This window comes from Nocardia colli (genome assembly GCF_008704205.1).
GTDB classification, from domain to species: Bacteria; Actinomycetota; Actinomycetes; order Mycobacteriales; family Mycobacteriaceae; genus Nocardia; species Nocardia colli.
In genome coordinates this window covers 1-115,343 of record NZ_VXLC01000019.1, presented here as the reverse complement: position 1 = coordinate 115,343, position 115,343 = coordinate 1, and the positions used below count along the sequence as shown (strand labels likewise).

Genomic DNA, 115,343 nt, shown 5'->3' with positions numbered 1-115,343 from the left:
CACCAGCTGACCGCGCTCGCTCAGCTGCTGCAAGAAGTCCTTGTGCGGCTGGAGCACGGCGGCATCGAAGTTCGGCGTGCGCATCGCCAGCACCAGGAACTTCTTCACGCGTCGGCCTCCGGGCGCGCCGCCCGGGTCGCGGCCGCGGCGGCCCGGACCTGCGGGGCGACCAGCACGACCTGGCCGAGCACGCCGTTCACGAACGACGGGGAGTCGTCGGTGGACAGCTCCTTGGCCAGTTCGACCGCCTCGTCCACCGCGACGACCGGCGGAACATCGTTGGCGTGGAACAACTCCCACACCGCGATCCGCAGGATGGCACGGTCGACGGCGGGCAGCCGGGACAGCTCCCAGTCCTTGAGGTAGGACTCGATGGTGCCGTCCACCCGGTCGAGGTCGTCGGCGACGCCCTCGACCAGCGTGTGCGTGTAGGCGTGCACCGGCGCGACGGCCTGATCACGGGTCGCCAGATCGACCCGCTCGTCGAGCAGGTCGGCGGGGTCGACGTCGCGGGCCTCCGCCTCGAAGAGCAGGTCGACAGCCCGGCGGCGGGCTTTGTGCCGCGTGCCGAGCTTCTTGAAGGACTTCTTGTCTACCGGCTGTTCAGCCACAGTCACCATTATCTCAGTCGCTGTCTCGATTAGCGGTAGGAGCGGGCTCTGCGTGGTTACGCTGCGCTACCGCCTCCGAGCCTGACGCTCCTACCGCGGGAAGGGCGATCAGGCGTTGACTCGGCCGAGGTAGCTGCCATCACGCGAATCGATGCGCAGCTTGTCGCCGGTGTTGATGAACAGCGGGACCTGCACCTCGGCGCCGGTCTCCAGGGTGGCGGGCTTGGTGCCGCCGGTGGAGCGGTCGCCCTGCAGGCCGATATCGGTGTGCTGGACCTCGAGCTCGACGGTGACCGGGAGCTCGACGTAGAGCGGCGCGCCCTCGTGCGTGGCGACCTGCACGGTCATGTTCTCCAGCAGGAAGCGCGCGCCGGGGCCGATGGTCGCCTCGGAGATGGAGATCTGGTCGAAGGTGTCGCCGTCCATGAAGACGAAGTCCGAACCGTCGTGGTACAGGTAGGTCATGTCGCGGCGGTCGACCGTCGCGGTCTCCACCTTGACGCCCGCGTTGAACGTCTTGTCGACGACCTTGCCGGACAGCACGTTCTTCAGCTTGGTCCGCACGAACGCGGGGCCCTTGCCCGGCTTGACGTGCTGGAATTCGATGATCTGCTGGAGCTGACCGTCGATCTTCAGCACAAGGCCGTTCTTGAAGTCGCTGGTGTCCGCCACTGTCCTCGGATCTCCTAGTTCGTAAACAACATGTTGGTCAACCGGCGTCATTCGACGACGGTCAGGTCTTTGCTGGTGTTGGTGAGCAACTCCGGGCCCCCTTCGCGCACCACGAGCGTGTCCTCGATCCGGACTCCGCCGCGGCCGGGAAAGTACACACCGGGTTCGACGGTCACCGCCACGCCAGCAAGAAGTGTACCGGTTCCGTTTTTGGCGATGCCCGGCGCTTCGTGGATCTGCAATCCGACCCCGTGGCCGAGGCCGTGCACGAAGAGTTTGCCGTGCCCGGCGGCCTCGATCACCGAGCGCGAGGCCGCGTCCACCGCACTGACCTCGACGCCCGGGCGCAGGGCTTCGCGTCCGGCGCGCTGCGAGGCTTCGACCAGCGCGTACACCTCGCGCTGCCAGTCGCTCGGCGGGCCGAGCACGAAGGTGCGGGTCATGTCCGAGTGGTAGCCGCCGATCATCGCGCCGAAGTCGAGTTTGACGAAATCGCCGATGGCGAGCACCGCGTCGGTCGGCCGATGATGCGGGACAGCCGAATTCACGCCGGCGGCCACGATGGTCTCGAACGACACCGCGTCCGCGCCGTGCTCGAACATGGCCCACTCCAGGTCCCTGGCGACCTGCTTCTCGGTGCGGCCCGGACGCAGCAGGCCGCGTTCGAGCAGGGTGGCGAGGCCGTCGTCGCCCGCGGCGCAGGCCGCCCGGAGCTGGGCCACCTCGTAGGCGTCCTTGACCATGCGCAGCTGTTCGACCAGGCCGGGGGTGGCGACGAACTCCAGTCCGGTGCATTGGTCGACGAAGCCGCGGTGCTGGTCGACGGTGACGATGTGGCTCTCGTAGCCGACCCGGCCGAGCTGCCATTCGCCGGCCAGCTCGATGACCCGGCGGGCGGTGGCCTTGGCGATCTCGGCGCGCAGGTCCGGGACCTGCTCGGCGACCTGGGTCTGGTACCGGCCGTCGGTGCCGATCACCGTGCGCTCCTCGGCGTTGCGCATGTCCCACGAATGCACGAGTAGCGCCGCGTTGGATCCGGTGAACCCGGTGAGGTACCGGAGATTCACCAGGTCGGTGACCAGCAGGGCGTCCACCCCGTTTTCCACCAGCAGGCTCCGCAGCGCGCCACGCCGCGCGGCGTAGTCGGGGGCTTGGCCCGCGTGATCAGCACACATGGTTCAAAGCTACCGTCGACACGCCGTATAGCCGCATACAACACGTGTACTGGTCGCTGCGGGCGCGCCGACCTGCTGCCGGCGATCTTGATGTCGATCACGGAATGCCGTTGGCGCTCATCGATTTCCGTACCGGACGGGCTGCGGAGAGCGGTTGTTCACATGTCGGAAAGCTGTCCACAATCCGGCGGAGCGGGGTTGTGCCTGGCCACGATCGGACAAGAGTGGACGGCATGCCGATCCTCGCCTTCGCCGCCCTCCTCACGTGGTGTGTTGTGTTGAGCGTCATCGATTTTCGACAGTTGCGGTTGCCGAATCCGCTGACCGGAGGGGGTGCGGTCGCGGTGTTCGGATATGCGCTGTCCACAGGTCGATGCACAGCCGCGGTGCTGGGTGCGGTGCTGCTCGCGGCGCCGTATCTGCTGGTGCACCTGGCGCTACCGGCGGCGTTCGGTGCCGGAGATGTGAAGCTCGCGATCGGGTTGGGCGCGGCGGCCGGACTCGGCGGCGGACAGGTCTGGGTGTGGTCGGCGTTGGCTGCGCCGTTGCTCACCGCCTGCGCCGGAGTTGCGGTGATCGGGCTACGTCGAACTCGAGCTCCCACCGAAACGACCCGCCGAATCGCGATGCCGCATGGGCCGGCAATGTGTCTCGCGACGGTGTGCGCGCTGGTCGCGGGCAGCGCCCGAGGATGATCTGCGCAGGTATGCGCGCTGGCCATCGTTTGCTCGATGAGGTGCGGGTTCGGCCGTCGTCACGGGCCGGACGCGGTTCGCGAACGCGAGCGCACGCCGCGCACGCGGACGGCGGCGGGCCGAACGTGCTGGCCATCACTGCGGGCCGCGTGCCTGAGCAGCCGCGCCGACATGGGAAGATGGACGACGTGTTGCGCTGGATAACTGCCGGAGAATCCCACGGTCCCGCTCTCGTCACCATCCTCGAGGGCATGGTGGCCGGTGTCGAGGTCACGTCCGACGAGATCTCCGCGCAGTTGGCGCGCCGCAGGCTCGGGTACGGCCGCGGCGCCAGGATGAAGTTCGAGGCCGACAAGGTGACCGTCGTCGGCGGTGTCCGGCACGGCCGCACCATGGGCGGCCCGGTCGCCATCGAGGTCGCCAACTCCGAGTGGCCGAAGTGGACGACGGTCATGTCCGCCGACCCGGTCGACCCGGACGAGCTCGCCGAGCTGGCCCGCAACGCCCCGCTCACCCGGCCGCGGCCCGGGCACGCCGACTACTCCGGCATGCTCAAATACGACTTCGACGACGCCCGCAACGTGCTCGAGCGGGCCAGCGCCCGGGAGACCGCGGCGCGCGTCGCCGCCGGCACCGTGGCGCGGAACTTCCTCCGGCAGGCTTTCGGCGTCGAGGTGATCTCGCACGTCGTCTCCATCGGCACCGCGCAGAACACCACCGGTGTCGTGCCGTCGGCCGGCGATCTCGCCGCGATCGACGAGAGCCCGGTGCGCTCGTTCGACAAGGACGCCGAGGCGGCGATGATCGCCGAGATCGAGGCGGCCAAGAAGGACGGCGACACGCTCGGCGGCGTCGTCGAGGTGGTCATCGAGGGTCTGCCGGTCGGGCTCGGCTCGTTCACCAGCGGCGAGAACCGCCTCGACTCACGGCTCGCGGGCGCGCTCATGGGCATTCAGGCGATCAAGGGTGTCGAGGTCGGCGACGGGTTCGAGACCGCGCGCCGCCGGGGCAGCCAGGCGCACGACGAGATGAAGCCCGGCACCGACGGCGTGCTGCGCTCCACCAACCGGGCCGGCGGCCTGGAGGGTGGCATGACCAATGGCGAAGCGCTGCGCGTGCGCGCCGCGATGAAGCCGATCTCGACCGTGCCGCGCGCGCTCGCGACCGTCGACATGACCACCGGCGAAGAAGCCGTCGCCATCCACCAGCGCTCCGACGTGTGTGCCGTGCCCGCCGCGGGCGTGGTCGCCGAATCGATGGTGGCGCTGGTCGTCGCGCAGGCCGCGCTGGAGAAGTTCGGTGGCGACTCGCTCGGCGAGACCCTGGAGAACATCACCAGCTACGTCAAGCGGATCAGCGCCCGCCCGCACAACGCGCCCGCTGACCCAAGCACGCCATGATCGTGCAGACCGATCCGCGCGCACCGCGCGTGGTGCTGGTCGGGCCGCCGGGTGCGGGGAAAACGACGATCGGCCGCAAGCTCGCCAAGGAACTCGGCGTCGAGCTGTACGACACCGACGCGGGCATCGAGCGCGAGACCGGTCGCACCATTCCGGAAATCTTCGCCGCCGACGGCGAACCCGAATTCCGCAAGATCGAGGAGCGGGTGGTGCGCCGCGCGATCCTGGCCGAGCGCGGCGTCGTCTCGCTCGGCGGCGGTGCCGTGCTGTCCAAGGACACCAGGGCGCTGCTGCGCGGCCGCACCGTCGTCTACCTGGAAATCAGTGTGGGCGAAGGGCTTCGCCGGACCGGGGCGAGTACCAATCGGCCGTTGCTCAACGGGGCCGATCCCGCGACCAAGTACCGCGAGCTGATGCGCAAACGGCGGCCGCTGTATCGCGAGGTCGCCACGGTTAGGGTGCGCACCGATGGTCGCAGCCCTGGGCGCGTCGTGAAGATGGTGCTCGCCAAACTCGGCTTCGAGTCCGCGAATCCGGACACCGGGACAGATGTCGACTGCTCGAATCTGTCCGAGACCACAGACGCGCCGACCACCACGGCCGGTGAGGGCGCCGGAACCCCTCAAGGCAGCAGCCGATCTCGGGCCCGTCGCCGGGCGCGAGCGCGGGCTGCCGCGCGTCGGCGAGAAGCAGCCGAGGCGGCCGGCGAGCAGACGCCGTCGGCTCCGATGGGGAAGTCCGCCGCGAATGCGGGTGGTCGAAGCTGGCGCACGCGTCGTGCCGAGGCGCACGCCGCCGGGAACTCGGCGGCGAACGACGCAGCGGCTGACGAAACCACGGTCGACGAAACCACAGCGGCGAAGTCCGCCGACAGCGCCAACCCCACTGGTCGCTGGCGCACTCGCCGTGCTGCCGCCCCAGACGACACCGACGCAGCAGCAGAGCCGGACGGCACCGAAGAGTCCAGCAAAGGTCCGCGATCGAGCGGACGTGCCCGCCGCGCCCGTGCCCGGCGAGCCCGCGTGCGCGCCCGCAAAATCCAAGAAGCACAAACAGAATCGGAGCAGCAGACGTGAGCGAGCGTAGCGAGCGAACCACAGACACAGCACCGTCAGGCGCAGTCGTGACTGAGCCTTATCGTCTCGAAGTTCGTACCGCCGATCCGTACCCGGTGATCATCGGCCGTGGACTGCTCGGTGAGCTCGTCGAGGCGGTCAGCGGTGCGACGAGTGGCGTGCGGACGGTCGCGATCTTCCATCAGCCGCCGCTCGCCGAGACCGCCGAGGTGGTGCGGAAGGCGCTGGCCGACACCGGCATCGACGCGCACCGCATCGAGATCCCGGACGCCGAGGCGGGCAAGGAACTCGCGGTCGCCGGCTTCTGCTGGGAGGTGCTCGGCCGAATCGGCCTGACCCGCAACGATGTCGTGGTGAGCCTCGGCGGCGGCGCCGCCACCGACCTGGCCGGTTTCGTGGCCGCCACCTGGATGCGCGGCGTGCAGATCGTGCACGTGCCGACCACGCTGCTGGCCATGGTCGACGCGGCCGTCGGCGGCAAGACCGGCATCAACACCGAGGCGGGCAAGAACCTGGTCGGCTGCTTCCATGAGCCGGCCGCCGTGCTGGTCGATCTGGCCACGCTGGAAACCGTGCCGCGCAACGAGATCGTGGCCGGCATGGCCGAGATCATCAAGGCCGGGTTCATCGCCGACCCGGTCATCCTCGACCTGGTGGAACGCGACCCGCAGGCTGCCATCGACCCCACCGGCGATGTGCTGCCCGAGCTGATCCGGCGCGCGATCCAGGTGAAGGCCGACGTCGTCGCCGCCGACCTCAAAGAGGCCAGCCTGCGCGAGATCCTCAACTACGGCCACACCCTCGGTCACGCCATCGAGCGCCGCGAGCGCTACCGCTGGCGCCACGGCGCCGCCGTTTCGGTCGGCCTGGTCTTCGCCGCCGAACTCGGCCGTCTCGCCGGCCGCCTGGACGACGCCACCGCCGACCGGCACCGCTCGGTCCTGGAAAGCGTCGGCCTGCCGACCACCTACGACGCCGACGCCCTCCCCCAACTCCTCGACACCATGCAAACCGACAAGAAAACCCGCTCCGGCGTCCTACGCTTCGTCATCCTCGACGGCCTCGCCAAACCCGGCCGCCTCGAAGGCCCCGACCCCACCCTCCTCGCCGCCGCCTACTCCGCCATCCTCCGCGAAGGCACCCCAAGCACCGGCATCCTCCTGTAGAACACGACCCACCCGCGCCCCAATCCGCATGCCGCGCACCAATTCACGGACGATTCCGTGCGCGGCACACCGAACCACACGCAGGACCCCACCACCAGTCCGCAATACGAGCGAACGCTCACCGCGCCCCAATCCGCATGCCGCGCACCAATTCACGGACGATTCCGTGCGCGGCACACCGAACCACACGCAGGACCCGACCATCCGGGGCGCAACACCAGCAAACACCCCACCGCGCACCAAACCCCCAGACGCGCACCAATTCACGGACGATTCCGTGCGCGGCACACCGAACCACGCGCAGGACCCGACCATCCGGGGCGCAACACCAGCGAACTCCCAGCCGCGCACCATTTCTTCAGGCGACACACCGACCGCTTTCGTCGCCGACTGGTTCGCCGCGATCGCGCACGACATCGCCGATAACTTCGGCGCGAGTAGCAGGCCGGTGGTGGCGCGGACAAGCCGCCGACTGGATTCTTCGGCGAGCAATCCGCGCACCAATTCGCTGACGATTCCGTGGGCCGCATGCCGAGTCGCGCAGAGGTACAGCCACCCCGGCGGCGATGCGCACGAATTCACGGGCGGTTCCGTGCGCGACGGCCAACTCCATGCGTAGCGACCTGCTTGATGCGGCGGCCCACCTCTTATGCGCCAGACGGAGCATCGAATCGTGATGCGGCGGTGGGGTTCTGTGTGCGGACAGCAGAAGCGGCGCGCCCCCGACCCGAGGCGCGCCGCTTCTTGTGCGCAAGGTTCGGCCAGTACACCGCCCTGGCCGACCCACGCGCACGGCCAGTTGATCAGCGGTTCAGCACAGGCGTGTCCAGCGCCGTTCGCCGCGCCTCGAGCCCTGCCTGCCGGCTGGCCATCACTGCTCTGCGCGAGCCGAGAGACTGCGTCCGACGCTCCGAACGCCTCGTGAACAGGACCGCCGCGTACTTGCGCGCACGGACCTCAGCAGCACGATGCCGGAGTGCTGCAGCACAGGCCGTTCTCGTACGTCAGGCGATCGCGCCGCCCGCTGATGTCGGGCTACCGCTGGAACGTCAGGGCTGCGGGATCCAGTAGTCGTACCGATCGTTGTCCCAGCGCGCGACGCACACCCCGTCCTTGTTCCAGTTCGGGCCTTCCTTCTGGCAGTACCCCAGCGAAACGTTCGACACCGAGGGCAGGCAGACGAAGTTCCAGTGCGGCTGGTTCGACGCACAGCCGTTGTCCTGCGCGGCCGCTTGCCCGCCGAACACCACTGCGGACGCGGCAATCGCCATCGCGGCGGCCGCACCAACTCGAATCATCATCACAATGTCCCCTCCCGTTGAAATGCATTGGATAGCAACAGGATATCGATGGGACGGTCAGCAAACGACCAGACAGCGGCAGGTTGGCAGAGTGCAGTGCGAGTTGGCAGTCACCCTCGATGGTAGTCCGTGCACGCATCGAGGACCGGACAGCAGAAACGGCGCACCCCGTGATCGGAGTGCGCCGTTTCGCGAAAGGTCAGGCAGGGGTGTGTACGGCGGGAGCCGACTGCTTGTTGTGCGAGCGGTCCGCCAGGATCCGGCCGAGCCCGACGCCGATCAGCGCCGGAATGAAGATCAGCAGGACGATGAACGCCGCACCCGCGGTGAGCTCGAAGAGGATCCCGTTGTCGCCGAGGTCGAACTTGGGCAGCCAGTCGATGATCCACGCGCCGAGCCCGCTGCCGACGCCACCCGCCGCGGCAGCCTTGAGCCACAGCAGGGTCAGGTCGGTGCCGCGCTCCGGGTCGGGCTGAGCCGAGCGGTCCTTGCGTCCGTCCAGCACACCCCAGTACAGGACGGCGGCCACGATCAGGACGAGGCTGAACACCCGCATCCAGACCCCGTGGGTCGGCCAGTTCACCATCGCGAACCCGAGCACGGCACGCAGGAGGACGACCAGCGCACCGAGCACGACGGCCCGCAACACCCAAGCATTCATGCCGACCACCATAACCCTGCGCATCGCCGAACCAAACTAGAACCGGTATCAGTTTCTGGACGAGGCCGCTCCCCTGCCACACCAGGCGGAATCGCAGGCCACCGAGGAGGTCGAATCGCCCGGCCCGGTCGCGAAGTCCGCCGGACCGACCCGGCCGACCCGCTCAGGCCGAATCCGCCAGCGCCGCCGCCATTTCCGCACGCGGGGCCGGCCGGCCGGTGAACTGCTCCACTTGCCCGTACGCCTGGTTCAGCAACATCTGCAATCCGCTGACCACCGTGTGCCCGGCCCGCGACACGGCTTCAGCCAGCGGCGTCGGCCATGGGTTGTAGATCGCGTCGAGCACCACGGGTGCCGTCGCGACCGCATCGGCGACCACCGCCGCCGCCTCGGCCGGAATCGTGCTGACCACGGCACCGGCCCGCTCACAGAGACCGGCGATCGCGGCCGGATCGAAACTGGTCACCGCCGCGTTCATGCCGAGCCGCTCCGCGAGATCCAGTGCGCTGCTCGCCCGTCCGGCATCGCGCGCGATCACGGTCACCGTCTTCGCCCCGAGCTCGGACAACGCGAGCAGCGCAGGCCGCGCGGTCCCACCGGCACCGAGCACCACCGCCTCGTCCACATCCGTGACCCCGCCACCCCGCAACGCGCCGAGCACACCGTCCACATCGGTGCAGTCGGCCTTCCATCCGCCCTCGCCTCGGACCAGCGTGTTGGCCGAACCGACCAGCACCGCCCGCTCGGTCCGCTCGTCGGCGTAGGCCAGCGCGGCCTCCTTGCCCGGCATGGTCACCGACAGCCCGACCCACTCCGGCCCGAGCCCGTCGACCAGCCCGGGCAGCTGCTCGCCCGTGCATTCGATCCGCTCGTAGCTCCAGTCGAGCCCGAGCGCGCGATACGCGGCCAGATGCAGCTGCGGCGAGCGGGAGTGCGCGATGGGCTTGCCCAGCACCGCCGCCTTGCGTTCAGCGGCCACTGTCCAGGATTCCGCTCGCCTGGGCCTGCTGGATGTAGCGCTGGTGCTGCTTGTAGTCGTCGGTGAACAGGGTGGTGCCCTGCTTGTCGACGGTGACGAAGTACAACCACGACCCCGCTTCCGGATTCTCCATGGCGCGCAACGCGTTCAGCGACGGCGCGGAGATCGGCGTGGCGGGCAGGCCGGTCTTCGCGTAGGTGTTCCACGGGGTCTCCGCGGCGCGGTCGGCGTCGGTGGTCTGCACCTCGGTGCGGTCCAGCGCGTAGTTCACCGTCGAGTCGAATTGCAGCATCTGCGGGACCCGGAGCCGGTTCACGATCACCCGCGCGACCTTGCCCATGTCCTGCGGCTTGGCCTCGCGTTCGACCAGCGACGCGGCGATCAGCGTCTGGTACGGCGTCAGCTTGGTCTCGCCGCCGGACTGCAACAACCCGGTGGACTCGTAGCTCTTGGCGCTGGCCGACACGACCTGGCGCAGCATCTGCTCCGGCGTGCCGCTCGGGTCGAAATCCAAAGTGCCCGCGGCGATCAGGCCCTCGAGCTGCCTGGTCCGGTCCGGGCAGTCCTTGACCCCCTGCGCGGCCCAGGCGGGCACGCCGAGCGCGGCCAGGTCGACGTTCGCGCCCGCGGCGTCGAGTTGTTCGTAGGTGACGCACTTCTGGGTGGGGCCGGTGCCGATGCAGCTGGCCGCCGCCATCATGCGGTAGATGCCGTCGGTGCGCCGGCCGGAGCCGCCGACCTCGTACTGGTCGTGCAGCAGCCGTCCCTCGGGGATGACCAGGTTCCCGACCCGCGCTTGCTTACCGAGCAGCTGGGTGACCGCCTGCGCGGCGGGAATCTTGCTGGGGATCGCGTAGAAGCCCGGCTGCACCGAGTTCATGTTCGAATTCCGCACGGCCGCTTCGAAGAACGCGCCCGTGCTGGCGACCACGCCGCGGTCCTTCATGGTCGCGGCGATCTGCTGCGAGGTGTCCCCGTCGTGCACCTGCACGACGACCAGCGGTCCCGGCTGTCCGCCGGCCGCGTAGTCCTCGGGGCTGCCGAGCGACTTGATCAGCTTCATCCCCGCGAACACCGCGGCGCCCGCGAACAGCAGCACGAAGACACCGGCGACCAACCACAGCGTGCGCCGGCGACGCTTGCGCTCTTTGGCTTTCCGCGAGGCGGCCCTGGAGCGCCTGCTGCGCTGCGGGCTCTTCGACCGGCGCCGCCCCTCGGGCTCGTCGTCGTCATCGACCGGCTCCCGGCGGCCGACCCGCGGGCGCGGTGCGTCGCGCCGCTCCCTGGACCGTGGCGCCGGGGCCGGCGGCGGCTGGTCGTCCATGTCGTCGGTGTAGCGCGGGATGACCGTCGTGTCGTCATCGTAGTCGTCCCAGTCGTCCTGCTCACGGCCGACCACGCGGTTCGTCTTGCCCCGGTTGTCTCTGCTGTTCTGCCCACCCCAGGCTCGGTCGTCACGCCGGTAACGCCGATCAGCTTCGCGCTGTCGGAACCGTTCCTCGGCCCGCGCCCATCGATCCGTCATGCGTCGTCCTCGGACGACGCATGACGCACCGCTTCAACCGACCTCAACACCGCACTCCGTTCGTCCAACCATCCTTGCAGGATCGAGACGGCCGCCGCCTGATCGATCACTTGCCGCTGGCCACGCGCGCGAACTCCACTGTCCCGCAATGCACGTGCAGCTGACACCGTAGTCAAACGTTCGTCGGAAAGTCGTATAGGTACCGGCGACACGGCGGCCCGCAACTCGTCGGCGAATGCGGTGGCAATGGTAGCGGCAGTGCCCTTCTCCCCGCGCAATGTTCGCGGCAGACCCACGATCACCTCGACTGCCTCGTACTCCCGCACAATTTCAGCAATTCTGGCGATATCGGGCGCTGGGCCGACCGAGCGCTTGTTCGGCTTCGCGCGCGGCACGGTTTCCACGGGCGTGGCGAGGACGCCGTCGGGGTCGCTCGAGGCGACGCCGATCCGGACACTGCCGACATCGACGGCAATTCGCCGGCCGCGGCCGGGATCGGTGTCGGGAGTGGGCCGATCGGTGCCATGCTGAGCCGCCGAAGAAACAGCGGGTTCGACCGACCCACCCGTCACCCGGGCACGACCCGCATCGGCGTCAAAGTGGGGCCGGTCGGTGCCCAGCGACACCGACCTCTCGGAACTATCGGGGTCCGCCATCACCCGGCCAGTTCGGCCACCCGCGCACGGACGGCGGCGAGACCGGTAGGAATGCCCGACGGATCCGAACCAGCACCCTGCGCCATCTCCGGCTTACCGCCACCGCGTCCCGCGATGCTCGGACCGAACGCGCCGACCAGATCGCCGGCCTTGAACCCGAGTTCCTGCGCACCCTTGTTCACGGTCACCACGAACGGCACCTTGCCGTCGGCATTGCCGAGCAGCACCACCACGGCGGGCAGCGTGCCGAACCGGCCACGGATGTCGGTGGCCAGCGTGCGCAGATCACCGGCGGGCACGCCCTCGGGCGCGGCGACGGCGACCAGCAGCACGCTGCCGATCCGCTCGGCCTCCTCGACGAACTTGCCCGCCGAGGACAGCACCGCGGCCATCTTGGTGCGCTCGAGTTCCTTCTCGGCCACCTTCAACCGGTCGACCAGCTGCTCGACCCGCGCCGGCACCTCGTCCGAGGGCACCTTCAGCGAGGACGCCAGACCGGCCAGCAGCGCGCGCTCCTTGGCCAGGTACTTGTACGAGTCGAGGCCGACGAACGCCTCCACGCGCCGGATGCCGGACCCGACCGACGACTCGCCGAGCACGGTGATCGGGCCGATCTGCGAGGAATGCTGCACGTGCGTACCACCGCACAGCTCCATCGAGAACGGTCCGCCGATCTCCACCACGCGCACCTCGTCGCCGTAGTTCTCGCCGAACAGGGCCATCGCGCCCATTTCCTTGGCCTTGGTCAGGTCGGTGACGAACGTGTTCACCGGGAAGTCCGCGCCGACCGCGTCGTTGGACACGGCCTCGATCTCGGACTTCTGCTGCTCGGAGAGCTGGCCCTGCCAGTTGAAGTCGAAGCGCAGGTAGCCCGGCTTGTTCATGGAACCCGCCTGCACCGCGTTCGGGCCGAGGATCTGCCGCAGCGCGGCATGCACCATGTGCGTGCCGGAGTGGCCCTGGGTGGCGCCCCGGCGCCAGGCCGGATCCGCTTGCGCGAGAACGACATCGCCCTCGGTGACCTGGCCCTGCTCGACGGTGGACTTGTGCACCCAGACCTTCTTGGCGATCTTCTGCACGTCGTTGACCCGCAGCTTCAGCCCGTTCGCGGTGATCGAACCGCGGTCGGCGATCTGGCCACCGGACTCGGCGTAGAGCGGGCTGCGATCCAGGATCACCTCGACGTCTTGGCCGACCGTGGCGACCGGCACCCGGACGCCGTCGGCGATCAAGGCAAGCACGTGCGCCTCGGAGGTCAGCTCGTCGAAACCGGTGAACTCGGTGGCGCCGCGATCGACGAGTTCCTTGTAGACGGTCAGGTCGGCGTGCGCGTGCTTGCGCGCCTGCGCGTCGTCCTTGGCCCGCTTGCGCTGCTCGGCCATCAGCGAACGGAAGCCGTCCTCGTCCACCGAGAGGCCCGCCTCGGCGGCCATCTCCAGGGTGAGGTCGATCGGGAAGCCGTAGGTGTCGTGCAGGGTGAAGGCGTCGGTGCCGGCAATCGTGTTGCTGCCCTTGGCTTTCACGGCGGCGGCGGTGTTGTCGAACAGGGTGGAGCCGGTGTTCAGCGTCTTCAGGAACGCCGTCTCCTCGCCCACCGCGACCGTCTCGATGCGCCGGAAATCGGTGGCGAGCTCCGGGTAGGACGGCGACATCAGGTCGCTGACCACCTTCATGAACTCGCCCATCACCGGCTTCTCCGCGCCGAGCAGGCGGGCCGAGCGCACGATCCGGCGCAGCAGGCGGCGCAGCACGTAGCCGCGGCCGTCGTTGCCCGGGTTGACGCCGTCGGCGATCAGCATGGCGCCGGTGCGCGCGTGGTCGGCGATCACCCGGAACCGCACGTCGTCCTCGTGCGTGACCCCGTACGACCGGCCGGTCAGTTCCTCGGCCTTGTCGATGATCGGGCGCAGCAGATCGGTCTCGTAGACGTTGTCCACGCCCTGCAACAGGAACGCGACGCGCTCGACGCCCATGCCGGTGTCGATGTTCTTCTTCGGCAGCGGGCCGAGGATCTCGAAGTCGTCCTTGCTGGTGCCCGCGCCACGCTCGTTCTGCATGAACACGAGATTCCAGATCTCGATGTAGCGATCCTCGTCGGCCTCCGGGCCGCCCTCGATGCCGTACTCCGGGCCGCGGTCGTAGTAGATCTCCGAGCACGGGCCGCACGGGCCGGGGATGCCCATCGACCAGTAGTTGTCGGCCATGCCGCGGCGCTGGATCCGCTCGGCGGGCACGCCCATCGACAGCCAGATCTGCTCGGCCTCATCGTCGTCGAGGTAGACGGTGGCCCAGAGCTTTTCCGGGTCGAAGCCGTAGCCGCCGTCCTCGACGCTGTTGGTCAGCAGCGACCAGGCGAAGGTGATCGCCTCGCGCTTGAAGTAGTCGCCGAAGCTGAAGTTGCCGGCCATCTGGAAGAAGGTGTTGTGCCGGGTGGTGATGCCGACATTCTCGATGTCACCCGTGCGCACACACTTCTGCACGCTCGTCGCGGTCGCATACGGAGGCGTCTGCTGACCGAGGAAGAACGGGACGAACTGGACCATGCCTGCGTTGACGAACAGCAGGTTCGGGTCGGCCAGGATCAACGAGGCACTCGGTACCTCGGTATGGCCGGCACGGACGAAATGGTCCAGGAAGCGCCGTCGAATCTCGTGGGTCTGCACAGATATCCAGCCTACCGGTGCGGTGCACATGGTTTTTCATCGAGTCGGGTGGTGTGGGACACGGGCGGTGCCGCGCCCGACCTGATCGATTGTCCAGCAGGAGCGGGTTGCGAGTGGCAGTCGCTGCTGTCCACGTTCAGTTGGCGGACTGTGGACTTATTCGGCCGCGGCCGGCGTGCGCGGATGCTTCGGTGTCCAGCTAGACAATCGGGCCAGCGGGCGCAGTGTGCACCTCCATCAACGGCAACTCGCGCCCAGGAATCGACCCGGAGTCGACCGTGCCGATTCTGCTCGCGCCCATCGCGCGGTAGAACGGTTCGGCGTTCGGATCCGCCTCGATGAGCAACCGATCGAAACCGGCGCGACGAGCGGTCTCGATCGCATGCCGGAACAGTGCGGTACCGACTCCCGTGCCGATGGCCTCCGGCGCGACGAACAGCATTCCCAGTTCACCCGCGGGGCCGGTGCCCTCGATGGTCACGAACCCGACGATCGCACCGCCGAGCTCGGCCACGGCGGTGCGTCGAACCGCTACCTCGTCTGGAGTGAGGGTCAGCTCGGATCTGAACAAGTCGAGAAGTTGTTCGCTGTAGCCCCAGAAACCTTTGGACCGCAACGCAAGACCGCTGAGCAGCGTCGCTTCATCCGGCCGCCCGGGCCTGATCACGATAGCCATATCGCCAGTCTTACGGATTCCGGCCGTCGGCCCCGATCCCCGGTGTACGCAGACGTAGGGAGAGCCCAGTTCCCGCGAACAATCCAGCGCAAACGGCGGCGCTTCGGCCTGGTCGGGGCAGCGGCGGCGCTGCCCCGTCGCCGCCCATGCCCACGAAATGTCCGGCTGGTGCCGTCGATCACGAACCAGCCCCACACCGAACGGGACATGTCGGCGGAACAATCGGACTAATCGCTCCGTCATGTCCCGCCGGCTCAATGCCGTAATGGCGAGCGGGACAATGGGGTGGTGACACGCCGCAAGTTGCTCCGGCATGTCCCGTTCGACTTGCCCATCCGCGGGCTGTGCCTCGGGTAGTCATCAGATACTGCGTCCGTGGGGGCGCGGAAAGTACAGCTAGGTGTTACTGATGGGCTGGCGCAACCGAGCCGCATGGACCGACGTTGCTCGTATTGTCACCCGATCTTGGATGTTCGCGGCGTGAGCTAGTGCCTCGTCCAGGAAGGTCGGTGCGCTTATCGGTGGCTCCGCCCGGCCGGCAAGCGGAGGAGGCGCTTGGACCGGGGTTGTGTCGGCGGCGACAACGCGGCCGGGGGCGCCGAGGAACGTGCCGAACTCTCCTGGACAAGGCGTTACTTGCCGCGGATGATTCGGCGCAACTTGTCTACCCGCGGGCCGACTTCGCGTTCGTTGCCGTGGTCGGTGGGTTGGTAGTAGTTCACGCCGACCAGTTCGTCCGGTGGGTATTGCTGGGCGAGGACGCCGTCCTTGTTGTCGTGCGGGTACCTGTAGCCCTGGGCGTTGCCGAGTTTGGCTGCGCCCGCGTAGTGGCCGTCGCGCAGATGCGGTGGGACCGCGCCTGCCTTGCCTGCCGCGACGTCGGCCATGGCGGCGCCCAGTGCGGCGATCACGGCGCCGGATTTCGGGGCGCTCGCGAGATGAATTGTGGCTTGCGCCAATGCGAGACGAGCCTCGGGGAGGCCGACCAGCTGGACCACCTGTGCGGCGGCGGTGGCGGTTTGCAACGCCATCGGGTCGGCCATGCCGATGTCTTCGCTCGCGTGGATCATCAGCCTGCGGGCGATGAAGCGCGGGTCCTCGCCCGCGGTGAGCATCCTGGCCAGGTAGTGCAGCGCGGCGTCGACGTCGGAGCCGCGGATGGATTTGATGAACGCGCTGATCACGTCGTAGTGCTGGTCGCCGGCCCGGTCGTAGCGGACCGCGGCCTTGTCGACGCTGGCCTCTACGAGTTCGACGCCGACGGTTCCGTCCAGCGACGATTCGGCCGACGCCTCCAACGCGGTGAGCGCGCGCCGGGCGTCACCGCCCGCGATCCGGATGATGTGATCGAGCGCCTCGTCCGACACCGTGTACTGGTCGTCCAGCCCACGTTTGTCGTGGATCGCGCGCAGCAGCACCTGCCGGATGTCGTCCTCGGTCAGCGATTGCAGTTGCAGCACCAGCGACCGCGACAGCAGCGGCGACACCACGGAAAACGACGGATTCTCGGTGGTCGCCCCGACCAGCAGCACGATCCGGTTCTCCACCGCGGCGAGCAACGCGTCCTGCTGCGTCTTGGAGAACCGATGCACCTCGTCGATGAACAACACGGTCTGCTCGCCCGCCGACAGCCTGCGCCGCGCGACATCAATAACCGCGCGCACCTCCTTCACCCCCGCCGACAACGCCGACAGCGCCTCGAATCGCCGCCCCGTCGAATGCGAAATCAACGAGGCAAGCGTCGTCTTCCCGGTCCCCGGCGGCCCGTACAGCAACACCGAAGCCGCCCCCGCCCCCTCGACCAACCGCCGCAACGGCGCCCCCGCCCCCAGCAAATGCTGCTGCCCCACCACCTCATCCAACGAAGCCGGCCGCATCCGCACCGCCAACGGCGCCCCCGCATCCCGGCGCACCACCGTATCGATGCTGTGCTCCGCAGGCACGGACTCTCCGGGCACGTCGAACAAGCCATCGCTCACACCCGCCAACGTTACCCAGCCCCACCGACAACCCCGAACCCCTACACCCCGCGCCCCTCAGTCGACCCAACCAACAACCAGCCAATCAATCCACCCGCCAACCACCAACCCGCCAACCAGCGGTCGCCCACCAAGTGCGGCGCGAGCCACCTACCCACCACCGCCGAGCACCGAGCACCGAGCACCGAGCACCGAGCACCGAGCACCGAGCACCGAGCACCGAGCACCGAGCACCGAGCACTATCCGCTACCAAGCCCCACCGGCCACAGCAACGCGGTCACCGAACAGGACATAACGGCGGAGACACACCGAACGAACCTCCACCACGCCCCGCACCACCACCCAACCCGCGTCACCTAGCCACCGAACGGGACGTCACAGCGGTGACACGCCGAATGCACCACCATCATGTCCCGGTGGACGACCCGGCCCGGGGCGCTGCAGCCACTGAGCGGGACATAGCGGCGATGACATCCCCGGTCCAACTGCCACCACGTCACATCCGGCTCGATGACCAGCTCGGCCTGATCGCTCAGCGGACATGACAATGACGAACCGCCGAGTCAGGCCGCCATCAGCCTCCATCAGGTCCCGTTGGATCATTCGTGAAGGGTGATGCAGTCGCCGAACGGGACATGGTCGCGGCGAATGGGCCGCCATCAGCTCCCGCTCGACGAGCCGAGTCCCTGGGCTCCGGCCAACTCATCGCGTGCGGGTTGCGTCGCGAGCCACCTACGCGCCACCGCCCAATCCTGCCTCAAGCCCACTCGACTGCCCAACCAAGGCGATGCGGGCACTGAACGGGACACAGCGGCGACCACACGTTGAGCGAACCTCCACCATGCTCCGCACGACCACCAGACCAGCGCGATGCGATCACCGATCGGGACGTAGCAGCGGTGACACGCCAGGACGGGCCGTCACCACGTCCCGTTGGAAGATTGAGATAAGGCGATGCAGCCACCGAGCGGGACACAGTGGCAGTGACACGCCGAGGGGACCTCCATCAGGTCCCGTTGGACCATCCGAACAGGGCGATGTAGTGGCCGAAGGAACATGGCGGCGGTGACATGGTGGATGGGCCGCGGTCAGGTTCGTTCGCGAATCGGGGACCTTGGATTGGCCGGTCGGTAGTTGTGAGGTCTGGTGGGCGGGGTTCGGCGAGCCGATTTGCGCGTTGCGGGTGGATCGGATGGGATCAGTAGTCGTGGCTGAAAACGTGGTCGTTTCAGATTCTTCGGTTGGGCCCTTCGGGCGGCGGACGCTGCTGAAGGGTGGGGCGGTTGCGACGGCGACTGCGTTGTTGACCGTTGCTCCGGCGCGGGCGGCGGGTGGGGTGTTTCGACATGGGGTGGCGTCGGGGGATCCATTGCCGGGCGGGGTGATTCTGTGGACTCGGATCACGGTGTCCGAGGAGGCGGCCCCTGGGTCGGGGGTCGGGGAATCGGCAAGTGTGCGTTGGGAAGTCGCGGAGGACGAGGGGTTCGGTTCGGTTGCGGCTTCCGGGAACCTCACGGCGACAGAGGCTTCCGATCACACGGTGAAGGTCGATGTGACGGGGCTCGCGCCGGGGACTGTCTACTTCTATCGGTTCACGGCGCTCGGGGAGACGTCCGCGGTTGCCCGGACTCGGACCGCGCCGGCGATCTCCGATTCACCGGAGCGGCTGCGCTTGGGCATCGTGTCCTGCGCGAACTGGGAAGCCGGCTACTTCGGCGCGTACCGCCATCTGGCCGCGCGCACCGATCTCGATGCCATCGTGCACCTCGGCGACTACATCTACGAGTACGGCCGCGGCAAGTACGGCGGGCGCAACGGCACGGTGCGTCCGCATGAGCCGGCGAACGAGACGGTCAGCCTGGCAGATTATCGAATTCGCCACGCGCAGTACAAGACCGACCCGGATCTGCTGAATCTGCATGCCCGCCAACCGTTCATCTGCACCTGGGACGACCACGAATCCGCGGACAACTCCTGGTCCGGCGGCGCGAACAATCACGACCCGGCCACCGAGGGCGACTGGCAGGATCGCCGGGCCGCGTCCACGCAGGCCTATCTGGAGTGGATGCCGGTGCGCGCGCAGGGATCTGGCGCAGATGTGCAGATCTATCGCCGGCTCCGTTTCGGCACCCTCGCCGAACTGTCCATGCTGGATCTGCGCAGCTACCGCGACCAGGAGGCGAAGCCGGGCGCGGGCTGGCGCGAGGCGGACAACCCGGCGCGCACCATCACCGGCAAAGGCCAAATGGATTGGCTCACCGCCGGATTGGCGTCCGCACCGGTGCGCTGGAAACTGGTCGGCAACTCGGTGATGATCGCGCCGCTCGTCTTCCCGCCGCTCGAACCGGCCACCACCGCGGCGATCACCACCGCCCTCGGCGTGCCGCAGTCCGGCCTCACCGTCAACGGCGATCAGTGGGACGGCTACACCGCGGACCGGCAGCGCCTGTTCCGCGCGATCACCGAGCAGCAGGTCTCCGACGTGGTGTTCCTGACCGGCGACATCCACTCCTCGTGGGCCGCCGACCTGCCCATCGACACCGCCAACTACCCGGCGGGCCCCACCGCCGGCGCCGAGTTCGTCGTCCCATCGATCACCTCGACCAGCATCGGCGACATGCTGAAGCTCAACTCGGCACCGATCGCGGAGTCGATCAAGGGCGTCAACCGACACTTCCGCTACGTCGAACTCGACTCACACGGCTACGGCGTACTCGAGGTCACTCCGGAGCAAACCCAGATGGACTGGTTCTACCTGATCGACGTCACAGACCCGAATTCCGCTGTCCGCCACGCCACTTCACTCGCCGTCCGCTCCGGCGGCCGCCTCGAACCACGCCCAGCACCCGTGAGCTGACAACACGTTCGACCGGACGCCCGCCTCAAATCGCGCTCCGCCCTGGAGAACTGAAGCGACACAGCCTCACCGAAACACCCCGGCCTACGCCCGACCCGACGAAACATCGCAGGAGCCAGCCCGCCACAAGCGACATGCGACGCCCACGAACCAACAACACGTCCACCGGGCTCCGCACCTCAAACCACGCTCCGCCTTACGGAACTGACACGACACTCAACCTGGCCGACGCAACCCGACCCGATGAACCAACGAAACATTCGCAAGCGCCAGGCCGCAACAATCCACACGCGACGCCCGTGAGCTGACAACACGTTCAATCAGGCCGCGCGTCTCAAACCGCGCTCCGCCCTATGGAACTGACGCGATATTCAACCTCGCCGAGGCAGCTCGAGCGCGGCCCGACACCGGTGAGCTGGCGGGCGGCGTTCGAGTGGGCCGGCACCCCCGAGTCACACCCGACACCGTCGAGTCACGCTTGCCATCAACGAACGCCTCCGGCGTCCAGAAGAGCCGGGACACCGGTCTAGCCCGGTACCTCGAGGCAACACAAACCGACGAAGCATTCAAGAGACGCGCGGCCGCCGGGTCGAGCGAGACCCGGGGAGACCGCCGCATCGACGCCGCGGCCAAGAAACTCGGTGCAGCGGCGCCGGAGCGCGCCGACATCGGCGACGCCTCGCCTGCACCGGTCAACGGACTCAGCGTTCACAGAAGAGCAGGCAATACGACCAAGCCCGCGTCGGCCAACGGACAGCGTTCACAACGAGCGGGCACTCCGACGATGCCTGCGTCAACCAACGGACAACGTTCACGCGGGCCGGGCACTCTTACCCACGCCAGGCCCGCGTGAACCGACGGGGCGGTTACGACCCGCCACCCCCGCAGCCTCCACCTCCACCGCCGCAACCACCGCCACCGCCGCAGCTGCCGCCGTGACCATGACCTCCATGGCCATGGCCGCTATCGCCACCGCCACCGATTATCCCGATGCTGCCCAAGGCCCAGCCGCCGTTTTCGCTCGAGCGGCGCTTCTTGCGGCTTCGCGGACTGCTGATCTGCGCGGTCAGCACGCCGCCGGACTGCCGAGCACGAGTCATCCGGTCGACATCCTTACGAAGCGACCGTCGATGTAGGACGAACGCCGCCAGCACCGCAGCGACGACAACGACCGCGATGACTACCGATAGCACAACACTCATCGTGACCACCCCTCTCCAACCCCGTGGTCTGAACCCTCCAGCGTACTGGTGACCGCCGCCGACCACTGCCCCCGATTTCAGGGTCCCGATGATTTTCCGGCGCACCCGCACACCTTCTGACAAACGCACGCGTGTCAGCGCGGCAAGCCGGTGTGCGGGGAATCAAAAGATGTGCGGCAGCAACCTAGTTGAACGCATAACCACCAGCGGAACTGTCAGCCGAACTGAAATACCTTCAGCCCACCTGAAAACACGCCTCTGCATTATCCACCCACCGCAAACACAGCAGCAGACAAAAACTTTCAGGCAACATCAAGCGAACGAATTCCGCCGACCGGCGAATTCTATTCCGACCAGCGCTCTTCCAGCATCGCCGACACATCCTCGGCAAAGTCTCCGACGATGTCGTCGCCGGTGCACCGAGCATCCTCGGCCAACGCCGCCCACCGATTGATCAGCGCCTCCGACCGAGGCACCGACAACCCGTGCTCGCGCGCCGCGGCGATGCGTGCGTGGTCCGCGGGCAGGAACCAGTAGGTGGACAACCAGACCCAGATCAGCCGGGCCTCGAGGATCCGCTCGGACATCACCTCGTCGTCGGCCAGCGCCGGCCACACGCCCACGACCTCGGAGCGCCACGCCTCGACCATCTGCCTGGCCCGTTCCCGGGACAGCTCGAAGTCGCACAGGCACCCGGGGAACGACACCAGCGCATAGGCGATGTCCAGGGTGGCGTCGCGGAACCCACCCCACTCGTAGTCGAGGAACCGCGCGCCTTCCTCGTTGAGAATGACGTTGTCGGGGCACAGATCCGACGGACTGAACGCCCGGAACCGTCCGGCAGAGAACAGCCGGTTACCGCGCACGATCCGTTCGGCGATCTCGCCGGGCACCTCGATGCCGAGCTCGCGCTGCAACAGTCCGGGCACCTCGGCGATCGCGGATTCGGCCTGCTGAGCGATGCCGTCCACCCGATGCACCACGTCGACCCGACGCAGCAGCGCAACGAAATCCGCCTCGCGGCCGACCGTCGCGGCATGCATCCGGCCGAGCGCCTGCGCGAACGCCATCATCCCGTTGCGGGTGGCCGGCTCGGCGCCGGACTGCAACATCTGGGTGAGCAGCGAGTTCTCGCCGAGGTCGCTGAGGATCAGCAAACGCTCGGGCAGGCTGTGTGCGATCAGATACGCACCGGGCCGCTGTTCGCGGCTCAAGGCGGTGGTGAACTGATAGGACACCGCTTCACGAAGGAACGCGGAGTCGATGCTGGCGACTCCGGGTGCGAGACCGCCCGTGGTGCGGTCATGTGAGTGTCCGCGAACTTGTTTCACGATCAAGGTCCGCGGCAACGAGAAGGCGTTTTCCGCAACACGCACACGGAGAACCGTCGTTCTACCACTACCGCTGAGTTCGATCGGATCGCTCAGCTTTACCGGAGCACCCATTCGCTTTGTGAGCAACTGTTGCGCTGCGGACACGACTTCGGCGGCGCGTTCGGCCAATAGTGCGGTCATCGCCCTTCAAGTTACTCGCATCAGGTCACTTCTAGCGAGCGGATACACAACCTTTCCGCGTCGTTCGGCGTGTCTCCCTCGAGGTTACGGGACGGGCGGCCGTTGCTTGACACGATTGCACCCGTCAGGTTTTCTCATCGTCAACTGCTCTGCGCCACACCGCAAACCAGTTGAGTGGAAAGGTCTATGGCATGACCGGCACACCGCCTCCCCCGCCCACCGAATCAGCTGGCAACGCTCCCGCCCCCGGAGACGACGAACAGCACCCGGCGCGGCCAGGCCAGCACGAGAGTCACACTCCACAAGCACCGGACCCCGGCACCGGACCGGGTCGGCACGAGATGGCCGGTTCGGCCGGATACCCGCAGTTCGAGGGCCCGGGCGCGGCACAGTACGGCAACGAGCCGGTCGAGCCACCGCCGCCGGTAGCACCCTCGCAGCAATCGGCGCAGCCGGGTTACGCGGCGCAGCCAGGGTATTCGCCGCAGCCTGGTACTGCGGCCCAGCCCGGGCACTCGCCACAGCCCGGTACCGCAGCCCAGCCCGGGTACTCGCCACAGCCCGGTGCCGCGGCCCAGCCCGGGTACTCGCCGCAACCCGGCTCAGCGCAGTCCGAATACGCACCCCAACCCGGGTACTCCAACCAGCCCGGCACTGCCGCCCAACCCGGTTACTCGACTCCGCCCAGTTACGGTCCGCCAGGAACAGGTCCGGCCACACCCGGCGGTATGCCGCAAGGCAACATGCCGCCGGGATCGATGCCGCCACAAGGAAACATGCCGTACGGTTCGGTACCGCCGCAATACACCGAACCTGGGCAACCGACCTACGGCTACCAGCAAGCCGCCACCGCCCCCGGCACCCTCGATGTCGGTCAAGCGCTCAGCTACGGCTGGGAAAAGTTCCGCCGCAACCCCGGACCATGGATGGGCGTGATCGCCGCCGGCCTGGTCATCTACCTCGGCTTCGTGCTCGTCGTGCAACTCACCGACCCGACGACGATGCTCCCGCTGCTGCTGATCTTCCTCGCCGTACTGGCTGCTGTCTGGTTGCTACAGGCCGCGATGGTGCGCGGCGCACTGTACGAAACCGACGGCAACAAACCGCATTTCGGCTCGTACTTCCGGTTCGTGAACGCGGGCAATGTGCTGATCACCGCGCTGCTGGCGTTCGTCCTGACCTTCCTCGGGTCGGCGGTCTGCATCCTGCCCGGACTGGTCATCGGCATCCTGTGCATGTTCGCGCTGCACTTCGTCGTCGATCAGAACGAGGGTCCGTTCGAGGCGCTGAAATCCAGTGCAACCCTGGTGGTCACGAACGTGTGGCCGGTCCTGTTGCTCGCGCTCGCTGTCCTTTTCGTCACTTTTGTCGGAGCTCTGCTGTGCGGACTCGGACTGCTGGTCGCCGGACCGGTCGCGGTCATGGCGGTCACCTACGCCTACCGCACCCTGACCGGAGGACCGGTCTCGCAGATCTGATGTGTCCTATTCGTCCGCGAGCGAACGCATTCCGACCCACCGCTTGAACCGCGCCACCGGCCCGGCCTCGCTGCCTGCGCGAGGCCGGAGTTCGAGCACGATCACCCCGGCCACGATGATCCCGGCCAGGTTCACCGCGAGCTGACCCGCGGACATGAACGCGATATGCCACTGCCCCAAAGTGGCCGCGACAACGGCGAATCCGGCCGCGGGCACGGTCGTCACCGAGATGAAAACCCCGATCAGCGCCGCCGACTTCGCCGTGACCAGCGAGAGCATGCCCGCCGCGCCCGCCAGCAGCGCGACGACCAGCGAGAACGGCCCGACCTCATAGATGAAGTCGACGTTCTTGACGCTCTCCACCCCGTTCAGCGTGATCCAGCCGAGCTGCTCCCACACCAGCGTCGCCGCCAGCGTGACCAGCATCGCCACCGGGAACCCGACGGCCAGCGCGATCGCCGACCGCCGCGCGAGCCGAAAGTCCCGGCGCACCAACCCGACCGCGAACGCGGCCAGCGGTCCGAACTCCGGCCCGACGACCATCGCGCCGACGATGGTCACCGGCGAATCGGTGGCAACACCGATCGCGGCCAGTAGACAGGCGATCGCGAGGAACGCCAGGAAGGTCGAATTGAGCGTCGACTCCTCGTGCACCTGCGCGAGCAGTTCGTCCCACACCACCGCGTCGGTCGGATCGCCGGGCGCCGCCTCGACCGCCCGATCCCCCGCCTCGGACAGCACCGTCTCCACCGGTCCGAGCGTGATGCCGCCGGTCTTGCAGATGCCGAGCGCGGTCAACTGCTCCAGCACCTCGTTGGCCGCCTCGCGCGCGACGTCGGCCTGGATCAGATCGCCGGCGGGCGCCAGCGCGACGCCGCGAGCCAGGGTCACATGCGTGGCCCCTGGGTTCGCGGCGAGCACGGCCAGCACCGCGCCGGTCGTGTCCGGCGGGCTGATCATGCGCAGATGCAGCAACGGATCCCCTTGTGGTCAGTGCCGCCCGGCGCGGGTCGACGGATCGGAACTGTCCGAAAGGTACCGTTCGTCCGGCTATTCGGCCGGCTTCGCCTCGCCCTTGTCACCCTTGTCGTCCTTCGACGCGGGCTTCGGGTACAGGCCGGCTTCCTTGCGCTGCTGCTCGGTGATCGGTGCGGGCGCGTCGGTCAGCGGGTCGACGCCGCCGCCGGTCTTCGGGAACGCGATCACCTCGCGGATCGAGTCCAGCCCGGCCAGCAGCGCGACGATCCGGTCCCAGCCGAACGCGATGCCGCCGTGCGGCGGTGCGCCGAAAGCGAAGGCGTCCAACAGGAATCCGAACTTCTCCTGCGCCTCCTCCTGGCTGATCCCCATCACCTTGAACACGCGTTCCTGCACATCGCGGCGGTGGATACGGATGCTGCCGCCGCCGATCTCGTTGCCGTTGCAGACGATGTCGTAGGCGTAGGCGAGCGCGGAACCCGGGTCGGTGTCGAACGTGTCGACCGACTCCGGCTTCGGCGAGGTGAACGCGTGGTGCACCGCCGTCCACGCCGAATGACCAAGCGCCACATCGCCGCTCGCGGTCGCCTCGGCGGCAGGCTCGAACATCGGCGCGTCCACGATCCACACGAACGACCAAGCGTTCTCGTCGATCAAGCCGACCTTGCGGGCGATCTCGGCGCGCGCGGCGCCGAGCAGCCCGCGCTGCGCCTTCGCCGGACCGGCCGCGAAGAACACGCAGTCGCCCGGCACCGCGCCGACGTGCTTGGCCAGCCCGTCGCGCTCGGCGTCGGTCAGGTTCTTGGCGACCGGGCCGCCGAGCGTGCCGTCCTCCTGGATCAGCACGTAGGCCAGACCCTTGGCGCCGCGCTGCTTGGCCCACTCCTGCCAGGCGTCGAGCTGCCGGCGCGGCTGGCTCGCGCCACCCGGCATGACGACCGCGCCGACGTACTCGGCCTGGAACACCCGGAACGGGGTGTCCTTGAAGTACTCCGCGCACTCGGTGATCTCGATGCCGAAGCGCAGGTCCGGCTTGTCGGAACCGAAGCGGCGCATGGCTTCCGCGTAGGTCATGTGCGGAATCGGGGTCGGGATGTCGTAGCCGATCAGCTTCCACAGCCCGGTCAGGATCTGCTCCGCGAGCAGGATCACGTCGTCCTGGCGGACGAAGCTCATCTCGATGTCGAGCTGGGTGAACTCCGGCTGACGGTCGGCGCGGAAGTCCTCGTCGCGGTAGCAGCGCGCGATCTGGTAGTAGCGCTCGATGCCGCCGACCATCAGCAGCTGCTTGAACAGCTGCGGGCTCTGCGGCAGCGCATAGAAGCTGCCGGGCTGCAAGCGGGCGGGCACCAGGAAGTCGCGGGCGCCCTCCGGGGTCGAGCGGGTCAGCGTCGGCGTCTCCACCTCGACGAACTCGTGGTTCGCCAGCACCTCGCGGGCCGCGGCGTTCGCCTTGGAGCGCAGCCGGATCGCGTGCGCCGGGCCTTCGCGGCGCAGATCCAGATAGCGATACTTCAGCCGGGCCTCTTCGCCGGGCTGCTCGTCCAGCTGGAACGGCAGCGGCGCGCTCTCGTTCAGCACCTCGAGCTCGGTGACGTTCACCTCGATGGTGCCGGTCGGCAGATCCGGGTTTTCGTTGCCGTCCGGTCGCAGCTCCACCACGCCGGTCACCCGCACGCAGTACTCCGCGCGCAGCCGGTGCGCCTGCTCGGCCGGCTCGCCCTCGCGGAACACCGCCTGCGACACTCCCGACGCGTCGCGCAGATCGATGAAGATCACGCCACCGTGGTCACGCCGCCTGGCCACCCATCCGGTGAGGGTCACGGTCTGACCGGCATGCTCGCTTCGCAGCGAACCAGCCAAGTGGGTGCGCAGCACAAGGTTCCTTTCGACGACTCCGGCACCGGCGCGATATGACCAGGTGCGGTCCCATCGTAGTGAGACACATCCGCCGAGTGGAAACCGATGTCGCCACACCCGTGCGAAGCTGTATCGGCGGGGTATGTCCGAGCCGTAGCGACAATCAGAAAGCGACGACGATGACCTTCAACGAGGGCATGCAGATCGACCCGGATGCGGTCAGTTCCGGTGGCGGTCCCGGCAGGGGTGGAAAGATCGCGTTGGGCGGCGGAGCGGGCGGACTCATCGTTCTGGTGCTGGCCTTGCTGCTCGGCGGCGACCCCGGTTCCCTGCTCGGCGATCTCACCGGCTCCGAGAACCAGCAGTCCCAACCAGCGGAGGGCACACCCTCGCATTGCAAGACCGGCGCGGACGCCAACAAGTACGCCGACTGCCGGGTGGCGCTCACCACACAGAGCCTCAACTCGGTCTGGTCGGGCGAATTCAACAAGCAGACCGGACGCCAGTACGCCAAACCCAGCGTGCGGTTGTTCTCCGGCGCCATCTCCACCGGGTGCGGCAACGCGACCAGCGACGTCGGGCCGTTCTACTGCCCGCCCGACCGAACCGGCTACTTCGACGTCACCTTCTTCCAGGAGCTGGTGGATCGATTCGGTTCCAGCGGTGGACCGCTGGCCCAGGAATACGTGGTCGCCCACGAGATCGGCCACCACATCCAGAACCTGCTCGGCGATATCGGTCGCGCACAACGTGATCCGCGCGGTCCCGAGTCCGGCGCCGTGCGCACCGAACTGCAAGCAGACTGCTACGCCGGCATCTGGGCCCACTTCGCCGACAAGACGCCCTCCCCCGGCGGCGGCCAACCGTTCCTGAAGCCGTTGTCCGAGAACGACATCCGCGACGCCCTGTCCGCCGCCTCCGCGGTCGGCGACGACCGCATCCAGAAGGCGTCCCAAGGCCGGGTCAATCCGGAAGCCTGGACCCACGGTTCCTCCGAACAACGACAGAAGTGGTTCCTCACCGGCTACCAGACCGGCCAGGTCAAGGCCTGTGACACCTACTCCGCCCAGAACCTGGACGCCCCACCCGCCCTGCGCCGCTGAAAGCCGCTGCCGCACTGAGCTGATCGGCGACGCTACGCCGGATCGCGCGACGCAGTTCCGCGGCGACCATCGCGGTCGTCATCGAACCGCGCCATAATCGACATGACCGCGCGCCGAACCGTTCCCGGGTTCGGCGCGCTGCCATGAGATTCGGCGAATCGCTGGTGCCGCAGTGGGCACGGATAGCAGGAGAGTGGATTGATGCGAGGAACGAAAGCGGCACTGCTGGTTGCTATTTTGGCGGTCGCGGTCGGTGCGGGCACCGCGACCGCCGATCCGGCCGATCAGCCGGCTGCGCACGGGCCGGTTTCCTCGCCCATGGCGTTGCTGACGCTGACCACCATTCCGAACGGATGGCAGACGCGGGTGGATCTGCGGCCGCAGTTGGAGGTGTCCGGGGACGGGCATGCGGTGAAGCTGCCCGATGCTATTGCCGCGGAACGGAATCCGGAGAACCTGCCGAAGCGGGTCAACGGTCACATCCCGCCCGAGGTGCTGGCCGCCGCCCTGACCGAGACCAGGGCCCTCGCCACCGTCGATTTCGGCATGCCCACCATCACCGACCAGGGCAGCCAAATCATCGACCTCATGCCCCAATCCGCCGAAGAGAACGCCCACCTGATCGTCTACGCCCCCGAATCCACCGAGGGCCTAGCCCCCGACCAACAAGCCGCCCGCAAACGCTTCACCGACCTCTACCGCAAACTCCTCGACGCATTCGTCCAGGACGTCTGACAGCGCACCCCGACAGAAGCATCGAGCCGAGTCATATGGTCGCTGTCGAAGATCAACTAACGACCATTTGACTCGACTCGATGAATGCCCCACTGCCACAGCACTACTCGCCGGCCGCCCAGTTCACGCCCCACACCGGCGATAGTCCGCGCCGTGTCGCACTTCGCACTAGCAGCCGCACGCCTTCTGATGCCCCGCACCCCGACTCGCCGCACTAACACGCGTGCGGATGTCAAAAGGAGTGCGGCTGTGGACAGCAGAGAGCCCGGCTCGGGCGGAGTTTCGTGCTCGGGCCGGGCTCACTGGACGATCGTTAGAACTGGTCCTGTTCGTAGTCGGACGTGACGATCTCGTCGGAGTGAGTTGCGCCGATGACGTCGGGGGTGGACTCGCCGAGGGGGCCGGTGAGGTCGTCGTTGCCGGTGGCGCTTTGGTAGGGCTGCACGGTGCGGGAGTGTTCGTCTTCGTTGCGGCCCTGGCCGGCGGCACCGGCGCCGCCGCCCATGAAGCTGTTGCCTGCGCCCGCACCCGCGGTGGTGGTGCTGGGTGCGCCGGCGGTGCCGGGGCCGAAGGCGGTGCTGCCGGGGACGCCGCTGATCGGACGGACCGGCATGCTGGTGCCGGGCAGGGCGGTCGTCTTGGGCACCGACGGGATGCTCGGGGTGCCAGTGCCGGTACGGCTCGGGGTACCGCTGCCGGTCCGGCTCGGGCTGCCGGGCACACCGACGGGACTGCCGTGGTTGGTCGTGCTCGGGCTGCCGGTGTTGAGCGCCGACGCCGTGGTGGTCGAGTTCGGCGACCCGGTGGTCGACGAGTTGAGGCCCGCGGCCTGGGTCGCGGTGTCCTGCGCGGTCGACTGGGCCTGCTCCAGGATCGGCTGGCCCACGTTCTGCGCGAGCGCCTGCGCGACCTCCTGCGGCGCGGGTCCGCCACCGGGCGCGACCAACTGCTGCACCATGCCGCTCAGCTCGCCGGTCTTGCCCGCCAGATCACCGCGGGTGGCGTTGACGATGCCGACCGCCTGACCGAGGTGCTCGGTCGCCGACGCCATCAGCGTGGCCTGAGCGGGCGGGGTCAGGATCACCGGCGCCATCGCGGTCGCCTGGGTGGCGAACGACGATGCGACGGTGAGCAATTGCGCGTTGCCCTGCTGCACCACCGCGGCGGCCTTCTGGGTGAGGTCGGAGATGTCGATGCCGCGCTTGCTGGTTTCCTGGCCTTCGACATTGTTCTGCTGGCTGGTGGCCTGCGCGTTGCGCGCGGCCTGGCTCTGCCACAGCTGCTCGACGGTGGTCATGCTGCCCTTGCCCACCTGCATGGCCATGTCGATGATCTTGGATGACGAGCTCAGAATGGCAGTCGGGTCGAGCGCGCCGATGACGCCGGTGCCGAAGCTGCTGAGCAGATCGAGGATCGGCTTCATCAGCAGATCGACGCCGGGCAGCGCGGGGACCGAAACGCCCTGCATGAGCGCCGCGACCGGATCGGCGGGCAGCGCGGGCAACGAGGTCGGGATGGCGGCCTGGGCCTGGCTGATCGCGGCGGCGACCGTGCTCGGCGCCGAGCCGACGGCACCGTTCAGCACCCCGGTCGCCTGGTCGAGCGCCTGGTTCACCGGCGCCGCGACGTGTTGCAGCGCGGAGTGCGTGTCCCCGAGCAGCGCCGAGACATCGGACGGGACACCGGAGATGCTCTGCGCGTCCGGTGACGGATTGCCGTTCAGACCCGGCAGGCCGCCCGGCGCGCCCATCGCGTTGTGCTGATCGTCGCTGATCCGCTTGGACAGCACGAAGTCCGGCGGCTCGATCGGCGGCAGATCCTCGGGCACCTGCCCGAGCGGCACGTCGAGCACCGCCGAGTTCTGCGTCGCGTCGAGCACGGCCTGCTGCCCGATCGCCACGTTCTGATCGGCGGAGTGCGCCATCGCGAGTTCTTCGGGTGCGATCACCCCCGTATCGAGTGGCTTCATACGACGCCGCCGATCTGGTTGCCGATGGCATTGAGCGCGCCGGCGCCGGACCAGTCGGCCGCGTCGTAGGCCGCGGCGGCGCTGAACGCCGACTCGGAGAGCTTGTTGTACTTGGCCGAAAGATCGTTGATGTCCTTGGCCTGCAGCACCTGTGCCGCGGCGAACATCGCCAGGTAATCCGCCCCGATCAAACCGAACACCGGCACCAAGGCCGAGACGTTCTTGACCGCGTCGAAATTACCTGCCCCCGCAAGATCACCGGCGATGCCCGCGTTCGTGGCGGCGAACGCCCGGACCGCGTCGGTCTCTACCGAGAGATCACTCATCGAGTTGCCCCCCAAATCGTCGTGCACATCAGTGTCGTGAACTTCTTCGTCGTCACCGTCTGCCCATTGCCGAACGGCATGACCGCTACGGATGGGCCCAATATAGCGGACGGTACCGGCAACTTTCGAGCCCAGCGCGACGTTCACAGAGGGAATACCTGAGGTTGGCAGGGGGAATCGAAAGGAACTGGAACGTGTTGCAAATTAGAACAAGTTCTATATTCTCGATGCCATGAAGGTCGCAGTGACCGGCGCAGCCGGCTACCTTGGCACGAATCTGCTCCGCCTGCTCGTCGCGCGCGGCCACGAAGTCACCGCCATAGATCGAGTGGTGCCACAGACGGCCGCCGAGCCGAACGTCACCTGGGTGAGCGGGAACGTGCTCGATCCGGCGTCGATGCGCGCCGCGCTCGACGGCGCCGAGATCGTGTACCACCTGGTCGCGCTGATCACCCTCGCCGAAAAGCACGACCTGGCCTGGAAGGTGAACACCGAGGGCGTCCGGGTGGTCGCCGGGGCCGCGCTCGAGGTCGGCGCGCGACGCATGGTGCACGCCAGCTCGATCCACGCGTTCAACCAGTACACCTGCGGCGGCAATATCAATGAGAGCGCCCCGCGCTCGACCGATTCCGCGCTCCCCGTCTACGACCGCTCCAAGTGGGCAGGCGAGATCGAGCTGCGCAAGGTGATCGACCAGGGCTTGGACGCGGTGCTGTGCAACCCCACCGGCGTGTTCGGCCCCCTCGACTACAGCAAGCCGCTCTCCCGCATCAACCGCACGTTGAAAGACGCCGCGCAGGGCCGCATTCCGGCGATGATCGGCGGCGGCTTCGACCTGGTCGACGTGCGCGACGTCGCCCAGGGCCTGATCCTGGCCTCGGAACGCGGCCGCACCGGCGAGAACTACCTGCTCGGCGGCGAGATGATCTCGATGCTCGACCTCTGCCGACTCGCTGCCAATCACGGCGGCAAGCGCGGCCCGCGATTCTCCATCTCCCCCAAGCTCGTGGCCGGCGTGATCCCGGTGCTCGCGCCGATCGGCAAGCTGCTCAAGTCCGACATCGTCTCCAAAGCCGCACTCGGCGCGCTGATCTCGGCCCCGGTCGTGGATCACGGCAAGGCCGAGCGCGAGCTCGACTACCGCCCGCGGCCCACCGATGAAACCGTCCGCGACCTGGTCGCCTTCTTCGCCGACCCGACCCCTGCCACCCCGGACACCCGGCAGATCGCCTGACCTCCTCGACCAGCACCCGACGCGACTAGCCAAGTTTGCCTAGTCGTCCACCGGGTGCTACTTTTCGGTCAGCTAGTCAAATTTGGCTAGCTGAGAGTGAGAGGCTGGGCAAAATGGCAGGCGAAGTGACGACGCCGATATTGCCGTGCAATTCGATCGATGAGGTCGCCGATTTCTATCGGATGCTCGGATTCGAACAGACCTACTATCAGACGCGTCCGAACCCCTATGTGGCGATGCGACGCGAGGACATCAACCTGCATTTCAACGGGATCCCGGGGTTCGACCCGGCCGATTCCTACGGAACGTGCATAGTGGCCGTCCCCGACACCGGCGCGCTGTTCGCCTCGTTCGCCGAGGGAATGCGCGCGGTGCACGGCAAGCTACTGGTCACGGGCACGCCCCGGATGACCCGGCCGCGCAAGCGGAAGAACGCGGACAACCTGGCCGGCTTCGTTGTGGTCGATCCAGGCGGCAACTGGATTCGGTTCTTCCCACAGACCCCGGTACCGACCGAGGAAGAAGCGGACCGCGGCAGGCTCCGCAAGTCCCTCGACAACGCGGTCGTCCTGGGAGATTCGAAAGGCGACAATGCCCAGGGTGCCAAGATTCTCGATGGCGCGCTGGCGCGGGAGTCGCACAGCGCGACGACAATCGACCTCGTCGACGCCCTCACCTACCGTGCCGAGCTGGCCGTACGCCTGAACGACCCCGAACTCGCCCACCAACTGCTCGACCGCGTTCGCGCGATCCCGCTGACCGAGACCGACCGCGACGCCCTCGCCGACGCGCTATCCAATGCCGAAGAACTACAACGGATTTCCACCGACTGAAAGGACCCCATGTCTGCGGTTCGCCTCCTCGTACTCGGCGCCGTCCGGCGCCGCGACCGCGCCCACGGCTACCAGGTCCGCGCAGACCTGGAGTCCTGGGGCGCCCACGAGTGGGCGAACCTGAAATCCGGCTCCATCTACCACGCGCTCAAAGCCATGACCGCCGAGGAACTTCTGCTCGCCCACGAAACCACTCCGAGCACCACCGGCGGACCGCCACGCATCGAATACGAGACCACCGACGCCGGCGACCAGGCCTATTTCGGCCTGCTCCGCACCGCCCTCTCCCAACGCGACCCACGATTGGACGTGCTCGCCGCCGCCGTCGGCCTCATCGACGATCTCCCCCGCGCCGAAGCCATCGCCCTGCTCCGGCAGCGCGCCGACGCCATGGAGGTGTGGCGAGCGGCCGTCACCGTCGACCTCCCGCCCGGCACCGACCTCGACACCTGGGGACCGGTCGGCGAGGTCCTCGGCCTATGGCTGCACACCGCCGACACCCGCGCCGAGTGGACGCAGCGCCTGCTGCGCCGGCTCGAGGCAGGCGCGTTCGAGATGGCCGACGACAAACCCGGACGTGATCGATAGCGCTTGGCGTTTTCTTGTCAACAGGCGTCGTTTTCGCCACTAGTGTCGCTCACGGCGATTGCCGAAGAATCGCTGATGTCCCGAGAAACGAGGAGATCAGCATGAACGCACCCGAAGCAACCGCAATCGAAGAAATGCTCCAGGACTATTTCGACGTGCTCTACACGCAGAACATGGACCTGTTCGATCGGGTATTCCACCCGTCGGCCGTGCTCTACTCCGCGCAGGACGGCGTTGTCGTAGTACGTCCGCGCGAAGAGTACCGCGAGCTGATGCGGGCGCGCCGATCACCGGAACAGAACCGCGCACCACGCAACGATGCGGTCCTCACCATCGACACGCTCTCGCCGGAAATGGCAATGGCGAAGGTGCGGCTGCGGCTCAACGACAACATCATGGTCGATTACCTGAACCTGCTACTGGTCGAAGGTCATTGGATGATCGTGGCCAAGCTCTATCACCGCGAGGGAACCGCCCCGGACGTGCGGTAACCCAAGCGTGGCGCACACCGGACCCATCCCTCGCCGCGATTAGCCTTGGACAATGCTGCGCACGATCGCCGCCGTTCTGGTCGAGGATTTCACCCCGTTCGAGCTGGGTGTGGTCTGCGAGGTTTTCGGCGTGGACCGGACGAGCGAGGGCGGCCCGGCGTTCGATTTCCGGGTATGTGGCGAACGCCCCGGCGAACCCCTGCAGTGCGACCAAGGTTTCGCCGTCGTGCCGTCGGCGGGATTGACCGGACTGATCGATGCCGATCTGGTGATCGTCCCGGCGGCCGCGGTGCGGGGCGATTACGCACCGGCCGTCCTCGACGCATTGCGGGCCGCGGCAGCGAACCGGAACACCACGCTGCTGTCGGTGTGCAGCGGCGCCTACCTGCTCGGTGCTGCCGGTTTGCTGGATGGCCGCCGATGCACCACGCACTGGCGCTACATCGAGGATTTCCAGCGGCGGTTCCCGCGGGCGGACGTCGATCCGGACGTGCTGTTCGTCGATGACGGATCGATCGTCACCAGCGCGGGCACCGCGGCGGGCATCGATGCCTGCCTGCATCTCGTCCGGCGCGAAATAGGCTCCGCCGCAGCGAATCTGATCGCCCGGCGGATGGTCGTCGCGCCACATCGGGAGGGCGGGCAGCGCCAGTTCATCGAACAGCCGGTGCCGGTGACCGCCGGCACCAGCCTGCAACCGGTGCTCGACGACATCCTCGACGACCTGACCGTCGAACACACCGTCCCCGAACTCGCCCGCCGGGCCAGCATGTCGACCCGCACGCTGCTGCGCCGCTTCACCGCCGAAACCGGCACCACCCCGCACCGCTGGCTCACCCTGCAACGCATCCGCCACGCCCAGCACCTACTCGAGGACACGACCCTCGACGTCGAACAGATCGCTCGCGCAACCGGAATGGGCACCGGACCCCTACTGCGTCACCACTTCCGCCGCATCGTCGGGGTGACACCCACGGAATATCGCGCCACCTTCGCCGCCCGAACCACCGACCCGGGACCTGATCGCCACGACGGGCTCAGCTGACGCCGAAATTTACCCGTTACCTTCAGTAGCATTAAATGCTTCGGTATGCCACGCTGCAATAGCAATGCCGCAAACCATGGGAGGTGCATGGTCAATGACGACCGATATCTCTGCTCGCCGGACCGAGCCGGGCCGAATCATCGAATTCCGCCGGGCCGGGCTGGTTTTCCCGGTCCGCGATACCGGACCGATCACCGGAGAACCGGTGCTGCTGTTGCACGGCTGGCCACAGGATTCACGCAGTTGGAACCAGGTCGCGGAGCTGCTGAATCAGGCCGGGTACCGGACATTCGCACCCGCTCTGCGTGGCGCGAGTGCGACCGCGGCTCCCCGCTGGCGCTGGTCGTATCGACTCGATGAACTGGCTGCCGACGTACTGTCGATGATCGACCAGATCGGGCAGCCGACGCATCTGGTCGGCCACGACTGGGGCGCGGTCGCCGCATGGACGGCAGCCATCGCCGGACAAGCCCGAGTGCGATCGCTGTCGGCGCTGTCAGTACCGCATCCCGGCGCGTTCGCCCAGTCGATGCTCACCAGCAGGCAGGCACTGGCGTCCTGGTACATGTACTTCTTCCAGCTACCCGTGATTCCCGAACTGGCGGTGCGCACCGGACTGTTCCCCCGCCTGCTGCGGCACACCGGCCAGTCCGCCGAAGTGGCGCAACGCGACAGCGCTCGCGTACGCGACAGAGTGATCGCCCGCGGCGGCCTGAACTGGTATCGCGGAATGCTGTTCTCCTCGCCGCGGATGCTGCGCGGCCGGGTCGCCGCCCCGGTGCTACAGGTGTGGAGCGACGGTGACACCGCGGTTCTCGCCACCGCACACAAACTGACCCGCCGCTACGCCGACGGCCCCTTCCGGCTCGAGGTACTGCCCGACGTGTCGCACTGGATCCCCGAGGAAGCCCCGGAGCCGGCGAGTCGGCTCCTCGTCGAGCATTTCGCCGCCGTCAGCCGCGGCACACAAGCGTCTTGACGATCGGCAAACCAGCTTTGCCGCACCCGCAAACCCCGGGCACAGTAGCCGTATGAAAAACGAGTTCGACACCGTGCTGGCCGCCGTCGGGCCACGACTACGCCGGTTGAGACGCAGCAGCGGAACCACCTTGACCGCCTTGTCGCAGAGCACCGCCATTCCGATCAGCACGCTGTCGCGGCTCGAATCCGGGCAGCGCAACCCCGGCCTCGGGCTGCTGTTGCGGCTGGCGAAGGCCTATCGGCTGCCGCTCGACGAACTCGTCGGCGCCCCGGCCACCGGCGATCCCCGGGTCTACCCACAGCCGTTCAGCCGCAACGGAATGACCGTCATCCCGCTGGCCCGCAACCCCGGCGGACTCCAGGTGTTCAAGCAGGTCCTGCCGGCCGGCCCGAACGATCTCGAACCCGCACCCCGCTCCCACGGCGGATACCACTGGCTCTACGTGCTCAGCGGCCGGCTCCGCGCCGTACTCGGCGATCAGGACCTCGTGCTCAACGCCGGTGAAGTCGCCGAATTCGACACCGAGCTGCCGCACTGGTTCGGCAACGCCGACACCGAGCCGGTCGAATTCCTCAGCATCCTCGGCCCCCAGGGCAAGCGCCTGCGCACCAGAGCCCGCTACCGAACCACCTGACGGCTCGCGCCGATCAGGCACCGAAAGCGGTGATCCGCGCCGGAACCACGCGCACGATCCACCGCTGCACCTCCGCGGACTCCGGCGGTGGCAACTCCCCCACATACTTCCGGGACAAACGCACCGGAAGTTGCTTGCCCGGATCCGCCACCAACTCGGCGGTCCCCGCGAGGTCGATCGCCCGGTAGGGATCCTCGGAGTCCAGCACGGTCACACTGACCCGCGGATCGCGCGCGAGATTGCGACCCTTCCGCCGCTGCGCGGTCGTCGAGAACACCAGAGCGTCATCATCTCGATCGACCCAGATCACCGACGTATGCGGTGACCCGTCCGCGTTCACCGTGGCAACCACCGCAAAGTTCTTGCCATCCAACATGTTTCGCACGTGCTCAGGAAGTTCACCCACCACCTGAAACCTACCCGTGCCGGGTATCGGCGCTAATGGCCGAAACGCTCATGTTCATATCCCGATCGCTCAAACCGCCCTTACCTCGACGAGATTCCGGCGCAGCAGAATGCTGTCTTGCGTCAACCCGATGGCAGGCAGCGATGGTGAGTCAGGTTGCGTCGGGGCCGCCCCTGAGCCCGCACCGATGTGCGCCCGATCTCCCAAATCTTTTAGCCTGGAAGGGGTTTCACCTCCCCGGCGGGGGCGCGCGATTCCACTGGCCTGCTCGACTCGACGCGGAACTCGGGTCCACAGACGACCGGTAATCGGCGTAAGACGTTCTGTAGCACTAGTCCGTGCTGACTGTAGTCAGTACGAGTGAGCGGTATCGCCGCTGGGCGGCGAACTCCGGCGCGAGAACGGCTGTAGGACAGAAGCAGTCGCGTCGCCAGTTTGAGATCAACAACGCCGGGTATCAGCTGGTCGATCACAGATTCTCGCACCAGCGCAGCCGATCGGATGCGATGCGAGAGCACCACGGTTAGGAGTTCGTCATTATTACGTTGGGTGTCGTCTTGCTGCTTCTCGGTTTCCTGCTCGGGATCCCGATCCTGTGGACATTGGGCATTGTCGCCCTGGTGGTCGGTGCGGCCCTGGCCTTGTTCGGCGCGCTGGGACGACCGGTAGCAGGCCGGGCTCATTACTTCTAGCCAGGCAGGCTTCGATATCGAAGCGGTGGGGGCGGGCCGAAACCGGCCCGCCCCCACCGGTTTCCGGTCCCGCGAGAATTCGACTTCCCCGAGTTCTCCCCCGCTCGCCCTGAAAAGACCCCGGTCGGTGCGCAGGTCGTCCAGACCCAGGACATGCTCGGCTTCGGCAACGGCGAGCTGAAGACATTTCAATCACACTCGGGCCGTAGCTCTTTTCTTGAGCGAACGATCCAGATACGTTACGTTGGAACCGTGGCGAGGACCCGTGAGTTCGACACCGAGGCGGCGGTGGGCCGTGCGATGGAGCTGTTCTGGTCGCGCGGCTACGAGGCGACCTCGGTGCGTGACCTGACCGAGCACTTGGGGATCGGGCAGGGGTCGCTGTATGCCGCGTTCGGCGATAAGGACGGTCTGTACCGGGCCGCCCTGGAGCACTACCGCAGCACCCTCGCGGCGGCCGCGCTGCGCAGCCTCGAGGAGGGGGCGGACGCCCGCTCGGCGATCCGCATGATGCTGATCGAGCGGATCCGCATCGCCGTCGACCATGACGGCCGTGGCTGCCTGGTAGTCAACGCCGCCTGTGAGCGACTGCCCGCGGATCCGTCGCTCCGGCGCATCGTACGCGACGTGCAGGACGCCAGCCGAGACGCGCTCACAGAGGTGCTGAAGGTCGCGATAGCACGGGGTGAGATTGCGGCGCAGCATGATCCGCACACCCTCGCCGCCTTCCTCGTCACCTTTCTCAACGGACTGCTGGTCTCCTCGAAGATCACGCCGGATGTCCACGCCCTCGAACCCCTCGTGGAGGTTGCCCTGGTCGCCCTCGGCTGACTTTTCCATGCCCGCAATCTGTATCAGATGATCCAGAAAAGGCGTCGGCTCCCAGGCCGACGCGTAGTACACCAGGAAGTTGGAACACATGATGTTCGACCATGCCGGAACGCCCGTCCGCACGGGACGAGCCGCCGTGAACGGAACGAGTCTGCACTACCGCACCGCCGGTTCTGGCCCGCCTGTCGTGCTCCTGCACGGCGTGCCCAAGACCGGCTACCACTGGCGCCACCTCGTCCCGAAGCTGACGCCCCACTACACCGTCGTCGTGCCGGACCTGCGCGGTCTCGGCGACTCCGCCCGCCCGCCGGACGGCTACGATTCCGCGACGATGAGCGACGACATCGCCGAACTGATGGCCCACCTCGGACACGAGACCTATGCCGTGGCGGGCGAGGATTGGGGAGCGGTGATCGGCTACCAACTAGCCGCTCGTCACCGCGACCGCGTCAGCGCTCTCGTATTCGCCGAGGCACTGTTCCCCGGGTTCGGCTTCGAGGAACACACCGCCCTCACCCCCGAAAACGTCTCCACCGGCATGCATCTGTGGCATCTAGGCTTCTACTTCCAGCCCGACGTACCCGAAATGCTGATCGCCGGACACGAACGCGAGCTGATCACCTACATGATCAAGTTCGAGCGCAGCCACCCCGACACCGCCACCACCGATGCGGTCGAGGAATACGTGCGCTGCTACTCCATGCCCGGCGGCATCCGCGCGATGCTCTCGATCTACCGGGCGATGCTCGTCGACGCCGAACAGAACCGGCAAGCCGCACAGAAGAAACTTGACATCCCGGTCCTGGCGCTCGGCGGATCCGCGTTCATCGGCGACCGCAACGAATCCCAGATGCGACTCATGGCCCATGACGTCACCGGATACGTGTTCAATGCCGGACACGACCTCGCCGAGGAAGTGCCGGACAAGATGGCCGACGTCGTCCTGCCGTTCCTGACCGCGCACCGGTAACCGACGCCCGGCCGTCGATCCGAAGCGGCCCCCGGCAAGCCGAGGAGCCTCGTGGCTGCGTAGAACGATCCAGTTCCGCGCCGCCATGAGGTCCGGACGCTCCCGGCAACAGCCGTCGACACCCGGCCACCACGGTGACAGATTGCGCATCAGCCGAACATATGTTCGACTGGATCGGTGCGGTGGCAAAGCCAAACCCTCGACGCCGACGACGGCGCGCTGCCCGGGCTCACCCGGGCGGGTTTGACGCGCACCGTGCAGACCCCCGAGTTCGAGGGCATCACCTTCCACGAGGTGCTGTGTAAAAGCGCGCTGAACAAGATCCCGGAGAGCTCGACCATGCCGTTCGGCTGGACGATCAATCCGATGCGCGGCTGCTCACACGCCTGCCGCTACTGCTTCGCCCGCCCCACCCACGAATACCTGGATCTGGACGCGGGCAAGGACTTCGATTCGCAGATCGTGGTGAAGACGAACATCGCCGCCGTGCTGCGCAAGGAACTGCGCCGGCGCTCCTGGCATCGGGAGCCGGTCGCGCTCGGCACCAACACCGATCCCTACCAGCGGGCCGAGGGGCGATACCGGTTGATGCCGGGGATCATTCGCGCGCTGGCCGATTCGGGCACCCCGTTCTCCATCCTGACCAAAGGCACCCTGCTGCGCCGGGACCTGCCGCTGCTCACCCTGGCCGCGCGGGAAGTGCGGGTGAGCGTCGCGGTGTCGATCGCGATCTTCGATATGGACCTGCACCGCAGCCTCGAAACCGGCACTCCGTCCCCGAAGGCCCGGCTGGAGATGGTGCGCGCGCTCACCGACGCGGGCTTCGACGTGAATGTCCTGGTCGCGCCGGTGATTCCGTATCTCACCGACAGCAAGGCCCACCTCGACGAACTGTTCGGCGCGATCGCCGCCGCCGGCGCGCACTCGGCCGTCGCCTTCCCGATGCACCTGCGCGGCAGCACCCGCGGCTGGTTCCTCGGCTGGCTCGCCGAGCAGCATCCGGCGCTGGTCCGGCGCTACCGGCAGCTCTACGGTCGTGGCGCTTATGTGACGCCGGAGTACTCGGCCTGGCTACGCGGCCGCCTCGATCCGCTGCTCGAGCGACACGCCCTGAAACGGGAAATACCGGCCGAACCGGAGTCACCACCGGAAAGTCCGCACGCGGCCGACCCGCAGCTGGCATTGTTCGGCTGACGCCTGGAACCTCGGTTGAAACTGCATGCAGTACCAGTAAACCTCGCATATCGGGCGGACGCACCGTGCAGTGCGGAGTAGGTTGGCGAATGGCACCCCTCTCATCGACGAGGAAGTGAAGCAGGCAGATGGTTTCGCACCACAACGATGTCGGTTCAGCTCAAAACGGTACCGACGCAGCGAAATTGGAAAAGGTAGTCATTCGGTTCGCCGGAGACTCCGGGGACGGCATGCAGCTGACCGGTGATCGCTTCACCCACGAAGCGGCCGCGTTCGGCAACGACCTGGCCACCCAGCCCAACTTCCCCGCCGAGATCCGGGCGCCACAGGGCACGCTGCCTGGTGTTTCGTCGTTCCAGATCCAGATCGCCGACTACGACATCCTCACCGCGGGCGATCAGCCGGACGTGCTGGTCGCGATGAATCCGGCCGCCCTCAAGGCGAATCTGGAGGATCTGCCGCGCGGCGCCACGATCATCGTGAACACCGACGAGTTCACCAAGCGCAACCTGACCAAGGTCGGCTACGCGGCGGATCCGCTCGACGACGGCACGCTGTCGGATTTCGTGCTGCACCGCGTCCAGATGACCTCGCTCACCATGGGCGCCACCGAATCCACCGGCGTCGGTAAGAAGGACGGCCAGCGGGCGAAGAACATGTTCGCGCTCGGCCTGCTGTCCTGGATGTACGGGCGGCCGATCGGCGGCACCGAGAAGTTCATGCGGGAGAAGTTCGCGGCCAAACCGGATATCGCCGAGGCCAACGTGCTGGCGTTCCGTGCCGGCTGGAATTACGGCGAGACCACCGAAAGTTTCGCCACCACATACGAAATCGCGCCCGCGAAGCTCCCGCCGGGCACCTACCGGCAGATCACCGGGAACACCGCGCTCGCGTACGGACTGGTCGCGGCGGGTCAGCTCGCCGGGCTGCCGGTGTTCCTCGGCACCTACCCGATCACCCCGGCCTCGGACATCCTGCACGAGCTGAGCAAGCACAAGAACTTCGGCGTCACCACCTTCCAGGCCGAGGACGAGATCGCCGGAATCGGTGCGGCACTGGGTGCTTCGCTCGGCGGGGCGCTCGGCGTCACCAGCACGTCCGGGCCGGGGCTCGCGCTGAAGAGCGAAACCATCGGCCTCGCGGTGATGACCGAACTGCCGCTGCTGGTGATCGATGTGCAACGCGGCGGGCCGTCGACCGGCCTGCCGACCAAGACCGAGCAGGCTGATCTGTTGCAGGCGCTGTACGGGCGCAATGGTGAATCGCCGGTCGCCGTGCTCGCGCCGCGCTCCCCCGCCGATTGCTTCGCCACGGCGGTCGAGGCGGCCCGGATCGCGCTCACCTATCGCACGCCGGTGCTGCTGCTGTCCGACGGTTCGATCGCGAATGGTTCGGAGCCGTGGTCGATTCCGCAGGTCACCGAACTCGCGCCGATCGAGCCGGCGTTCGAGCCCGGCGGCGACGATGCGGATCCATTCCAGCCGTATGCCCGCGACCCGGAAACCCTGGCTCGGCCGCTCGCCGTGCCGGGCACCAAGGGACGCGCGCACCGGATCGGCGGGCTGGAAAAGGCCGACGGCAGCGGCAACATCTCCTACGAACCGGCCAATCACGAACTGATGGTCCGGTTGCGGCAGGCCAAGATCGACGGGATCAGCGTGCCCGACCTCGAGGTCGACGACCCGGACGGACGGGCCGAACTGCTGATCATCGGCTGGGGCAGCTCGTACGGGCCGATCGGTGAGGCGTGCCGGCGGGCGCGCCGCCGCGGGGTGCCGGTCGCGCAGGCGCATCTGCGGCATCTGAATCCGTTGCCCGCCAACCTCGGTGCGGTGTTGCGCCGGTATCGCACGGTGGTCGCGCCGGAGATGAACGGCGGCCAGCTCGCGCTGCTGTTGCGCGGGAAGTACCTGGTCGATGTGCGGCCGTGGACGAAGATCGCGGGCACCGCGTTCTCCGCGCAGGAACTCGTCGGGGTGATCGACGCCGCGCTGGACGGCTCGATCGAGGAGATGGAACAGGACAAGGCCTTCGCCGCCCGAGCGCGGGCCACATACGTCAGCACTGGGGGCACCGAATGACCATCGTGGAAACCTCACTCGTCGGCACCGATCTCGGCCTCACCGGACTGTCCGGAGTACCGGCCGCGGACGGGCCGCAGAAGGTGAAGGAGTTCACCACCGATCAGGAGGTGCGCTGGTGCCCCGGCTGCGGTGACTACGTGATCCTGGCGACCGTGCGCGGCTTCCTCGCCGAGCTCGGATTGCGCCGGGAGAACCTGATGTTCGTCTCCGGGATCGGCTGCTCGAGCCGCTTCCCGTATTACCTCGAGGCGTACGGCATCCACTCCATCCACGGTCGCGCGCCCGCCATCGCCACCGGGCTCGCCGTGACCCGTCCCGACCTGTCCGTCTGGGTGGTGACCGGGGACGGCGACGCGCTGTCCATCGGCGGCAACCACCTGATCCACGCGCTGCGCCGCAACGTGAACATGACGATCCTGCTGTTCAACAACCGGATCTACGGGCTCACCAAGGGGCAATACTCGCCGACCTCGGAGGAAGGCAAGGTCACCAAGTCGACCCCGATGGGTTCGGTGGACCACCCGTTCAACACGCTGTCCATCGCACTCGGCGCCGAAGCCACCTTCGCCGCACGGGCTTTGGACTCCGACCGGGCCGGCCTGACCGAGGTGCTGCGCGCCGCCGCCGAACACCGCGGCACCTCGTTCGTCGAAATCCTGCAGGACTGCCCGATCTTCAACGACGGCTCCTTCGACGCCCTGCGCCGCGACAACGCCGCCGCCCACCTCGTCCCGCTGCACCACGGCCAACCCATCCGATTCGGCGCCGACAACGAATTCGCCGTCGTCCAAAGCGGTTTCGGCCTCGAGGTAGTCCCCGCCGACACCGTCCCCGAATCCGACATAGTCACCCACGACGCCTACACCGACAACCCCGAATACGCCTACGCCCTCTCCCGCCTCTCCGACCAGGCCCTGAACCACGTAGTCACCGGCATCTTCCGCAGCGTCACCCGCCCCACCTACGACGACGGCGTCCGAGCCCAGACCACAACCGCCCGGGAACGCAAACCAGTAACCCAGGACTCCCTCCAGTCCCTACTCACCGGGCAAGAAACCTGGACGGTCAGCTAGACCTGAATCACCTAGCCCGACACCAACTTCCGCTCCGTCCCATCAAGCGGAACACAATGGAGGCAAAGCAAGCACCGCCATGCCCCACTCGGCAGCGAAGCAGCACTCGAACGGGACCTGACGGCGACAAAGTACGAGTAGGCCCGCCACCATGTCCCACTCAGCGGAGAAGCAAACGTCGAACGGGACATGACAGCGACAAAGTACGAGTAGGCCCGCCACCATGTCCCACTCAGCGGAGAAGCAAACGTCGAACGGGACATGACAGCGACAAAGTACGAGTAGGCCCGCCCTCATGTCCCGCTCGACCGAAAGACGAACGCCGAACGGGACCTGAGGGCAGCAAACGATTACTAGGCCACCGGCATCTGCCGTCGCCCAGAAATCAAAGCACCCAACCGACTTAGGTGCACCTAGCTGACGCCAGCAATGCACCGAACGGGACACGGTGGCGGCAACGTACGAGGCCGCCCACCGTCAGGTCCCAACCGGCGGAGAAGTAGATACCGAGCGGGACCTGACAGTGGCGTTACTCGCGTTTCTCCGCTGTTAGGTCCCGTTCGGTGAAGACGAGAGCGCCGAATGGGACATGGCGGTGGCGAACGACGAGTGGGCTGCTCGGCCTGTACTGGTCGGCGAGAAATCAAGGCGCCCAGCCGAACTGAGGGCAGGCAGCTGCCACCAGCAATACGCGAACGGGGCAAGGTGGCGGCAAACGTCGAATCGGCCCACCACCACGTCCCACTCGACGGAGAAGCAAACGCCGAACGGGACCTGTTAGCGGCGGTGCTCGCGTTTTGCCGCTGCCAGGTCCCGTTCGGTGAAGACGTGCGTGTCGAGTGGGACGTGGCGGTGACGACGTGCGAGTGGCACTGCTGTCAGGTCCCGCTGGGGAAGGTCAGGCGCGCTTGGCGAAGCCGAGATCTATTACGGCGTCGCGTTCTTGGGTCAGTTCGGTGATGCTGGCGTCGATGCGGGTGCGGGCGAAGTCGTCGATGGGGAGGTCGGGGACGATGGTGTAGGTGCCGTTGGTGCAGGTGACGGGGAATGAGCTGATCAGGCCCTCGGGGACGCCGTAGGAGCCGTCGGAGGGGACGGCCATCGAGACCCAGTCGCCGGGGGCGGTGCCGCGGACCCAGTCGTGGATGTGGTCGAGGGCGGCGCTGGCCGCGCTGGCGGCGGAGGAGGCGCCGCGGGCCTGGATGATGGCGGTGCCGCGCTGCTGGACGGTGGGGATGAAGTCGTCGGTCAGCCAGGCCGGGTCATCGATGCGGTCGAGGGCTGGTTGGCCGGCGATGGTCGCGTGCGCGATATCCGGGAATTGGGTCGCGGAGTGGTTGCCCCAGATGGCAACTCGGGCGATGTCCGCTGCCGGCGCGCCGGTCTTCTTGGCCAGTTGCGCGATCGCGCGATTGTGGTCGAGGCGGGTCATCGCGGTGAACCGTTCGGCCGGGACGTCGGGTGCGTTGTTCATCGCGATGAACGCGTTCGTGTTGGCCGGGTTGCCGACCACGAGCACCTTCACGTCATCGGCGGCACTCGCGTTGATCGCCGCGCCCTGCTCGGTGAAGATCGTTCCGTTGGCGGCCAGCAGATCCGACCGTTCCATCCCCGCCGTGCGCGGCCGCGCGCCGACCAGCACCGCGACGTTCGCGCCCGAAAACCCTTCCCACGGATCAGCACTGATGTCGATGGACTCCAGTAGCGGAAACGCCCCGTCCTCCAGCTCCATCGCCACGCCCTCCAGCGAGGCCACCGCCGCCGGAATCTCCAGCAACCGCAACCGCACCGGCGTATCCGCACCGAGCATCGCCCCGGACGCGATCCGGAACAGCAGCCCATAGGCGATCTGCCCCGCCCCTCCGGTCACGGCAACGGTCACAGGCGCGGTCCGAGCGGTGCTCACGACTAACTCCTCAGCAGTAGACGGGCTCTCGAACTTTCACCCTAACGACTCGCACCGCCCCCGAAACCACACGGTGAGCAACACGACAGTCACCCCCGCAAACTCCACCCCGCTCCGTCCTCGCACGGACGAATCCGTCCGCACTTCATGTGCGGGCAGCGGCAACCCACGCGGCGACACCGCAGACGAACCAGCGGCCACCCGGGCGCATCGACGACCGCGCAGCCACACCTCACACACACGAAGTCGCCCACGCACACCCAACTGCCGGCGATCCGCACGCGAACAACAAACACGCACAACGGTGCGACACCTCAAACGCACCAACAACCACCCGCACACGCCGACTACCGCGCACCAATACACCTCACACACGAACTGACGCAAAATCGCGCGTGATAAGGCAGCAGAGACTCAAAGCATCCAGCCGGACCAAGGCACCTAGCTGCCTCTATCGGCGCGACGCCGAACAGTGCCAAACAAGGATGTGACCTGCGCGTCGACGGTTCGCGTCGAACTGCCCCGGCGGACCGCGATCGCGCTATTGGTCCAGCCCGCCGCGGCCAGGATCGCAACTTCCCCTTCCGCGGGCGAGAGCGACGTCCACACATCCTCCGCCCTGGGCCGACACAGCGACAGCGAGCCGAGAGCGAACGACTGCAGCTCGCCGCGCTCCGGCCGGAGCCCGAACCCCTGCTTTCAGCTGCCGCGTAAGCGGTTTCGCCGACTACCGCGCGCACCGCGGTGACCACCTTCACCGTCTCCACGGAATATGAACAGGCCCACCCCCACATCCCACTCGGCGAAGGAGTAAGCACCGAGTGGGACCTGAAGGTGGCGCTACTCGCGATTTGTCACCGTCAAGTCCCGTTCGGTGAAGATGTGAGTGCCGGGTGGGACATGGCGGTGTGCACGACGGCGTGACGCCTCAGATGAGTGGCGAGGCGCGCGGATGCCGGAGCTGATCGCGTACACCATTGCCCAAGGCCGCGCTCGACTCGTTCACCAGCGTGCTGGCCAAGCAGGTCGGCGCGCGCGGGATCACGGTGAACGCGGTGGCCCCGGCATCATCGACACCGACATACCAGACCTTCGACTTCGGCGCGACGATCGCGTCCGCGATGCCCTCGGTGATGACCACGAGCAGCGGGATCTCCGCGTCGATCGCCTCGATGATGGCGTCCTTGGCGGACTTCGGCGGCACGAACGCGATGGAGACGTCGGCGCCGGACTCCTTGATCGCCTCGGCGACGGTGCCGTACACCGGCAGCTCGACCGCGTTGCCGTCCTTGTCGGTGTCTCCTCCGGCTCGGACGGGCAGCAGCGAACGCGGGCCGCCTGAACAATGCCGAGACGGTGGCGAAGGTGACCGAGATGTCCCGGTCAAACAGCTCGGCCGGCCCGCCGAGTTCCGTATGGACTGGCATAGACGAGTTGGTCTCGCGCACATGGCATGTCGGTGCTGTCGCGCGTGCTGGTGCGCGGCGGCGTTTAGGTGAGGGCGGCTACTTCGCGGTCGGTCAGGACTACCGGGGAGACGGCGTCTTTGGTGCGGGCCATTTGGACGGCGCGGTAGAGGGGGCGGTCGGGGAGGCCGGCGTCGCGGGCTTCGGCGCGGAGTTGGTGGACCAGAAGGGCGGAGACCGAAACCGCGGCGGCGAGCTGGCTGGCAGCGAGGGCGTCAGCCAGGCGGCGCAGGCCGAGTAGGTGCATCTCGCGGCCGCTGCCCGCGTCGGTGTACATGGCGAGCGGGATGATCTGGGAGATCTCGCCCGCGGTGACGCGCAGGACGATCCGGCTGAGCCGCGCGGGGAAGATGAGGACCTCGACGCCGGTCGCCGCGGACACCTCCACCTGCCGCTCACCGAACAGCCGGCGCGCGTGAATCATGGTGCCCGCCATCCACATTCGCCGACGCCGCAATGCGAACGCGTAGCCGACGGTGGGCGCGCCGACAACCACTCCGATGGCCACCGCGATCGGCCAGCTGACCACGGTCGCCGCGAGCAACGCGGAGCCGATCCCGATCCCGGCCGCAGCCAGCGCCAGCCTGCGCAGCATCGGCGCATACATTTCGGGCGCGACCAGATCCAGTCCGACCGGCGGATCCATGTGCTGCTCACCAGAATTCGACACCGGCCCACCTCTCCGCGACATCAGCGCGACGCCGTGCGCGCAGTCACGTTACCCCCACACCCCCACTCGGGTACCCCCTTCGGAAACGTTGCCGCCGTTCCGTATTGCCGCCGCACCCCACCGACCTCGGCCGACCGACACCCGAATAGCGCCCCAGCACCTCCCCCTGATCCCAACCAGCGACCAATTCGCCGAGCAGCACCACCATCACATCCCGTGAATCATAACCAACGGCCACCCACGGGACGTCACCACGCAATCCCCCCCGACACCACCACCGAGCCCGCTGACCACCACCAACGGGACACCCCGAGTAACGCCACCATCAAGTCCCACCGATCACGACCAACAGCCACCAACGGGACCTCACCGAGCGACACGCCGGGTAGCGCCACCATCAGGTCCCGTTGAGCGAGACCAGCGGCCTGCCGTGAGTAATTGGCTTGCCGCTCGGGGGGATTCCGCGTCGGGTCACCGTCCGCAATGCATTCCGATGGCTTAACCGGTCGCCATCGGAGCTGCCAGCGGGCAGTCGCCAACGATCCGGCCGACGCCCCGACCGTTAGACCCCGAGCGCCTCGCGAATCGCACCTACCGCTTCGGCGATCGGGATCTGGCGCTGTTCCCCGGTTGCCATTTCCTTCACACCGATCGTCTCCTCGGTAAGATCGCGGTCCCCGAGCACCAGGGTGAACTTCGCGCCGGACCGGTCGGCCGCTTTCATCGCGCCCTTCACGCCGCGCCCGCCGTAGGCCAGATCGACGCTGATCCCTGCCGCGCGCAATTGCGCGGCGAGCACCACGAGCCGCTGTTTGGCCGCGTCTCCCAGCGGCACCCCGAACACCTCGCAGCGCGCGGCCTCGCCTGCCGTCTTTCCTTCGGCCTGCAGCGCCAGCACCGTCCGGTCGACCCCGAGCCCGAATCCGATGCCGGACAACGGTTGTCCGCCGAGCTGCGCCATCAGCCCGTCGTAACGCCCGCCACCGCCGATGCCGGATTGCGCGCCGAGCCCGTCGTGCACGAACTCGAACGTGGTCTTGGTGTAGTAGTCGAGCCCGCGCACCATCCGCGGATTCACCACGTACGGCACGCCGAGCGCGTCCAGGTACCCGAGCACCTGCTCGAAGTGCGTCTTCGCCGATTCGGAGAGGTGATCGATCATCAGCGGCGCGTCCGCGGTCATGTCGCGCACCTCGGCCCGCTTGTCGTCGAGCACGCGCAGCGGGTTGATCTCGGCCCGGCGCTTGGTCTCCTCGTCGAGCGGCAACTTGAACAGGAACTCCTGCAGCAGTTCCCGATACTGCGGGCGGCAGGTGTCGTCGCCGAGCGAGGTCAGCTCCAGCCGGAACCCGTCCAGCCCGAGCCCGCGGAACCCCGCGTCGGCGATCGCGATCACCTCGGCGTCCAGCGCGGGGTCGTCCACGCCGATCGCCTCGATGCCGACCTGCTGTAGCTGCCGGTACCGACCGGCCTGAGGTCGCTCGTAACGGAAGAACGGCCCGTTGTAGACCAACTTCACCGGAAGCTGCCCGCGATCGAGCCCGTGCTCGATGACGGCCCGCATCACCCCGGCGGTCCCCTCGGGGCGCAACGTGACGCTGCGATCGCCGCGATCGGGGAAGGTGTACATCTCCTTGCTCACCACGTCGGTCGACTCGCCGACGCCGCGGGCGAACAGCCCGGTGTCCTCGAAGACCGGCAGCTCGATATGTCCGTATCCGGCCAGTCGGGCGGCGCGGATCAGTCCGTCACGCACCGCGACGAATTCGGCCGAGCCGGGCGGGACGTAGTCCGGAACCCCCTTCGGGGCGGAAAAGCTGCTGGTCTTGGTCACGGTGGTCCAGTTTTCCCCACCACGCCCCCGCAAGTCCAACCGGTTACGCCTACCTCCCCACATGGGCCCGTTCCTGCCCGTTATGCGCGATTCCGGTCACCTGTGAGGCGCACCGCTCTCAGGAAGTGCAGGGCAGTCTCAGGAATAAATGGCAGACTCTCATGCCGTAACAACCGGACACGGGAGGAACGTGGTAGTGCCGAGCAACGAACAGCGGCGAGCAGCGGCGAAACGCAAGTTGGAGCGCCAGCTCGCCAACCGGGCCGAGCGCGCACGCAGGCGCAAGCAACTCACGATCGCCGGGTCGGTGCTCGGTGTTGTCGTTTTGGTCGCGGCGATATCCGGGGTCTACTTCCTGACCAAGGGCGACGACAGCGGCTCCGATGCCAAGGACGCGACGAATTCGAGCAGCGCACCGTCGGCGGCGGCCCCGCCCGCCGCGGCGGCCAAGCCCGCGCTGGTCAACTGCGTCTACAAGGACAGCCAGAAGCCGGCCGACAAGCCGGCGACCAAGCCGGCCAAGGCCGACGGCATCCCGACCACCGGCAACGACGCGAAGGTCAGCGTCAGCATGGAGACCAATCAGGGTCCGATCGGCTTGACCCTGAACAACGCCGAATCACCCTGCACGGTGAACAGTTTCGTCAGTCTGGCGGCGCAGAAGTTCTTCGACGGCACCAGCTGCCATCGGATGACCGCCAGCGACGGCCTGAAGGTGCTGCAGTGCGGTGACCCGACCGCGAGCGGCATGGGCGGGCCGGGCTACGAGTTCGACAACGAGTACCCGACCGATCAGCTCGACGCCAACGATCCGATGGCGGCGCAGAAGCCGATCGCGTACAAGCGCGGCACGCTGGCCATGGCGAACGCGGGACCGGGCACCAATGGCAGCCAGTTCTTCGTCGTCTACGGCGATTCGCAGCTGCCGCCGAACTACACCATCTTCGGCACGGTCGACGACAACAGCATGAGCACCCTGGACAAGATCGCGAAGAACGGCCAGGACAACTCGAACGGCCCCGGCGACGGCAAGCCGAGCCAGCCGGTCGACATCCAGTCGGTCCGGATCGACTGAGACCGCGAAAACCGTTCGGGCCCCGCATCGATCGCCGGTGCGGGGCCCGACACGTGTCGCGCCGGGCAAGGGGACCCTAATCCTCCGGTTAGGGTTGGCTCAGACCGGAGATCCTCCGGCGAGTTACCGAGACTGTCGGAATTGTGCGATATATGCTGATAAGCGGCACAGCCGTACGGTTGCGGCGATGCTTTCTCGGGTAACCTCGAAACACGGAGTTCGCGTAGCGTGGCAACCCCTCTGACGGGCGACCCCCGAGCAAGGGAATGCGACGACACGAGTTCTCCCGGTGTCCACGTTTGCAGCCGGGGCATCGTCGGACGGACTACAGTCCCCTGGCGTTGTCCAGACGAAGCACCACAACATCCATAGTGATCACTGCAGCATCGGGGAGCAGCCATGTCCGAGGAACTGGACGACATCGGCCGCGAGACAGCGGCCATGATGAGGACTATGTTGCAGCTTGCGACGCTGGTCGCACTGCGGACCCGCGAGCGTGGTCAAAAAGAAGCCGAGGCGCGCGTCAAGGTCACCGAGGCCAGGATGAAAGAGGCCCGCGAGATGCAAATCCGCGAGGCCCGCGACTCCAAGGCCAAGGACCCGCGCAACACCGAACTGGCCCGGATGATCGAGAAGCCGATCCCGGAACGCGGTGTGTCGCTGGAGAAAGACCGCTTCACCGCCCAGGCCGAGGCGACCCGCATGGCAGGCATCGCCGCCGCGGCACAAGCCAAGCCGCCGGTGCTGCAGTACGACTCCCCCGAACGGCGCATGGCGATCGCCGCGCACCTGGCGAAGATGGGTGTCGCGCCCGAACTCGCCGCGGTACGCATGTTGATCGAGGTAGGCCAGGCCCAGCCCCCGATCGAGGCGGTTCGCACCCGTCCCGAGGAGGCGCCCGCGGTGACCAGGGCCCGCGAACAAGAGTCGCGCGGACTGGAACGCACCCGCTAGCAGCATAAAGAAACGCCCGCTTATCAAGCGGGCGTTTACTTTTCGTACCGCGAGCTACATCCGGAAGTCGCCGATCGTCGGGTCGCCGAACATCCCGTGCTGCGGCGACTTCAACGGCAGCGGGCTGAGCATGTCCTTGTGCCCGTTGCGCACGCTGCAGTACTTGAACGGCCCCTTGGGATCGAACAGCTTGGCCATGTGCGGATCCGCGTGATCGAGGAACCACACGCTCAATCCCGTTGCCCCGTCGAGCCGGAAGTGCTCCCAGGCCCGCCACATCGCGTCCAGCCGGGCGATCGCCTCGGCGTGCTGCCACCACTCCGGGCACCACACCGTGTCGCTGAGATCGGTGACCTGACGCCGGTACACCAGGCTCAGGTAGTTCTCGACGAACTCCACCACACTCGCGTAGATCATCGGTTGCTGCTGTTGCTCAGTCATGACCGAACCTCATTCGGCTCCGTAACGACCAGAAGTGTTGCGTCCGAGGCTCGCTCGCTGCGCCCACTCACAGTGGCCTGACCTCCTCGATCTTCCCGTACTCCGGCGGCGGGGTGCCCTTGCTCAGCGAGGGCGTGCCCGGCATCAGGTCACCGATCTCCGTCTTGCGCTGCGGATCATGGTGCGAGATGGACTTCGTCACCTCGGCAGCGTACTCGCCCTCCCACCAGGGAACCGTGCGAACCAGCACCGGCGGCGCGCCGGATGGGAAGACGATCACCCGTCCGCGCGGCAACTGGGCCAGCGCCTGCACACTGAACGTCTTCGACGAGCCGAGCGAACGCGAATAGCTCTTGCCGCCTGAGGATTCCGACACCGACGCGGAGACGACCTCGTAGTCGCCGATCGCCTCGGACCGCTCGCGCAGGAAGTTCGTATCGTCCACGCCGCTGCCGAGCACCTTGATGTTCGCGGCGGCCCACAGCGCGTTCATGCCCGGCTCGCCCCAGCAGCGCACGCCCTGCGCCCAGGACTGCAGCACGGTCATCACCACGATGCCGCGCGAGCCGAAGTGGCTGTACTGCTTGGGCAGATCCTTCCAGCGCACCACGTTGGCGGCCTCGTCCAGCACGGCGAGCAGCGGGATCGGCAGCCGGCCGCCGAGCGACTGCGAGGCCTTGCGCATGGCCACGTCGATCACGGCCTCGGTGAGCGCGCTGACCAGCGGCGCGGCCGACCCGCGGCCCTCCAGCGACAGGCTGTACAGGGTGCCGTTGCGTTCGATGAACTCCAGCTCGTCGAACTCCCGGCGATCCCCGCCGCGGGTGATCCACGGGTGCACGTTGGACAGCTTGAGGCAGCGGATCATCTTCTTGGCGGTGCCGAAAATGCCACTGCGGGTACGCAAGTCGGCGTTGTACTGGGACGCCAGACCGGAGGCCGTGTAGTGGTGGCGCGCCGCGCGCAGCAGTTCGATGGGCTCGGTGTCACCGGGGTTGGTCACCCATTCCCACACCTGCACGATCGGCCGGCTGCCGTTGCGATCGCCGACGGCCGCGGCCAGGAACAGCCCGGCGAGCAGGTCCTCGGCTTCCGGATCGAAGAACGCGTCGGTCTTGGCGTCGGAACCGTCGTCGCCGTCGGCGAAGTGCCCGGCCAACCGGGCGGCCCGCATCTCACAACCCTCGACCCGGGCGTTGACCCAGGCCAGTGGATCCCAGAACCAGGTCGCCTCCTCGCCGGCGACGCCCTGCGGGTCGAAGACGAAGGTGGGACTGCCCTTGGCCTCGCGCACATCTCGGGTCGCGTCCACCACGTCACGCTTGTTCGAGGTGGCCAGCACCGGGCCGATCGCGGTGAGGATCGCCGGGATCACCCGCGAGGTCGACTTGCCCTGCCGCGGGCCCCAGATGTCGAGGTGCAGATCCTCGTAGGAGCCGTACAGCATCTCGCCGTCCGCGATCCCGATGCCGATCGGCACGCCGGGCACATCCTCGCTACCCAGTCGCACGCCGAGCTGAGTGGCCTTCGCCCGCACGCCCTTCGCGGTGAGATGCGCGATGGCGCCGCCCTGGCCCATGACGTCGGCCTTGTCGTCGACCGGCAGCCTGCCCACCGTCTTGCGCTTGGCCAGCCGCTTGCGCACGACCACCCAGGCCACCACGGCCACGACCACGAGCAGCACGATCACCGTGGACGCACGGGGCCAATGCAGCTTGCCCTTGATCAGATCCACGACGATGGCGATCGGGTTGATCGGGATCGACTGCGGAGTCACCGCCAGCATGTTGCCGAGGTGCAGCGAAATCCAGAGCGTGGCCACGACCGCGATACCGGCGTACAGCATGATCATGGTCGTGTCCGGTCCGACCGCGGCCGGATCCTTCACCACCTTCTTCGCCATGGCTGCCTCCTACTTTCGGTACGGGAAATGTCTTGGTGTTCAGCGGAACGCGTCGAGCCGCCAGCCGTCGGGCGTGCGCACCACGGTGGCGATGACCGTCGCGGGCGGCAGCGGTTCCTTGCGCCCGTTCGGGTAGACCACGGTCTGCTCGATGCCGATCTTGAACTGCTGCAGGTTCGGATCGCCGCCGCTGGGCGCCTTCTCGCCGGAGGCGAAGGTGAACGCCTGGACGTTCGCCTTGGCGGTGGCCCAATCCGCCCACTGCAACGTCGTCTTCGGCGTCTCCAGCCCGGTCGGTGAGCCGTCCAGCAGGCGAATCAAGCTGGGGCCCAGCCATTTCCGAGCGCGCGCCAGCGAGGCGCCCTGGTTCTCGGTGGCCGGCTGCCAGGTGTAGATCTCCTTCAGCGCGGCCACCGCGACGCCGTCGGGCGTGACCGGATCGGGTGCGGGCACACCCTCGAGCAATCGGGTCGTTGACGTGGCCGGGTGCGCCCCACCGGATCCCGCGTCCTCGCGGTCCCCGCGACCGCAGGCCGCGCCCAGCATCGCGACGCTCACCACCAGCATCACCACCAGTTTCGCGCGTACCTTCGCTTTGTCTTTCCAGGCTAGCCGCACAGACCGACACATCGGGAGTCTCTGTGTCGCGTGTTCGGAACGGGTGCTCACAGAACCCTCCTCGCCCGCGCGTCGCCCGGCACCTGCACCTCACCGACACCGCCGCCACCACGGGTGCCGGGCACCGCCTGGATCATCCGTCCGTTGCCCGAGTAGATGCCGACCTGCGCGGGACCGCGAGGCCCGAAGGCGCTGAACACCAGGTCCCCCTCCTGAATCTTGCCCATCGGCACCTCGACGCCGGATTCCCACTGCTGTTCGGCGGTGCGCGGCAACGTCACCGAGCCGGACGAGGCCGCGAAGACCGCGGCGGAGGTCAGACCCGGCCCGTCCATGCCGCCGCCGCTCGGCCCCTGCGGACCGCCGCCACCCCACACGTACGGCTGCCCGAGCCAGTCGTGCGCGGCCTCTACGATCTGGTTACCGCCGCCACCCTCCTTCGGGTCGAACCGCCCGAGCGCGCCGGGCGCGCGGTACTGCGCCTCCATGGCGAGGATGTTCGCCACGTAGGGCTGGGTCTCGGACAGATGCGCGGCAACCTGATTCGGCATGCCGCCGGACGCGAGCACCGCGCCCTCGCCGGCGTTGTAGGCGGCCAGGGTCAACGCGGTGACGTCGCCCCGCACCTTGCCCTCGGACTCCCATTGCATGATCTTGTGCGCGATGGCGCACATGTAGCGGCCCTGTCCGATGATCGCGTCGCCGTCGTCCCACAGGCTCGCGGTGCCGTTGCCGTCGGCGTCGATCACGTAGGGCTGCCCGTCATCCGGGTTCACGCTGACCGCGGTGCTGGGCAGGAACTGCGCCAAACCCTGCGCGCCCGCGGGCGACGTAGCGCCGCGACGGAAACCGGACTCCTGCTTGCCCTGCGCGGCGAGCAGCGACGGGGTGATCTGCGGGCAGAGGGAACCCGCACGGCGATACCAGATTTCGAGTTCCGGCGGCACCTTGCCCGCGGCCAGCGCGCCGCCCGCGCTGCCGAAGCCACGGCTGCATCGCGGATCGTTGGAAAAGGCTTGCGCGCCACCGACATCGGGGGTCGGCGCGCCGTCCAGCCACGGCACCGGGTCGATCTGGCGGCCGCCGGTGAACCGGCCGCCGGGCACGATCTCGAAATGCAGGTGCGGGCCGCTGGATTCGCCCGCGGAGCCGACCTGCGCGATCGGCTGGCCCGCGGTCACGGAGTCGCCGACGCGCACATGCACCCCGGAGTCCCACATGTGGCCGTAGACGGCGGAGTAGGCGCGGCCGTTGGTGTCCACCGAGTCGACGACCACCCAGTTGCCGAAACCCGACGCGGGACCGGCGGCTACGACGCGGCCGTCGGAGACCGAGTAGATGGTGGTGCCGTCGGTGGCGGCGAGGTCGACGCCGAGGTGGGTGCCGCCGCGCGCGCCGAAAACGTCGGACACCGTGAAGGTTCCGGCGGCCAGCGGCAGCGTACGCCGGATCGGTCCGGCTCCCGCGGCCAAGGACGGCGCACCGGAGCTGGTCGGATTCGCTTGCGGCCCAGCCGGTGCCGCGCCTGCCGCCGGACTCGCCTTGGTGCCGAACGGAAACTCGGTCGGCGGCGCCGACGTCCCGGAGGGAGTCGCGCGCGGATCCCCCGGCGGATAGCCGCCCAATGGCGGCAGGTTCGACTGCGTGCCGAGCAGCCCGGAACCTTCACACGGGTCGTCGACCGAGGGCAGCACGATCACCACCACCAGGGTCATCAGCGCGAGCACCGCGCCGAGCGCTCCCCACAGCAGCGCCTTCCCGGTCACCGCTGCCTCGCCGGGCCCGGCCCTCCGCGCCCGGGCAGGAAAGGATTCACTGGCCGCGCCGGGATTCGTTGAGGGTGTCGGCCAGGGTGCGGTTCATCTCCGCGGCGGCCGCCAATTGCTGTTGTAGCAGCGCCACTTTGCGACGCAGCGCGGACGCGTCCATCCGCTCCAGGCTCGGGCCCTCGGCCGCGCGCACCCAGTTGCGCACCGAGTTCGTGTGCACGCCGATCTGTTCGGCGACCACCCGGCATGCCTCCGACTCGCTGCTCATCTGCGCGGTGAGCGCGACGACCTGCTGGACGGCGGCCTGGCGCACCTCCGGCGACACCCGGCGGTAGGAGCGGTGCGGCATCATCCGACGCACCTCCCCGCGCGGCGGTGCATCGATAACCCGCTTCTCGGCTGATCTCTCATGCGGCGCTCCCGCTCGGCGAATCCGTCCCTCGGGCAGTCGATTCGGTGAACTCGCTGAACCGCTGGTTGGTGTCGTGAATACCGCTCTCCTTCTCCGAGAGCGTGAACTCCATGTGGAACGGAATGCCCGGCCGGCGGTCCTCACCGATCTTCAGCAGGAACTTGCCGGTGCCCGGCGGCGACGGCCGTTGCTGCCCCGGTTTGAGGGCCTCACCGGTCAGCGCCTGCGGCGCGGACCAGCCGGTGACCATCTGTTCCTCGGCGGAGGTGAACGGCACGATGCTGTCGAGCCGCTTGACCTCCTCGCCGGGCAACGCGCCGAAGATCTTGGCGCGCGCGCGTTCCAGGAAGCCGAGCGCCTTGGCGATGGCGGCTTCCGAGCCGAGGGCCTGCAAGTCCTTGATGGTGTGGCTGATCATGATCAGCGAGGTGGCGATGCCACGCTGCAAGCGGGTCAGCTCGTCCACCCGGTCGACCATGAAGTCGCCGAGGCCGAGCACCTGCCACAGCTCGTCCATCACCACCTGGAAGTAGCGCTGCGGGCCGAGATCGGCGTCGGACAGCACGTGCGCGGCCTCGACCGAGGCGAACCCGTCGGCCCAGCAGGCCAGCATGACCGCGGCTTTGAGCTTCTTGTCCCCGGTCGGGATGTGCGAGACGTCGATGCAGACCGCGACCGCGCCGGTGTCGATCGGCACCGAGGTCTGCCCGTTGAAGATCGCGCCGAACGGGCCCTGGGTGAGCGCGCGCAGCGAGCGCCGCAGGTTCTTGATCGCGTTGTTGTATTCCTCGGGGTCGTCGGCGCCCGCGTCGAGCATCAGTTCCTCACCGCCGGCCACGATCACCTCCAGCAGGTGCTCCATGATCGGCGGCTGGTCCGGCGTGTAGCCGCTGCCCGGCTGGTAGAGGATGCGCAGCGCGGTCGCGATGAGCGTCTCCTCGTAGTCGCGCACCCGCGCGCCGCGGACCAGTTCGACCAGACCGGCGATCAGCGTCACCTGCCGCGCCCGCAGATCCTGCAACACCTGAATCTGCAGCGCCGGATGGTCATCCAGCCGCGGCACCACGGCGCCGAGCACGCCCGCGGCGAGCGGGTTGAGCTTGCCGTGGCCGTAACCGAGGTCGATCACCTGGCCGCCGACCAGCTCGACCATCTTGCGGTAGTCCGGCTTCACGTCGGCCAGGATCAGCGGCGTGATGCCCTGCGCGATGCCGCCGAGCACGATCCGGCGCACCAGCGAGGACTTGCCGAAACCGTTGAGGCCCAGCACGAACAGGCTCGGCGCGGTGATGAAGCTGCCGCGCATGAACCAGTTCATCGGGTCGAAGCAGACCGGCGCGCCGGTGTGCAGGTGCGAGCCGAGCGGGGTGCCGATCAGTGGCGCGCCGGCGCCGACCGACCACGGCCACAGGCCGGCGACCTGCGCTGTGGTGGCACGGTATTCGACCGGACGGCCGACCACGTTCATCCGGCCGCCGCCCTCCCCCGCGTAGCCGCGATCGGTGAGCTGGGCTGTGCTGCGGTCGAATCCGTCCTCGAAGACCTGTTCGGCGCGGGCGGCGTAGTTGCGCCTGCGGATGTCGTCGGTGCGAATCCGGAACTGCGCGAACGCCGCCCGCAGGCCGGTCTGCTCGCGGACGATCATCTCCAGCTTGGCCCGGGTCACCTCGTCGAGCAGCGGCGGGCCCGAGGTCTTGCGCCGGTCGGCCTTCGCCTTGGCGCGCAGCGCCGCCTTGTCCATCACCGGCGTGCCCATGGCCCGGTCGGCGGTGTAGTCGGTCTTGGTGGGGCGCTGCGGATTACGGCCGGCCCGCGAACCGTTGCGGTCCTGCACACCGCGCTCCGGCCTGCCGTTGCGGGTGGCCTTCCCGCCGCGCGGATCCGGCTGCTGGCCCGACCGCGACCGTTCGCCGCGCGCCGGACGTTCGCCGTCGCGCGCCCGGGCGGAGCGGGCCGCGTCGCCGCGCGCCCGGTCCGAACTGCGTTCGCCCCGGCCGTTTTCGGCGCGTGACCGATCCGGACGCGACCCGTCGGCGGCGCGAGCGCTCTCCGCCCGGGCCCGGCGTTCGGCCGCCGCCCGCGCGCGGTCCCGCTCGGACATCTCGTCCAGTCCCGACCGGTCGTCGCCCGTCACCCGCGCCGCGCCCCTGCCGAATCGCCGTGCGCGGTCCGGCATCTCCTCGAGGCCGGAGCGTTCGCGCACGCCGCGGCGACCGCGCTCGGGGCGTTCCCCCCACTCGTCGTCGTCGCGTCGCCAGGCCGCGGGCTCGTCGCGATCGCGTACGGGTGGCTCGTGGTCACGTGCCATGTATTACTCACCCCGCCAGTGCCTTCGGAATTGTCGCGTGCTCCGGCAGGATCACCCCGCAACCGAGCGAGGCCGCGAAGGCCGCCGCCTGGTAGCGGTAGCACCGCCGGATCTTCAACCGCGCCTGCGTGGACAGGTCGCGCGTGATGGCTTCGATACGCGGCAGATCGCCGCGCAGGGGCTCGGTGATGGTCACCAACGCCCCGAAGCGGGTCACACCGTGACCCCGGGCTTGCTCCTCACGGGCCTGCTGGGTGGCGCCCACCCGCAGGGTCGCCGCCGCGGACACCACACCGCGTTCGCTCTGCTGGGCCACCAGCGCGTTCTTGAAGTCGTCGTCGACGATCTCGGCGGCGTCGGCGGCCGAGTGCGGCCGGTACACGATGGCGATGCGCTTGCGCGGCACTTCGGGATTGGGCGCGAGCAGCCGTTGCAGCACCCGCTCGTCCACCGCGCCCTCGGGGGCGGCGTCCATCTCCCAGGTGACCGAGCGGCCACCGTCGTGCACGAAGTGGTCCCACTTCTCGTCGTGCGAGACCGGGCCCGCGTCCGCCCAATCCAGGCCGTGGCCCTCGGGCTCGCTCGACGCGACCTCCAGGTCCGCCTGCGAGGCCGGGTCGTAGCTGCGCCGGATGAACGAGATGACCTCGTCCGCCGACATCGGCTGGGCGCGCACGCCCGCCTCGGCCAGCGCCGCGCAGATACCGGGCAGCCGGCGGCCGATCTCGACCGCTTCTTCGGCCGGGTTCTTGCGCCGCTCGGCGGTGGTGGCCTTGAACGTGATCGCCACGCGCGGCAGCAGCTGCACCCGCTCCTGCGGCAGTTCGGTGGCGAGCTCGTACATCACCTGCTGCGCCAGCTCCGGCGCCTCCGGCCGGGTGATGGTGGAAACCTCGGTGAGCAAACGGTTTCCGGTCTCCGGCACGGTGTCGATCACCGGAACCACCGCGACGATGTCACTGGTCTGGCCGACCGAGGCGAGGAACGTGCCCCAGGCCGACACCCAGCGGTCGATCACCGGCTGATCCACGGCCTCGTGGCCTTGCGGCCAGGCCCGCAGCACGACCGTGTACTGGGCGAACTGCGGCAGATGGATCATGCCGAAGCTGTAACCGCCCGCGTCGATGCCCTCGTAGAGCTTCGACGGCGCGAGCAGTCCCGGCAGCCGGGTGACGCCGCCCGGGATCCGGGAGAACCGGCCACCCCGGTACACGTGCTCGCCGTTCTTGCGCGAGCGCATCCAGTTGAACATCATCAATCCCGTCTCGTAGCCCGAGCGGCCCCCGGTCCGCCACACCAGTGGAACCATGATCACGACGCCGGTGACTCCGACGATCAAACCCCATTTGAAGCCGCCGACCATCGCGGTGATCAGCGCCGTGATCACCACCACGAAGCCGATCACGGTCTCTTCCCAGCGCAGGCCGAAAAGTCCTGCGCTGCGGGGCTTCTGCCACAGCCCGTACGAGCGACGCTCGTAGGTATCGTTCGTCGTCATCGTCATCGCGGAATGGTGCTCCTCCCGAGGTCGGGCGAGCGATTCGCCCAACGGTCACCGGCCACATCACCCATTGCCTGGTCCGCACGGTTCAGGCTGCTCGTCGCGGCCCGCGCCGCACCGATCCGCCCCGCCGCCCGGGTCGCACCGGACGGTACTCCGGCCGCGCCCTGCGGCCCGGAGGCGCGCGGTGCCGCACCACCGGCCGGACCGCCGCCACCGCGCGGCGGCGTCGGCCGCGGGGCGCCGCTGCCGCGTCCGCCCGCGCCGCCCGGCGGGCGTGGACCCGCGCCGCTGCCGCCGACGTAGCCCGGAGCGCCCGAGGCCGCAGTGCCTTTCACGCCAACGGCTTTGGTGCCCATGGCGCCCAAGCCCGCGACGGCGAGCAAGGTGCCGCCGGTCGCGGTCAAACCGGAACCGCCGCTACCGACGATCGCGACCGCGGGCGTGACCAACCGCATCAGCGCGGGCAGCACGAACGCGACGCTGCACAGCAGCACGATCGCGACCAGCATGCGTTGCGCCTGTTCACCATCCGGCAAACCGTTGGTGCTGGTCAGCGAATCCACATGGCCCGCAGTGGTGAACGCGATCATGTAGACGATCGCGGCCACCGGTTTCCACAGCATGAACGCGATGATCCAGCCGATCAGCTTCTGGTAGGACTGTTTTCCGACGTTCATCCCGGACGCGGCCGCCGCCAGCGGCAGCACCCCGGCCGCGATGATCAGCAACCCCTGCCGGACGATGGCCAGCACGATCTGCGCGAGCGCGCCGAGCAATCCGACGATCGCGATGATCAGCACCAGGCCCGGCGAAAACGCCTGCAGCTTACTGGTTTTCACCATCAGCTCGGCCAGGTCCTTGGCGTTTCCGTTGGTCGAGTCGTTGATGATCCACTCGGAGAACCGATCCGAGGCCTGGGTGCCCGCGACGATCACCGCGCCGAGCATCCACGAACTGAACACCACCCTGGCGAACATCCGGAACGATTCGGCGGCCTCGTTCATCGTGGCCCCGCGTCTGGCCTCGGCCAAGCGCGCGCCGGAAAGGATCACCGATGCTATCAAGAGCAATATCTGTGCCTGATAGGTGTATTCGTTGATCTTCGTGAACAGCGAACCGCCGTCGCTGGCCGCCTCGTTGGGCACCTTCATCCAGAAGGTGAGCGCCAGGATGATGGCCTCGCCGAGGCCGTTCATCAGCGAGTCGACCACCTTGCCGAAGGTCGAGTCCCACGCCTTGTCCTTGACCGCGGTGGCCGCCTGACCCGGATGCGAGGCGGCGTTGCCTGCCTTGCACGCGGCGGAGGCGGCGTCACCGAGGGAGATGCCGGGCAGGCCGACGTTGTCGAGCGTGTCGTGGATCTCGTTGCACGTCTCGTCGAAGCCGTACTGCTGTCCGTAGGCCACGGTCGGCGTCGCCATCATCACCGTGAAGATGACCGCGAAGATCGTGAGTAGTCGCCTCACCATTGTCTGCACCCCTCGCTGCTCCGCAGGTCGGCCATCAAGGTCTCGTCGTGCCCTGCTCATCGTGCTCACCATTTCGTCCACCCGCCCAGCGATTCGACGTACTCCGTTTGTGCGGTATTGGACGTCGATGGCTTGAGGCGCCAGTCGCCGGCATCCCAGACCATGACCAGGCGGATCGCCGCCCATAACTGTTTGCCGTCGACCACCGGCCCGCGCGAGGCGAGCCGGACGATGGCCAGATCGTCGGCGTAGTCGTCGACCTTGAACGCGTCCGAGGCGACGAAGTATTTGGTGACCCGCTCCGGCTGCTGCTCGGGCAGCTTGTTGCTGCCGAGCGCCTTGTCGTAGGCGGCGATCTGCTGGGCCGAGACGCGCACCTGCGTCACGTACAGGTCGCGGTCGGCCGGACGGGCGTTGAGCCGGTAGGTGATCTGCGCCGCGGCCAGCACCGCGCCCTGCGGCGTGTGCGAATAGCCGACGGCCAGACCGTCTTCGATGCGCGTCGGGCCGTCCGAGGTGGAGAACGGCACGGACGCGCCGTAGACCCGCTGCCAGCCGTGCGTCGCGGTGGTGCCCTCCGGTGCCGCGGTCAGCCAGTCGCCGTCGGACGGCTTGCGCTGCCGCGTCGGATCCTGCGGAAGCGGTTGCCCGGCAGCGTTGTTCGGCACGTCGACGCGCCGGCCGAGGATGTCCACCTCGGGGGCGGCGAAGCCGGTACCGCCGGACGACTCGGCGGGCGCGGGCCCACTGGCCGCCGGACTGCTGTCGTCCCGGCTGATGTAGACGACGATTCCCACGATCACGATGAGCGCCAGCACGGCTGCGGACGCGACAGCACCGAAGGAGACGCGATCACGCGCGTAAGACCCCTTCTCGGTCACTTCGGTGCCTCCAATTTCACTGAGTCATCAGGTATTACGTCGATCGCGTCGATAGGTCTGTCGGTGGCGCCCGGATCGGGCAGGCGTAAGCGCCAGTCCTGGCCGAACCATTCGACGGTGGTGTGATTCACCGCCTTGGAGTTGTCCGAGTACTCGGTGTGCACGTCGACCGTGCTGCGCTGGTCGGTGTAGCCGGTGACCTTGTAGCCGAGCACGCGCGGCGCGTAGTCGGGGCTCGCCGGTCCGCTGATCGACAGCTGGATCCGGTTCACCGCCCACTCGTCCTTCGCGGGGCCCGGAACCACTTCCCGCGCGGCCACTTTCGCCCATTGGCTGTCCGCGGCCACCGCCAGGCGCACCGCATGGGTGATCGCCGCGACGCCGGCTCCACGCGGCGAATGCTCGAAACCCGTTGCGGCGCCGTCGGCGGTCGACTTGGGCCCCTGGTCGGTCTGCGGCAGCGGCACGCCTTGGAACGGCTGCCACCGCACCCCGGTCGGCGCCGCCGACAGGTCGGGTCCGGTGCGCCCGTCGCCACCGCCGCAGCCGACTGCCGCGATCAGCACCATCGCGCCGAGCGCGCCCACGGTCCCCCTGCCCTCGCTCATGTCGGCAGGAAAGCCAGCGCGATTCCCGACGCTGTGCTCGCCACTATCGCCCCGAGCAGGCTCATCAGCACGCCGTGCGAGGCGTCGTTCATCGCGAGGTCGCTGCGGAAGGCGATCCACAGCTTGCCCGCGGAGACGATCATCCAGGCCAGACACACCAGCAGGACGAACCACAGCAGCCAGTTCAGCAGCTGCATCAGCGGTTCCAGCACCTCGGACGGCATCTGTTTGTAGGCCAGCAGCTCGGCTGCCGACGCGCGCACGGTAGATATGTCGGACATCAGGTTCCAATAACGGCGTTCATGATGGTGCCGGCGCTGGTCGCGACGACGCCGCCGATCATGGCGCCGGCCACCATCTTCGGCGATTCGAGCCCGCCACCCGTCCACTTCTCCCACGCGAACTTGCCGCCCGCGTAGGTGATTCCGCAGATACCGGACAGCAGCACGAACCAGGTCAGGTAGCGCACCAGCTGCAGGATCTTCTCCGAGCCCGGGGGTGCCTCGGGCGTCGGATTACCGACCTGCGCGAGTACGGTGCCGTACGTGTCCTGCACGGCGAGGAGAATCATGCTCATCGGGTGCCTTTCTCGAAAGTAGTCGATTCGTCGCCGATTCGATGCGGACGTTCACTGATCGGGTGGCTTTCTACTTGCCCGGTCCTGCGCCGGATCGCCGAGTTGCGCCTCCTCCAGTGCCGTTCGAGCCGCCGCGACGATGTCGGCGCCGAGCTCCCGGACATCGAGCGGTACCTCTTCCAAGGGGTCGATCTTGCGTTTCTTCGGTGGCAGCGGGTCACCGGGCGCCCAGACCGGCAGCTTCTCCGGTTCTACCAGCGTCCATTCCTCATACCACGGGACCTGCCACAGCTGCCCGGCCAGCGAGCCGACCACCTCGCGGTAGCGGCGGATCTCCGGGGGCAGCCGGCCGGGGCGCGCGGCGACGGTGATCAGGCCGAGCACCTCACACGATCCGGCGAACCCCGAATGATGTTGGCGCAGTAAGTCATGTGCGCGGGTGAGGCCCGCGATGGTCTCGCGCGCCACCAGTACGACGAACGGGGATTCGCGGTCGTAGACGCCCGGCCAGCGGCGGCTCGAATCCGCCGCCGGCGCAAGCACATGCGCGAGGCTACTGGCTCCGGCGCCGCCGTGCACACCCATCACCCACACCAGCGGTGCGCGGCCGACCCCGGGCACCGGACGGTCCCAGATGGGGGCGCGGCGCGACTCCGGCGGGGCGACGACGCCCGCGGGCGCGGATTCGGTCTGACGGCGAAACTTCATGGCGGCCGTCATGATGCCACCCCGGCCAGCAGGCGCCCATACGCCCGGCGCGTATCGAGGGACAGCGACGCGTGCCGGACCAGCTCACCCCTGGCCAGGTGCGGGTCGTAGGGAATCTCGCGGATGTCGCGCACCCAGCCGGACAGGTGCTCGCGCAAATGCTCGGCTACGCCGGACTCGGTGCCCGGATGCTGGTGCGAGACAACGATTGTCGTGTCGCCGACGATGCCGCCGCCCTGCCCCTCGGTGGAGTCGCCGAACTGGTCGTCGAGCCATTCCAGGGTGACCCGCAATCGGTTCGCGGCGTCGGCGCGCGCCGGAATGGCAAGCACCAGAGCAACATCCGCGTCATCGAGCAGCGGGCGCAGCTGCCGTCCGGCAATCGGGTTGCCGCCGTCGTAGACCGCGGTGAAGCCGGAGTCGTACACCGCCCGCGCCACCGTGAGGTAGGTCGCCCGCCGGCGCAGCGGCGCGGAATCGCGCCACAGTAAACCGATTCCGGAGGTGGCCCGGGACAGGCACTCCTTCAGCGGCGCCGGTTCGTCGTCGCCGCGCCCGTACAGCCACGATTGCAGGCTGATCGGGTGCAGGTGTTCGTCCGCGCCGCGCAGCGCGAGATCGCTGCCCGCGGCCGTCGCGTCCACCGCGACGGTCGGGGTACCCGCCATGCCGAGCTCGCCCGCGATCCCCAGCGCCGTCGTGGTGGTGCCCGCACCACCGCAGCCGCCGACCACCAGGATGGGCCGCTGTAAGGGTTGTTCCGCGCCGGAACCGCTGCCCTTGCCGCGCCGCAATCGCACCACCGGAGCCTTGGAGCGCGCAGGCCGGCCCGACGATTCGCCCTCGGGCGCCTCGTCGAGCCAGCGGCTCCAGTCCTCTCCCATCGCTTCCTGCTCTCCTCTATCCGGCCGCGATGCCCGTGATCAGGGTGCGGCCGTCGATCACCGCGGTGGTGACCGTCTGCTTGTTGTACGTGGCGGGCACGCCGCCGGGGCGGTACTCGGTGACCTCCACCGAGTACCGATTGTCCGAGATGGTCACGATCCGCACGCAGTGCGTGGTGCCGACCGGGATGGTATCGATGCCGCGCTGAATCGTCTGCGCGGGTGAGACATTGGCCTCCGGCGCGACAACCTGCCGGACCTGTTCACCGGAGCGCTCGACGTAGTACGCGTACTGGAACGCCAGGATAGCGTCGGGACCCGTTGTGGTGCCGCCGGTTTCGGCGCCGCGCACGGTCGTCGCGGTGCGCTCGGTCGGGCACGGGCCGGTCGTGCGGTAGGTGGTCACGCCGGCCTGCGACTTGCCGCGCAGGCTGTCGGTGCTCACGCCCGCCTGGGCGTTGCTCGCGGGCAACTGCATCGAGGCCCAGCTGACCGGCGGTCGCGGGGCCGCGGACCGCGAATTCGAGGAGTGCAGCAGGAACAGCACGCCCGCCGCCGCGGCGCCGAGCAACAGCACCGCGATGACGAGTACAACGAACACGCGACCGCGCCGGGAGTAACGCGCGCGCGCCTCCAGACGCAAGGCGCTGGACGAGCGCGGTCGCGGCTCGTCCAGCGGGTCGTCGTAGTCCTCGTCGTCGGGCCAGGGGAAACGCACCAGATCCGCGTCCCGCGGGGTGTAGTCGTCGTCGGGGCCGGGCGCCCGGCCTACCCAGTCCGACCAGCCGCCGGTGAATTCGCTGCGCTGCGGTAGGTCGGCGGGGACCTCCGGCTGCGGCTCGTCCCGGATGTAGTGCGGATACCGAGCCGGTCCGTCCTCGTCGAGCGGCACCGAGCCCGCGGCGCTCGGCGGCACCGGCGCGGTCTCCGGCTCCAACGCGGCATACCAACGGGACAGCTCTTTGTACGACTTCAACATTCCCCCATTCCCGCTGCGCGAGGCACATAGCTCATCGTCGGACCCTCTCGGCGATCAGTTCGTGGAGAACGGGTAGGTGTTGGGTGTGCCGGGTCGATCGGTGGGCGGAATCGACGTCGCGCCGCCGGATGAGGCGCCTTCGGCTCCTGTCCCGAACGGAAATTGTCCCGTACCGGAAGAATTCGGCGTAGTCGACGCGCCGGATTGCTCGCCGAAGAATCCCGTCGGCGGCTTGTCCGCGCCACCCACCGGCCTGCTGTTCGCGCCGAATTTACCGGCGATGTCGTGCGCGATCGCGGCGAACCAGTCGGCGACGAACGCGGTCGGCGTGTCGCCGTTGGCGGCGACCGTCGCGGTGTTGTAGGCGCCGTGCCGCTGGATGGTGTCCCAATACCGCACCCAGGTGGCGGTGTTCAGCAATTCGCGGTTGTCGGTGATGTTCTGTACGACCGCGTCGAACGCCTGGGTGACCAGGCGGACGCCGGTGGTCGGCGGGACGAGCTGGGCGACCGCGCCGATCAACTTGGTGCCCAGCGACAGCAGCGCGGCGGGCGGGTTCGACAGGCCCGCGCTGGCCAGTTCGGCGATGGTCGCCGGGTTGATCACCGTCTTGACGACGGTGACGACCGCGTTCAGGCCGATCATGCCGACCTTCAGCAGCGCCTGTAGCGCGGCGGGAAGGTCGAGGGGGGTACGCGGGTCGGCGGCGTCGGCGAGGCGCTGGGAGATCGACTTCTTGGGCGAGATGGCCAGCGTCGCGAGCGAGTTGCCCTGGATGTCCTCGTTGGCGACCTTGGTCGCGGTCTTGATCGAGGTGTACGCCAGCGCCTGCGCGATGGAGACCAGCGAGGCGATCGGGTCGCCGCCGCTCAGCTTGGACTGGCCGACGACGTTGGTGACCGCCTTGAGGATCGGCGCGCCCGACGGCGCGTCACAGGCGAGATCGCCGGCCGCACAGAAACTGGCCACCCGGCCGGTGAGTGCGCCGAAGTTGGCCGCCCGGTCCCGATCCGGGCCGATGCCGCCGCCGTTCGCGGGGACCTGCGGCAGCGCGGCGATCGACGCGAGCTGGTCGCCCGCGGTGCCGGGCGCCGGGTCCGGTGACTCCTTGCCCGGCGAGCCGGGGAACAGCGGCGCGCCCGGGTTGCGGGTCGGATCGGCGAACAGTGCGACCGCAGCGACCTTTTCGGCAGGCAGCACGCCCTGCCCCTGCCCGATCTCCTGCGCGAACATCGACGCGACGTGTGCGCCCTGCGAATAGCCGACCACCGCGAACCGGGTGTCCGCACAGCGGTCGGCGACGGCCTTGGCCATCGTGCGCAGCCGGGTCAGGCCGCCGGTCACCGATTCGGAGTACGGCGCCGCGCCGCCGGCGGTCGCGCCGCCGAAGCCGGATTCGTAAGGCACGTAGGCGCGATCGACCAGGCCGGGATCGGTGGCCTTGGCCAGCATCGGCCGGAAGACGGTGGACAGCATGCCGGTGTCGGTGGACGGTGCGGCATCCGGTGACGATTCCCCGGTGCCCTGAATCCCCAAGGCGTACAATGCCGGACACGCGCTGAGCGCGATATTGGTCGAGGGGCCTGCGGGATTCGGCGGACCGGCCACGGCGGTGCCCGCCATAGCCACCGTCACGGCGAGTGCTGTCAGCACCCCCGTGACTCTTGCCGCACAATTAGTCATAGCGATCCGCAATCAATCCGTGTTGCCGCAGTTACCCTCAACGCCATGAAACGCAATAGACCGTAACAGATTCCGACTATTGCCGGGGCGTCGCCGAAAACTTTCCATGAACTGCCGAAACGGGTTTCACACATTCCCGCGTGCCGAGCAACCCAGCCCGGCAACTTTCCGATGGTCTGAAAACGAGAGCAACCGACCGGCGACCCACAGGTCACGCGAAATCCCTACCGGGACTCCACCTTCCGTTCGCCCGAAGGCTTCGGCATTCATGCAGATATCTCAGTCTTCGCGGATGGTTCGCCGAGAGGTTGCTAGGCGCACGACAATTGACACGTCAAGGGGAGATGACCTTGCCGGACTATTTCAGGTAAGCCCGGACATTCGTCGGTTATGCGGCGGAGGTGACGCGGTAGACGTCATAGACGCCTTCCACATTCCGGACCACATTCAGCAGATGCCCGAGGTGCTTCGGGTCGCCCATCTCGAAGGTGAACTTACTGATCGCGACCCGGTCGCCGTGCGTGGCGACGGACGCGGACAGGATGTTCACCTTCTCGTCGGCCAGCACCTTCGTCACGTCGGAGAGCAGGCGGGTGCGATCGAGCGCCTCGATCTGGATGGCCACCAGGAACACCGACGACGGGGACGGCGCCCAGGACACCTCGATGATGCGTTCGGCCTGATCCCGCAGCGATCCGGCGTTGGTGCAGTCGGTGCGGTGCACGCTGACCGCGCCGCCGCGGGTCACGAAGCCCATGATCTCGTCACCGGGCACCGGGGTGCAGCACTTGGCCAGCTTGGCCACGGTGCCGGACGCGCCGGGGATCAGCACGCCGGCGTCGCCGGTGGTGCGCTGCCGGTTCGGCGTGGTGGACGGAGTCGACCGCTCGGCCAGCTCGTTCTCCACGTCGCCGATGCCGCCGAGCTGCGCCATCAGTCGCTGCACCACGTGGTGCGCGGAGACCTGGTGCTCGCCGACCGCGGTGTAGAGGGTGGAGATGTCGGTGTAGTGCAGTTCGTGCGCGACCGCGGTCATCGCGTCCACGCTCATCAACCGCTGCAACGGCAGCCCGACCCGGCGGACCTCCTTGGAGATCTGCTCCTTGCCGTTCTCCAGGGCTTCCTCGCGGCGCTCCTTGGCGAACCACTGCCGGATCTTGGCCTTGGCGCGCGGCGAGACGACGAAGTTCTGCCAGTCCCGGCTCGGTCCGGCGTTCTGCGCCTTCGAGGTGAACACCTCGACGACCTCACCGTTCTCCAGCTGCCGTTCCAGCGCGACCAGGCGCCCGTTCACCCGGGCGCCGATGCACTTGTGCCCGACCTCGGTGTGCACTGCGTAGGCGAAATCGACCGGGGTCGACTTCTGCGGCAGCGTGATCACGTCACCCTTCGGGGTGAACACGAAGATCTCCGGCGACTTCAGGTCGAAGCGCAGCGACTCCAGGAACTCGGCCGGATCGGCCGCCTCCCGCTGCCAGTCGAGCAGCTGGCGCATCCACGCCATGTCGTCGACCTCGGTGGAGTCGTTCGAGTGCTTGCCCCGGGTCTCCTTGTAGCGCCAGTGCGCGGCGATGCCGAACTCGGCGGTGCGGTGCATGTCCTGGGTGCGGATCTGCACCTCCAGCGGCTTGCCGTCCGGACCGACCACGGTGGTGTGCAGCGACTGGTAGACGCCGTAGCGCGGCTGCGCGATGTAGTCCTTGAACCGGCCCGCCATCGGCTGCCACAGCGAGTGCACGACGCCGACGGCCGCGTAGCAGTCGCGCACCTCGTCGCAGAGGATGCGGATGCCGACCAGGTCGTGGATATCGTCGAAGTCCTTACCCTTGACGATCATCTTCTGGTAGATCGACCAGTAGTGCTTCGGGCGGCCCTCGACGATCGCGTTGATCCGTGATGCCGCAAGGGTATTCACGATTTCCGCACGCACCTTGGCCAGGTACGTGTCGCGCGACGGCGCCCGATCGGCGACCAGGCGCACGATCTCGTCGTACTTCTTCGGGTGCAGGATGGCGAAGGCGAGGTCCTCGAGTTCCCACTTGACCGTCGCCATGCCGAGCCGATGGGCAAGCGGCGCAATGACTTCGAGGGTTTCCTTGGCCTTCTTCGCTTGCTTCTCCGGCGGCAGGAAGCGCATCGTGCGCATGTTGTGCAGGCGGTCGGCGACCTTGATCACCAGCACCCGCGGATCACGCGCCATCGCGATGATCATCTTGCGGATCGTCTCGGCCTCGGCGGCCGCGCCGAGGTTGACCTTGTCCAGCTTGGTCACGCCGTCGACCAGGTGCGCGACCTCGGCGCCGAAGTCCAGGGTGAGCTGCTCGAGCGAGTAGCCGGTGTCCTCGACGGTGTCGTGCAGCAGCGCCGCGACCAGCGTGGTGGTGTCCATGCCGAGCTCGGCCAGGATGTTGGCCACCGCGAGCGGGTGCGTGATGTACGGGTCGCCGGACTTGCGGAACTGGTGCTTGTGCCGTTCGTCGGCCACGTCGAACGCGCGCTGCAACAGCGTCAGGTTCGCCTTCGGGTACAGCTCGCGGTGCACGCTGGCCAGCGGTTCGAGCACCGGCTTGACCGCGGCGATGCCGCGCTGACCGGTCATCCGGCGGGCGAGCCGCGCCCGGACCCGGCGAGAGGCGGAGGTCGGCACGGCGGCGGAGGTACCCGGCTGACGCGCAGGCGTGCCATTGCTCGCCGGCTTGCTCTCCTTCGACTGCTCTCCCCCGGTGGCGGCACCGTTCGACTGCGGGGCGTCGTCCGATTGCTCGACATTCGCCTCGCCCAAGTGCTGAGTCATGCCACCACCTCTCAGTGCCCGATTCCGGCGCTCACGGTCCCTCCGTGGATACGCAGGCAACCGCCTCCGGGCCTGTCGTTCGCGCCGCGTGCCTCGATCGAACCACCCTATCCGACCGCTGCAACCGCCCAGACCACCAACTTTAGTCCCGGCCGCGCGCCGGCGTCCGGCGCGCGGTTGCGGCGGGCGTCCTGCGGGTTCTGCGGCCGGGATGGCGCTGGGTTCGCTGGGGCTTTCCGAGGCGTAGGGGAAAGCCTGACAGATCAGGCGTCGATGTGGGGGCGTTGTGGTGATCTAGCGGATGGTGGAAGGCGAGGCCGGCTCCCGGTTGATCATCGATTGGCCGTCGAAGTCCGGACTGGCCGGGACGTGCAGCAGATCGACGATGGTCGGGGTGATGTCGACCAGGGTGTAGCGGGAGGTGGTATCGCCCGCGCTGAAGTCGGGTCCGCGGGCGATGACGAAATTGGTTGTCTCGTCCGGGGATTGGCCGCCGTGGCCGCCCTTGGGCCGGTGGCCGTGGTCGGCGGTGACCAGGATGGTCCAGCGTTCGGCCGGGTTGGCCTTGGCCCGGGCGTCGACGGCGGCGGTGATGCGGCCGACCTGTTCGTCGATGCGGCGGACCGCGTCGAGGTACTCGTCGGAGGCCGCGCCGTCGCTGTGACCCGCGTGATCGACCTGGTCGAGGTGGGTGAAGAGGAAGTCGGGGGCGAACTTGCCGATCGCGGCGACCACGGCGGTGGCGGTGGCCGCGTCGGTCTTGGCCTCGTCCGGGTCGTCGGGGACCGGCGGGGTGGAGACGACCACGTCGGCGCGGGGATCGCCGCTGCCGGACATGGTGGCGATCTGATCCCAGGTGGCGATGGAGTGGGTCTTGCGGGCCGGGTCGGCGCGCTCGATCTGGGTGAAGACCGTCGGGTACTTCGCGAACGGGGCGGCGGTGAAATTGTTGTCCTTGATGCCGTGCTTGCGGTCCCAGACGCCGGTCAGCACGGTCGCCCAGGACGGGCCGGAGATGGTGATGTGCGGGGCGATCGAGGAGCGGCTGAGCATGCCCTCGGCGCCGAGCCGCATCAGGTTCGGCGCCTTGACCTGGAGGACCTTGTCGTACATCAGGCCGTCGAGGCCGATCAGGACCACCTTGTCGACGCGGGTGTCGGCCTGCGCGCCGCCTGCCGCAACGGTCATGGGCAGGACGGTAACAGCTATGACGGCAAGCGCTTTCGAGAAGAACCGGAGCCTGCTCGTCCTCGATCGCGCTGCGTCCGAACGGCCGGTGACGCCCGCATCGCGTCGCCCGCCATGCCGATGATTCGCTCGCTTGCCGCGCTCGCTCATAGTCCGAACCATGCGGGGCCGGGCGGGCCGGTGGAAGCCCGCCACGGCACTGTTCATGGACGTTTCATCGGTCGAGCCATCGCCGGTTGCCTCGCTGAACGCGGGCTGAACTCTCGATAGCCAGAAGCTATGTCAGCAGCTCACGGCGGGGTGGCGGGCGGGTGAACGGCAGATTGCGGTTGACACCCCGGCGCCGATGTGGCTGGCTGACGCCATGCCAGCCGAGTCCGCGCAGCCGAGCATCCGGATCGCCGCCGTCGCCGATACGCACATGCGCGATGCCGTCGCGGGGCGGTTTCGACCCGAACTGCTGCGGGTGGACGAGCATGCCGATGTGCTGCTGCTGGCCGGGGATCTCACCGAGGGCGGCAGGTTGGCCGAGGCGGATCTGCTCTGCGCCGAAATCGCTGATCTGCCAGTGCCGGTCGTCGCGGTGCTCGGGAATCACGATCATGATCACAAGCTGGGGTTCCGAATCTCGGCTCAGCTCAGCGGTATCGGGGTGCACATGCTCGAAGGGACCGCGATCACCTTGGAGCTGAACGGAATTCAGCTCGGGATCGCCGGTGTGATGGGCGGTAGTGGTGGATTCCCTGGCTATCCGGGGACTCCCGATGAAGGAACCGAAGAGCATCGGGCGCGGATGCGGCGAGGGCCGCTCGATGCGTTGCTGCTGCGTCAGGCCTTGGACACCCTGGAGACCGAGATCCGCGTCGCGTTGATGCACTTCTCCCCCGTCGTCGACACGCTGATCGGCGAGCCGCCGAAGATCTTTCCCGGGCTCGGTTGCCATGCGCTCGGTGATGCTGTGGATGCGGGGCGTGCGTCGCTCGCGGTGCACGGGCATGCGCATGGGGGGACCGAAATCGGTTGTACGGCAGGTGGAGTGCCGGTGCGCAATGTTTCGTATCCGGTGATCGGGCGGCCGTATGCGGTCTACGACCTCATTCCGGTGCAGTCGGCCTGAGCGCACTGTCCGCTCATGCCCGGTCGGGCAGACGCGACACCGCGCGGCGAAGGGTTGTAGGGCCGGACCAGGTCGGTACCTTCACTGCATGACCGTCGCCCGCTCCCTGCTGCTGTTTGCCCTGGCCGCCGTCGCCGAGATCGGTGGGGCCTGGCTGGTGTGGCAGGGCTGGCGAGAGCATCGCGGCATCCTCTGGATCGCGGCGGGCATCGTGGCGCTCGGGGCGTACGGATTCGTCGCCACCTTCCAGCCGGACCCGAACTTCGGGCGCATCCTCGCGGCCTACGGGGGCGTGTTCGTCGCGGGCTCGCTCGCTTGGGGGATGCTCGTCGACAAGTTCCACCCCGACCGCTGGGACTATCTCGGCGCGGGGATATGCCTCGTCGGAGTCGCCATCATCATGTACGCGCCGCGACGCTGAGTGGTGCTGCTCGAAGAGATCGCGATCGTGTTCCAGAACGTCTACCTGAGCGATAGCGTTCTCCCGCATCGGGATTCGGGCGGAAAATCGGGATGGCCGACGAGGTTTTCAACGTTACCTTCATCACTACCGTCATCGAACAATCTCGCGAGGAGCCCCCGTGGCACAGGACAGCCAGCCCATCACCGACACCCAGCGCGCCGCGGCAGCCGCCTTCCGGGCACTGCACAAACAAGGCATCTTCGTGTTGCCGAACGCGTGGGACGCGGTCAGTGCGGCGGTGATCGCGGCGGCGGGCGCACCCGCGATCGCGACGACGAGCGCGGCCGTTGCCTGGTCGCTCGGCACTGGTGACGGGGAGCAGCTCACCAGGGAGGACGCGATCGGCGTCATCCGCCGGATCGCCGCCGTCGTCGATGTGCCCGTGACGGCGGACATCGAAGGCGGCTACGGCGCCACACCGGAAGATGTCGCCACCACCGTCGTCGCCGCGATCACCGCCGGCGCCGTCGGCGTGAACCTCGAAGACTCCACCGTCCCGGGCGGCCCCCTGTTCGACACCGCCGCCCAGGCCGACCGCTTGCGCGCGGCCCGCACCGCCGCACACGAGGCCGGCCTGCCCGAACTGGTGATCAACGCCCGCACCGACGTCTACCTGTTCGGCATCGGCGCACCGGAAGACCGCTTCGACGACGTCCTCACCCGAGCCGCCGCCTACGCCGAGGCCGGCGCCGACAGCCTCTTCGTCCCCGGCCTCCTCGACCTCCCCACCCTCACCGACCTGGCCGGCAAGTCCCCGCTGCCGATCAACGTGATGGCCGGCGCCGGCGCCCCTTCCGTCGCCGACCTCGCCGCAACCGGCGTCCGCCGAGTAAGCGTCGGCTCCGCGGTAGCCCAAGCCGCCTACAAACTCGCCGAAACCGCAACCACCGAACTCCTCGAACACGGCACCTACACGTCCCTGGAACCCGCCCTCGACTTCGGCACCGTCCAATCCCTCCTCACCCACTGACCCACTGCCCTAGGCCGCACCCGTGCCATAACGCTGCGGGTGCGGCCTCGATAAATGACGCTGTCGCGCAGTACTTTTCGGCTAGTCGTCCGCGCCGAAAGCCCATACTGCGGCGGGTCTGCCGGTGGCTTTGACGCGGCGGCGTTCGGTGGTGCGGGTCAGGCCGGGGAGGGCGGCGAGGGTGCGGTTGAGGTTGGCGGGGTCGGGGCGGGTGCCTGCGAGGGTTGTTGTGGCTGCGACTGCTCTGGTGGCGGGGAATTCGTCGCCGAGCAGGGCCTGGGTGAAGGCGAGGTCCTTCCAGAGCAGTCCGGTGAGCAGGCCGCGGGATGCATCGATGATGCGGTTGTGGTCGAACGCCAGCTCGGGGACCTCGTCGAAACCGACCCAGTGCGCGGGTCCTTCGTGCGGGCCGACCACCGCCCACATCGCGATCGACAGCGTCGGTCCGCGCGGATCGCGATTGGGTTCGTCGAAGGTCACCAGCTGACCCACCGCACCGATCGCCGCCTCCGGCACCCCGAGTTTCGTATGCACCGCCCGCCGCGCCGCCCCCACCAGCCGCTCCCCGCGCCCGAGCAGCACCCCCGGCAGCGCCAACTGCCCGGTGAACGGCGCCATCGCGCGCGGCGCGATCCCCACGCTCACTCCGGCGTCGTCGCCCCAGAACCGCAACGCCACCACATCCACCGACACAACGGATTGCTCCACGCGCACCAATCCTGCCGCACCCGGCCGGTCCGGTCGCGCACCGGTGCCCTCGATGGGTTGCCCATCAGCGATGGTCAGGAGCAACAGACGCCTCACGCGACGGCGGCGGCAGTGCTGGTCGGTGTGCGGTGGGTTCGGGTGGGGCCGTTCGAGGTCAGGACAACTGGTGTGTCGAGTGTTTGTGCCAGCCATGGGGGCACGTCGTCCGGCATTTCGGTGAGGATCGGGCGGGCGGTGGTCAGTAGGTCGGTGAGGCGTTGCTGGTGGTCTAGGTCCTGCCAAGTGCCCGGTGACAGGTGATCGATCACGCCTTCGTCGGTGGCGTATCCCGTTGCCGCGTAGTGCGTTCCGGGAGTGTCCAGGTGGGTCAGGGCCAGGCCGTCGATGCCGCCGGCGGCGGCGATGGCGTAGCGCAGGAGGATCGGGTCCAGGTGGCCGAGGCGGAAGTCGCCTTGGTAGCGGCCGGTGGTGTTGTGTGGCTCCGGGTAGGTGAGGTCGGGGTCCTCGGTGGGTAGCGGGCCTGCGCCGTGGCGGGTCATGTAGGTGCGGGTGACGCCGAGAACGTAACCGGCCGTGCCGATTTCGGCGAGCATGGCGCGGGCGTTGCGCGGTTCCACGGTGGACCAGGTGGTGTGCGGATGGAAGCCGCGCCATTCGTCGAGCAGAACCCCTTGGGCACCTTCGAAAACCAGGCGACCGCGCCGGGCGAACCGGGCGAGCTGCTCGCCGCCGACGATGCGGACGGCGGCGGCGAACTCCTGGTACATGTCGATCAGGACGTCGATCGGCTCATAGCGGTGCTCGCTCGGGGCGATCAGCGCACCGTAGTGAGCGGCGAGCGCCTGGAGCTTGTCCCGAAGAACCTTGGGGCGCAGGCAATCCGCCACGGTCGGCGCATCGTGTTCCAGCGCGTACCACGCCGTCTCACCGATCCCCCGTCCACAGGAACCGTGCCGCGAGGAACCCCTCGCGTCCTCGCGGGCACGGTTCGCGGCGATGTGGATCGGTGTGGTGAGCAACGCCCTGCCGTCGATGTGCAACAGCGCCAACGGATCCGGCACCCCGAGCACGGCCAGCTGCCGAGCCTCCCCCGCCAGCGCGATCGGCTCGACCAGCACATGCCGTGAAAGCAGCGTCGGCACACCGGAAAAGGTCCCCGACCCGAACTGCGCGAAGGTGTGATGCCGGCCGTCGGCGATCACGTTGTGCGCCGCCTGCGCACCGCCGTTGAACCGCACCACGGCCGAGACATCCAGCCCCGCGTCCGCGGAGCACAGCCAATCGACCGTCGCGCCCTTCCCGGCATCCCCGAAGCCGAGATCGACTACCACGATGTGCGACCGAAACACGATGCGCTCCTTCCTATCTCAATCAACTCCAGCTATCGCACCCGCAGATGCAGGCCGCCGGTTCAACCGCCCTCCCCGGCAGCTTTGCCCGAGACCGACAGCAACGGCATGGTCAGCTGCGACCACTGGGCAGGGCCCGCATCCGCCGGCTCTTGACCCCCAACGCCTTCCCCACGGAGTTCGCCTCGGCCGCCGACCCCACATCGCGCAGATCCGCGAGCCCGGCATCCACGTCCACCCGCCCCTCCGCCAAACCGACTGTCAGCGCAATGAGTTCGCACACAGCGGCCGGATCGTCGAGCTTCAGAAAGCTCTGCCCCAGCAGATCGCGCCAGTGATCGGCGATCTCCGGATCGTCGTAGTAGCTCGACTGGTTCGGCAGGATGTAGTAGATGTTCCAGCGTTCGGCGAGCTCGCGGTAGATCGACTCCACCGAAACATCCCGGCGCACCGGATCACCGATGACACTGCGGATGTGCCGCGAGGCGAGCTTCGGCTTGTTCAGCTCGTCGCCGATCAGGAACAGGTAGCCCTTCTTGTTCCGCTTCTCCCACGCGTCGGTGACGATGTGGGTCGCCATGAAATAGGCAGCCAGTTCATAACTTTCGGACTTCTGCCCGCCTCCGCCGCCTTCGAGCAGGATGGCGCGCAGCTGCTCGTCCATCCGGTTGTCCGACTCGAACTGCCCGACCTGCAACGGAACTCGGTCGGTGTCGGCATCGCCGATGGCGCCGAACAGGATCTGCGGATCGTCCGCATATCCCTTGCGCTGCAACAGCCCGTGCAGCTTGCCCAGCTTCTGCTGCATGATCCGCGGCACCCGCCCCATCGAACCGGTGACGTCGAACAGCACCGCGATGGGCAGCGAGTTGCCGTGGTCGGCCGAATCTCGGCATTCGCGCACGTCAACCCCCAGCGGATCGAGGGTCGGGTGCGCCTGCCAGTCTTCGTACGGCACCGCCTGCAGCTCGGCGGTGTAGCCGAAATCGTCGAGGCCACGGCTGGCCCGGAAGGTCTTCGCCGCCCGGTAGGCGGTGTCGTCCCAATTTCCGTATCCCATGTGATCACTTCCTCTCGTGAACTGGTTTTAGTGTATGCGACTAAAACTCCGACCGTCAAGGAACTCCCTCGGCAAAACCCGTTCCCTGGCAAGATCGGAGCGGTGGAGCTCCTACAGCGCAATCCGACCGAAGGCGTCTACGCCGCCACCGACGACTATGTGCACGCGATGGAGGTCCGAGGCGCCGAACGACTGCTATTCGTCTCGGGCACAATGGGTCTCGATCCGGACGGCAAGCCGGCCGCGACCCTGACCGAACAACTCGAACGGATCTGGTCGAACCTGCGAGCCATCCTCGCGTCGGCGAATATGACCGTCGACAACATCGTCCGGCTCACCAGCTATCTGCGCGACGCCTCCGACGCCGAGGCGAACGCCGCGGCCCGGGTGGCGGCGCTGGGCGGGCGCGCCGTGCCGACCACCGCGATCGTGGTGCAGACCCTGGACAACGACTGGCTGGTCGAGATCGAGGTCGTCGCCGCGGGCTGACCTGGGAATGCCGCGCGGGCCGCGGGCGTTGGCTGGACTCGACATCATCGAACGTCGAGGAGAATCCCATGCCGCCGACCGTGACCGTTTACGGCGCCTACGGCCATACCGGCCGCTTCATCGTGGCCGAGCTGGCCCGTCGCGGCTGGACGCCGATTCTGTCCGGCCGCAACACATCTCGGCTACACGAGGTTGCCGCCGACTATCCGGGAGCGACGGTCCGCCCGGCCGCGGTCGATGACCCCGAAGCCCTGGATCGCGCTGTCGCGGACAGCGTCGCGGTGATCAATGCGGCCGGACCGTTCGGTGACACCGTGTCGCCGCTCGTCGAAGCCGCACTCCGCGCGCGCATCCACTACCTCGATGTCTCCGCCGAGGTCGAGGTCGTCGCGAAAACCGTTGCCACATACCAAGATCAAGCGGCAGACGCGGGCATCATCATCGCGCCCGCCGTCGCCTTCTACGGCGGTCTCGGCGACCTCCTCGCTACCGCCGCCCTGGCCGACCTCGCGATGGCGGACGAAATCCATCTCGCCTTCGCCCTCGACAGCTGGATCCCCACCGAGGGCACCCGGGCGGCGGGCCGCGCCTCTCGCGGCCGCCGCAACGGAAAGCGACTCGTCTACACCGACGGCGAACTCGCCCTGCGCGACGACGAGGCGCCGATCACCGACTGGACCTTCCCGGCCCCGTTCGGAAAACAAACTGTCGTAGGCGATTTCACCACCGCGGACAGCGTCACCATCCCCCGCCACGTGAAAACCGCTGCCCTGCATACCTATATGACCACGGCCCCGCTGGCCGACCTCGCCTCCACCGACGACCTCGCCGCGCAACCCGCCGACGAACTCGGCCGCTCGGCCCAGCAATTCCTGATCGAGGTGGTGATCCGATCCGGCTTCACCGAGCGCCGCGCCGTCGTCGCCGGCCGCGACATCTACGCGGTCAGCGCACCGATCGTGGTAGAAGCGCTGGCGCACATCACGTCCGGGACCTACTCCGGACTTCTCACCGCGGGCCAGATCGGGGCGCCGGGCGAGGTGCTGCGCGCCCTGCTCCCCGTGCATCTCGATCGGCTGGAGATCAACGAAGGCTAGGCCGGAAAATCGCGGGCTCGCACCGATGACCGCGGTTTAGGATCGCGGCCATGGACGACATCTCCCAGCGGCCGACCGTGCTCGCCGTCGAAGCCGCCCTGCGCGCCGCCGGGGTCACCCCGCGGGTCCGGGTCCTCCCGGAGACCGCCCCGACGGCAATCGCCGCGGCCGAACAACTCGGCTGCCCGGTGGCCGCGATCGCCAACAGCCTCGTCTTCGACGCCGAGGGCGCGCCGCTGCTGGTCCTCACCAGCGGCGCGCACCGGGTGGACACGGGCAAGGTCGCCGCGCAGCTCGGCCTCGCCGAGCTGTCGCGCGCCAGTGCCGAGTTCGTCCGCACGCACACCGGCCAGGCCATCGGCGGTGTCGCCCCGCTCGGGCATCCCGCGCCGATCCGGACGTTGATCGACGAAACGCTGGCCGATCAGGCGGAGATCTGGGCCGCGGCCGGACATCCGCACACGGTCTTCCCGACCACCTTCCAGGAGTTGGTCGCGGCGACCGGCGCCGAGCCCGTCGCGGTCAACTGACCAGCCTCAGCTCGGCGCCACCATGTGATCGCCGACGAGCATCGTCCCCGGGCCGCGCTGCCCACCCGGCCCCTGATGAAACCGCACGTTGTCCGCGGTCAGCGCGGACCCGCACTCCCGGCACACCACCACACCGGCGGTGACCTTCCCACAGTCCTCGTGCACGACCAACGCGGGCGGCCCCTCGGGCCCGGCGAGCCAGTTGTCCCCCCAGGCGACAATCATCGTCAGAACGGGATACAGGTCCCGCCCTTTGGCCGTGAGCAGATACTCGTGCCGAACCGGATTCGACTGGTACACACGGGTTTCCACGATGCCATGCGCCTGCAATGCCGCCAGCCGGGCGGTGAGCACATTCGAGGCGATGCCGAGGTCCCGCCGCAGGTCCTCGAACCGGGTCAACCCGACGAACAGATCCCGCAGGATGAGCGGCGTCCACCGCTCACCGACCGCGTCGAGGGTGCGCGCGATCGAGCAGACGATGTCGGACAAAGCAGCTTTGGGCACGCACCCATCGTAGTCCATTGCTTTTTGCAACGGACTACGGCTAGGTTCGGTGCCATGCATCCGGAAGAAACGGCCACCGACTCGGTAGCCAAGTTCTGCGCGGCGACCACGGCCGCCGATTTCGACGCGTTGATGGAAACCCTCACCCCCGATGCCACATTGGTCTCCCCGCTGTCCGGCCGATTGGTCTTCCGCGGCAAGGACGATCTGCGCATCCTTCTCACCACCGCATACGGCGGACTGGCCAACCTGCGCTGGACCGAACAGATCGGCGACGGCAGGCGACGCGTACTGCTCGCCGAGGCCAACGTCGGACCGTTCCGCCTGACCGAGGCCCTCGTCCTCGAACTCGCCGAAGACGGCCGCATCCGCGGGTTGAATCCCCACTTGCGCCCGTGGCTCACCCTCACCGCCCTCGCGGTCTGGCTCGCTCCCGGCCTGCTCAGGCACCCCGGCGTGCTCCGAAGGGCGATGCGTGGAGCCGCCGCGCCGTAAACTGCGCCCATGGACCCGTTGACGCGGATCCGCGCGATCTGCCTGGATCTACCGGAGTGCAGCGAACGGCTCAGCCACGGCTGCCCGACCTTCTTCGTGCGCACGAAGACCTCGTTCGTCAAGTACATCCCCGGCGGATACAACGAACCCGGACCGACCATGTGGTGCCCAGCGCCCGAGGGCGTGCAGGCCGAACTGGTCGACTCGGAACCCGAACGATTCTTCGTCCCGCCCTACGTCGGCCACAGCGGGTGGATCGGCGTCCGCTTGGACGCCGATCCGGACTGGACCGAGTTCGCCGAGATCATCCATGACGCCTACCGCAAGGTCGCGCCGAAAAAGCTCGTCGCCGAACTCGATTAGGCCCTATCCCGTCAAAGTCTCGGTCAGACCGTCTGCGGTCAGCTCGACCCGCCGAGTGAGACCGATGTCGTCGAGGAAGCGGGGGTCGTGGCTCACCACGACCAACGCCCCCTCGAAACTGGCCAGCGCCTGCGTGAGGTGCTCGAGACTCGGCAGGTCGAGGTTGTTGGTCGGCTCGTCGAGCAGCAACAACTTCGGCGCCGGGTCGGCCAGCAGCAGCATGGCCAGTGCCGCCCGCAGCCGTTCGCCACCGGACAGCGCCGCGACCGCCACGTCGGCGTCGCTGCCCCGAAACAGGAAGCGGGCCAACTGGGCTCGGATCTGTTCCAGTGACGCGTGCGGCGCCGTCGACGCCACGTTCTCGAACACCGACCGCTGCTCGTCGAAGATGTCGAGGCGTTGCGGCAGCATCCGCCACGGCACCTTCGGACCGGCCGCCGAGATCCGTTGCAGCAGCGTCGTTTTGCCGATGCCGTTGCGCCCGGTCAGGGCGATCCGTTCCGGCCCGCTGATCCGCAGCGAAACCGTCGGCCCGCAGGCCAACTCGACCTCGTCCAGGTCGATGACGTCCTGTCCGGGGTAGAGCCGGGTATCGGGCAGATCGACCCGGATCTCCCGATCGTCGCGCAACAGTTCCTGCGCCTGCTGGAGGTGGTCCTTGGCCGTCTCCAGCTTGCCGATGTGGTTGTTGCGCAGCTTGCCCGCGGCCACCTGAGCCTGCCGTTTGCGTTCGGCCATAATGATTTTCGGTTCCCGCTTGGTGTCCCACATCTTCTGCCCGTAGCGCTGCCTGCGGTCCAGCTTGATCCGCGTCTCGACGAGTTCGCGCGCCTGCTTGCGCACATCGCTGCGCGCGTCGCGGATGGCCGCCTTGGCCGCTGCCTGCTCGGCCTCGATGATCCGCTCGTACTCGCTGAAATTGCCGCCGAACATGCGCAGTTCGCCCTGGCGCAGCTCCGCGATGGCGCCCATCCGCTCCAGCAGCTCACGGTCGTGGCTGACCGTGAGCACGGTGCCGGAGAATTGCGCGACCACGTCGTAAAGCCGTTCGCGGGCAAGCCGATCCAGGTTGTTCGTCGGTTCGTCCAGCAGCAGGATGTCCGGTTCGGCCAGCAATTCGGCGACCAGTCCGAGCAGCGTGGTCTCGCCGCCGGAGAGGGTCTCCAGTCGGCGATCCAGCTGTTCGGCGGAGTCGGCGACGTAGTGCAGGCCGAGCCGGCCGAGCAGGGCGATGGCCCGCTCCTCGACGTCCCAGCGGTGACCGACGAGTTCGAAATCGGACTCGTCGGCGCCGCCGGATTCGATGCGGTGCAAGGCTTTCCGGATGTCGGCGATGCCGAGCACGGCGTCGACCCGCTGGCCCGCGGCGAGACCGAGGTCTTGGCGCAGGTAGCCGAGATGGCCGGTGACCGTGATCGAACCGACGGCCGGGGTGAGCTCGCGGGCGATCAGCCGCAGCAGCGTGGATTTGCCCGCACCATTGCTGCCGACCAGGCCGACATGCCCGGGGCCGAGGACGCCGTTGAGCCCGTCGAACACAGGTGTGCCGTCCGGCCAGGCGAAGGTGAGATCGGAAAATGACAGATTTGCCATGATGACTCCAGAGGTCGCTCAGAAAACGCGGTGCGCGACAGCGGACCGCCCGAGTGGCTACCTCATGAAATCAACGTTAGGGCTCCGATCAACGGGAACAAGACCCGTCTAGATTAACCACACCTGCGCCGCGGTCGCCAGTGATATTTGGATCACACCAGCTCGCAACCGCTTTCCGGGCTACCCCGCCCCGATCACCGCGGCGATCTCCGGGGTCAGCGGATAGGGCCGCTCCACCGGGAGCGCCCGGGCTGCGGCGTCGAGTTTCCCCTCCGCCACCAACCGCCCGATCCGCTGCGCCTCGGCGGTCACATCGCGGATGCCGGTGACCCATCGATCGACGTAGAGCCCTACCGCCGGACCGCCGAGCCCGACCTGTAGCGACCGATGCGCCAGCGGCCGGTGGTGCAGGTCGCGCTCCGGATCCCATTGGATCCGGACCGGACTCACCCGCAACCGGTCCATCCACACCTGCCGATCCGAATACATCTCCGGCACATAGTGACTCAGGCAGGACTGCCACAGCGCCCACTCGAATCCGCTGCGCGTGATCGACACCGCGAGCACCCGCTCCTGCCCCGGTTTACTCGCCCACCCGCAGCGATACATCATCCATAGAAACGAAGGCTTGATCCACGTCATCCGGTCCCGTTTGAACGGGTCGACGAAAGTTCCTGCGGCAACGGCCGCTTCGGCGATCTCCACCGGATATGCCTGATAGACAACCACGGTCGCCGTGTCGTAGTCAGCTCTGACCTGCCGCATCGGCGGCGCAACACTCACGCGCAGATCCTTGCAGTCCGATCCCCGGCTGCCAACGCGATTCGCGCTATCGGGACGAGGCTCCGGAAAACGTCCGGTTCAGCCGTTGGTGAAGGTGAGGCTGGTGGCGTCGTAGCGGGTGCCGGCGATCTGTTCGCGCGGGGCGGCGGCCTCGATGGCGGCCAGGTCGGCGGCGGACAGGTCGATGGTCAGGGCCGCGAGGTTTTCCTCGAGGTACTGCTTGCGGCGGGTGCCGGGGATGGGCACGACGTTGTCGCCGCGGTGCTGGACCCAGGCGAGGGCGAGCTGGCCCGCGGTGACGCCCTTGGCCGCGGCCAGTTCGTTCAGCTTCGCGACGATCGCCAGGTTGCGTTCGAGGTTGCCGTCGGCGAAACGCGGTTGGGTGCGGCGGACGTCGTTGTCGGCCAGACCCTCGACGGAGTTGTATTTGCCGGTCAGGAAACCGCGGCCGAGCGGGGAGAACGGGACGATGCCGATGCCGAGTTCGCGGCAGACCGGGGCGATCTCGGCCTCCAGATCGCGGGTCCACAGCGACCATTCGCTCTGCAACGCGGCGATCGGGTGCACGGCGTGCGCGCGGCGGATGGTCTGCGCGCCGGCCTCGGACAGGCCGAGGTGGCGGACCTTGCCGGCCTGTACCAGTTCGGCCATCGCGCCGACGGTCTCCTCGATCGGCACCTGCGGGTCGACCCGGTGCTGGTAGTAGAGGTCGATGTGGTCGACGCCGAGGCGGCGCAGCGACGCGTCGCAGGCCTGGTGCACGTAGGCGGCGTCGCCACGGATGTGGGTCGGCTCCCCCAGTTTGTTGGCGAAACCGAACTTCGTGGCCAGGACGACTTCGTCGCGGCGGCCGGCGATGGCCTTGCCGAGCAGTTCCTCGTTGTGCCCGGCGCCGTAGAAGTCGGCGGTGTCCAGCAAACTCACGCCGAGGTCGAGGGCGTGCCGCAGCGTCTCGATCGACTGCGCGTCGTCCGCGTCCCCGTATCCGTGACTCATGCCCATGCAGCCCAGGCCCTGCGCGGAAACCGCGAGCTCACCGAGGTGCCGGGTGGGGACGTTGATCATGTTGTGCCTCCTGAGATTCGGACTTGCTACGGACAACGCTAGGAGTTGGAGCGCACTCCATGTCAAGCGATGATCTTTGTGGCTATCGGGAGGCATCCGGACCGGAGAATTTGTCGGTGCGTGGGGATAGCGTGTCCGCATGGTCGCATCTCGGGACATTCGGTTGAATGACGGGCGAATCGTGCGCGCGTACGACAGCGAGCACGGCGGTGGCGCGGGAGTTCTTGTGTGGCATCATGGTTCGCCGCAGACGGGCGTGCTACTGGACCCGCTGCTGGAGGCTGCGAACGCACGCGGAATCCGACTGCTGTCGTACGGCCGACCTGGTTATGGGGGTTCCACTCGACTCCCCGGGCGAGATGTCGCGTCGGCGGCACACGACGTCGAGCAGATGGCCGATGCGCTGGGTATCGAGCAATTCGCGGTAATGGGCGCATCGGGCGGCGGGCCGCATGCGCTCGCCTGCGCTGCCGAACTACCTGACCGGGTCACGGGGGTAGTCAGTCTGGCCGGGATCGCGCCGTTCACCGAGGAGTTCGACTGGTTCGCGGGCATGGTGGCGCCCGGCGGGCTGAAAGCCGCGATGAACGGGGCGGAGGCCAGAGCGAAGTTCGCGGAGACCGACGAATTCGACATGGACAGTTTCACTTCCGCGGATTTCGAGGCGCTGTCCGGAGAGTGGGCAAGCCTCGGCGCGGATGCGCAGCGCGCCGGCGAAGCCGGCAGCGACGGGCTGGTCGATGACGATGTCGCGTTCGTCAGTCCGTGGGGCATCGAACCGAGCGCCATCACCGCACCGGTGCTACTGGTCCAGGGCGGACAGGATCGCGTCGTCCCGCCCGCGCACGCCGACTGGCTGCGGCAACGACTTCCCAAGGCGCAGTTGTGGAGTCGGCCGGACGACGGGCACGTCTCCGTCCTGCGCGCGTGCGCGGACGCCATGGACTGGCTGCGCGGAAACTCGTGACACCTAAACGCCGCGCGGGCAATACGATGCTGTCGCATGATCGATAAGACGGAAGTACTGACCGGACGTCAGGTCCTCTGGCAGGTCCAGGAGACCGCGGGATTCGAGTCGGCCTGGATCGACCTGGACGGGTTGCGGCTACACGGTGAGGGCCGGGCGGTCGGTCAACTCCCGGAACCGTATTGGCTGACCTACACCCTCGACACCGATGCGGACGCCGTCACCGAGCGACTACAGATCACCTGTGTCACCGCGACCGAACACCGTCAGCTGGATCTGCGGCGCGCGGACGGCGTCTGGACGGTCGACGGGGAGCCGCGCTCGGACCTCGCCGACGCGCGGGACTGCGACCTCGCGTGCTCGCCGCTGACCAACACCATGCCCATCATTCGCACCGGACTGCACCGGCATCCGGGGACCGCCGAGTTCCTGATGGCGTTCGTCGAGGTGCCGACGCTGCGGGTGGTCCCGTCCAAGCAGACCTACACCCATCTCAGCCTGGCCGAGGACGGGTCCGATATCCGTTACGCCTCAGGAAGTTTCACCAGCGATCTGCACATCGACGAGGACGGTCTGGTCCTGGTGTACCCGACCTTGGCCCGCCGGGTGCCGCCCAAGACGACCGTCACGGATGGCGAACGCCAGCGCGGGCCGGGCTCCGCTCGGCCCGACGCCTGACCGCTACCGCCGGTGGCGGCCCGCCATGGTCGCGGGATGGGTCAGCGGGACGAACTGCCCGGTGGACGGATCTATTCTGTGCGGCGACAGATAGCGCGGATCGTCGGAAGTCGCCACCGCGAGATGCGCCGCGTCATCGTGGTACTTCGCCGCACTCTGCTTGGCCGCTTCGATGGCCTCGGCTTCGTCGGTGCGTTGCGCGCCGCGGAAGACGGTGACCGAATGCAGGTGCCGGATCTGGCCGGTCTTCGGCTCGTACAGCGCCACCACCAGCGTCGACTCGACCGCGGGCGCCGATCCGGCGCTCGACCACTGGGTTTCGTTCATGACACGCGCCCCCAGAAGCAGTAGTTGAAGGTCACGGCCGCGCTGATGTTGGAGACCCGCATCTCCCAGGATGCGCCGGTCAGCTTGTTCCGGCCGAAGACATGGGTCGCGTCGACCGTGTCGATGTCCGGGAAGGTGTCGGTGCGCGGTACTCCGGCGTCGTCGATGAAGGTGACCTTGGTGAATCCGGCGTCCACGTGCGACTTGTCGTCGAACTCGTAGAAGTCGGCGAGATTCATTTCGGCCAGCGTCGACGTCGGCGGGAATCGGTGCTCCCCGGAGTGCGAGAAGCTGTCCGAGCCGGTGGTCCAGGCCCAGGTCTGGCGTAGCGCTTGTCCGTCCATTAACTCCACCTCGTTTCCGTTTGCGGATGACTCGATAAGCGTGCCGCCGGGAACTGGAGCGGTCATACGTAGCGGACTACTCGATTTCTCTTCGGTCTACCTATCGACGCAGGTAGGGCGGTTATCTAGTCACCAGGTGACCGGAAGGTTCGGCACACCGTGGACGCCGAGGGTGTTCGCGCGGGTGCGGATCTCGTCAGCCGGTATCGCAAGACGCAAGGTCGGGAACCGTGTCGTCAAAGCGGTTAGCGCCGTGCGGAGTTCGACCCGGGCCAGCTGCTGACCGAGGCACTGATGCGGGCCGTGGCCGAAACCCAGGTGCCCCACCGCATTACGCCGGAGGTCGAGGCTGTCGGGCTGGTCGAATACGGTCGGGTCGCGATCGGCGGCCTGGAGCGAAAGGGCTACCGTCTCACCGGCTTTGATCACCCGATCGGCCAGTGCGACATCCACCAGAGCCGAACGGGTCGCGGTGTGGGCGACGGTCAGGTAGCGCAGCAGTTCCTCGATTGCCCGATCGGCGAGGTCGGGGTCGCCGCGCAACGCGGCCAGCTGCTCTGGGTGGGACAGGAGCGCGAAAGCGCCGAGGGCCAGCATGTTCGCGGTGGTGTCGAAGCCGGCGATCAGCAGCAGTACGCCCACACCGGCGAGCTCGAGATCCGTGAGATCGGTGCCGGTCAGATCGCTGAGCAGGTCGTCGGTCGGTGCGGCGCGTTTGGCGACGACCAGGTCGCGCAGGTATTCCTGGGCTTCCTCGAAGGTGCTGAGGCCCTGTTCGAGACGCTCGTCCGGTGCCAGCGCGGGATCGTTGAACTTGGTGACCAGATCGGCGACCAGGCGCTGAAATCGGGCTCGATCGGTTTCGGGCACTCCGAGTAGTTCGCAGATCGTCAGCGCCGGAACCGGATACGCGAACGAGGTCACCAAATCCACTGGACCACCGGCTCGTTCGATCGCATCGAGGTGCCAGGTGCTGATCTGCGCTATTCGCTCGGTGAGCAGCCGCATCCGCCGGACAGTGAACTTGCCCGCCAACAACTTTCGATAACGCGTGTGCTCGGGTGCGTCGAGGTTGAGGAAATTTCCGGGTGGAGCCGGCGGGAGCGGACCGAGATCCACCAGCGGGGAGTGCAGGAGTTCGGCGCGTGCGCTGAAGCGCGGATCGGCCAGGATCGCGCGCACCGTGGCATGGCCGGTCGCCAGCCAGCCGTGGTGGCCGTCCGGAAACACCATGCGGGTCAATGAATTTCGTTCGCGGATCCGCGCGAACTCGACCGGCGGATCGAAAGGGCAGCCCGCGGGGCGGGTGACAGGCAGCGACGAGAGGGTGGTCTGCGGCTCGGTCATGACGTTCCTTCTGACGCACGAGTTTCAGTAGAGGCCGAACGCTAGGTTGCGTTCAGTGATCACTCAACAGAGTTCGCGCGGCAATACCCGTTTGCCGCAGGTAGATTCGGTTTCATCCGTGCAATGACCTTGCCGTCGAACGCACACGCCAGTAACCCGGCATGCAATGAGCTGCAGCTGAACGCACACCGAAGGAGAACCGCACGATGCCGGGAGGCCGACTCACCCTGCCCGAACGCGAGTGCATCGCCGCCGCACTGGCCGAAGGACTCGGCTACACGCAGATCGCCCGCCAACTAGACCGCCCCGCCTCTACGATCAGCCGCGAGGTAACCCGCAACGGCGGTCCCGGCCGTTATCGCGCAGACCGAGCCCATCGCGCCACCGTCGCACGCGCCCGCCGAAGCAAAGCCGCCACCCCACCGACTACCTCCGCCGGATTCCCCGCCGACAATGAAGCCCTCAGCGAGTTCGCCACCCACTTCACCGACTTGCTCGTCTACGACGGCATGCCCCGAATGCAAGCCCGCGTACTGACCGCCCTGCATCTCACCGATTCCGGCAGCCTCACCGCCGCCGAACTGGTCCACCAACTAGCGGTCAGCCCCGCCTCGATCTCCACCGCAGTAAACGCCCTGGAAGAACGCGACCTGATCCGCCGCGACCGCACCACCCACCGCCGCAACCACTACTACATCGACAACAACACCTGGCACCGCACCACCCTCAACCTCGCCCGCGCCGCCCAAGCAAAAGTCGAAACCGCCCACCGCGGCGCCCAACTCCTCGGACCGACCACCCCCGCCGGCGCCCGCCTGACCGAAATAGCCCAATACCTCGACTATCTCGGCACACAAATGGTCCAAGTCGTCGAACGCTGGCACAGTCGCTGAACAAGGCCCGAATCGCGAGTGCCGCGCCATAAACCAAGGCAACCTAGCCGGCAGCCGCTTTCCCGTCGAAGTCGCAGGCGGCGGCCTGAACCTCGGCAGCTCGCGCGCCCGAGTATCTCGAGCCCGGATCGATAACAGCTAGCTGTCGAGCAAAGAGGAGACCTCAGCCGCAGCTGCCTGTCCTCCGCGACCCGGGAACATCAGACCTTGACGATGGAGGTCACAGGGTAGTGCCCTTGGCGTGCGCGGCCGTCCAGGAAAGTCAGTTCGAGGACTACGGCGGCGGCGATCACCTCGGCGCCGGCCTGGGTGAAGAGGTCGGCTGCGGCGGCCAGGGTGCCGCCGGTGGCGAGCACGTCGTCGAGCAGGAGGATGCGTTTGCCGGCGAGCGGGACGCCGTCGGCGGGGATCTCCAAGGCGGCGGTGCCGTATTCGAGCTGGTATTCGCGGGTGATGACGGGCGGGGGCAGCTTGCCTGCCTTGCGGACGGCGAGGACGCCGGTGCCGAGGCTGGCGGCCACCGCGGCGCCGATGAGGAAGCCGCGGGCGTCGACGCCGGCGACGAGGTCGGCGTCGGGGCCGCAGGAGGCGAGGCAGTCGACGACGGTGCGGAAGCCTTCGGCATCGGCGAAGACGGGTGTGAGGTCGGCGAAACGGACTCCGGGAGTGGGGAAGTCGTCGCGCCAGCGGGTCAGACGCTCGACCGCTTCGGCCGCCCGGCCGGTCCGATCGGCGGCTAGCTCGTCGGATTCGATCGCCGCGTGCTTACTCATCGACACCTCTCCATCATCACAACACCACAAGCACCTGTCACCGCTTCAGCACCCAGCGGTCCATGTTCCACCCTGACCCCGCCTGGTTCGGCGCAGCTATCCCGTTCTGCAGACCGGCGCCGAACGCGATGGTGCGCGGCGAGGCGAACAGGGGGATGCTCGGCAACTCCGCCCACAGCAGGTTTTCGGCCTCGGTGAGCAGATTCAGCTGTGTGGTCGAGTTGTCGTCGGCCGCAAGCTGATCGGTGATGGAATCGTAGCGGCCGTTACCGAATCGGCCGAAATTGATCCCGCTACTACCGCGCAACGCACTGGTCGCCGCGACCCCGGACAGCGATCCGGCCGGCCCCGGCGCGGACGCGGTGCTACCCAGGACGGCGTCGACTTTGCCCTCGGTGAGCTGCGACGGCGTGAAATCGGGGGCTCCGGCGTCGACGATGTTGATGCCCGCGGGTTTACAGGCCTCCGTGATCATCGCCACGGTCTGCGCGCGTCGATCATCAGGACGCAGATAGCCGATGCGCACGGTCGGATTGTTCGCCCGCGACGCGGCGACCGCCTGGGTCGCGCCGCCGACATCACCACCGTTGAACTTGCCCGCGGCACCGATCACCGACGGGTAGTACAGCGAATCCTGTTGCACGATATGCGCGTTCAACGGCCCCGAGCCGAGCCCCTCCTTGGGCGCGTCCGGCACCTTGCCGAGCTTGTCGAACAGCGCCTGCCGCGGCACGCACAGCGCGAGCGCCCGGCGCATGTCCACCGAGCCGAACACTCCCCCGGTCGCCAGCACCAGCTGCTCGACGCCGCGGCCCGCCACGTTGCGCACCTGGAAACCATCCAGGTTCAGGTCTTTCACCGATCCGGTGCCGACGTCGACCACACCCGCGGCGCTGTCCCTGACCTTGGACTTCAGATCGATGTTCTTGGGCCACACCATGATCCGGCCGGTCGCGGGCTTGTTCCCCCACCACCGCTCGTTCGCGACCAGGACCAAACCGTCCTTGTCGCTGAAGGATTCGATCCGGTACGGCCCGGACGACGGGAACTTGGTCAGGTCGAGGTTGCCCCCGGCGAAGTTCCAGCCGGTGTTCCAGAAGTCGGAGATCCGGCCGAGCCCGCCCGGGTCGCCGGTTTGCAAGGCGGACACCACATTCGGCACGTTCGCCACCCGCGCGGCGACGTGCGCGGGCATCAGCTCGCCGGCGGTGAACAGGTTGCGCCACGCCGAGTAGTGCCGGCCCGGCCGGAACACCACGGTGGCGTCGCGCGAACCGGGCTGGCAGTCGACCCGCTCGATGTCGGCGTAGCCGGCGATGCTCGCCGCGTCGAACAGCGGAACCTGGCCTCGGTCACCGGGTTTGGTGAACCGGCCGCTGCGCGCGGCCCAGGCCAGCACCAGATCGTCGCACGCGGTCGGCACCCCGTCGGAGTACACACCGTCCGGGTTGAGCCGGTACTGGATGGTCTGCACCTCGCCGGGGACCTCTTTGGCGGTGCCGAAGTCGGTGTCGGCGACCTGCTGACCGTCCGGTCCGGTGTAGTAGAACCCGGTCACCACCCGGCTGAACACCGCGGTCGATCCGGTGCTCGCGCCGAGCGTGCTGCCGCCGTTGTAACTGGCGATGGTGGCATCGACGGCGTAACCGATGGACGGCACCTGGTTCTTGCTCGAGCACCCGACCACCAACCCGGCGGCCAGGGTGCTCGCGGCCAGCACTCCGATCAGACGTATCGCTCGGCTATCCGGCTTGCGCATGAAACCCCTTGCCTGTGTGTCAGTTCCGCCGCTTCTGCCGTTTCCCGCTGGGGCGCGCGCCCGGCCGGGGCGCCTGCCCCGGTTCCCGCGAGCGGCGCGGTTCGTCGCCGTAGCGACCGGTCGCGGCGGTCGCGCGGCGCTCGGCCTCGACTCCCGCACGCGCGCTGGCGACGCCGGCCCGCTTGGCCTTGATCTTGTCGGTGTGCCGCGCGACCGGGCCCCACCGCTCCTTGATCGACACCAGCAGCGGCGTCGCGAAGAAGATCGAGGAGTAGGTGCCGACCAGCAGGCCGACCAGCTGCACCAGCGCCAGGTCCTTGAGCGTGCCGACGCCGAGCATCCAGACCGCGATCACCATCAGGCCGACGATCGGCAGGATGCCGATGAGGGCGGTGTTGATCGAGCGCATCAGGGTCTGGTTCACCGCGAGGTTGGCCTGCTCGCCGTAGGTGCGGCGGTTCAAATGCAGAATGCCCCTGGTGTTTTCCTCGACCTTGTCGAACACGACCACCGAGTCGTAGAGCGAGAAGCCGAGGATGGTCAGGATGCCGATCACGGTCGCCGGGCTCACCTCGAAGCCGACGAGCGAGTACACGCCCGCCGTCACGGTGACGTCGAAGACCAGGGCGGCCAGCGCGGCGATCGCCATGTGCGGTTCGAAGCGCACCGCGATGTAGACGGCGACCAGGACCAGGAACACCGCCAGCGCGATGAGTGCCTTACGGGTGATCTGGCTACCCCAGGTCTCGCTGACGTCGGAGGCGCTGATCGCGGCGCGGCTCGGGTTGCCGTCCTTGCCCTTGGGCTGGAACTTGGTGAACAGCGCGTTGTTCAGCGTGTCCACCTGATCCCGGTTCAGCGCTTCGGAGCGGATCAGGATGGTGGCGTTGCCGCCGCTGCCGACGGTCTGCACCGACACCGGATCGGAGCCGATCGCGGAACGGTAGACCTCCTCGACCTGGCTGGTACTCGCACCTTGGGCCGGGAACTGGATCCGCGAACCACCCTCGAAGTCGATCCCGAAGTTGAAGCCGCGGAAGATCATGCTGCCCAACGAGATCAGGATGATCGCGGCGGTGATCAGGTACCACATCCGGCGCTTGCCGATGACGTCGATGGCGCCGGTGCCGGTGTAGAGGCGGTTGAAGAAGCCGTGCTTGGGCTGCTCGGTCACCGCGGCGAACACGTCCGTGGTCTCGGCCGGGTTCGGGGTGCGCGACGTGCTCGTGTGGTTGGTCATCTCGTTCACGCCTTCCCGAGTGCGGCCTCGGCCGCCTTACGCTCGCGCGCGACCTGCTGGATCGCGCCGAGCCCGTTGACCGACGGCTTGGCCCAGTAGTTCGTGCGCGAGGCGAGCAACACCAGCGGCGAGGTCACCAGGAACACCACGACGACGTCGAGGATGGTGGTGAGGCCGAGGGTGAACGCGAAGCCCTTCACCTGGCCGACCGCGAGGATGTAGAGCACCGCGGCGGCGATGAAGCTGACCGCGTTGCCGGACAGAATCGTCCGGCGGGCGCGCTGCCAGCCGCGCGGGGCGGCAGAACGGAAACTGCGGCCCTCGCGCATCTCGTCCTTGATGCGTTCGAAGAACACCACGAACGAGTCGGCGGTCATACCGATACCGATGATCAGACCGGCGATGCCGGCCAGGTCGAGGGTGAACCCGATCCATCTGCCGAGCAGCACCATGATGCCGTACACCGCGAGACCCGAAGCCACCAGAGAGAATCCGGTGACGAACCCGAGCATCCGGTAGTAGGCGAGGCAGTAGAGCAAGACCACGGCCAGGCCGACCGCGCCGGCGAGCAGACCCGCCTTCAGCGAGGACAGCCCCAGCGTCGCCGACACCGTCTCGGCCTCGGAGGTCTGGAACGACAGCGGCAGCGAGCCGTACTTCAGCGTGTTCGCCAGTTCCTTCGCCGACGCGGCGGTGAAGTTGCCGGAGATCTGGGTGCGGCCACCCTGCTGCGGTCCCTGCTGCACGGTCGGCGCGCTGACCACCTTGGTGTCGAGCACGAAGGCGACCCGCTTGTAGACGTACTCGCCGGTGAGCTGGGCCCACGCGTCGCTACCGCCGGACTTGAACTCGAGGTAGACCTCGTGTCGCGCCTGCTGGGTGTTCAGGCCCGAGCTGGCGGACTTGATCTCCTGGCCGTCGATGCGGCTCTTGTCCAGCAGCAGGATCTCCTGGCCGTCGGTGGAGCAGGCGACCAGCGGCAGGTTCGGATCGTCGTTGCCCTGCAACGGGTCCGGCTTGTTGCAGTCCAGCGTGGCCATCGCGGCCTGCTGGATGGTCGGGTCGGCGCTCTGCCGGATGGTCTTGGCGTCCTGGATGTCCTTGGTCGCCTGTTCCTGCGGCGTGAGGTTCGGGTCCGCGGGCGGCTGCGTAGGTCCCTGTGCGGGGAACACGCGCTGCTGCGGAGCCGGATCGACGGTCTCGCCACCCGAGGCGGGAGCACCTACCGAAGGCGCACCGTTGGCGGCGGGCGGTGCGTCACCCGGCGGAGCAGGCGGAACCGCACCCGGCGGGGTCGCACCCGGCGCGGGCTGCTGGCCACGCTGCGCGGCGGGCACGGCGTTGAGCACCGGACGGATGTACAGCTTGGCGGTGGTCGCCAGCGCGCGCGCCTGCTGCCCGTCGTCGCCAGGCACCGTGATCACCAGGTTGTCACCGTCGATGATGACCTCGGACCCGGCCACACCGAGACCGTTGACCCGGTTCTCGATGATGTCCTGCGCCTTTTTCAGGCTGTCCTGGTTCGGCTTGCCGCCGTCCGGCGTTCGGGCGGTCAGCGTGACCCGGGTACCACCCTGGAGGTCGATGCCGAGCCGTGGGGTCGAGGATTTGTCACCGGTGAAGAACACCAGCGCATAGATCACGGCCAGCAGCGCGGCGTAGACGCCGAGCAGCCGGAGCGGATGCGCCGATCCCTGGGAAGGTGGCACAGTACGTCATCTCCTAGGCGGGAAGTCGAACATGGAACAGGCAGGCACACACCGGCGACGCCGGTGCGGGCGGTAGTGGCGTGCGCCACGGGGCCCGCGAATCGGACACCGTCGCGCGCCGGCCGAGGGCCGTGGTCGCGGCGGCATCCGGCGCGCGGGCACACCGGGGGACGATCAGTCCTTGGTGAGCCGGGTCTCGGTCTGCGCGGCGGATTCCTCGACCGCGTCGGCCACGTGTGCGCCGTTGGCGTCGGCGGCCGGCTCGACGGCGATCGTGTCGGCATCGGCCTCGTCGGCAACCGTCTCGGTGTCGACGCGGACCTCGCGGATGGCCGCGCGCAGCCACGTCGTGACGACCTCCTCGGCGATCTCGAGATCAACCGTGGTGTCGTCGAGATCGACGACGGTGCCGTACAGCCCCGACGTGGTGATGACCTGGTCGCCCGCCTTGAGGGTGTCCTGCATCTCCGTGACCTTGGCGGCTTCCCGCTTCTGGCGGCGGACGCCGAGGAACATCGGCACGAGCAGGGCTACCAGCAGCAGCGGAAACAGAAGTTCCATCGTCGAAGTCAGTCCCTAGTCTTGTGGGTGGGATGGGTATGTACCCAGACAGTCTGCCAGTTCATGTCTCCGTCGCCACACCGGCACACCTGCTGGGGAGCGCCGATGTGCCCGCGAGCCATATCGCACGGCGAATCGTAGACGGCCACCGGCGTCCGAAAGGCCCGGTCGGTTTGCCCGGAAATTCTTCGGCGGGAAACCCGTCCGTAACGAATTCCGTTGCCTTACAGTAGGAATCGCAGGGAATTCATCAGCGCAGGACGTCCCGACGGCGTGGCCGGGGAGCCTGATCTACGCACGAACTCAGCGATCTTCGAGACGTGTCCCGGGACCTTCTGTGCCTACACAAAGGGGACGATGATGGCCAAGGAAGCCAGAATCGACGTCAAAACTCTCTTGCAGAAAGCGGCGGGGGACCTTTCCGCGCCGGAACTCTACGACCTGGCCCGCAGCGCCGAATCGGGACCGTGGTTCGCCACCCCGGACGCCCGCAACGGCGAGCCCGCGCGGCGCCCGGAGTTCGAGTGGCCGCTCGTTTCCGAGCATTCCTACCTGGGGAAATACGGCAAGGGCACGGCGGCGGTGCATCTGGGGAACGGGCACGAGCGCCTGGTGAATCCGATGATCTTCGCCGACGGGTTCAACTACGGTGCCAGCGACCTCGACGGTCTGTGGCAGTGGTTCAACCACCCCTATTCCGACGCGGGTGAGCGCTTGTTCGACCAGTTGCTCGCCGCGGGCATCGACATCGTGTTGCTCGGATTCGACGCCCGGCACGACTACATCCAGGTCAACGCGGGGGTGGCGCGGGCCTGCATCAACAAGGTGATGGCCGAGCAGCAGGGCACAACACCGCTGATCACGGGCGGGGTGAGCATGGGCGGCCTGATCACCCGGTACGCGCTCGCCGCGATGGAGAAGGACGACGAGGACCATCGGACCGGGACCTATCTGTCCTGGGATTCCCCACACAACGGGGCGTGGATTCCGCTGATCCTGCAGCAGATGGCCTATTTCTTCGAGTTCTTCGAGACGCTCACGCCCGGTAAAGCGAGCAAGGCCAGCCTGATTCGCAGCCCCGCGGCGCAGCAGCTGTTGTGGGCGTGGGTGGAGGACGCGCGGTATTCGGGTCCGGTCGCTACCGCGTCGCCGTTACGGGCCCAATTCGTCCAGGAGCTGGCCGATCTGGGCGGATTCCCGCAGCGGCCGGTGCGGCTGGGCGTCGCGAACGGGCGTGGTGACGGGCAGGGGCCCGCGTTACCGGCCGGGGAGGTCGTGTTCGACAAGAAGTTCCTCGGCGGGCTGGTCGGCAGCGCGACCGCGCGGTATCAGCCGGCGTTCGGGGACAAACAGCCGATCGGCGGCATGCACCTCGGGCTGACCTCACGCACCTCGACCACCAGCGCGGTGGCGCCGTTCGACGGCGCGCCCGGCGGCATGCTGGATTCGTTCGGCCAGGTCGCGACCACGCTCGGCATCGACCTGGAGGAGGCCAAGCGCTGGAGCTGCTTCGTCCCGTCGGTCAGCGCGATCGCGCTGGACTTCGACCCGATGAGCTGGGAGGTCGAGCTGGACAAGGATCTGCGCAAGGTGACCGCCGAGCACACGGCGCTCACCGAATTCTGTTGCAACGCAACCAATACCGAACACTCGGTGGTGACGCCGACGCTCGCGGAATGGGTGCTGCGCAAGATCGCCAAGTAGCGGCGCGCGCGAGCCCCGCCGGAATCGTTCCGGCGGGGCTGGCGCAACGGGGCGTCAGAGGTCAGGCGGACTTTCCGTAGACGTAATCGTCGAGCGGGAAGCTGACCGCCTCGCGGTGCGCGTTGAGCGTGCTGGTCGGGCGCAGCAGCGCGGCCTCGCCGTGCGGGTTGAAGTAGTAGCTGCGCGCGGTGGAGCAGTCGCCGCCGTAGAAGACCGAGGTGCCGAGCTTGCCGGTGACCCGATCGAGGAAGCCTGCGTTCGCCTCCTCGGTCACCTCGAAGGTGTGCTCGCCGCGGCGGAACAGCTCGGTGAAGAGCCGTCCCATGTGCTTCATCTGCGCCTCGATGGTGGTGAAGTAGGAAAGGCCGCTGTAGGAGTACGGGCTGTTGAGGCTGAGGAAGTTCGGGAACTTCGGCACGGTGATGCCCTCGTAGGCCTGGAACCGGTTGTCCCGCCAGAACTTTCCGAGGTTGACCCCGTCGCGGCCGATGATCTCGATGGCCGGGAAGTTCACGTCCCACAGGTTGAAGCCGGTAGCCAGGATCAGCGTGTCGATCTCGGTCTTGTGCCCGTCGGCGGTGACGATGCCGTCGGCCTCGATATGGTCGATCGAGTTCGTCTCCAGGCGCACGTGCGGCTGGTTGAACGAGCGGAAGTAGGTGTTGGAGAAGGTGGGGCGCTTGCAGCCGAAGTCGTAGTGCGGGGTGAGCTGCTTGCGGGTTTCCTTGTCCCGCACCGAGGTCCGCAGGTGCGCCTTGGCGAGCAGGCTCGCGGCCTTGTTCAGCGGCTTGGCCTGGGTGTAGTGCAGCACGCCGACCACCATGAGCGCCTCGAGCAGGCTGGTGTTGAACAGCCGCGCGGCCTTCTGGGTGGCGGGCACCCGGTCGAACAGCTTCTGCACCGGCTTCGGGATGGCGGTGTCGATCTTCGGCACCACCCAGATCGGGGTGCGCTGGAAGACGGTGAGCGCCTGCGCCTGCTTGGCCACCTCGGGCACCAGCTGCACGGCCGTCGCGCCGGTGCCGATGATCGCCGCCTTACGACCGGTCAGGTCGAAATCGTCCTCCCACGCGGTGGTGTGGATGATCTTGCCGGCGAACGAGTCGATGCCGGGGAACGGCGGGGTGTAGGGCTGGGACAGGAAGCCCGTCGCGGTGAGCAGGTAACGGCCCGTGAGGGTTTCACCGCCCGCGACCGACACCACCCAGTGCTGATGCTCCTCGTCCCAGCGGGCGCCGTCGACCACGGTGCCGAAGCGCATGCGGCGGCGCAGGCCGTACTTGTCCGCGATGTGGCCTGCGTACTTCTTCAGCTCCGCGCCCGGCGCGAACAGTCGCGTCCAATACGGGTTGGGCTCGAAGGAATACGAGTAGGTGACCGAGGCGATGTCGACCGCGAGGCCGGGGTAATGGTTGACGTGCCAGGTGCCGCCGAGATCGCTCTCGCGATCGAGGATGACGTAGTTGCTCAGGCCGAGCCGATCGAGCTCGATGCCCGCCCCCATGCCACCGAATCCCGCACCGACCACGACCGCGTCGTACTGAGGCGCCACTCCGAACCTCCAGGTATGTGAACCGTTTATCACAGAATGACACATCATTCCGTTTGTGACGACTGTATCATCGGTGGCGTGACGAAGCCATTGACGCGTGCCGAGCGGCGCAAAGCCGAGCTCCGCCAGGAAATCATCGACACCGCCTTCGTCTGCTTCTCGGAGAAGGGCTATCACGGCACCGGCATCGCCGATATCGCCGGTCACCTGGGCATCGGGCACGGCACCTTCTACCGGTACTTCAGCAACAAGCGCGACATCATCGACCACGTCATCGATGATTTGTCCGCCAAGATCATCGACACCCTCGGCACCGAGAACGCGCCCGACGCGGCCACCACGCTGGACGAATACCGGGCGCAGACCGACCGGATCGGGCAGGCGCTGACGCACATCCTGATGGACGACCGCCGGGTCGCGCAGCTGCTGCTGGTGCACGCGCCCGGCATCGACGAGGAACTCACCGCGCGCCTCTACGGCCTGCTCGACATGGCCGACGCGCTCACCGCCGGATATCTCGACCACGGCGTCGAACTCGGTTATCTGCGAGCGGATCTGGACACGGTCAACACCGCGCGGGCGGTCACCGGCATGCTGCTGGCCGGCATCGTGCACGGCCTGCGCGACACCGACGAGGGGTCCATCCAGGGTCTCAACGAGGCCATTCGGCGGCTGCTGATCGATGGCGTCCGCAAGGATTGAGCAAATCGATAAGCCCCCTGACGGCGTCGGCGGCGTTAAGGTGTGGGAACAGTTCCGACGAGTCCGCCAGGGGGCGCTCGTGGTCGCAAGAGACCAGGGAGTACGAAAAACGCACATTCCGCCGGCCCGGCGCGTGGGGCCTGACAGAATGTCGCCCGTGACCCCCGAGGATGTGAGCCGAATCAGTTTCGCGACACCACCATTCGGGCAGCGTGGTTATCACGCGGACGAGGTGGACGCATTCCTCGACCTCGTCGCCGCGACGATGGCCGGGCGCGGTTCGCTCGCGGCCGACGATCTGCGGCACGTCACCTTCGATGCGCCGCGACCCGGCGCGCGCGGGTATCGGGCGGATCAGGTCGACGAGTATCTGGATCAGGTGCGCGTCGAACTGGAGATCCGCCAGCGTGGAGCGCGGCCGACCCCGGCAGGCAACGGGCATTCGATCCTGACCCCGGATGACGTGCAGCGCATGCGATTCACCTATGCGCCGGTCGGTCGGCGCGGATATCACGAAGACGAGGTCGACGCATTCCTCGACCTGGTCGCGGCAACCCTCGCGCACGGCGGACCGGGCAGCCTGACCGTCGCAGACGTACGCTCGGTGCGCTTCAGCGGAGCACGGCTCGGCACCCGCGGATATCAGGGCGACGAGGTCGACGCATTCATGGACCTGGTCGTCGCGGCATTGCAGCACGCCGAACACCAACACCACCGCTGGACCCTGCACCGCGACGTCGGCGAGTAACGCTGCACTGCTGGACAGTTCGTCGATGCATCTCCACCCACCCAGCAGGTATGTGACACCGACAGCCGCACCACTTCTGACCTCCCGCACACCAACTCGCCGCCCTGACACGCGTGCGTATGTCAAAAGGCGTGCGGCGCAGCGGCAGCCCAATCGAGGCGAGTCATATGGTCGCTAGTTGATCTTCGATCGCCACCATTTGACTCGACTCGATGCTTACTCGAGCAGGTCGAGGGTGGGTTGGGGGTTGTGGCTGCGGACTTCTATGGAGCCGAAGACGAGGTCGGGTGGGGGGACCAGGCCGAGGTGTTCCCAGGCGGCGGCGGTGGCTACGCGGCCACGGGGGGTGCGGGCAACCATGCCGGCGCGGACGAGGAATGGTTCGCAGACCTCTTCGACGGTGGCGGCCTCCTCCCCTACGGCGACCGCGAGGGTGGAGACGCCGACGGGGCCGCCGCCGAAACTGCGGACCAGTGCGGCCAAGACGGAACGGTCGAGACGGTCGAGGCCGAGCACGTCGACGTCGTACACCTCGAGCGCGGCCTGCGCGATGGGCAGGGTGATCATGCCGTCGGCGCGGACCTCTGCGTAGTCGCGGACGCGGCGGAGGAGGCGGTTCGCGATACGCGGCGTGCCCCGGGAGCGGCCGGCGATCTCGGCGGCGGCTTCGCGATCGATCTGCACGCCGAGGATCTGGGCCGAGCGCAGAATGATCAGCAGCAGTTCGGCGGGATCGTAGAAGTCCATGTGCCCGGTGAAGCCGAAGCGATCACGCAGCGGGCCGGTGAGCGCTCCGGACCTGGTCGTCGCGCCGACCAGGGTGAACGGGGCGATATCGAGCGGAATCGAGGTCGCGCCGGGGCCTTTGCCGACGACCACGTCGACGCGGAAGTCCTCCATCGCGAGGTAGAGCATTTCCTCGGCGGGCCGCGCGATGCGGTGGATCTCGTCGATGAACAACACGTCGCCGTCGACCAGGTTGCTGAGCATGGCCGCGAGATCGCCGGCGCGTTCCAGCGCGGGGCCGGAGGTGATGCGCAGCGCGGTGCCGAGTTCGCCCGCGATGATCATCGCCATGCTGGTCTTGCCGAGGCCGGGCGGGCCGGACAGCAGCACGTGATCCGGTGTGCCGCCGCGCTGTTTGGCGCCGCGCAACACCAGCGCGAGTTGCTCGCGCACCCGCGGCTGACCGATGAAGTCGTCCAGCGACTTCGGCCGCAGGCTGGCCTCGATCTCGCCGTCGGATTTCAAAAGGCTTGGCGTGACCTGGGATTCGTCCGGTTCTTCGTCGTATTCCATGCCGAACTACCGATTCCGGCCGAGCAGGTTGAGCGCGGCGCGCAGCCCGACGGAGGTGTCGGCGGCGGGCTGTTCGGCCAGGACGGAGTCGATGGCCTGCTCGGCCTGCTTGAGCGGGAATCCGAGGCCGGTGAGCGCCTCGACGACCTGCTCACGCACCGGCGTGATGACCGGGATGGGCGTGCTGCCGGGCGGACCGGATTGCACCGGAACGAGATTCACCTTGTCCCGCAGCTCGACCACCATGCGTTCGGCGCCACGCTTGCCGATGCCGGGCACCCGGGTGAGCGCGGCGACGTTGCTTTCGGCGAGCGCCTTGCGCAGCGCCTCGGGTTCGAGCACCGCGAGCACCGCCATGGCCAGGCGTGGGCCGACGCCGGACACCGTTTGCAGCAGACCGAACAGGTCGCGCGCTTCGGTGTCGGCGAAGCCGAACAGCGTCATCGAGTCCTCGCGGACGATCATCGCGGTGTAGAGCCGGGTTTCCTCGCCGCGGGTCAGCGTGGACAGCGTCGCGGGGGTGACATTGAGCCGGTAGCCGATGCCGGCCGCTTCGATCACCGTGTGGTCGAGGGCGATTTCCAGCACCTCACCGCGAACCGACGCGATCACCTCTTTACCGCCTTCCGTTGTTCGGCAAGCCGTTCCGCGTACTTGCGTTGCGCCTCGGCCGCTTGGGCCTCGGCCTTGGCCATCCGCTCGATCAGCGGCGCCCGCCAACAATGGCAGATGGCCAGGGCGAGCGCATCCGCCGCGTCCGCCGGTTTCGGCGCGACCTGTAGTCCTAGTATTCGGGTGACCATGGCCGTGACCTGCGCCTTGTCCGCGGTGCCGTTCCCGGTGACCGCGGCCTTCACCTCGCTGGGCGTGTGGAACGCGACCGGTATGCCGCGGCGCGCGGCGGCCAGCGCGATCACCCCGCCGGCCTGCGCGGTGCCCATCGCGGTACGCACATTGTGCTGGGCGAAGACCCGTTCGATCGCGACGGCCCCCGGTTTGTGCGTGTCCAGCCACAATTCGGCGGCATCGGAAACCTGGAGTAGGCGCTGCGCGAGATCCATGTCGGGCGGGGTACGCACGACGTCGACGGCGATGGCGGTCACCTTCCGGCCGATACCGCCCTCGACGATGCTGAGGCCGCACCGGGTGAGACCGGGGTCGACACCCATCACCCGCACGAAATCCCCTCTCGCAGACACGAACAACTGTTCGAGAGTTTAGCGGAGGATGGGGGTCGCACGGTCCAGCGACACGGGGTGGCTCGGTCACGTCAGGCGGCGTCCCCGCGTGTTTCAGGGCGTGCCGGGAAGCCCGAGTAGCTCCGGATTCTTGGCGCGCGCTGCCCACTCGCGTGCCGGATCGGTGACGAGGCGGCGGGCGCGGAGGTCCAGTAGGCCGCTGACGTTGGTCACGGTGGCGGCCACTTCTCCGTCGGCGCGGGTCAGGATCTGTTCGACGCGGTAGGTCTTGCCGGTCCCCCACAGCCAATGGCAGGACACGTCGACCGCGTCGCCGCCGCGTAGTTCCTTGTGGAATTTGATCGTCGTCTCGAGATTGACCGGTCCGAATCCATCCGCGATCAACTCGTCGACCGAGATGCCCGCCGCCTGCACGCAGGCGAAACGGGAGTGGTCGGCGAACTGGTGATACGCAGCGCCGGTGACGTGCAACTGCGGATCCAGGTCGGACACACGGACTTCGATACGCGTACTGAAGGGCACGGGGCCGACTATGCCAGCGCCCACCGACAAGTTCCGGCACCCAGGTTGCCTGGAGCCGATTCACAGGGTGTCTCGAGGAACGGTGTCGACAATGCCGTACGTGTCTGCCCTTGGAGTGCCGTTTGCCGCGCCCGCGATCCCGGCGCCACCGCCGGCCCCGCAGTTGCCGTCGGCGAATCTGAATCCGAACTACCAGAACACCTTTCATCACGGGATCTCCCTGTTGCACGGATGGCTGCCGCTGACCGTCGAACTCGTCGCGGTGGCGCTGCTGCTGATCGCCGTCGCGCGCGGAACGCGGCGGTGGTGGGTGATTCAGGTGCCGGTGTGCGTGCTGATCGGCGTGGTCGGGGCGCTGGTCGCGCGGTGGTACGTGTCGAATCAGGGGCTGGCGTCGGATCCCGCGCCCGCGTTGCTGTGGGCGTGCATCGGCGGGACCGTGGGTGCGCTGGCCGTTGCGTTGCTCGGCTGGCGGGGCGCGCGGTGGTGGCGGCGCGGGGTGGCGTTGCTCGCTATTCCGTTGGCGCTGCTCAGTACCGGGATCGTGCTCAATCAGTGGGTCGGCTACTACCCCACCGTGCAGGCCGCGTGGGGTGCGGTGACCGCCGGTCCGCTGCCACACCAGACCGATCTCGACGCGCTGGACGGACTGCGCAACACCGACGTCCAGACGGGCAAGGTCGTGCCGGTCCGAATTCCCGACTCGGGCAGCGGTTTTCCGCATCGCACCGAATACGTCTACCTGCCGCCGGCCTGGTTCGCCGGGCCGAAGCCGCCCACGTTGCCGGTGGTGATGATGATCGGCGGCGAGTTCAACACGCCCGCGGACTGGATGCGCAGCGGGCAGATCATGCCTGCGGTCGACCAGTTCACCGCCGCCAACGGGGGCCGCGCGCCGATCCTCGTGTTCGTCGACTCCAGCGGCAGTTTCAACAACGACACCGAGTGTGTGAACGGCCCGCGCGGTGACGCCGCCGACCATCTGACCCGGGATGTGCCGAGCTATCTCGAATCCGAGTTCAGCGCGTCCGCCGATCCCGCGCAGTGGGCGGTGGTCGGCTGGTCCATGGGCGGCACCTGCGCCGTCGACCTGGCCGTCATGCACCCCGAACTGATCCGCACCTTCGTCGACATCGCCGGCGACATCGGCCCCGTCTCCGGCACCAAGGACCAGACCATCGCCCGCCTCTTCGGCGGCAACGCCGATCAGTGGGCCGCCTTCGACCCTATGACCGTCATGTCCACGCACGGCCAATACCCCGGCACCGCAGGCCTTTTCGACGACCTCACCCCACCCCAACGCCGCGGCAACGCCGCACCCCACGCCAACCGTCCCCCGGCCGAGGACGACGACACCGCAGGCATGGGCGGCCACGACGGCATCATGGACACCGGCGAGGTCGGCGCCGCCGAAAAACTCTGCAACCAAGGCCGCGAGGTAGGCATCGACTGCACCATCCACACCACCCAAGGCGGCCACACCTGGCAATTCGCCTCCGCCGCCTTCACCTCATCCCTCCCCTGGATCACCGCCCGCCTAGGCCTCCCGGTCCCCGCCACCCCCTGACCCGCCAACGGGACACCACGGAGCCCCCACTCGCACTTTGCCTCCGCCAAGTCCCGTTGATCATGGTCTGACCTGGTATTCGCCCGTCGGCGGATCATCAGGCCGGCAGCGTGATTCGACCTCAGGCGGGGGTGAGGGTGCCGGTGAAGGTGCGGCGGTAGGCCTGGGGGGAGACGCCGATGGCTTCGTGCAGGTGCTGGCGGAGGGAGGTGCCGGTGGCGAAGCCGACTTCGCCGGCGATGCGGTCGACGGTCATGTCGGTCGATTCGAGGAGGTGGCGGGCGCGGAAGAGGCGCTGCTGGATGAGCCAGCGGCCGGGGCTCATGCCGACCTCCTCGCTGAAGCGGCGGGCGAAGGTGCGCTTGCTCATTCGCGCGCTGGCGGCGAGCTCGTCGACGGTGATCGGTAGGTGGAGGTTCTCCAGGGCCCATTGGCGGGCGGCGGCGGTGCCGGCCGAGGTGGCCGGCGGGACGGGCTGCTCGATGTATTGGGCCTGGCCGCCGTCGCGCCACGGCGGCATGACGCAGCGCCGGGCGACCGCATTGGCGACAGCACTGCCGTGATCGCGGCGCACGATGTGCAGGCACACGTCGATGCCGGCCGCGGCGCCCGCGGAGGTGAGTACGTCATCGTCGTCGACGTAGAGCACGTCGGGATCGAGCCGAACTCGTGGGAAGGTACGCCGGAAAAGTTCGGCCTCACGCCAATGCGTAGTCGCGGGGCGGCCATCGAGCAGACCCGCGGCCGCCGCTACGAACGACCCGGTGCAGATGCCGACGAGCCGTGCCTCGGGCCGGATCCGGGCGAGCGCATCCCTTACCGGCTGAGGCAGGTCACCGCCGAGGGTCATCCGAATGTCGCAGGCGGGCAGGATCACCGTGTCCGCGGTGTCGAGAATGCTGCTGTCGTGCGCGACCGCGATCGAGTAATCCGCGACGGTGCGCACCGGCTGACCGTCGAGCGAACAGGTGCGGATCTCGTAACGACCGTCCGCACTGCCGAATACCCGGTTCGGGATGCCGAGTTCGAAGGGATAGACCCCGTCCAACGCGAGCACCACAACACGATGAGCCTTCATGGCACGATCATATCGAAGAATGGCAATCGTGCCATTTCCCCACCCGGGACAACCCGGAAAACTCGACGCAATGAACGAAACCATGCGTGCGATCAGTCAGAACACCCTCGGCGGCACGGAGGTCCTCACCGAGGTGCAACTCCCCCGACCCGTTCCCGGTCCGGGCGAGATCCTGGTCCGGGTGCGCGCGGCCGGACTCAACCCGACCGACTGGAAGCACCGGGCCAACGGCGGCTTCCTCCCCGCACCGCCGTTCGTCCTCGGCTGGGACGCGTCCGGCGAGGTCGTCGAGACCGGCGTCGGCGTGGCCCTGTTCCAGCCCGGCGACGAGGTCTTCGGCATGCTGCCCTACCCGTACGGGCATGGCGCACTGGCCGAGTACGTCGTCGGTCCGGCGCGCGCCTTCGCCCGCAAGCCCGCGGGCCTGGATCACGTGCAGGCCGCCGCGATCCCACTCGCCGCACTCACCGCCTGGCAGGCACTGGTCGACACCGCCGGCCTGCAAGCCGGACAACGGGTCTTGATTCACGCGGCGGCGGGCGGCGTCGGCCACTTCGCCGTCCAGATCGCCAAGGCCCGTGGCGCGTACGTGATCGGCACGGCCAGCGCGCCCAATCACGAGTTCCTGCGCGGCATCGGCGCGGACGAGGCGATCGACTACCACACGACCGATGTCGCCGAGACGGTCCGCGACGTGGACGTGGTGCTGGATTCGATCACCGACGACAACAGCGTCCGCTCGCTGCGCACGCTGCGCCCGGGCGGCGTGCTGGTCACGTTGCGCCCGATGGGCGAGGTCGACCTCGCGGCCGAGGCGAGCGAGCTCGGCGTGCGCGCGCTGCGCATGCTGGTGGAGGACGACCACGCCGGCATGGTCGCGCTGGCGGGGCTCGTCGAATCCGGCGAGTTGTGTCCGACGATCGCGGGCACCTTCCCGTTGGCGGACGCCGCGAAGGCGCACGCGTTGGGCGAGACCGGCCGTACCGTCGGCAAACTAGTTGTCACTGTGCCCTGACACCGAAACTTTTTCCGCGCGGCGCTTCGGTGAATCCACGAAATCGAGACGGTCACGCTTCTACCATCCGATGATGAGCACTGTTGTGAAGGCTGTCCTCGAGGGCGGGCCGAAAGACATGCCCGCGCGTATCGTTCCCATCACCCCGCCGGGGATCGAACTGAAAGTCCCGTTCAAGGGTGGTTACGAGCACTTCAAGGTGACCCGCAAGGAGAAGGACACCCCGGAGGGGCGGTTGCGTGTGTACGAATGGTCCAGCCGGACCGAGCTCCCGAAGTGACGCGCGAATAATCGTCCTGTGCGGCCGGTCGGATCATCGACCGGCCGCCTTCTCCTGGGCCGCCCAGGGAACTGCGGGCAACCCATGGACAAAAGCGTAACCACTTGGTTACGCTTTCCGGGTGGACGAAGTGGCGAGCGCGATCGCCGATCCAGTGCGGCGGGAGATCCTGACGCTGCTGCGCGGGACCCGGCTCACCGCGGGTGAGATCGCCGGGCAGTTCGAGATCAGCAGGCCCGCGATCAGCAGACACCTGCGGGTGCTGCGCGAAAGCGGGCTGGTCCATGACGAACTCATCGGCAGGCAGCGGTATTACGTGCTCGATCCGGCACCGCTCACCGAACTCGCCGACTGGATCGCGCGCTTCGACACCAGCACCGCGTGGGAGCACCGGCTCGACGCACTCGAAACCGAGGTCTACCGGACGCGTCGGGAACACCGCGCCGCGCCGGCCGACCGGAACCCGAAGGAGAACACCGGATGACCCTGCGCCCCACCGGCCGCCTGGACCGCACCGACGGAAAGCGCGACCTGATCCTGACCCGGACCTATCGCGCGCCGATCGCGGACGTGTGGGCCAGCGTCACCGAATCCGACCGCACCGCACGCTGGTTCGGCCCATGGGAGGGCGAGCCGGGCACCGGCCGGAACATCAGGGTCCAGATGGTGCACGAAGAGGGCACACCCTGGTGCAACGCGCACATCGATGCGTGCGAACCACCGACCCGACTCGCGATCACCACCAAGGACAGCTACGGCAGCTGGCACCTGGAGGTGGTGCTCACCGAAACCGACGGCGTCACCGAACTCGTCTTCACCCACCATCTCGAGCCCGACGTCCCGATCGCCGAGGTCGGCCCCGGCTGGGAGTACTACCTGGACGCACTCGGGGCGGCCCGCGACAACACGGACCGCCCCGAGTGGGACAACTACTACCCCTTCATGAAGGAGTACTACGAAACGTTGCCGGACTAGTCGTCCAGCTGCGCCAGGATCTCGTCGGAGATGTCGACGTTCGTGTAGACGTTCTGCACGTCGTCGCTGTCTTCGAGCGCGTCCACCAACTTGATCACCTTGCGCGCGCCGTCGGCGTCGACCTCGACCGACACCGACGGCTGGAAGCCGGATTCGGCGGAGTCGTAATCGATCTCGGCGGCCTGCAACGCCTTGCGCACCGGGATCAGGTCGCTCGGGTCGCTGATGATCTCGAACGAATCACCGAGGTCGTTGACCTCCTCGGCGCCCGCGTCGAGCACGGCCATCAGGACGTCGTCCTCGGACAGGCCGTTCTTGTCCAGCGTCACGACGCCCTTGCGGTGGAACAGGTACGACACCGAACCCGGGTCGGCCATGTTGCCGCCGTTGCGAGTCATCGCCACCCGGACCTCGCCCGCGGCTCGGTTGCGGTTGTCGGTCAAGCACTCGATCAGCACCGCGACACCATTGGGGCCGTAGCCCTCGTACATAATGGTCTGCCAGTCGGCGCCGCCGGCTTCTTCACCGCCGCCGCGCTTGCGGGCCCGCTCGATGTTGTCGTTGGGCACCGACGACTTCTTCGCCTTCTGGATGGCGTCGTAGAGCGTCGGGTTGCCGCCGGGGTCACTGCCACCCGTGCGGGCCGCCACCTCGATGTTCTTGATCAACTTGGCGAAGAGCTTGCCACGCTTGGCGTCGATCCCCGCCTTCTTGTGCTTGGTGGTGGCCCATTTGGAGTGGCCGCTCATTCCCTACTTCCTTCAGGTCGATGGCACGTTTGGTGGTGTGTACCGTACCGGCCCGGCCGGACGAACAACTTCTCCAGCCTACTCGGCCGGTCGCGGCGGTCTGAACGGCGCGTGAACTACGCGTCCCGGACCAGGTCCACGAACATCCGGTGCACGCGCAGATCGCCGGTGACCTCCGGGTGGAACGACGTCGCCAGCACGTTGCCTTGTCGCACTGCCACAATGCGGCCGGCGAAGGGTCCGTCGGGCACCGTCGCGAGCACCTCGACGCCGTCGCCGGCCCGCTCCACCCAGGGCGCCCGGATGAACACCGCGCGCATCGGCCCGTCGTCCAGTCCGCTGAAGTCCAGGTCGACCTCGAAGGAGTCGACCTGACGGCCGAAGGCGTTGCGGCGCACCGTCATATCGATGCCGGACAGGTGCTGCGCGTCCGGGCGGGTGTCGAGCACCTCGTCGGCCAGCAGGATCATGCCGGCGCAGGAACCGAAGGCGGGCATGCCATCTCGCAGTCGCGCGCGCAACGGTTCGAGCAGTTCGAAGACTTCCAGGAGCTTGCTGATGGCGGTCGATTCACCGCCGGGCAGGACCAGCGCGTCGACCGCGGCCAGCTCGGCGGCGCGCCGGACCAGCACGGGTTCGGCGCCGCAGTGCGCGAGTGCCGCGATGTGTTCGCGCACGTCACCTTGCAGGGCCAGCACGCCGATGGTGGGGGCCTGCGCGAGGTCGGCGGCGGCGGGTGCGGCGACCGGGGAAGCGTTCACGTCGGAAAGTTTACGAGCCGTCGCGGTGTGGGCCTGCTCACGGTCTCCGTCAGGGTTCCGTCAACGGGAGGGTCCCGCCGCGCGAAACGGGTCGACACTCTGAGGGTGATAGCTGTGTTGCCGCGTAAGGTCCCCGCGCCGCGCGGAGGGGCGAATGGTGTCCGGGCCCGCAAGGGGCTGACCGTGCCGACCGGATTGGCGGGGCTTTCCCTCGACGCGATGGCGTCGGTTTCCTACGGTCCCGAGGCGATCGTGCTGGTGCTGGCCACCGCGGGCGGGGCCGGGCTCGGGCTGACGCTGCCGGTGACGCTGGCCATCGCGGCCTTGCTCGCGGTGCTGGTCGCCTCGTATCGGCAGGTGATCGCGGCGTTCCCGAACGGTGGCGGGGCCTACGCGGTGGCCAAGGCACACCTCGGGCATCGGACCAGTTTGACCGCCGCGGCCTCGTTGATCATCGATTACGTGCTGAACGTCGCGGTCTCGATCGCGGCCGGTGTCGCCGCGTTGACCTCGGCGTTTCCGGCGTTGCTGCCGTACACGGTGTGGTTGTGCGTGGCGATCCTGGTGGGCATCACGGCGTTGAATCTGCTCGGGATCACCGAGAGTGCCCGGGCGTTCATGGTGCCGACCGTGGTGTTCGTCGCGGGGATTTGCACGGTGATCGTCGCGGGGCTGGTGCGGTCCGAGCCGGCGAGCGTCAGCCAGGGGGCCGCGACGGTGCTGGACGTGCACACCGTCGGAGTTCTGTTGCTGCTCAAGGCTTTCTCCAGCGGGTGTGCCGCGTTGACCGGCGTGGAGGCGATCGCGAACGCGGTGCCCAGCTTCGAAGCGCCGAAAGTTGTTCGCGCGCAACGAGCCGAGGTGGCGCTGGGGGCGTTGCTCGGAGTCATGTTGATCGGGCTCGCGCTGTTGATCGAGAAGTTCGAGGTGCATCCGATCGACGGCACGACGGTGCTGTCGCAGCTGACCGAAGCCGCGCTCGGGCACGGAATCGGTTACTACGTGGTGCAATTCGCGACCGTCGTGTTGCTTGCGCTGGCCGCCAACACCTCCTACGGCGGGCTGCCGACGCTCACCAAGATTCTCGCCGACGACAACTGCCTGCCGCACCGGTTCGCGGTCAGTTCGCCGCGGCAGGTGTATCGCTACGGCGTGCTGACGCTGGCTCTCGCGGCGGGCGTACTGCTGATCGGCGCGAACGGCAATATGAACGCGCTGGTTCCGCTGTTCGCGATCGGGGTGTTCGTCGGGTTCACCATCGCGCAGGTCGGCATGGTGCGGCATTGGTTGCTGGCCAAGACATCTGGCTGGCGATGGCGGATGGCGCTCAACGGATTCGGCGCGCTGCTCACCTTCATCGCCGCGATCGTCACTACCGCAATGAAATTCACCGAGGGCGCCTGGCTGATCGTGTTGATCCTGCCCGTGCTGGTGGTCGGGATGGAACGCATTCGCGACACCTACGGCAAGATCGGCGCGTTCCGGCGTTCGGACGAGGTCCCGCCGCCGCCGCGACCGCGGGACGCCGTCATCGTGGTGCCGGTGTCCGAGGTGTCCGACCTGAGCTGCGAGGCGTTGTCCGCGGCGTTGTCGATCGGCAAAGACGTTGTCGCGGTGCATGTTTGCCTGCCCGGCGAGTCGGTCAAGGCGTTCACCAAGGCGTGGGAGGCGTGGCATCCCGAGGTGCGGCTGGTGCTGCTCGAAGACAGCGACGCCACCGTCGGCGGGCCGGTCGCGCGCTACGTGCGGGACAACTTCGCGGGACGGCGCAAGGTCGTCGTCATCGCCGAGGTCGACCCGCCGGTCGGCTGGAACCGGGTGCTGCCCAGCCATCGCAGCGATGAACTCGAACGCGTGCTGCGCCGTATGACCGACACAGTGGTCTGCCACCTGCGTGTCCAGGTGGGCTAAAGCCTGAGCGAATTCAGGCGGCCGCGGTGGTGTGCGTCGGCCACACGCACACCACTGCGGTCGACAAAATCATTCGCGGAGGTTGCGGATGAGGCCTTCCTGGACCACGGCCGCGACGAGCTGACCTTCGCGGTTGAAGATCTTTCCGCCGGTGAGCGCGCGGCCGAAGCCCGCGGACGGTGACGCCTGGTCGTAGAGCAGCCAGTCGTCGGCGCGGAACGGGCGCAGGAACCACATCGCGTGATCGAGGGACGCGTTCTGGGTCTGCTCGTCGGGGTGGATCACCTTCGACGAACCGAGCAACGTCATGTCGCTCATGTAGGCCAGCGTGCAGACGTGGAACAGCGGGTCGTCGGGCAGCGGGTGCCGGTAGCGGAACCACACCTGCTGCTGGGAGACCACGCCGTCGCGGCGGGCCACCTGGTCCTGCGGGACCGTGCGGATGTCCCAGTGCTCCCACTCGCGCATCGCCCACAGGCGTTCCGGGCTCAACGTGGTGCTCGCGTCCGGGAGTTCGTCCGGCGGCTGTACCGGCGGCATCTCGTCCTGATGCTCCGGACCCTGGTCGCCGGTGTGGAACGACGCGGACATCGTGAAGATCGCCTGACCGTCCTGCACACCGGTCACCCGGCGGGTACAGAACGAGCGGCCGTCTCTGATCCGTTCGACGAGATACACCGTCGGCTGGTCCGGGTTGCCCGGGCGCAGGAAGTATCCGTGCAGCGAATGCACCTGATACCGCTGCTCGACCGTGCGCACCGCCGACACCAGCGCCTGGCCGGCAACCTGTCCGCCGAACGTGCGCGGAAGCTGAGTCTTCGTGGACGCCCCACGGAAGATGTCGCGCTCGAGCCGCTCTATCTCCAGCGCCTCTTCGATTGTCGCCATGGGCTGAGATTAACTCGCCACGCCGTTCGGGTCGTCCTCGGCCGTCGGGTGATCGGCCAGCAATGCGAATCCGGTCCCGGTCGGTGCGCGACCCGCTCCATCTACCTTCGCGGATGCCGCCGACAGGGGGCGTCCCCATGGTTTGCTCTGATTGACCGGTGCCACAGTTCGTTCCGATCACCCAGGACGCTCTCGTCGAACGTCTCGTCGAGCGTGTCCGCGCCCTGCCTGGCCATCGGGTGATCGCCATCGACGGTGCCGATGCGGCCCGTCCCCTCGACCTCGCCCACCGGACCGCCGCCGCGATGCGTGACACCGGCAGGCCCGCCGAGGTGGTCTCGCTGCACGATTACGTCCGCCCGGCATCACTGCGCGTGGAGTTCGGCCGCGACGACCTCTCCTATCGCACCGCCTGGTTCGACTACGAGGCGCTCCGCCGCGAGGTCATCGACGCCCTGCACAAAGAAGGGCGCTGGCTCCCCGCTCTGTGGGACGAGGCCACCGACCGCTCAGCCCGCGCCACCATCCGCCCGGCCGCCGCCGACACCGTCCTTCTCGTCGCCGGCCCCATGCTGCTCGACCACTACCTCGAGTTCGACCTGTCCGTCCGCCTCGACATGTCCGAACCAGCCCTCCGCCGCACCACTCCCCCCGAAGACCACTGGACCATCCCAGCCCTGCTCGACACCGAAACCTCCACCACCCCAACCTTCTTCGCCCGCTGGGACCACCCCGACCGCCCAGCCCTCCGCCTCACCGACTAGCCCCTCCCCTCCTTGCTTCTTTTGTCCCGCGGCATTCCCGACACCTACCGATTAGACAGATAAATGCGCATATCAACGTAACCAGATGTATCAGTGCGGGAAACGACCACACCTGCCGCCCCATGTCCCGCTCGAGGCCTACCTCAATACCATTGCTCGCCAAGCGGGCCGCAAGGTGGATGGCCCCCACGCCGTGCCGCCACCACATGCCATTCGCCGACGAGACGCGCTCGCCGCCGCCACGTCCCGTTCGGCGTTCACCTTTCCGCCGAACGGGACATGACGGCGGGCCTACTCGCACTTTGCCGCCACCATGTCCCGCTCAGGATCATCCTTACCGCCGAGCGGGACATGACGGCGGGGCCACTCGCGCTTTGCCGCCACCATGTCCCGCCGACCATCGCTAATGTGACCGAATGGGGAGCGAATGCGCCATCTGCGCCAAACATCAGGGCATCGGACCACTCGTAGGCCCGGTGATCTTCGAAAACGACCTGATCATCGTCACCCACCGCCCCCTCGACCAGGCCTCCCCCATCCCCGGCTACCTCTTCATAGAAACCCGCCGCCACACCCCCACCCTCGCCACCCTGACCGACCCCGAAGCAGCAGCCGTCGGCACAGCAGTAACCCGCGCCGCCCAAGCCCTGCAAAAAGAACTAACCCCCGAACACGTCTTCTCCGCCATCACCGGCCGCACAGTCCCCCACTTCCACCAACACATCTTCGCCCGCCCCCTCGGCACCCCACCAACCATCCCCTGGACCGACGTCGACTCCTGGCCCGACTCCCCCCGAACCACCCCCACCGCCCTAAACACCCTGTGCGCCCGCCTATCCACCCACTTCCCCCGTCAGTAAGCGACACACCATAGCGGCCCGCTCCCGACATTCGCCTCCGCCACGTCCCGCTCGGCGTGGACCTGTCCACCGAACGGGACATAGAGGCGGACCTACTCGCACTTTGCCACTGCCATGTCCCGCTCAGGGGCATCCTTGCTGCCGAGCGGGACGTGGCCGCGGGCGCACTCGCGCTTTGCCGCCGCCACGACTCGCCCGAGGTCTACCCGAATATCGTTGCTCGCCAAGCGGAACGCGAGATGGATGGCTCCCAGGCCGTGCCGCCACCACACGCCACTCGCCGACAAGACGAGGCGCTGCCCGCCGCCACGTCCCGTTCAGCGTTCACCTTTCCGCCGAACGGGACATGACGGCACGGCCACTCGCACTTTGCCGCCACCATGTCCCGCTCGGGTCGCCGCCGCTGAGCGGTACGCGGCTGCGAGCGCACTCGCGCTTTGCCGCCACCATGACTTGCTCAGGTCTACCTGAATACCGTTGCTCGCCACAGCGGGACGCGAGGTGGATGGCTCCCAGGCTGTGCCGCCACCACGTGCCACTCGCCGACGAGACGAGGCGCTGCCCGCCGCCACGTCCCGTTCAGCGTTCACCTTTCCGCCGAACGGGACATGACGGCAGGGCCACTCGCACTTTGCC

At 67.9% G+C, this 115,343-nt stretch carries 108 protein-coding genes and 2 pseudogenes (1 of these 110 running past the window's edge); 46 read left to right on the top strand and 64 right to left on the bottom strand.

Annotation, left to right across the window (positions count from 1 at the left end; genetic code table 11):
• The 4 genes from F3087_RS33745 to F3087_RS33730 form a co-directional block, all read right to left on the bottom strand.
• Positions 1-108, bottom strand: the 5' portion of a protein-coding gene (locus F3087_RS33745) for a YciI family protein (protein WP_150406158.1). Its footprint begins 156 nt before the window's first position; only the first 108 of its 264 coding nucleotides appear in the window; it begins with the start codon at positions 106-108; its stop codon lies beyond the left edge, outside the window.
• Complete coding sequence (gene nusB / locus F3087_RS33740) at positions 105-611, bottom strand: transcription antitermination factor NusB (protein WP_150406157.1); 507 nt, start codon at positions 609-611, stop codon at positions 105-107. Before nusB ends, F3087_RS33745 begins: the two co-directional genes overlap by 4 nt.
• Before the next feature lie 108 nt (positions 612-719).
• Complete coding sequence (efp, locus tag F3087_RS33735; RefSeq protein ID WP_150406156.1) at positions 720-1,283, bottom strand: elongation factor P; 564 nt, start codon at positions 1,281-1,283, stop codon at positions 720-722.
• Between the two features lie 47 nt (positions 1,284-1,330).
• Entirely contained in the window at positions 1,331-2,458 is a 1,128-nt protein-coding gene (locus F3087_RS33730; RefSeq protein ID WP_150406155.1) for a M24 family metallopeptidase, read from the bottom strand.
• Positions 2,459-2,691: 233 nt separating this feature from the next.
• Here F3087_RS33730 and F3087_RS33725 point away from each other — a divergent pair, with 233 nt between their 5' ends.
• From F3087_RS33725 to F3087_RS33705, 5 genes and pseudogenes are all read left to right on the top strand, one after another.
• On the top strand, positions 2,692-3,153 hold the full coding sequence (locus F3087_RS33725; RefSeq protein ID WP_150406154.1) for a prepilin peptidase: 462 nt from the start codon (positions 2,692-2,694) through the stop codon (positions 3,151-3,153).
• A gap of 188 nt (positions 3,154-3,341) precedes the next feature.
• Positions 3,342-4,553 (top strand): chorismate synthase, encoded by a 1,212-nt coding sequence (gene aroC / locus F3087_RS33720; RefSeq protein WP_150406199.1) that lies wholly within the window; start codon positions 3,342-3,344, stop codon positions 4,551-4,553.
• Positions 4,550-5,068: pseudogene (locus F3087_RS46875) on the top strand (shikimate kinase); the annotation flags it as partial. The gene aroC and the pseudogene F3087_RS46875, both read left to right, overlap by 4 nt.
• A gap of 608 nt (positions 5,069-5,676) precedes the next feature.
• A complete protein-coding gene (aroB, locus tag F3087_RS33710; RefSeq protein ID WP_150406152.1) occupies positions 5,677-6,795 on the top strand; it encodes a 3-dehydroquinate synthase in 1,119 nt (372 codons plus the stop codon).
• 277 nt (positions 6,796-7,072) lie between these two features.
• Positions 7,073-7,414 carry a hypothetical protein gene (locus tag F3087_RS33705; protein WP_150406151.1) on the top strand — a complete coding sequence of 114 codons (342 nt, stop codon included), beginning with the start codon at positions 7,073-7,075 and terminating at the stop codon, positions 7,412-7,414.
• Positions 7,415-7,844: 430 nt separating this feature from the next.
• Here the strand turns inward: F3087_RS33705 and F3087_RS33700 are convergent, their stop codons facing one another.
• The 8 genes from F3087_RS33700 to F3087_RS33665 all read right to left on the bottom strand — a co-directional run bounded on the left by F3087_RS33700 (position 7,845) and on the right by F3087_RS33665 (position 17,235).
• On the bottom strand, positions 7,845-8,096 hold the full coding sequence (locus F3087_RS33700; RefSeq protein ID WP_150406150.1) for a hypothetical protein: 252 nt from the start codon (positions 8,094-8,096) through the stop codon (positions 7,845-7,847).
• A gap of 199 nt (positions 8,097-8,295) precedes the next feature.
• Positions 8,296-8,757: a B-4DMT family transporter gene (locus F3087_RS33695; RefSeq protein ID WP_223885549.1), complete on the bottom strand. Its 462-nt coding sequence runs from the start codon at positions 8,755-8,757 to the stop codon at positions 8,296-8,298.
• A gap of 163 nt (positions 8,758-8,920) precedes the next feature.
• A complete protein-coding gene (locus tag F3087_RS33690) occupies positions 8,921-9,736 on the bottom strand; it encodes a shikimate dehydrogenase (RefSeq protein WP_150406149.1) in 816 nt (271 codons plus the stop codon).
• The gene (locus F3087_RS33685) at positions 9,726-11,261 is read right to left on the bottom strand and encodes an endolytic transglycosylase MltG (protein ID WP_191094271.1); all 1,536 of its coding nucleotides are present in this window, start codon (positions 11,259-11,261) and stop codon (positions 9,726-9,728) included. The genes F3087_RS33690 and F3087_RS33685 overlap by 11 nt, the downstream gene beginning before the upstream one ends.
• On the bottom strand, positions 11,258-11,833 hold the full coding sequence (gene ruvX, locus F3087_RS33680; protein WP_150406196.1) for a Holliday junction resolvase RuvX: 576 nt from the start codon (positions 11,831-11,833) through the stop codon (positions 11,258-11,260). Before ruvX ends, F3087_RS33685 begins: the two co-directional genes overlap by 4 nt.
• Before the next feature lie 83 nt (positions 11,834-11,916).
• Complete coding sequence (gene alaS, locus F3087_RS33675; RefSeq protein WP_150406148.1) at positions 11,917-14,580, bottom strand: alanine--tRNA ligase; 2,664 nt, start codon at positions 14,578-14,580, stop codon at positions 11,917-11,919.
• Positions 14,581-14,779: 199 nt separating this feature from the next.
• Positions 14,780-15,256: a GNAT family N-acetyltransferase gene (locus tag F3087_RS33670; RefSeq protein ID WP_191094270.1), complete on the bottom strand. Its 477-nt coding sequence runs from the start codon at positions 15,254-15,256 to the stop codon at positions 14,780-14,782.
• A gap of 632 nt (positions 15,257-15,888) precedes the next feature.
• Positions 15,889-17,235, bottom strand: coding sequence for a replication-associated recombination protein A (locus F3087_RS33665; protein ID WP_150406147.1), 1,347 nt, complete (start codon positions 17,233-17,235; stop codon positions 15,889-15,891).
• Positions 17,236-18,428: 1,193 nt separating this feature from the next.
• Between F3087_RS33665 and F3087_RS33655 the strand changes: the two genes are divergently transcribed.
• Positions 18,429-20,093, top strand: coding sequence for an alkaline phosphatase D family protein (locus tag F3087_RS33655; RefSeq protein WP_150406145.1), 1,665 nt, complete (start codon positions 18,429-18,431; stop codon positions 20,091-20,093).
• A 1,546-nt stretch (positions 20,094-21,639) separates the two neighbouring features.
• Here F3087_RS33655 and F3087_RS33645 read toward each other — a convergent pair.
• Positions 21,640-22,809 carry a phosphotransferase family protein gene (locus tag F3087_RS33645; protein ID WP_150406144.1) on the bottom strand — a complete coding sequence of 390 codons (1,170 nt, stop codon included), beginning with the start codon at positions 22,807-22,809 and terminating at the stop codon, positions 21,640-21,642.
• A gap of 191 nt (positions 22,810-23,000) precedes the next feature.
• On the opposite strand from F3087_RS33645, the gene F3087_RS46870 reads away from it, so the two are divergent.
• Entirely contained in the window at positions 23,001-24,287 is a 1,287-nt protein-coding gene (locus F3087_RS46870; RefSeq protein ID WP_223885548.1) for a hypothetical protein, read from the top strand.
• A gap of 6 nt (positions 24,288-24,293) precedes the next feature.
• On the opposite strand, the gene F3087_RS33635 is transcribed toward F3087_RS46870, so the two are convergent.
• Both F3087_RS33635 and aspS read right to left on the bottom strand, forming a co-directional pair.
• Entirely contained in the window at positions 24,294-25,262 is a 969-nt protein-coding gene (locus F3087_RS33635) for a DUF389 domain-containing protein (protein ID WP_191094269.1), read from the bottom strand.
• Between the two features lie 75 nt (positions 25,263-25,337).
• The gene (gene aspS / locus F3087_RS33630; RefSeq protein ID WP_150406143.1) at positions 25,338-27,143 is read right to left on the bottom strand and encodes an aspartate--tRNA ligase; all 1,806 of its coding nucleotides are present in this window, start codon (positions 27,141-27,143) and stop codon (positions 25,338-25,340) included.
• A 161-nt stretch (positions 27,144-27,304) separates the two neighbouring features.
• Between aspS and ypfJ the strand changes: the two genes are divergently transcribed.
• Positions 27,305-28,228: a KPN_02809 family neutral zinc metallopeptidase gene (ypfJ, locus tag F3087_RS33625; protein ID WP_150406142.1), complete on the top strand. Its 924-nt coding sequence runs from the start codon at positions 27,305-27,307 to the stop codon at positions 28,226-28,228.
• A 201-nt stretch (positions 28,229-28,429) separates the two neighbouring features.
• A complete protein-coding gene (locus F3087_RS33620) occupies positions 28,430-28,963 on the top strand; it encodes a hypothetical protein (RefSeq protein WP_150406141.1) in 534 nt (177 codons plus the stop codon).
• Between the two features lie 313 nt (positions 28,964-29,276).
• Here F3087_RS33620 and F3087_RS33615 read toward each other — a convergent pair whose 3' ends face one another.
• Positions 29,277-30,911, bottom strand: a complete 1,635-nt coding sequence (locus F3087_RS33615; RefSeq protein WP_223885547.1) for a hypothetical protein — start codon at positions 30,909-30,911, stop codon at positions 29,277-29,279.
• A 17-nt stretch (positions 30,912-30,928) separates the two neighbouring features.
• Positions 30,929-31,405 (bottom strand): type VII secretion target, encoded by a 477-nt coding sequence (locus tag F3087_RS33610; protein ID WP_223885546.1) that lies wholly within the window; start codon positions 31,403-31,405, stop codon positions 30,929-30,931.
• Positions 31,406-31,490: 85 nt separating this feature from the next.
• Between F3087_RS33610 and F3087_RS33605 the strand changes: the two genes are divergently transcribed.
• From F3087_RS33605 to F3087_RS33575, 7 genes are all read left to right on the top strand, one after another.
• Entirely contained in the window at positions 31,491-32,492 is a 1,002-nt protein-coding gene (locus tag F3087_RS33605; protein ID WP_150406139.1) for an NAD-dependent epimerase/dehydratase family protein, read from the top strand.
• Between the two features lie 113 nt (positions 32,493-32,605).
• Positions 32,606-33,325 (top strand): VOC family protein, encoded by a 720-nt coding sequence (locus F3087_RS33600; RefSeq protein WP_150406138.1) that lies wholly within the window; start codon positions 32,606-32,608, stop codon positions 33,323-33,325.
• 9 nt (positions 33,326-33,334) lie between these two features.
• Positions 33,335-33,913, top strand: coding sequence for a PadR family transcriptional regulator (locus F3087_RS33595; RefSeq protein ID WP_150406137.1), 579 nt, complete (start codon positions 33,335-33,337; stop codon positions 33,911-33,913).
• Between the two features lie 101 nt (positions 33,914-34,014).
• Positions 34,015-34,404 (top strand): nuclear transport factor 2 family protein, encoded by a 390-nt coding sequence (locus tag F3087_RS33590; RefSeq protein WP_150406136.1) that lies wholly within the window; start codon positions 34,015-34,017, stop codon positions 34,402-34,404.
• Positions 34,405-34,456: 52 nt separating this feature from the next.
• Positions 34,457-35,449 carry a GlxA family transcriptional regulator gene (locus tag F3087_RS33585; RefSeq protein ID WP_150406135.1) on the top strand — a complete coding sequence of 331 codons (993 nt, stop codon included), beginning with the start codon at positions 34,457-34,459 and terminating at the stop codon, positions 35,447-35,449.
• 94 nt (positions 35,450-35,543) lie between these two features.
• Positions 35,544-36,428: an alpha/beta fold hydrolase gene (locus F3087_RS33580; protein WP_150406134.1), complete on the top strand. Its 885-nt coding sequence runs from the start codon at positions 35,544-35,546 to the stop codon at positions 36,426-36,428.
• Positions 36,429-36,480: 52 nt separating this feature from the next.
• Complete coding sequence (locus tag F3087_RS33575) at positions 36,481-37,065, top strand: helix-turn-helix domain-containing protein (RefSeq protein ID WP_150406133.1); 585 nt, start codon at positions 36,481-36,483, stop codon at positions 37,063-37,065.
• Between the two features lie 13 nt (positions 37,066-37,078).
• Here F3087_RS33575 and F3087_RS33570 read toward each other — a convergent pair whose 3' ends face one another.
• Positions 37,079-37,471 carry a PPOX class F420-dependent oxidoreductase gene (locus tag F3087_RS33570; RefSeq protein WP_223885545.1) on the bottom strand — a complete coding sequence of 131 codons (393 nt, stop codon included), beginning with the start codon at positions 37,469-37,471 and terminating at the stop codon, positions 37,079-37,081.
• A 557-nt stretch (positions 37,472-38,028) separates the two neighbouring features.
• Between F3087_RS33570 and F3087_RS47210 the strand changes: the two genes are divergently transcribed.
• The 6 genes from F3087_RS47210 (at position 38,029) to F3087_RS33545 (ending at position 44,315) form a co-directional block, all read left to right on the top strand.
• Positions 38,029-38,163, top strand: coding sequence for a hypothetical protein (locus F3087_RS47210; RefSeq protein ID WP_263407252.1), 135 nt, complete (start codon positions 38,029-38,031; stop codon positions 38,161-38,163).
• A gap of 252 nt (positions 38,164-38,415) precedes the next feature.
• On the top strand, positions 38,416-38,994 hold the full coding sequence (locus F3087_RS33565; protein WP_150406131.1) for a TetR/AcrR family transcriptional regulator: 579 nt from the start codon (positions 38,416-38,418) through the stop codon (positions 38,992-38,994).
• 136 nt (positions 38,995-39,130) lie between these two features.
• The gene (locus tag F3087_RS33560; RefSeq protein WP_223885544.1) at positions 39,131-39,964 is read left to right on the top strand and encodes an alpha/beta fold hydrolase; all 834 of its coding nucleotides are present in this window, start codon (positions 39,131-39,133) and stop codon (positions 39,962-39,964) included.
• A gap of 177 nt (positions 39,965-40,141) precedes the next feature.
• Positions 40,142-41,158: an Rv2578c family radical SAM protein gene (locus F3087_RS33555; protein ID WP_150406130.1), complete on the top strand. Its 1,017-nt coding sequence runs from the start codon at positions 40,142-40,144 to the stop codon at positions 41,156-41,158.
• A gap of 128 nt (positions 41,159-41,286) precedes the next feature.
• Positions 41,287-43,239 (top strand): 2-oxoacid:acceptor oxidoreductase subunit alpha, encoded by a 1,953-nt coding sequence (locus F3087_RS33550; RefSeq protein WP_150406129.1) that lies wholly within the window; start codon positions 41,287-41,289, stop codon positions 43,237-43,239.
• On the top strand, positions 43,236-44,315 hold the full coding sequence (locus F3087_RS33545) for a 2-oxoacid:ferredoxin oxidoreductase subunit beta (RefSeq protein WP_150406128.1): 1,080 nt from the start codon (positions 43,236-43,238) through the stop codon (positions 44,313-44,315). The genes F3087_RS33550 and F3087_RS33545 overlap by 4 nt, the downstream gene beginning before the upstream one ends.
• A gap of 898 nt (positions 44,316-45,213) precedes the next feature.
• Here F3087_RS33545 and F3087_RS33540 read toward each other — a convergent pair.
• The 4 genes and pseudogenes from F3087_RS33540 to hisS form a co-directional block, all read right to left on the bottom strand.
• Positions 45,214-46,221 (bottom strand): malate dehydrogenase, encoded by a 1,008-nt coding sequence (locus F3087_RS33540; protein ID WP_150406127.1) that lies wholly within the window; start codon positions 46,219-46,221, stop codon positions 45,214-45,216.
• Between the two features lie 1,054 nt (positions 46,222-47,275).
• Positions 47,276-47,518, bottom strand: a pseudogene (locus F3087_RS33530) (succinate--CoA ligase subunit alpha); the annotation flags it as partial.
• Positions 47,519-47,712: 194 nt separating this feature from the next.
• Positions 47,713-48,357, bottom strand: a complete 645-nt coding sequence (locus tag F3087_RS33525) for a hypothetical protein (RefSeq protein ID WP_223885543.1) — start codon at positions 48,355-48,357, stop codon at positions 47,713-47,715.
• 562 nt (positions 48,358-48,919) lie between these two features.
• Entirely contained in the window at positions 48,920-50,191 is a 1,272-nt protein-coding gene (gene hisS / locus F3087_RS33520; RefSeq protein ID WP_150406125.1) for a histidine--tRNA ligase, read from the bottom strand.
• A gap of 196 nt (positions 50,192-50,387) precedes the next feature.
• On the opposite strand from hisS, the gene F3087_RS33515 reads away from it, so the two are divergent.
• Positions 50,388-51,266, top strand: a complete 879-nt coding sequence (locus F3087_RS33515) for a peptidylprolyl isomerase (RefSeq protein WP_150406124.1) — start codon at positions 50,388-50,390, stop codon at positions 51,264-51,266.
• 399 nt (positions 51,267-51,665) lie between these two features.
• Complete coding sequence (locus F3087_RS33510; RefSeq protein WP_150406123.1) at positions 51,666-52,220, top strand: hypothetical protein; 555 nt, start codon at positions 51,666-51,668, stop codon at positions 52,218-52,220.
• A 54-nt stretch (positions 52,221-52,274) separates the two neighbouring features.
• On the opposite strand, the gene F3087_RS33505 is transcribed toward F3087_RS33510, so the two are convergent.
• The 18 genes from F3087_RS33505 to F3087_RS33420 form a co-directional block, all read right to left on the bottom strand.
• Positions 52,275-52,661, bottom strand: a complete 387-nt coding sequence (locus F3087_RS33505; RefSeq protein ID WP_223885542.1) for a DUF4913 domain-containing protein — start codon at positions 52,659-52,661, stop codon at positions 52,275-52,277.
• 67 nt (positions 52,662-52,728) lie between these two features.
• Positions 52,729-54,564: a type IV secretory system conjugative DNA transfer family protein gene (locus F3087_RS33500; RefSeq protein WP_150406122.1), complete on the bottom strand. Its 1,836-nt coding sequence runs from the start codon at positions 54,562-54,564 to the stop codon at positions 52,729-52,731.
• Between the two features lie 39 nt (positions 54,565-54,603).
• Positions 54,604-55,182 (bottom strand): hypothetical protein, encoded by a 579-nt coding sequence (locus F3087_RS33495; protein ID WP_223885541.1) that lies wholly within the window; start codon positions 55,180-55,182, stop codon positions 54,604-54,606.
• Positions 55,183-55,229: 47 nt separating this feature from the next.
• Positions 55,230-56,948 carry a peptidoglycan DD-metalloendopeptidase family protein gene (locus tag F3087_RS33490; RefSeq protein ID WP_150406120.1) on the bottom strand — a complete coding sequence of 573 codons (1,719 nt, stop codon included), beginning with the start codon at positions 56,946-56,948 and terminating at the stop codon, positions 55,230-55,232.
• A gap of 46 nt (positions 56,949-56,994) precedes the next feature.
• On the bottom strand, positions 56,995-57,303 hold the full coding sequence (locus F3087_RS33485) for a transposase (RefSeq protein WP_150406119.1): 309 nt from the start codon (positions 57,301-57,303) through the stop codon (positions 56,995-56,997).
• Between the two features lie 55 nt (positions 57,304-57,358).
• Positions 57,359-59,671: a hypothetical protein gene (locus F3087_RS33480; protein ID WP_150406118.1), complete on the bottom strand. Its 2,313-nt coding sequence runs from the start codon at positions 59,669-59,671 to the stop codon at positions 57,359-57,361.
• A gap of 7 nt (positions 59,672-59,678) precedes the next feature.
• Positions 59,679-61,169: an SCO6880 family protein gene (locus tag F3087_RS33475; protein WP_191094272.1), complete on the bottom strand. Its 1,491-nt coding sequence runs from the start codon at positions 61,167-61,169 to the stop codon at positions 59,679-59,681.
• A 2-nt stretch (positions 61,170-61,171) separates the two neighbouring features.
• Entirely contained in the window at positions 61,172-62,644 is a 1,473-nt protein-coding gene (locus F3087_RS33470) for a conjugal transfer protein TraG (RefSeq protein WP_150406190.1), read from the bottom strand.
• A 65-nt stretch (positions 62,645-62,709) separates the two neighbouring features.
• Positions 62,710-63,525, bottom strand: a complete 816-nt coding sequence (locus tag F3087_RS33465) for a hypothetical protein (RefSeq protein WP_150406116.1) — start codon at positions 63,523-63,525, stop codon at positions 62,710-62,712.
• Positions 63,522-64,133 carry a hypothetical protein gene (locus tag F3087_RS33460; RefSeq protein ID WP_150406115.1) on the bottom strand — a complete coding sequence of 204 codons (612 nt, stop codon included), beginning with the start codon at positions 64,131-64,133 and terminating at the stop codon, positions 63,522-63,524. The genes F3087_RS33465 and F3087_RS33460 overlap by 4 nt, the downstream gene beginning before the upstream one ends.
• Positions 64,130-64,414: a hypothetical protein gene (locus F3087_RS33455; protein ID WP_150406114.1), complete on the bottom strand. Its 285-nt coding sequence runs from the start codon at positions 64,412-64,414 to the stop codon at positions 64,130-64,132. Before F3087_RS33455 ends, F3087_RS33460 begins: the two co-directional genes overlap by 4 nt.
• Positions 64,414-64,710: a hypothetical protein gene (locus F3087_RS33450; RefSeq protein ID WP_040692318.1), complete on the bottom strand. Its 297-nt coding sequence runs from the start codon at positions 64,708-64,710 to the stop codon at positions 64,414-64,416. Before F3087_RS33450 ends, F3087_RS33455 begins: the two co-directional genes overlap by 1 nt.
• Before the next feature lie 51 nt (positions 64,711-64,761).
• Positions 64,762-65,430 carry a hypothetical protein gene (locus tag F3087_RS33445; RefSeq protein WP_150406113.1) on the bottom strand — a complete coding sequence of 223 codons (669 nt, stop codon included), beginning with the start codon at positions 65,428-65,430 and terminating at the stop codon, positions 64,762-64,764.
• Positions 65,427-66,302, bottom strand: coding sequence for a MinD/ParA family ATP-binding protein (locus tag F3087_RS33440; protein ID WP_150406112.1), 876 nt, complete (start codon positions 66,300-66,302; stop codon positions 65,427-65,429). The genes F3087_RS33445 and F3087_RS33440 overlap by 4 nt, the downstream gene beginning before the upstream one ends.
• A 16-nt stretch (positions 66,303-66,318) precedes the next feature.
• Entirely contained in the window at positions 66,319-67,281 is a 963-nt protein-coding gene (locus F3087_RS33435; RefSeq protein WP_150406111.1) for a hypothetical protein, read from the bottom strand.
• A gap of 54 nt (positions 67,282-67,335) precedes the next feature.
• Positions 67,336-68,964: a cutinase family protein gene (locus F3087_RS33430; protein WP_150406110.1), complete on the bottom strand. Its 1,629-nt coding sequence runs from the start codon at positions 68,962-68,964 to the stop codon at positions 67,336-67,338.
• 388 nt (positions 68,965-69,352) lie between these two features.
• Positions 69,353-71,758 (bottom strand): RelA/SpoT family protein, encoded by a 2,406-nt coding sequence (locus F3087_RS33425; RefSeq protein ID WP_150406109.1) that lies wholly within the window; start codon positions 71,756-71,758, stop codon positions 69,353-69,355.
• A 294-nt stretch (positions 71,759-72,052) separates the two neighbouring features.
• A complete protein-coding gene (locus F3087_RS33420) occupies positions 72,053-72,946 on the bottom strand; it encodes an alkaline phosphatase family protein (protein WP_150406108.1) in 894 nt (297 codons plus the stop codon).
• Positions 72,947-73,310: 364 nt separating this feature from the next.
• Here F3087_RS33420 and F3087_RS33415 point away from each other — a divergent pair, with 364 nt between their 5' ends.
• The 3 genes from F3087_RS33415 (at position 73,311) to F3087_RS33405 (ending at position 75,496) form a co-directional block, all read left to right on the top strand.
• On the top strand, positions 73,311-74,063 hold the full coding sequence (locus F3087_RS33415) for a metallophosphoesterase family protein (protein WP_223885539.1): 753 nt from the start codon (positions 73,311-73,313) through the stop codon (positions 74,061-74,063).
• Between the two features lie 88 nt (positions 74,064-74,151).
• Positions 74,152-74,484, top strand: coding sequence for a YnfA family protein (locus tag F3087_RS33410; protein WP_150406106.1), 333 nt, complete (start codon positions 74,152-74,154; stop codon positions 74,482-74,484).
• Positions 74,485-74,644: 160 nt separating this feature from the next.
• Positions 74,645-75,496: an isocitrate lyase/PEP mutase family protein gene (locus F3087_RS33405; protein WP_223885538.1), complete on the top strand. Its 852-nt coding sequence runs from the start codon at positions 74,645-74,647 to the stop codon at positions 75,494-75,496.
• An 81-nt stretch (positions 75,497-75,577) separates the two neighbouring features.
• Here the strand turns inward: F3087_RS33405 and F3087_RS33400 are convergent, their stop codons facing one another.
• The 3 genes from F3087_RS33400 to F3087_RS33390 form a co-directional block, all read right to left on the bottom strand.
• Positions 75,578-76,204, bottom strand: coding sequence for an NUDIX hydrolase (locus F3087_RS33400; protein ID WP_150406105.1), 627 nt, complete (start codon positions 76,202-76,204; stop codon positions 75,578-75,580).
• Between the two features lie 92 nt (positions 76,205-76,296).
• Entirely contained in the window at positions 76,297-77,553 is a 1,257-nt protein-coding gene (locus F3087_RS33395; protein ID WP_150406104.1) for an adenylosuccinate synthetase, read from the bottom strand.
• Between the two features lie 112 nt (positions 77,554-77,665).
• Positions 77,666-78,613: a hypothetical protein gene (locus F3087_RS33390; RefSeq protein ID WP_150406103.1), complete on the bottom strand. Its 948-nt coding sequence runs from the start codon at positions 78,611-78,613 to the stop codon at positions 77,666-77,668.
• 102 nt (positions 78,614-78,715) lie between these two features.
• Here F3087_RS33390 and F3087_RS33385 point away from each other — a divergent pair, with 102 nt between their 5' ends.
• The 3 genes from F3087_RS33385 (at position 78,716) to F3087_RS33375 (ending at position 80,729) form a co-directional block, all read left to right on the top strand.
• Positions 78,716-79,102 carry a RidA family protein gene (locus F3087_RS33385; protein WP_150406102.1) on the top strand — a complete coding sequence of 129 codons (387 nt, stop codon included), beginning with the start codon at positions 78,716-78,718 and terminating at the stop codon, positions 79,100-79,102.
• Positions 79,103-79,170: 68 nt separating this feature from the next.
• A complete protein-coding gene (locus F3087_RS33380) occupies positions 79,171-80,199 on the top strand; it encodes a saccharopine dehydrogenase NADP-binding domain-containing protein (protein WP_150406101.1) in 1,029 nt (342 codons plus the stop codon).
• Positions 80,200-80,249: 50 nt separating this feature from the next.
• Positions 80,250-80,729, top strand: coding sequence for a YbaK/EbsC family protein (locus tag F3087_RS33375; protein WP_150406100.1), 480 nt, complete (start codon positions 80,250-80,252; stop codon positions 80,727-80,729).
• 6 nt (positions 80,730-80,735) lie between these two features.
• Here F3087_RS33375 and F3087_RS33370 read toward each other — a convergent pair whose 3' ends face one another.
• Complete coding sequence (locus tag F3087_RS33370) at positions 80,736-81,236, bottom strand: winged helix-turn-helix transcriptional regulator (protein WP_223885537.1); 501 nt, start codon at positions 81,234-81,236, stop codon at positions 80,736-80,738.
• 54 nt (positions 81,237-81,290) lie between these two features.
• Here F3087_RS33370 and F3087_RS33365 point away from each other — a divergent pair, with 54 nt between their 5' ends.
• On the top strand, positions 81,291-81,731 hold the full coding sequence (locus F3087_RS33365) for a nuclear transport factor 2 family protein (protein WP_150406099.1): 441 nt from the start codon (positions 81,291-81,293) through the stop codon (positions 81,729-81,731).
• 9 nt (positions 81,732-81,740) lie between these two features.
• Complete coding sequence (locus F3087_RS33360) at positions 81,741-82,094, top strand: MmcQ/YjbR family DNA-binding protein (protein WP_150406098.1); 354 nt, start codon at positions 81,741-81,743, stop codon at positions 82,092-82,094.
• Positions 82,095-82,097: 3 nt separating this feature from the next.
• On the opposite strand, the gene F3087_RS33355 is transcribed toward F3087_RS33360, so the two are convergent.
• From F3087_RS33355 to F3087_RS33345, 3 genes are all read right to left on the bottom strand, one after another.
• Complete coding sequence (locus F3087_RS33355; RefSeq protein WP_150406097.1) at positions 82,098-83,687, bottom strand: ABC-F family ATP-binding cassette domain-containing protein; 1,590 nt, start codon at positions 83,685-83,687, stop codon at positions 82,098-82,100.
• 180 nt (positions 83,688-83,867) lie between these two features.
• The gene (locus tag F3087_RS33350; protein WP_223885536.1) at positions 83,868-84,470 is read right to left on the bottom strand and encodes a DUF4291 domain-containing protein; all 603 of its coding nucleotides are present in this window, start codon (positions 84,468-84,470) and stop codon (positions 83,868-83,870) included.
• Between the two features lie 78 nt (positions 84,471-84,548).
• Complete coding sequence (locus tag F3087_RS33345) at positions 84,549-85,535, bottom strand: aldo/keto reductase (RefSeq protein ID WP_150406096.1); 987 nt, start codon at positions 85,533-85,535, stop codon at positions 84,549-84,551.
• Positions 85,536-85,674: 139 nt separating this feature from the next.
• Between F3087_RS33345 and F3087_RS33340 the strand changes: the two genes are divergently transcribed.
• Positions 85,675-86,502 (top strand): alpha/beta fold hydrolase, encoded by an 828-nt coding sequence (locus F3087_RS33340; protein ID WP_150406095.1) that lies wholly within the window; start codon positions 85,675-85,677, stop codon positions 86,500-86,502.
• Between the two features lie 36 nt (positions 86,503-86,538).
• Positions 86,539-87,180: a putative glycolipid-binding domain-containing protein gene (locus F3087_RS33335; protein ID WP_150406094.1), complete on the top strand. Its 642-nt coding sequence runs from the start codon at positions 86,539-86,541 to the stop codon at positions 87,178-87,180.
• Between the two features lie 3 nt (positions 87,181-87,183).
• Here the strand turns inward: F3087_RS33335 and F3087_RS33330 are convergent, their stop codons facing one another.
• The 3 genes from F3087_RS33330 to F3087_RS33320 all read right to left on the bottom strand — a co-directional run bounded on the left by F3087_RS33330 (position 87,184) and on the right by F3087_RS33320 (position 89,198).
• Positions 87,184-87,507, bottom strand: coding sequence for a hypothetical protein (locus F3087_RS33330; protein ID WP_150406093.1), 324 nt, complete (start codon positions 87,505-87,507; stop codon positions 87,184-87,186).
• Entirely contained in the window at positions 87,504-87,851 is a 348-nt protein-coding gene (locus F3087_RS33325; protein ID WP_150406092.1) for a hypothetical protein, read from the bottom strand. The genes F3087_RS33330 and F3087_RS33325 overlap by 4 nt, the downstream gene beginning before the upstream one ends.
• 129 nt (positions 87,852-87,980) lie before the next feature.
• Positions 87,981-89,198, bottom strand: coding sequence for a cytochrome P450 (locus F3087_RS33320; RefSeq protein ID WP_150406091.1), 1,218 nt, complete (start codon positions 89,196-89,198; stop codon positions 87,981-87,983).
• A 206-nt stretch (positions 89,199-89,404) separates the two neighbouring features.
• Here F3087_RS33320 and F3087_RS33315 point away from each other — a divergent pair, with 206 nt between their 5' ends.
• A complete protein-coding gene (locus F3087_RS33315) occupies positions 89,405-90,091 on the top strand; it encodes a GbsR/MarR family transcriptional regulator (RefSeq protein WP_150406090.1) in 687 nt (228 codons plus the stop codon).
• 200 nt (positions 90,092-90,291) lie between these two features.
• Here the strand turns inward: F3087_RS33315 and F3087_RS33310 are convergent, their stop codons facing one another.
• From F3087_RS33310 to yajC, 5 genes are all read right to left on the bottom strand, one after another.
• Entirely contained in the window at positions 90,292-90,864 is a 573-nt protein-coding gene (locus F3087_RS33310) for an adenine phosphoribosyltransferase (protein WP_150406089.1), read from the bottom strand.
• A 37-nt stretch (positions 90,865-90,901) separates the two neighbouring features.
• Positions 90,902-92,623 (bottom strand): ABC transporter substrate-binding protein, encoded by a 1,722-nt coding sequence (locus F3087_RS33305; RefSeq protein ID WP_150406088.1) that lies wholly within the window; start codon positions 92,621-92,623, stop codon positions 90,902-90,904.
• A gap of 19 nt (positions 92,624-92,642) precedes the next feature.
• Positions 92,643-93,872, bottom strand: a complete 1,230-nt coding sequence (gene secF / locus F3087_RS33300; RefSeq protein ID WP_375904126.1) for a protein translocase subunit SecF — start codon at positions 93,870-93,872, stop codon at positions 92,643-92,645.
• Entirely contained in the window at positions 93,869-95,572 is a 1,704-nt protein-coding gene (gene secD, locus F3087_RS33295; protein ID WP_150406086.1) for a protein translocase subunit SecD, read from the bottom strand. The genes secF and secD overlap by 4 nt, the downstream gene beginning before the upstream one ends.
• A 174-nt stretch (positions 95,573-95,746) precedes the next feature.
• Positions 95,747-96,133, bottom strand: a complete 387-nt coding sequence (gene yajC, locus F3087_RS33290) for a preprotein translocase subunit YajC (RefSeq protein ID WP_150406085.1) — start codon at positions 96,131-96,133, stop codon at positions 95,747-95,749.
• A 357-nt stretch (positions 96,134-96,490) separates the two neighbouring features.
• Between yajC and F3087_RS33285 the strand changes: the two genes are divergently transcribed.
• The gene (locus tag F3087_RS33285; RefSeq protein ID WP_150406084.1) at positions 96,491-97,837 is read left to right on the top strand and encodes a lipase family protein; all 1,347 of its coding nucleotides are present in this window, start codon (positions 96,491-96,493) and stop codon (positions 97,835-97,837) included.
• A gap of 61 nt (positions 97,838-97,898) precedes the next feature.
• Here the strand turns inward: F3087_RS33285 and F3087_RS33280 are convergent, their stop codons facing one another.
• Positions 97,899-99,389 carry a flavin-containing monooxygenase gene (locus F3087_RS33280; RefSeq protein ID WP_150406083.1) on the bottom strand — a complete coding sequence of 497 codons (1,491 nt, stop codon included), beginning with the start codon at positions 99,387-99,389 and terminating at the stop codon, positions 97,899-97,901.
• A 36-nt stretch (positions 99,390-99,425) separates the two neighbouring features.
• On the opposite strand from F3087_RS33280, the gene F3087_RS33275 reads away from it, so the two are divergent.
• Together F3087_RS33275 and F3087_RS47350 are read left to right on the top strand one after the other, a co-directional pair.
• Positions 99,426-100,091, top strand: coding sequence for a TetR/AcrR family transcriptional regulator (locus F3087_RS33275; RefSeq protein ID WP_150406082.1), 666 nt, complete (start codon positions 99,426-99,428; stop codon positions 100,089-100,091).
• Between the two features lie 148 nt (positions 100,092-100,239).
• Positions 100,240-100,839, top strand: a complete 600-nt coding sequence (locus tag F3087_RS47350; protein WP_150406081.1) for a DivIVA domain-containing protein — start codon at positions 100,240-100,242, stop codon at positions 100,837-100,839.
• 216 nt (positions 100,840-101,055) lie between these two features.
• Here F3087_RS47350 and ruvB read toward each other — a convergent pair whose 3' ends face one another.
• The 4 genes from ruvB to F3087_RS33250 all read right to left on the bottom strand — a co-directional run bounded on the left by ruvB (position 101,056) and on the right by F3087_RS33250 (position 103,859).
• Positions 101,056-102,138, bottom strand: coding sequence for a Holliday junction branch migration DNA helicase RuvB (gene ruvB, locus F3087_RS33265; RefSeq protein WP_150406080.1), 1,083 nt, complete (start codon positions 102,136-102,138; stop codon positions 101,056-101,058).
• A 6-nt stretch (positions 102,139-102,144) separates the two neighbouring features.
• The gene (ruvA, locus tag F3087_RS33260; RefSeq protein WP_150406079.1) at positions 102,145-102,750 is read right to left on the bottom strand and encodes a Holliday junction branch migration protein RuvA; all 606 of its coding nucleotides are present in this window, start codon (positions 102,748-102,750) and stop codon (positions 102,145-102,147) included.
• Complete coding sequence (gene ruvC, locus F3087_RS33255) at positions 102,747-103,316, bottom strand: crossover junction endodeoxyribonuclease RuvC (RefSeq protein WP_150406078.1); 570 nt, start codon at positions 103,314-103,316, stop codon at positions 102,747-102,749. The genes ruvA and ruvC overlap by 4 nt, the downstream gene beginning before the upstream one ends.
• Positions 103,317-103,430: 114 nt before the next feature.
• Entirely contained in the window at positions 103,431-103,859 is a 429-nt protein-coding gene (locus F3087_RS33250; protein WP_150406077.1) for an acyl-CoA thioesterase, read from the bottom strand.
• A gap of 100 nt (positions 103,860-103,959) precedes the next feature.
• Between F3087_RS33250 and F3087_RS33245 the strand changes: the two genes are divergently transcribed.
• Entirely contained in the window at positions 103,960-105,426 is a 1,467-nt protein-coding gene (locus tag F3087_RS33245) for an alpha/beta hydrolase (protein WP_223885534.1), read from the top strand.
• 121 nt (positions 105,427-105,547) lie between these two features.
• On the opposite strand, the gene F3087_RS33240 is transcribed toward F3087_RS33245, so the two are convergent.
• Positions 105,548-106,504: a GlxA family transcriptional regulator gene (locus F3087_RS33240; RefSeq protein ID WP_191094266.1), complete on the bottom strand. Its 957-nt coding sequence runs from the start codon at positions 106,502-106,504 to the stop codon at positions 105,548-105,550.
• Between the two features lie 70 nt (positions 106,505-106,574).
• Between F3087_RS33240 and F3087_RS33235 the strand changes: the two genes are divergently transcribed.
• The 4 genes from F3087_RS33235 to F3087_RS33220 all read left to right on the top strand — a co-directional run bounded on the left by F3087_RS33235 (position 106,575) and on the right by F3087_RS33220 (position 108,774).
• A complete protein-coding gene (locus F3087_RS33235; protein WP_150406074.1) occupies positions 106,575-107,519 on the top strand; it encodes an NADP-dependent oxidoreductase in 945 nt (314 codons plus the stop codon).
• Positions 107,520-107,592: 73 nt separating this feature from the next.
• Complete coding sequence (locus F3087_RS33230; RefSeq protein ID WP_150406073.1) at positions 107,593-107,799, top strand: DUF5988 family protein; 207 nt, start codon at positions 107,593-107,595, stop codon at positions 107,797-107,799.
• A 121-nt stretch (positions 107,800-107,920) separates the two neighbouring features.
• Complete coding sequence (locus F3087_RS33225) at positions 107,921-108,283, top strand: metalloregulator ArsR/SmtB family transcription factor (RefSeq protein WP_150406072.1); 363 nt, start codon at positions 107,921-107,923, stop codon at positions 108,281-108,283.
• Positions 108,280-108,774 (top strand): SRPBCC family protein, encoded by a 495-nt coding sequence (locus F3087_RS33220; protein ID WP_150406071.1) that lies wholly within the window; start codon positions 108,280-108,282, stop codon positions 108,772-108,774. Before F3087_RS33225 ends, F3087_RS33220 begins: the two co-directional genes overlap by 4 nt.
• Here the strand turns inward: F3087_RS33220 and F3087_RS33215 are convergent.
• Positions 108,771-109,523, bottom strand: a complete 753-nt coding sequence (locus F3087_RS33215) for a YebC/PmpR family DNA-binding transcriptional regulator (protein WP_150406070.1) — start codon at positions 109,521-109,523, stop codon at positions 108,771-108,773. The two genes, F3087_RS33220 and F3087_RS33215, sit on opposite strands and share 4 nt — an antisense overlap.
• 116 nt (positions 109,524-109,639) lie before the next feature.
• Complete coding sequence (pdxT, locus tag F3087_RS33210; protein ID WP_150406069.1) at positions 109,640-110,284, bottom strand: pyridoxal 5'-phosphate synthase glutaminase subunit PdxT; 645 nt, start codon at positions 110,282-110,284, stop codon at positions 109,640-109,642.
• 219 nt (positions 110,285-110,503) lie between these two features.
• Here pdxT and F3087_RS33205 point away from each other — a divergent pair, with 219 nt between their 5' ends.
• Positions 110,504-112,195 (top strand): APC family permease, encoded by a 1,692-nt coding sequence (locus tag F3087_RS33205; RefSeq protein ID WP_223885553.1) that lies wholly within the window; start codon positions 110,504-110,506, stop codon positions 112,193-112,195.
• A gap of 69 nt (positions 112,196-112,264) precedes the next feature.
• Here the strand turns inward: F3087_RS33205 and F3087_RS33200 are convergent, their stop codons facing one another.
• Positions 112,265-113,083 (bottom strand): acyl-CoA thioesterase, encoded by an 819-nt coding sequence (locus F3087_RS33200; RefSeq protein WP_150406068.1) that lies wholly within the window; start codon positions 113,081-113,083, stop codon positions 112,265-112,267.
• Between the two features lie 158 nt (positions 113,084-113,241).
• Here F3087_RS33200 and F3087_RS33195 point away from each other — a divergent pair, with 158 nt between their 5' ends.
• Together F3087_RS33195 and F3087_RS33190 are read left to right on the top strand one after the other, a co-directional pair.
• Positions 113,242-113,847 (top strand): nucleoside/nucleotide kinase family protein, encoded by a 606-nt coding sequence (locus F3087_RS33195; RefSeq protein ID WP_150406067.1) that lies wholly within the window; start codon positions 113,242-113,244, stop codon positions 113,845-113,847.
• A 416-nt stretch (positions 113,848-114,263) separates the two neighbouring features.
• Complete coding sequence (locus F3087_RS33190; RefSeq protein ID WP_150406066.1) at positions 114,264-114,707, top strand: HIT family protein; 444 nt, start codon at positions 114,264-114,266, stop codon at positions 114,705-114,707.
• Positions 114,708-115,343 lie beyond the last annotated feature (636 nt).

Bases quoted from the DNA above. Each gene is read 5' to 3' on its own strand.
- F3087_RS33430 (WP_150406110.1), bottom strand. From the start codon at position 68,964: ATGACTAATTGTGCGGCAAGAGTCACGGGGGTGCTGACAGCACTCGCC.
- yajC (WP_150406085.1), bottom strand. From the start codon at position 96,133: ATGGAACTTCTGTTTCCGCTGCTGCTGGTAGCCCTGCTCGTGCCGATG.
- F3087_RS33505 (WP_223885542.1), bottom strand. From the start codon at position 52,661: ATGACTGAGCAACAGCAGCAACCGATGATCTACGCGAGTGTGGTGGAG.
- F3087_RS47350 (WP_150406081.1), top strand. From the start codon at position 100,240: ATGTCGCCCGTGACCCCCGAGGATGTGAGCCGAATCAGTTTCGCGACA.
- F3087_RS33575 (WP_150406133.1), top strand. From the start codon at position 36,481: ATGAAAAACGAGTTCGACACCGTGCTGGCCGCCGTCGGGCCACGACTA.
- F3087_RS33330 (WP_150406093.1), bottom strand. From the start codon at position 87,507: ATGAACGAAACCCAGTGGTCGAGCGCCGGATCGGCGCCCGCGGTCGAG.
- F3087_RS33355 (WP_150406097.1), bottom strand. From the start codon at position 83,687: ATGGCAAATCTGTCATTTTCCGATCTCACCTTCGCCTGGCCGGACGGC.
- F3087_RS33590 (WP_150406136.1), top strand. From the start codon at position 34,015: ATGAACGCACCCGAAGCAACCGCAATCGAAGAAATGCTCCAGGACTAT.
- F3087_RS33460 (WP_150406115.1), bottom strand. From the start codon at position 64,133: ATGAGCGAGGGCAGGGGGACCGTGGGCGCGCTCGGCGCGATGGTGCTG.
- F3087_RS33645 (WP_150406144.1), bottom strand. From the start codon at position 22,809: ATGACCGCACTATTGGCCGAACGCGCCGCCGAAGTCGTGTCCGCAGCG.
- ruvB (WP_150406080.1), bottom strand. From the start codon at position 102,138: ATGGAATACGACGAAGAACCGGACGAATCCCAGGTCACGCCAAGCCTT.
- F3087_RS33190 (WP_150406066.1), top strand. From the start codon at position 114,264: ATGGGGAGCGAATGCGCCATCTGCGCCAAACATCAGGGCATCGGACCA.
- F3087_RS33240 (WP_191094266.1), bottom strand. From the start codon at position 106,504: ATGAAGGCTCATCGTGTTGTGGTGCTCGCGTTGGACGGGGTCTATCCC.
- F3087_RS33510 (WP_150406123.1), top strand. From the start codon at position 51,666: ATGTCCGAGGAACTGGACGACATCGGCCGCGAGACAGCGGCCATGATG.
- F3087_RS33585 (WP_150406135.1), top strand. From the start codon at position 34,457: ATGCTGCGCACGATCGCCGCCGTTCTGGTCGAGGATTTCACCCCGTTC.
- F3087_RS33685 (WP_191094271.1), bottom strand. From the start codon at position 11,261: ATGACGGATCGATGGGCGCGGGCCGAGGAACGGTTCCGACAGCGCGAA.
- F3087_RS33620 (WP_150406141.1), top strand. From the start codon at position 28,430: ATGCGAGGAACGAAAGCGGCACTGCTGGTTGCTATTTTGGCGGTCGCG.
- F3087_RS33410 (WP_150406106.1), top strand. From the start codon at position 74,152: ATGACCGTCGCCCGCTCCCTGCTGCTGTTTGCCCTGGCCGCCGTCGCC.
- F3087_RS33205 (WP_223885553.1), top strand. From the start codon at position 110,504: ATGGCGTCGGTTTCCTACGGTCCCGAGGCGATCGTGCTGGTGCTGGCC.
- F3087_RS33285 (WP_150406084.1), top strand. From the start codon at position 96,491: ATGATGGCCAAGGAAGCCAGAATCGACGTCAAAACTCTCTTGCAGAAA.
- F3087_RS33435 (WP_150406111.1), bottom strand. From the start codon at position 67,281: ATGTTGAAGTCGTACAAAGAGCTGTCCCGTTGGTATGCCGCGTTGGAG.
- F3087_RS33470 (WP_150406190.1), bottom strand. From the start codon at position 62,644: ATGGTGAGGCGACTACTCACGATCTTCGCGGTCATCTTCACGGTGATG.
- F3087_RS33320 (WP_150406091.1), bottom strand. From the start codon at position 89,198: ATGACCGAGCCGCAGACCACCCTCTCGTCGCTGCCTGTCACCCGCCCC.
- F3087_RS33215 (WP_150406070.1), bottom strand. From the start codon at position 109,523: ATGAGCGGCCACTCCAAATGGGCCACCACCAAGCACAAGAAGGCGGGG.
- F3087_RS33230 (WP_150406073.1), top strand. From the start codon at position 107,593: ATGAGCACTGTTGTGAAGGCTGTCCTCGAGGGCGGGCCGAAAGACATG.
- F3087_RS33440 (WP_150406112.1), bottom strand. From the start codon at position 66,302: ATGGGAGAGGACTGGAGCCGCTGGCTCGACGAGGCGCCCGAGGGCGAA.
- F3087_RS33340 (WP_150406095.1), top strand. From the start codon at position 85,675: ATGGTCGCATCTCGGGACATTCGGTTGAATGACGGGCGAATCGTGCGC.
- ypfJ (WP_150406142.1), top strand. From the start codon at position 27,305: ATGACCTTCAACGAGGGCATGCAGATCGACCCGGATGCGGTCAGTTCC.
- F3087_RS33235 (WP_150406074.1), top strand. From the start codon at position 106,575: ATGAACGAAACCATGCGTGCGATCAGTCAGAACACCCTCGGCGGCACG.
- F3087_RS33600 (WP_150406138.1), top strand. From the start codon at position 32,606: ATGGCAGGCGAAGTGACGACGCCGATATTGCCGTGCAATTCGATCGAT.
- F3087_RS33580 (WP_150406134.1), top strand. From the start codon at position 35,544: ATGACGACCGATATCTCTGCTCGCCGGACCGAGCCGGGCCGAATCATC.
- F3087_RS33725 (WP_150406154.1), top strand. From the start codon at position 2,692: ATGCCGATCCTCGCCTTCGCCGCCCTCCTCACGTGGTGTGTTGTGTTG.
- F3087_RS33480 (WP_150406118.1), bottom strand. From the start codon at position 59,671: ATGGCACGTGACCACGAGCCACCCGTACGCGATCGCGACGAGCCCGCG.
- F3087_RS33545 (WP_150406128.1), top strand. From the start codon at position 43,236: ATGACCATCGTGGAAACCTCACTCGTCGGCACCGATCTCGGCCTCACC.
- F3087_RS33730 (WP_150406155.1), bottom strand. From the start codon at position 2,458: ATGTGTGCTGATCACGCGGGCCAAGCCCCCGACTACGCCGCGCGGCGT.
- F3087_RS33420 (WP_150406108.1), bottom strand. From the start codon at position 72,946: ATGACCGTTGCGGCAGGCGGCGCGCAGGCCGACACCCGCGTCGACAAG.
- F3087_RS33695 (WP_223885549.1), bottom strand. From the start codon at position 8,757: ATGAATGCTTGGGTGTTGCGGGCCGTCGTGCTCGGTGCGCTGGTCGTC.
- F3087_RS33335 (WP_150406094.1), top strand. From the start codon at position 86,539: ATGATCGATAAGACGGAAGTACTGACCGGACGTCAGGTCCTCTGGCAG.
- F3087_RS33655 (WP_150406145.1), top strand. From the start codon at position 18,429: ATGGGATCAGTAGTCGTGGCTGAAAACGTGGTCGTTTCAGATTCTTCG.
- F3087_RS33345 (WP_150406096.1), bottom strand. From the start codon at position 85,535: ATGATCAACGTCCCCACCCGGCACCTCGGTGAGCTCGCGGTTTCCGCG.
- F3087_RS33220 (WP_150406071.1), top strand. From the start codon at position 108,280: ATGACCCTGCGCCCCACCGGCCGCCTGGACCGCACCGACGGAAAGCGC.
- F3087_RS33475 (WP_191094272.1), bottom strand. From the start codon at position 61,169: ATGACGACGAACGATACCTACGAGCGTCGCTCGTACGGGCTGTGGCAG.
- F3087_RS33415 (WP_223885539.1), top strand. From the start codon at position 73,311: ATGCCAGCCGAGTCCGCGCAGCCGAGCATCCGGATCGCCGCCGTCGCC.
- F3087_RS33275 (WP_150406082.1), top strand. From the start codon at position 99,426: ATGACACATCATTCCGTTTGTGACGACTGTATCATCGGTGGCGTGACG.
- F3087_RS46870 (WP_223885548.1), top strand. From the start codon at position 23,001: ATGACCGGCACACCGCCTCCCCCGCCCACCGAATCAGCTGGCAACGCT.
- F3087_RS33700 (WP_150406150.1), bottom strand. From the start codon at position 8,096: ATGATGATTCGAGTTGGTGCGGCCGCCGCGATGGCGATTGCCGCGTCC.
- F3087_RS33455 (WP_150406114.1), bottom strand. From the start codon at position 64,414: ATGTCCGACATATCTACCGTGCGCGCGTCGGCAGCCGAGCTGCTGGCC.
- F3087_RS33380 (WP_150406101.1), top strand. From the start codon at position 79,171: ATGCCGCCGACCGTGACCGTTTACGGCGCCTACGGCCATACCGGCCGC.
- F3087_RS33670 (WP_191094270.1), bottom strand. From the start codon at position 15,256: ATGGCTATCGTGATCAGGCCCGGGCGGCCGGATGAAGCGACGCTGCTC.
- F3087_RS33445 (WP_150406113.1), bottom strand. From the start codon at position 65,430: ATGACGGCCGCCATGAAGTTTCGCCGTCAGACCGAATCCGCGCCCGCG.
- F3087_RS33390 (WP_150406103.1), bottom strand. From the start codon at position 78,613: ATGGGATACGGAAATTGGGACGACACCGCCTACCGGGCGGCGAAGACC.
- F3087_RS33315 (WP_150406090.1), top strand. From the start codon at position 89,405: ATGCCGGGAGGCCGACTCACCCTGCCCGAACGCGAGTGCATCGCCGCC.
- F3087_RS33305 (WP_150406088.1), bottom strand. From the start codon at position 92,623: ATGCGCAAGCCGGATAGCCGAGCGATACGTCTGATCGGAGTGCTGGCC.
- F3087_RS33425 (WP_150406109.1), bottom strand. From the start codon at position 71,758: ATGACTCAGCACTTGGGCGAGGCGAATGTCGAGCAATCGGACGACGCC.
- F3087_RS33325 (WP_150406092.1), bottom strand. From the start codon at position 87,851: ATGGACGGACAAGCGCTACGCCAGACCTGGGCCTGGACCACCGGCTCG.
- F3087_RS33450 (WP_040692318.1), bottom strand. From the start codon at position 64,710: ATGAGCATGATTCTCCTCGCCGTGCAGGACACGTACGGCACCGTACTC.
- F3087_RS33500 (WP_150406122.1), bottom strand. From the start codon at position 54,564: ATGGCGAAGAAGGTGGTGAAGGATCCGGCCGCGGTCGGACCGGACACG.
- F3087_RS33360 (WP_150406098.1), top strand. From the start codon at position 81,741: ATGGACCCGTTGACGCGGATCCGCGCGATCTGCCTGGATCTACCGGAG.
- F3087_RS33365 (WP_150406099.1), top strand. From the start codon at position 81,291: ATGCATCCGGAAGAAACGGCCACCGACTCGGTAGCCAAGTTCTGCGCG.
- F3087_RS33375 (WP_150406100.1), top strand. From the start codon at position 80,250: ATGGACGACATCTCCCAGCGGCCGACCGTGCTCGCCGTCGAAGCCGCC.
- F3087_RS33200 (WP_150406068.1), bottom strand. From the start codon at position 113,083: ATGGCGACAATCGAAGAGGCGCTGGAGATAGAGCGGCTCGAGCGCGAC.
- F3087_RS33595 (WP_150406137.1), top strand. From the start codon at position 33,335: ATGTCTGCGGTTCGCCTCCTCGTACTCGGCGCCGTCCGGCGCCGCGAC.
- F3087_RS33605 (WP_150406139.1), top strand. From the start codon at position 31,491: ATGAAGGTCGCAGTGACCGGCGCAGCCGGCTACCTTGGCACGAATCTG.
- F3087_RS33550 (WP_150406129.1), top strand. From the start codon at position 41,287: ATGGTTTCGCACCACAACGATGTCGGTTCAGCTCAAAACGGTACCGAC.
- F3087_RS33485 (WP_150406119.1), bottom strand. From the start codon at position 57,303: ATGATGCCGCACCGCTCCTACCGCCGGGTGTCGCCGGAGGTGCGCCAG.
- F3087_RS33310 (WP_150406089.1), bottom strand. From the start codon at position 90,864: ATGAGTAAGCACGCGGCGATCGAATCCGACGAGCTAGCCGCCGATCGG.